Source organism: Streptomyces sp. NPDC088261, assembly GCF_044740805.1.
Lineage (GTDB): Bacteria > Actinomycetota > Actinomycetes > Streptomycetales > Streptomycetaceae > Streptomyces.
Genome location: NZ_JBIURL010000011.1, coordinates 57,323 through 172,665, shown reverse-complemented (window position 1 = coordinate 172,665; position 115,343 = coordinate 57,323). Strand labels below are relative to the sequence as shown.

The 115,343-nt window shown below is 70.9% G+C and carries 103 protein-coding genes (2 of these 103 running past the window's edge); 68 read left to right on the top strand and 35 right to left on the bottom strand.

Annotated features, from left to right (window positions below; genetic code table 11):
• The 6 genes from ACIODU_RS22365 to ACIODU_RS22340 form a co-directional block, all read left to right on the top strand.
• Positions 1-654: the 3' portion of an alkaline phosphatase gene (locus ACIODU_RS22365; protein WP_356425682.1), read on the top strand. The gene continues 639 nt to the left of window position 1, outside the view; the window shows 654 of its 1,293 coding nt (coding positions 640-1,293); its start codon lies off the left edge, out of view; the stop codon is at positions 652-654.
• Between the two features lie 398 nt (positions 655-1,052).
• A complete protein-coding gene (locus tag ACIODU_RS22360; protein WP_401769613.1) occupies positions 1,053-2,609 on the top strand; it encodes a phenylacetate--CoA ligase family protein in 1,557 nt (518 codons plus the stop codon).
• Positions 2,606-3,652, top strand: coding sequence for a hypothetical protein (locus ACIODU_RS22355; RefSeq protein WP_401769612.1), 1,047 nt, complete (start codon positions 2,606-2,608; stop codon positions 3,650-3,652). The genes ACIODU_RS22360 and ACIODU_RS22355 overlap by 4 nt, the downstream gene beginning before the upstream one ends.
• A gap of 65 nt (positions 3,653-3,717) precedes the next feature.
• A complete protein-coding gene (locus ACIODU_RS22350; protein ID WP_401769611.1) occupies positions 3,718-4,656 on the top strand; it encodes an MOSC domain-containing protein in 939 nt (312 codons plus the stop codon).
• Positions 4,657-4,747: 91 nt separating this feature from the next.
• The gene (locus tag ACIODU_RS22345; protein WP_401769610.1) at positions 4,748-5,914 is read left to right on the top strand and encodes a hypothetical protein; all 1,167 of its coding nucleotides are present in this window, start codon (positions 4,748-4,750) and stop codon (positions 5,912-5,914) included.
• A gap of 19 nt (positions 5,915-5,933) precedes the next feature.
• Positions 5,934-6,488 carry a flavoprotein gene (locus ACIODU_RS22340; RefSeq protein ID WP_401769609.1) on the top strand — a complete coding sequence of 185 codons (555 nt, stop codon included), beginning with the start codon at positions 5,934-5,936 and terminating at the stop codon, positions 6,486-6,488.
• Positions 6,489-6,581: 93 nt separating this feature from the next.
• Here the strand turns inward: ACIODU_RS22340 and ACIODU_RS22335 are convergent, their stop codons facing one another.
• The gene (locus ACIODU_RS22335) at positions 6,582-7,283 is read right to left on the bottom strand and encodes a hypothetical protein (protein WP_401769608.1); all 702 of its coding nucleotides are present in this window, start codon (positions 7,281-7,283) and stop codon (positions 6,582-6,584) included.
• Between the two features lie 172 nt (positions 7,284-7,455).
• Here ACIODU_RS22335 and ACIODU_RS22330 point away from each other — a divergent pair, with 172 nt between their 5' ends.
• The 3 genes from ACIODU_RS22330 to ACIODU_RS22320 all read left to right on the top strand — a co-directional run bounded on the left by ACIODU_RS22330 (position 7,456) and on the right by ACIODU_RS22320 (position 11,998).
• On the top strand, positions 7,456-8,664 hold the full coding sequence (locus tag ACIODU_RS22330; RefSeq protein ID WP_401769607.1) for a HupE/UreJ family protein: 1,209 nt from the start codon (positions 7,456-7,458) through the stop codon (positions 8,662-8,664).
• 156 nt (positions 8,665-8,820) lie between these two features.
• Positions 8,821-10,797: a fibronectin type III domain-containing protein gene (locus ACIODU_RS22325; RefSeq protein WP_401769606.1), complete on the top strand. Its 1,977-nt coding sequence runs from the start codon at positions 8,821-8,823 to the stop codon at positions 10,795-10,797.
• Positions 10,798-10,912: 115 nt separating this feature from the next.
• Positions 10,913-11,998, top strand: a complete 1,086-nt coding sequence (locus ACIODU_RS22320) for a WxL protein peptidoglycan domain-containing protein (RefSeq protein WP_401769605.1) — start codon at positions 10,913-10,915, stop codon at positions 11,996-11,998.
• Between the two features lie 315 nt (positions 11,999-12,313).
• Here ACIODU_RS22320 and ACIODU_RS22315 read toward each other — a convergent pair whose 3' ends face one another.
• The 3 genes from ACIODU_RS22315 to ACIODU_RS22305 form a co-directional block, all read right to left on the bottom strand.
• Positions 12,314-14,041: a hypothetical protein gene (locus ACIODU_RS22315; protein ID WP_401769604.1), complete on the bottom strand. Its 1,728-nt coding sequence runs from the start codon at positions 14,039-14,041 to the stop codon at positions 12,314-12,316.
• Positions 14,042-14,382: 341 nt separating this feature from the next.
• On the bottom strand, positions 14,383-14,922 hold the full coding sequence (locus ACIODU_RS22310) for a GNAT family N-acetyltransferase (protein WP_401769603.1): 540 nt from the start codon (positions 14,920-14,922) through the stop codon (positions 14,383-14,385).
• Positions 14,919-16,202: an XRE family transcriptional regulator gene (locus ACIODU_RS22305; RefSeq protein ID WP_401769602.1), complete on the bottom strand. Its 1,284-nt coding sequence runs from the start codon at positions 16,200-16,202 to the stop codon at positions 14,919-14,921. Before ACIODU_RS22305 ends, ACIODU_RS22310 begins: the two co-directional genes overlap by 4 nt.
• A gap of 205 nt (positions 16,203-16,407) precedes the next feature.
• Between ACIODU_RS22305 and ACIODU_RS22300 the strand changes: the two genes are divergently transcribed.
• From ACIODU_RS22300 to ACIODU_RS22280, 5 genes are all read left to right on the top strand, one after another.
• On the top strand, positions 16,408-16,587 hold the full coding sequence (locus tag ACIODU_RS22300; protein ID WP_401769601.1) for an FxLD family lanthipeptide: 180 nt from the start codon (positions 16,408-16,410) through the stop codon (positions 16,585-16,587).
• Positions 16,588-16,802: 215 nt separating this feature from the next.
• Positions 16,803-19,757, top strand: coding sequence for a lantibiotic dehydratase (locus ACIODU_RS22295; protein ID WP_401769645.1), 2,955 nt, complete (start codon positions 16,803-16,805; stop codon positions 19,755-19,757).
• A complete protein-coding gene (locus ACIODU_RS22290; protein WP_401769600.1) occupies positions 19,754-21,028 on the top strand; it encodes a lanthionine synthetase C family protein in 1,275 nt (424 codons plus the stop codon). The genes ACIODU_RS22295 and ACIODU_RS22290 overlap by 4 nt, the downstream gene beginning before the upstream one ends.
• Positions 21,029-21,050: 22 nt before the next feature.
• Complete coding sequence (gene fxlM / locus ACIODU_RS22285) at positions 21,051-23,132, top strand: methyltransferase, FxLD system (protein WP_401769599.1); 2,082 nt, start codon at positions 21,051-21,053, stop codon at positions 23,130-23,132.
• Between the two features lie 83 nt (positions 23,133-23,215).
• Positions 23,216-24,490 carry a hypothetical protein gene (locus ACIODU_RS22280; protein ID WP_401769644.1) on the top strand — a complete coding sequence of 425 codons (1,275 nt, stop codon included), beginning with the start codon at positions 23,216-23,218 and terminating at the stop codon, positions 24,488-24,490.
• 48 nt (positions 24,491-24,538) lie between these two features.
• Here the strand turns inward: ACIODU_RS22280 and ACIODU_RS22275 are convergent, their stop codons facing one another.
• Positions 24,539-25,105, bottom strand: a complete 567-nt coding sequence (locus tag ACIODU_RS22275) for a hypothetical protein (protein WP_161308980.1) — start codon at positions 25,103-25,105, stop codon at positions 24,539-24,541.
• Positions 25,106-25,221: 116 nt separating this feature from the next.
• Between ACIODU_RS22275 and hemL the strand changes: the two genes are divergently transcribed.
• The 7 genes from hemL to ccsB all read left to right on the top strand — a co-directional run bounded on the left by hemL (position 25,222) and on the right by ccsB (position 33,057).
• Complete coding sequence (gene hemL / locus ACIODU_RS22270; protein WP_401769598.1) at positions 25,222-26,556, top strand: glutamate-1-semialdehyde 2,1-aminomutase; 1,335 nt, start codon at positions 25,222-25,224, stop codon at positions 26,554-26,556.
• Positions 26,553-27,236, top strand: a complete 684-nt coding sequence (locus ACIODU_RS22265; protein WP_356425716.1) for a histidine phosphatase family protein — start codon at positions 26,553-26,555, stop codon at positions 27,234-27,236. The genes hemL and ACIODU_RS22265 overlap by 4 nt, the downstream gene beginning before the upstream one ends.
• Before the next feature lie 167 nt (positions 27,237-27,403).
• Positions 27,404-28,681 carry a hypothetical protein gene (locus ACIODU_RS22260; protein ID WP_401769597.1) on the top strand — a complete coding sequence of 426 codons (1,278 nt, stop codon included), beginning with the start codon at positions 27,404-27,406 and terminating at the stop codon, positions 28,679-28,681.
• Positions 28,682-28,758: 77 nt separating this feature from the next.
• A complete protein-coding gene (locus ACIODU_RS22255; protein WP_356425722.1) occupies positions 28,759-29,379 on the top strand; it encodes a TlpA disulfide reductase family protein in 621 nt (206 codons plus the stop codon).
• A 4-nt stretch (positions 29,380-29,383) separates the two neighbouring features.
• Positions 29,384-30,148 (top strand): cytochrome c biogenesis protein CcdA, encoded by a 765-nt coding sequence (locus tag ACIODU_RS22250; protein WP_356425725.1) that lies wholly within the window; start codon positions 29,384-29,386, stop codon positions 30,146-30,148.
• A gap of 3 nt (positions 30,149-30,151) precedes the next feature.
• Positions 30,152-31,972, top strand: a complete 1,821-nt coding sequence (locus ACIODU_RS22245; RefSeq protein WP_401769596.1) for a cytochrome c biogenesis protein ResB — start codon at positions 30,152-30,154, stop codon at positions 31,970-31,972.
• Positions 31,969-33,057 carry a c-type cytochrome biogenesis protein CcsB gene (ccsB, locus tag ACIODU_RS22240; protein WP_401769595.1) on the top strand — a complete coding sequence of 363 codons (1,089 nt, stop codon included), beginning with the start codon at positions 31,969-31,971 and terminating at the stop codon, positions 33,055-33,057. The genes ACIODU_RS22245 and ccsB overlap by 4 nt, the downstream gene beginning before the upstream one ends.
• Positions 33,058-33,133: 76 nt before the next feature.
• Here the strand turns inward: ccsB and ACIODU_RS22235 are convergent, their stop codons facing one another.
• Together ACIODU_RS22235 and ACIODU_RS22230 are read right to left on the bottom strand one after the other, a co-directional pair.
• Positions 33,134-33,586, bottom strand: coding sequence for a nucleoside deaminase (locus ACIODU_RS22235; RefSeq protein WP_356425978.1), 453 nt, complete (start codon positions 33,584-33,586; stop codon positions 33,134-33,136).
• Between the two features lie 70 nt (positions 33,587-33,656).
• Positions 33,657-34,061 (bottom strand): PLD nuclease N-terminal domain-containing protein, encoded by a 405-nt coding sequence (locus ACIODU_RS22230; protein WP_356425733.1) that lies wholly within the window; start codon positions 34,059-34,061, stop codon positions 33,657-33,659.
• 118 nt (positions 34,062-34,179) lie between these two features.
• Between ACIODU_RS22230 and ACIODU_RS22225 the strand changes: the two genes are divergently transcribed.
• Complete coding sequence (locus tag ACIODU_RS22225) at positions 34,180-35,634, top strand: menaquinone biosynthesis decarboxylase (RefSeq protein ID WP_356425736.1); 1,455 nt, start codon at positions 34,180-34,182, stop codon at positions 35,632-35,634.
• A complete protein-coding gene (gene mqnP / locus ACIODU_RS22220) occupies positions 35,631-36,539 on the top strand; it encodes a menaquinone biosynthesis prenyltransferase MqnP (RefSeq protein ID WP_356425739.1) in 909 nt (302 codons plus the stop codon). Before ACIODU_RS22225 ends, mqnP begins: the two co-directional genes overlap by 4 nt.
• On the opposite strand, the gene ACIODU_RS22215 is transcribed toward mqnP, so the two are convergent.
• A complete protein-coding gene (locus ACIODU_RS22215; protein ID WP_401769594.1) occupies positions 36,529-37,164 on the bottom strand; it encodes a rhomboid family intramembrane serine protease in 636 nt (211 codons plus the stop codon). The genes mqnP and ACIODU_RS22215 overlap by 11 nt on opposite strands.
• Before the next feature lie 94 nt (positions 37,165-37,258).
• Here ACIODU_RS22215 and ACIODU_RS22210 point away from each other — a divergent pair, with 94 nt between their 5' ends.
• Both ACIODU_RS22210 and ACIODU_RS22205 read left to right on the top strand, forming a co-directional pair.
• Positions 37,259-37,972: a UbiX family flavin prenyltransferase gene (locus ACIODU_RS22210; RefSeq protein ID WP_401769593.1), complete on the top strand. Its 714-nt coding sequence runs from the start codon at positions 37,259-37,261 to the stop codon at positions 37,970-37,972.
• A gap of 150 nt (positions 37,973-38,122) precedes the next feature.
• Positions 38,123-38,578 (top strand): Lrp/AsnC family transcriptional regulator, encoded by a 456-nt coding sequence (locus ACIODU_RS22205; protein ID WP_161310788.1) that lies wholly within the window; start codon positions 38,123-38,125, stop codon positions 38,576-38,578.
• Positions 38,579-38,636: 58 nt separating this feature from the next.
• Here the strand turns inward: ACIODU_RS22205 and ACIODU_RS22200 are convergent, their stop codons facing one another.
• From ACIODU_RS22200 to ACIODU_RS22165, 8 genes are all read right to left on the bottom strand, one after another.
• Complete coding sequence (locus ACIODU_RS22200; RefSeq protein ID WP_356425748.1) at positions 38,637-39,314, bottom strand: response regulator transcription factor; 678 nt, start codon at positions 39,312-39,314, stop codon at positions 38,637-38,639.
• Positions 39,311-40,471, bottom strand: a complete 1,161-nt coding sequence (locus tag ACIODU_RS22195; RefSeq protein ID WP_401769592.1) for a sensor histidine kinase — start codon at positions 40,469-40,471, stop codon at positions 39,311-39,313. The genes ACIODU_RS22200 and ACIODU_RS22195 overlap by 4 nt, the downstream gene beginning before the upstream one ends.
• 212 nt (positions 40,472-40,683) lie before the next feature.
• Positions 40,684-41,343 carry a 4'-phosphopantetheinyl transferase family protein gene (locus ACIODU_RS22190; RefSeq protein ID WP_401769591.1) on the bottom strand — a complete coding sequence of 220 codons (660 nt, stop codon included), beginning with the start codon at positions 41,341-41,343 and terminating at the stop codon, positions 40,684-40,686.
• 74 nt (positions 41,344-41,417) lie between these two features.
• Positions 41,418-43,031: an MFS transporter gene (locus ACIODU_RS22185; protein ID WP_401769590.1), complete on the bottom strand. Its 1,614-nt coding sequence runs from the start codon at positions 43,029-43,031 to the stop codon at positions 41,418-41,420.
• 6 nt (positions 43,032-43,037) lie between these two features.
• Positions 43,038-44,792, bottom strand: a complete 1,755-nt coding sequence (locus tag ACIODU_RS22180; RefSeq protein ID WP_401769589.1) for an FAD-dependent oxidoreductase — start codon at positions 44,790-44,792, stop codon at positions 43,038-43,040.
• A complete protein-coding gene (locus ACIODU_RS22175; RefSeq protein ID WP_401769588.1) occupies positions 44,789-45,973 on the bottom strand; it encodes a beta-ketoacyl synthase N-terminal-like domain-containing protein in 1,185 nt (394 codons plus the stop codon). Before ACIODU_RS22175 ends, ACIODU_RS22180 begins: the two co-directional genes overlap by 4 nt.
• Positions 45,970-47,193, bottom strand: coding sequence for a beta-ketoacyl-[acyl-carrier-protein] synthase family protein (locus ACIODU_RS22170; RefSeq protein WP_356425766.1), 1,224 nt, complete (start codon positions 47,191-47,193; stop codon positions 45,970-45,972). Before ACIODU_RS22170 ends, ACIODU_RS22175 begins: the two co-directional genes overlap by 4 nt.
• Complete coding sequence (locus ACIODU_RS22165; RefSeq protein WP_161313080.1) at positions 47,186-47,467, bottom strand: acyl carrier protein; 282 nt, start codon at positions 47,465-47,467, stop codon at positions 47,186-47,188. The genes ACIODU_RS22170 and ACIODU_RS22165 overlap by 8 nt, the downstream gene beginning before the upstream one ends.
• A 403-nt stretch (positions 47,468-47,870) precedes the next feature.
• On the opposite strand from ACIODU_RS22165, the gene ACIODU_RS22160 reads away from it, so the two are divergent.
• The 10 genes from ACIODU_RS22160 (at position 47,871) to ACIODU_RS22115 (ending at position 55,677) form a co-directional block, all read left to right on the top strand.
• Complete coding sequence (locus ACIODU_RS22160; RefSeq protein ID WP_401769587.1) at positions 47,871-48,935, top strand: hypothetical protein; 1,065 nt, start codon at positions 47,871-47,873, stop codon at positions 48,933-48,935.
• Between the two features lie 26 nt (positions 48,936-48,961).
• Positions 48,962-49,948 (top strand): ScbA/BarX family gamma-butyrolactone biosynthesis protein, encoded by a 987-nt coding sequence (locus tag ACIODU_RS22155; protein ID WP_356425772.1) that lies wholly within the window; start codon positions 48,962-48,964, stop codon positions 49,946-49,948.
• The gene (locus ACIODU_RS22150) at positions 49,945-50,589 is read left to right on the top strand and encodes an HAD-IA family hydrolase (protein WP_401769586.1); all 645 of its coding nucleotides are present in this window, start codon (positions 49,945-49,947) and stop codon (positions 50,587-50,589) included. Before ACIODU_RS22155 ends, ACIODU_RS22150 begins: the two co-directional genes overlap by 4 nt.
• Complete coding sequence (gene fabG / locus ACIODU_RS22145) at positions 50,586-51,290, top strand: 3-oxoacyl-ACP reductase FabG (protein WP_401769585.1); 705 nt, start codon at positions 50,586-50,588, stop codon at positions 51,288-51,290. The genes ACIODU_RS22150 and fabG overlap by 4 nt, the downstream gene beginning before the upstream one ends.
• A gap of 16 nt (positions 51,291-51,306) precedes the next feature.
• A complete protein-coding gene (locus ACIODU_RS22140; RefSeq protein ID WP_401769584.1) occupies positions 51,307-51,735 on the top strand; it encodes a hypothetical protein in 429 nt (142 codons plus the stop codon).
• Between the two features lie 72 nt (positions 51,736-51,807).
• Entirely contained in the window at positions 51,808-52,788 is a 981-nt protein-coding gene (locus ACIODU_RS22135; protein ID WP_401769583.1) for a zinc-binding alcohol dehydrogenase family protein, read from the top strand.
• A gap of 50 nt (positions 52,789-52,838) precedes the next feature.
• Complete coding sequence (gene mqnE / locus ACIODU_RS22130) at positions 52,839-54,017, top strand: aminofutalosine synthase MqnE (protein WP_401769582.1); 1,179 nt, start codon at positions 52,839-52,841, stop codon at positions 54,015-54,017.
• Between the two features lie 17 nt (positions 54,018-54,034).
• Complete coding sequence (locus ACIODU_RS22125) at positions 54,035-54,568, top strand: GNAT family N-acetyltransferase (RefSeq protein ID WP_401769581.1); 534 nt, start codon at positions 54,035-54,037, stop codon at positions 54,566-54,568.
• 23 nt (positions 54,569-54,591) lie between these two features.
• Positions 54,592-54,891 (top strand): DUF4229 domain-containing protein, encoded by a 300-nt coding sequence (locus ACIODU_RS22120; protein WP_356425791.1) that lies wholly within the window; start codon positions 54,592-54,594, stop codon positions 54,889-54,891.
• Between the two features lie 162 nt (positions 54,892-55,053).
• A complete protein-coding gene (locus ACIODU_RS22115; RefSeq protein ID WP_356425794.1) occupies positions 55,054-55,677 on the top strand; it encodes a TetR/AcrR family transcriptional regulator in 624 nt (207 codons plus the stop codon).
• A 159-nt stretch (positions 55,678-55,836) separates the two neighbouring features.
• Here ACIODU_RS22115 and ACIODU_RS22110 read toward each other — a convergent pair whose 3' ends face one another.
• A complete protein-coding gene (locus ACIODU_RS22110) occupies positions 55,837-56,040 on the bottom strand; it encodes a cold-shock protein (RefSeq protein ID WP_003967102.1) in 204 nt (67 codons plus the stop codon).
• Positions 56,041-56,508: 468 nt separating this feature from the next.
• Between ACIODU_RS22110 and ACIODU_RS22105 the strand changes: the two genes are divergently transcribed.
• The 5 genes from ACIODU_RS22105 to ACIODU_RS22085 all read left to right on the top strand — a co-directional run bounded on the left by ACIODU_RS22105 (position 56,509) and on the right by ACIODU_RS22085 (position 62,085).
• A complete protein-coding gene (locus ACIODU_RS22105) occupies positions 56,509-57,321 on the top strand; it encodes a menaquinone biosynthesis protein (RefSeq protein ID WP_356425981.1) in 813 nt (270 codons plus the stop codon).
• A gap of 98 nt (positions 57,322-57,419) precedes the next feature.
• Positions 57,420-59,285, top strand: coding sequence for a serine/threonine-protein kinase (locus ACIODU_RS22100; RefSeq protein WP_401769580.1), 1,866 nt, complete (start codon positions 57,420-57,422; stop codon positions 59,283-59,285).
• A 128-nt stretch (positions 59,286-59,413) separates the two neighbouring features.
• Positions 59,414-60,628: a cyclic dehypoxanthinyl futalosine synthase gene (gene mqnC, locus ACIODU_RS22095; protein WP_356425800.1), complete on the top strand. Its 1,215-nt coding sequence runs from the start codon at positions 59,414-59,416 to the stop codon at positions 60,626-60,628.
• A gap of 19 nt (positions 60,629-60,647) precedes the next feature.
• Positions 60,648-61,304: a hypothetical protein gene (locus ACIODU_RS22090; RefSeq protein ID WP_401769579.1), complete on the top strand. Its 657-nt coding sequence runs from the start codon at positions 60,648-60,650 to the stop codon at positions 61,302-61,304.
• Between the two features lie 88 nt (positions 61,305-61,392).
• Positions 61,393-62,085, top strand: a complete 693-nt coding sequence (locus ACIODU_RS22085) for a demethylmenaquinone methyltransferase (RefSeq protein ID WP_327235053.1) — start codon at positions 61,393-61,395, stop codon at positions 62,083-62,085.
• 45 nt (positions 62,086-62,130) lie between these two features.
• On the opposite strand, the gene ACIODU_RS22080 is transcribed toward ACIODU_RS22085, so the two are convergent.
• Positions 62,131-62,640: a GNAT family N-acetyltransferase gene (locus tag ACIODU_RS22080; protein ID WP_401769643.1), complete on the bottom strand. Its 510-nt coding sequence runs from the start codon at positions 62,638-62,640 to the stop codon at positions 62,131-62,133.
• Between the two features lie 107 nt (positions 62,641-62,747).
• On the opposite strand from ACIODU_RS22080, the gene ACIODU_RS22075 reads away from it, so the two are divergent.
• The gene (locus ACIODU_RS22075) at positions 62,748-64,034 is read left to right on the top strand and encodes a geranylgeranyl reductase family protein (RefSeq protein ID WP_161309306.1); all 1,287 of its coding nucleotides are present in this window, start codon (positions 62,748-62,750) and stop codon (positions 64,032-64,034) included.
• 94 nt (positions 64,035-64,128) lie between these two features.
• On the opposite strand, the gene ACIODU_RS22070 is transcribed toward ACIODU_RS22075, so the two are convergent.
• Complete coding sequence (locus ACIODU_RS22070; protein ID WP_401769578.1) at positions 64,129-64,605, bottom strand: hypothetical protein; 477 nt, start codon at positions 64,603-64,605, stop codon at positions 64,129-64,131.
• Positions 64,606-64,815: 210 nt separating this feature from the next.
• Between ACIODU_RS22070 and ACIODU_RS22065 the strand changes: the two genes are divergently transcribed.
• Positions 64,816-65,793 carry an ArsR/SmtB family transcription factor gene (locus tag ACIODU_RS22065; RefSeq protein ID WP_401769577.1) on the top strand — a complete coding sequence of 326 codons (978 nt, stop codon included), beginning with the start codon at positions 64,816-64,818 and terminating at the stop codon, positions 65,791-65,793.
• A 64-nt stretch (positions 65,794-65,857) separates the two neighbouring features.
• Here the strand turns inward: ACIODU_RS22065 and ACIODU_RS22060 are convergent, their stop codons facing one another.
• Entirely contained in the window at positions 65,858-66,817 is a 960-nt protein-coding gene (locus tag ACIODU_RS22060) for an NAD-dependent epimerase/dehydratase family protein (protein WP_401769576.1), read from the bottom strand.
• A 162-nt stretch (positions 66,818-66,979) separates the two neighbouring features.
• Between ACIODU_RS22060 and ACIODU_RS22055 the strand changes: the two genes are divergently transcribed.
• Entirely contained in the window at positions 66,980-67,756 is a 777-nt protein-coding gene (locus ACIODU_RS22055) for an alpha/beta hydrolase (RefSeq protein ID WP_401769575.1), read from the top strand.
• Between the two features lie 32 nt (positions 67,757-67,788).
• Here the strand turns inward: ACIODU_RS22055 and ACIODU_RS22050 are convergent, their stop codons facing one another.
• Positions 67,789-68,652 (bottom strand): C40 family peptidase, encoded by an 864-nt coding sequence (locus tag ACIODU_RS22050; RefSeq protein ID WP_401769574.1) that lies wholly within the window; start codon positions 68,650-68,652, stop codon positions 67,789-67,791.
• A gap of 809 nt (positions 68,653-69,461) precedes the next feature.
• On the opposite strand from ACIODU_RS22050, the gene ACIODU_RS22045 reads away from it, so the two are divergent.
• The 17 genes from ACIODU_RS22045 to ACIODU_RS21965 all read left to right on the top strand — a co-directional run bounded on the left by ACIODU_RS22045 (position 69,462) and on the right by ACIODU_RS21965 (position 88,347).
• On the top strand, positions 69,462-69,821 hold the full coding sequence (locus tag ACIODU_RS22045) for an NADH-quinone oxidoreductase subunit A (RefSeq protein WP_161310778.1): 360 nt from the start codon (positions 69,462-69,464) through the stop codon (positions 69,819-69,821).
• A gap of 19 nt (positions 69,822-69,840) precedes the next feature.
• The gene (locus tag ACIODU_RS22040; RefSeq protein WP_161310777.1) at positions 69,841-70,395 is read left to right on the top strand and encodes an NADH-quinone oxidoreductase subunit B family protein; all 555 of its coding nucleotides are present in this window, start codon (positions 69,841-69,843) and stop codon (positions 70,393-70,395) included.
• Positions 70,392-71,159: an NADH-quinone oxidoreductase subunit C gene (locus ACIODU_RS22035; RefSeq protein ID WP_356425823.1), complete on the top strand. Its 768-nt coding sequence runs from the start codon at positions 70,392-70,394 to the stop codon at positions 71,157-71,159. Before ACIODU_RS22040 ends, ACIODU_RS22035 begins: the two co-directional genes overlap by 4 nt.
• Positions 71,159-72,481: an NADH-quinone oxidoreductase subunit D gene (locus tag ACIODU_RS22030; RefSeq protein WP_161310775.1), complete on the top strand. Its 1,323-nt coding sequence runs from the start codon at positions 71,159-71,161 to the stop codon at positions 72,479-72,481. Before ACIODU_RS22035 ends, ACIODU_RS22030 begins: the two co-directional genes overlap by 1 nt.
• 35 nt (positions 72,482-72,516) lie before the next feature.
• Positions 72,517-73,362, top strand: a complete 846-nt coding sequence (gene nuoE / locus ACIODU_RS22025; RefSeq protein ID WP_356425987.1) for an NADH-quinone oxidoreductase subunit NuoE — start codon at positions 72,517-72,519, stop codon at positions 73,360-73,362.
• Entirely contained in the window at positions 73,362-74,723 is a 1,362-nt protein-coding gene (nuoF, locus tag ACIODU_RS22020; RefSeq protein ID WP_327235042.1) for an NADH-quinone oxidoreductase subunit NuoF, read from the top strand. The genes nuoE and nuoF overlap by 1 nt, the downstream gene beginning before the upstream one ends.
• Positions 74,720-77,230, top strand: a complete 2,511-nt coding sequence (locus ACIODU_RS22015) for an NADH-quinone oxidoreductase subunit G (RefSeq protein ID WP_401769573.1) — start codon at positions 74,720-74,722, stop codon at positions 77,228-77,230. The genes nuoF and ACIODU_RS22015 overlap by 4 nt, the downstream gene beginning before the upstream one ends.
• Entirely contained in the window at positions 77,227-78,636 is a 1,410-nt protein-coding gene (gene nuoH, locus ACIODU_RS22010) for an NADH-quinone oxidoreductase subunit NuoH (protein ID WP_401769572.1), read from the top strand. Before ACIODU_RS22015 ends, nuoH begins: the two co-directional genes overlap by 4 nt.
• Positions 78,629-79,345 (top strand): NADH-quinone oxidoreductase subunit NuoI, encoded by a 717-nt coding sequence (nuoI, locus tag ACIODU_RS22005; protein WP_401769571.1) that lies wholly within the window; start codon positions 78,629-78,631, stop codon positions 79,343-79,345. Before nuoH ends, nuoI begins: the two co-directional genes overlap by 8 nt.
• Complete coding sequence (locus ACIODU_RS22000; RefSeq protein ID WP_161306880.1) at positions 79,342-80,169, top strand: NADH-quinone oxidoreductase subunit J; 828 nt, start codon at positions 79,342-79,344, stop codon at positions 80,167-80,169. Before nuoI ends, ACIODU_RS22000 begins: the two co-directional genes overlap by 4 nt.
• Positions 80,166-80,465, top strand: a complete 300-nt coding sequence (gene nuoK / locus ACIODU_RS21995) for an NADH-quinone oxidoreductase subunit NuoK (RefSeq protein ID WP_161306881.1) — start codon at positions 80,166-80,168, stop codon at positions 80,463-80,465. The genes ACIODU_RS22000 and nuoK overlap by 4 nt, the downstream gene beginning before the upstream one ends.
• Before the next feature lie 14 nt (positions 80,466-80,479).
• A complete protein-coding gene (nuoL, locus tag ACIODU_RS21990; protein ID WP_401769570.1) occupies positions 80,480-82,375 on the top strand; it encodes an NADH-quinone oxidoreductase subunit L in 1,896 nt (631 codons plus the stop codon).
• A gap of 6 nt (positions 82,376-82,381) precedes the next feature.
• Positions 82,382-83,959, top strand: a complete 1,578-nt coding sequence (locus ACIODU_RS21985; RefSeq protein WP_356425837.1) for an NADH-quinone oxidoreductase subunit M — start codon at positions 82,382-82,384, stop codon at positions 83,957-83,959.
• Complete coding sequence (nuoN, locus tag ACIODU_RS21980; RefSeq protein ID WP_401769569.1) at positions 83,956-85,608, top strand: NADH-quinone oxidoreductase subunit NuoN; 1,653 nt, start codon at positions 83,956-83,958, stop codon at positions 85,606-85,608. The genes ACIODU_RS21985 and nuoN overlap by 4 nt, the downstream gene beginning before the upstream one ends.
• Positions 85,609-85,775: 167 nt before the next feature.
• Positions 85,776-86,960, top strand: a complete 1,185-nt coding sequence (locus ACIODU_RS21975) for an ABC transporter ATP-binding protein (RefSeq protein WP_401769568.1) — start codon at positions 85,776-85,778, stop codon at positions 86,958-86,960.
• Entirely contained in the window at positions 86,957-87,685 is a 729-nt protein-coding gene (locus ACIODU_RS21970; protein ID WP_401769567.1) for an ABC transporter permease, read from the top strand. The genes ACIODU_RS21975 and ACIODU_RS21970 overlap by 4 nt, the downstream gene beginning before the upstream one ends.
• Positions 87,682-88,347 (top strand): ABC transporter permease, encoded by a 666-nt coding sequence (locus ACIODU_RS21965; protein WP_401769566.1) that lies wholly within the window; start codon positions 87,682-87,684, stop codon positions 88,345-88,347. Before ACIODU_RS21970 ends, ACIODU_RS21965 begins: the two co-directional genes overlap by 4 nt.
• A gap of 24 nt (positions 88,348-88,371) precedes the next feature.
• Here the strand turns inward: ACIODU_RS21965 and ACIODU_RS21960 are convergent, their stop codons facing one another.
• The 4 genes from ACIODU_RS21960 to ACIODU_RS21945 all read right to left on the bottom strand — a co-directional run bounded on the left by ACIODU_RS21960 (position 88,372) and on the right by ACIODU_RS21945 (position 92,916).
• Entirely contained in the window at positions 88,372-89,004 is a 633-nt protein-coding gene (locus ACIODU_RS21960; protein WP_401769565.1) for a GTP-binding protein, read from the bottom strand.
• A complete protein-coding gene (locus ACIODU_RS21955) occupies positions 88,970-89,398 on the bottom strand; it encodes a DUF742 domain-containing protein (protein WP_356425852.1) in 429 nt (142 codons plus the stop codon). Before ACIODU_RS21955 ends, ACIODU_RS21960 begins: the two co-directional genes overlap by 35 nt.
• 88 nt (positions 89,399-89,486) lie before the next feature.
• Positions 89,487-89,951, bottom strand: a complete 465-nt coding sequence (locus ACIODU_RS21950) for a roadblock/LC7 domain-containing protein (RefSeq protein WP_356425855.1) — start codon at positions 89,949-89,951, stop codon at positions 89,487-89,489.
• Positions 89,941-92,916: an ATP-binding protein gene (locus ACIODU_RS21945; protein WP_401769564.1), complete on the bottom strand. Its 2,976-nt coding sequence runs from the start codon at positions 92,914-92,916 to the stop codon at positions 89,941-89,943. The genes ACIODU_RS21950 and ACIODU_RS21945 overlap by 11 nt, the downstream gene beginning before the upstream one ends.
• Positions 92,917-93,366: 450 nt before the next feature.
• Between ACIODU_RS21945 and ACIODU_RS21940 the strand changes: the two genes are divergently transcribed.
• Positions 93,367-94,314 (top strand): ABC transporter substrate-binding protein, encoded by a 948-nt coding sequence (locus ACIODU_RS21940; protein WP_401769563.1) that lies wholly within the window; start codon positions 93,367-93,369, stop codon positions 94,312-94,314.
• A gap of 39 nt (positions 94,315-94,353) precedes the next feature.
• Here ACIODU_RS21940 and fahA read toward each other — a convergent pair whose 3' ends face one another.
• Positions 94,354-95,580 carry a fumarylacetoacetase gene (gene fahA / locus ACIODU_RS21935; protein ID WP_401769562.1) on the bottom strand — a complete coding sequence of 409 codons (1,227 nt, stop codon included), beginning with the start codon at positions 95,578-95,580 and terminating at the stop codon, positions 94,354-94,356.
• A gap of 227 nt (positions 95,581-95,807) precedes the next feature.
• Between fahA and ACIODU_RS21930 the strand changes: the two genes are divergently transcribed.
• From ACIODU_RS21930 to ACIODU_RS21920, 3 genes are all read left to right on the top strand, one after another.
• Complete coding sequence (locus ACIODU_RS21930) at positions 95,808-96,818, top strand: polyprenyl synthetase family protein (RefSeq protein ID WP_327235026.1); 1,011 nt, start codon at positions 95,808-95,810, stop codon at positions 96,816-96,818.
• A 196-nt stretch (positions 96,819-97,014) separates the two neighbouring features.
• A complete protein-coding gene (locus ACIODU_RS21925) occupies positions 97,015-98,265 on the top strand; it encodes an outer membrane lipoprotein carrier protein LolA (protein WP_401769561.1) in 1,251 nt (416 codons plus the stop codon).
• A 403-nt stretch (positions 98,266-98,668) separates the two neighbouring features.
• The gene (locus ACIODU_RS21920) at positions 98,669-100,483 is read left to right on the top strand and encodes a trypsin-like serine protease (protein WP_401769560.1); all 1,815 of its coding nucleotides are present in this window, start codon (positions 98,669-98,671) and stop codon (positions 100,481-100,483) included.
• Positions 100,484-100,595: 112 nt separating this feature from the next.
• Here the strand turns inward: ACIODU_RS21920 and ACIODU_RS21915 are convergent, their stop codons facing one another.
• Positions 100,596-101,957: a M28 family metallopeptidase gene (locus ACIODU_RS21915; RefSeq protein ID WP_356425873.1), complete on the bottom strand. Its 1,362-nt coding sequence runs from the start codon at positions 101,955-101,957 to the stop codon at positions 100,596-100,598.
• 495 nt (positions 101,958-102,452) lie between these two features.
• Between ACIODU_RS21915 and ACIODU_RS21910 the strand changes: the two genes are divergently transcribed.
• Positions 102,453-104,489 (top strand): glycosyl hydrolase family 28-related protein, encoded by a 2,037-nt coding sequence (locus ACIODU_RS21910; RefSeq protein ID WP_401769559.1) that lies wholly within the window; start codon positions 102,453-102,455, stop codon positions 104,487-104,489.
• 105 nt (positions 104,490-104,594) lie between these two features.
• Here the strand turns inward: ACIODU_RS21910 and ACIODU_RS21905 are convergent, their stop codons facing one another.
• The 3 genes from ACIODU_RS21905 to ACIODU_RS21895 are packed head-to-tail and all read right to left on the bottom strand — an operon-like array spanning position 104,595 to position 107,886.
• Positions 104,595-105,749, bottom strand: a complete 1,155-nt coding sequence (locus ACIODU_RS21905) for a hypothetical protein (RefSeq protein ID WP_401769558.1) — start codon at positions 105,747-105,749, stop codon at positions 104,595-104,597.
• Positions 105,746-106,657, bottom strand: coding sequence for an NAD(P)-binding domain-containing protein (locus tag ACIODU_RS21900; RefSeq protein WP_401769557.1), 912 nt, complete (start codon positions 106,655-106,657; stop codon positions 105,746-105,748). The genes ACIODU_RS21905 and ACIODU_RS21900 overlap by 4 nt, the downstream gene beginning before the upstream one ends.
• Positions 106,654-107,886: a phosphotransferase gene (locus tag ACIODU_RS21895; protein ID WP_401769556.1), complete on the bottom strand. Its 1,233-nt coding sequence runs from the start codon at positions 107,884-107,886 to the stop codon at positions 106,654-106,656. The genes ACIODU_RS21900 and ACIODU_RS21895 overlap by 4 nt, the downstream gene beginning before the upstream one ends.
• A 194-nt stretch (positions 107,887-108,080) precedes the next feature.
• Between ACIODU_RS21895 and ACIODU_RS21890 the strand changes: the two genes are divergently transcribed.
• Both ACIODU_RS21890 and ACIODU_RS21885 read left to right on the top strand, forming a co-directional pair.
• The gene (locus ACIODU_RS21890; RefSeq protein WP_401769555.1) at positions 108,081-109,409 is read left to right on the top strand and encodes a hypothetical protein; all 1,329 of its coding nucleotides are present in this window, start codon (positions 108,081-108,083) and stop codon (positions 109,407-109,409) included.
• Positions 109,406-109,990 carry a GNAT family N-acetyltransferase gene (locus tag ACIODU_RS21885; protein WP_356425888.1) on the top strand — a complete coding sequence of 195 codons (585 nt, stop codon included), beginning with the start codon at positions 109,406-109,408 and terminating at the stop codon, positions 109,988-109,990. Before ACIODU_RS21890 ends, ACIODU_RS21885 begins: the two co-directional genes overlap by 4 nt.
• A 32-nt stretch (positions 109,991-110,022) precedes the next feature.
• Here the strand turns inward: ACIODU_RS21885 and ACIODU_RS21880 are convergent, their stop codons facing one another.
• From ACIODU_RS21880 to ACIODU_RS21870, 3 genes are all read right to left on the bottom strand, one after another.
• Entirely contained in the window at positions 110,023-110,475 is a 453-nt protein-coding gene (locus ACIODU_RS21880) for a VOC family protein (RefSeq protein ID WP_356425891.1), read from the bottom strand.
• A gap of 86 nt (positions 110,476-110,561) precedes the next feature.
• Positions 110,562-111,632, bottom strand: coding sequence for an EamA family transporter RarD (gene rarD, locus ACIODU_RS21875; protein WP_401769554.1), 1,071 nt, complete (start codon positions 111,630-111,632; stop codon positions 110,562-110,564).
• 142 nt (positions 111,633-111,774) lie between these two features.
• Positions 111,775-112,644, bottom strand: a complete 870-nt coding sequence (locus ACIODU_RS21870) for an NAD(P)H-binding protein (RefSeq protein WP_401769553.1) — start codon at positions 112,642-112,644, stop codon at positions 111,775-111,777.
• A 112-nt stretch (positions 112,645-112,756) separates the two neighbouring features.
• Here ACIODU_RS21870 and ACIODU_RS21865 point away from each other — a divergent pair, with 112 nt between their 5' ends.
• Positions 112,757-113,155 carry a winged helix-turn-helix transcriptional regulator gene (locus tag ACIODU_RS21865; RefSeq protein ID WP_401769552.1) on the top strand — a complete coding sequence of 133 codons (399 nt, stop codon included), beginning with the start codon at positions 112,757-112,759 and terminating at the stop codon, positions 113,153-113,155.
• A 93-nt stretch (positions 113,156-113,248) separates the two neighbouring features.
• On the opposite strand, the gene ACIODU_RS21860 is transcribed toward ACIODU_RS21865, so the two are convergent.
• Positions 113,249-114,352: a 2-oxoacid:ferredoxin oxidoreductase subunit beta gene (locus ACIODU_RS21860; protein WP_401769551.1), complete on the bottom strand. Its 1,104-nt coding sequence runs from the start codon at positions 114,350-114,352 to the stop codon at positions 113,249-113,251.
• On the bottom strand, positions 114,345-115,343 hold the 3' portion of the coding sequence (locus ACIODU_RS21855; RefSeq protein ID WP_401769550.1) for a 2-oxoacid:acceptor oxidoreductase subunit alpha. 966 nt of this gene lie beyond the right edge of the window; only the last 999 of its 1,965 coding nucleotides appear in the window; its start codon lies off the right edge, out of view — the gene reads right to left on this strand; the stop codon is at positions 114,345-114,347. The genes ACIODU_RS21860 and ACIODU_RS21855 overlap by 8 nt, the downstream gene beginning before the upstream one ends.

Here is a 115,343-nt window from a genome sequence, read left to right as displayed (position 1 = left end):
GAGGCGAGCAAGGGCACCAAGGGCAACCTGATCCAGAAGGCCAAGAAGGCCGGCTACTCGTACGTCACGAGTGCGAAGGAACTGGACAAGGCGAAGAACGGCAAGATCCTCGGCCTGTTCGCCAACGAGGAGATGTTCCAGCAGCACCCCGAGGGCCAGGGCGACGTCTACAGCCCGGTCGTGGACCTCGGGACCATGACCAGCAAGGCGCTGGGCAGCCTGGACAAGAGCAAGAAGGGCTTCTTCCTCGTGGTCGAGGAAGAGGGCACCGACGAGTTCGCGCACTCCAACAACGGCACGCGCGTCCTCCAGTCGATGCAGCAGCTGGAGAAGGCCGTCGCGGTCGCCCGCGCCTACGTGGCGACGCACCCCGACACCCTGCTCGTCGTGACGGGCGACCACGAGACCGGCGGTCTCGCGGTCGAGGAGAACGACGCCGCCGACGAGTCCGGGGACGCGATCTCGGCCGAGGACGGGCCGTTCACCATTCGCGGCAGCGACCGTACGTTCACCATCGACTGGACCACGTCGGGCCACACCAGCGTGGACGTTCCGGTGACGGCGAGCGGGCCCCTCTCGGACCGCTTCTCGGGCAAGCACCCGAACACGTACGTGCACGACGTGCTGCGTCAGGTGCTGGCGCCGCGCCGCTAGCAGGCAGCAGACAGTAGGCAGCAGTCAGCAGTCAGCAGGGCGAAGCGAAGCACGACCGACCGCGGGCCCCGGGGAGTGATCCCCGGGGCCCGCGGCCGTGTACGACACGTGTCACCCGCCGCCCGACCGCGAATCCAGTTCGTCGGAAGAAACCGTTGATCAGTCAACTGACGTCCCCTAAGGTCGCGTTCATCGAACGACCGCCCCCGGTCGGGAGTGCACCACCAGGAGCCCAGCCGTCCCCGGACGGCGCCGAACAAGGGAGATCCATCATGGTCAAGCACTACGTCAAGTACGCGTTCAGCACACTCACCGCGGCCATGTTCGCCAGCATGGTCTGACGTTCGGCCCCGGCCTGGACCGGGAGGAAAGACCCGGTCCAGGCAACAGGAGGCCCCGTGTTCGGCACCGCCCTCAGTCAGCTCCGGTACGGCATGGCGGTCCTCACCAACCGCCGCATCCGCCCGCAGGACATAGAACGCATCGCCCACGACCTGATCGCGACCCTCGCCGAGTTCGGCGAACCGGGCGCGGACTCGGCCCTGCTGCCCGGCCAGGCGGGCTCGGTCGACCCCGCCGTACGACGGACCGTCACGGAACGCAGCCTGCGGGCCACCGCCGTGACCGCCGCCCGGCACACCGCCCACTACCGGCGGACGTTCGACGTCCTGGGACTTGACCCGGCCACCCTCACTCCGGAGACCTGGGACCGCGTCCCGGTCACCCCCAAAGAGGCCCTGCGCGCGCTGCCCGCCGCCTTCGTGTCCGCCGCCTCCACCCCCGCCCTGATGGCGCTCACCACCGGGACCAGCGGCACGCCCACCGCCGTCTGGTTCTCCCGGGACGAGGTGGAGATCTCGGTCGCCATGAGTACCGTCTCCGCCGTGCTCGGCATGGGCCTGCGGCCCCGCCACACCCTGGCGTACGCGGGCTGCTCCCGGGCGACCCTGCCGCTGCTCAACGTGGAGGAGTCGGTGACCCGTATCGGCGCCTCCTTCGTCCAGATCGGCACCGTGGACCCGGCCGTGGCGCTCGACCGGCTGGCCGCCCCGCTCGGCCTGCCGGGCAAGGCCCCGCAGATCACGCACCTCACGGTCTCCGCGTCCTACCTCGCCGCCCTCGTCGAGGAGGCGGAGCGGAACGGCTGGCACGCGTCGGACTTCGGCCTCGAATCCATCGGCGTCGGCGGTGAGGTGCTCTCCGACCCGCTGCGGGAGCGGGCCGCCGCCGCGCTGGGGGCCAGGATCACCACGGCGTACATGATGACCGAGAGCATCCCGTCGGGCGGGACGCCGTGCACCGAGGGACATCTGCACCACACCACCGAGTTCGGGCACCTGGAGATCCTCGACCCCGTGACCCACGAGCCCACGCCGCCCGGGTCCGTCGGCGTCATCGTGCAGACGCCGTACGTCCCGTACCGGGACTGCACGCTGCTGCTGCGGTACGCGACCGGCGACCTGGTCGCGCGCCCTGACGCCGAACCCACCTGCGAGCTGGCCCACTTGCCCGCGACCTCGCCCGTACTCGGCCGCTGGTCGGGTCCGCGGAGCGTCGCCGTACCCACCCGGTCGGTGCTGAACCTGCTGGAGTCGGAACCGGACGTCCCGCTGCCGGCGCGCTATGCCCTGGCCGACGGCCCGGGAGCCGGCCGCGCGGGGGCAGACAGCGCGGGGGCAGACAGCATGGGGGCCAACCGCGCAGGGGCCGACGGCCCGCGGGCCGACCGCCCGGGCAGCACCGTCCTTCACGTCCTCGTCCGCCGGCTGCCCGCCGCCGCCCTCCTCGGCAGGCTGGAGGAGCGGGCCACGGCGGCCGGCCTCGCGCTGGACGCCATCGTGCTCCACGACGATCCGGCGACGCTGCCGCCGACCGGCCCGGTCCGCGCCGATCTGCGCGAGCACACCTTCGAGTCGGCCCGCCCCGCCGCCGCACGCGTCGCGAGCCCCGCGTGAGTACGGCCGCCGCCCTCGTGGGCCTCAACGGAGCGGTCGCCGCGATCACGGCGGCGGGTGCCGTCTACTTCACACGCGTACGGATGCCCCGCCCCCCGGTCGGCAAGTACGAACTACCCGACGTCGCCGTGATGACCGCCGTCGTGGTGGTGGCTCCGCTGGCGTATCTGTCCATGCCCCGCACCCTGGTGGCCGTCGTCTTCGGCCTGGTCCTGTGCGCGGCGCTCCAGTTCACCCTCGCGCCGCTCATCGGCGGCGGGCGGGCCTGGCTCGCCTCGGTGGTCCCCGTGGCCGCCACCGCCGTGTGCGCGTTCGCGGACCTGCCGGTCGCCGTGACGGTCCTGACCGACATCCTGCTCGCCGTCGCCGTGGTGGGCGTGGCCAACATGTGGGCGCAGAGCGGGATGCGCTCCCTCCACGCGGCGTGGTTCGCGGGCGTCCTCTGCTGTTACGACCTGGTGGCGACCGGACTCACCTCCCTCATGGACCGGTTCGCGGCCCAGGTCATGGGACTGCCGTTCGCCCCGCTGCTGGCGGTCACCCAGGGCAGGCCGCCGGTGGCCCTCGGCCTGGGCGACCTGCTGCTCCTGGTGCTCTTCCCGCTGGTGGCGCTCAAGGCGTTCGGCCGGGCCGCCGGCCTTCTCGCGGCCGGGGTCGGCGTGGCGGTGTCGGCGGGCGTCAGCCTGCTGTTCGGCCTGGGCGTGCTGACGGGGGCGTTCCCGCTCCTCACCGCGCTGGGACCGCTGATCGTGCTCCAGCACGTGTTCTGGTCACGCGCCAGGTCGGGCGAGCGGACCACCGCCGAGTGGCGCGCGGGAACTCCGCGTCCGGCGGCGGTCGACATCCCCCGGGACCCCGACCCGGCACTGCTCCAGGCCCTCGAACCGACCGGCACGGACGCGCTGCGGGCGGACCTGTCCCCGGGCGACTGGCTCGCGGTGGTCGACGGCCGGGTGGTGGGCAGCGGGCAGTCGGCAGGCCGGGCCCGCAGAGACGCGCGGCTGCGCGGCTGCGAGTCGGTGCCTCTGGTACGGCAGCGGTGAGCCGTGCGGCGGTGAAGTTCGGAACCGAGGGCGTCCGGACCCCGCACAGGCCCTAGCCTGGCCGGGTGGCCCGAGTCGTGGAGTTGACTACGTACCCCGTCAAGGGATGCGCCGGTGTGGAGCTGACCGAGGCGCTGATGACCGAGGCGGGGCTCGCCCACGACCGCTGTTTCATGGTGGTCGACGGGGACGGGGTGTTCCGCAGCCAGCGGCGCGATCCGCGACTGGCGGTGATACGGCCGGGGATCGGCGCGAGCGGTGACCAACTGACGCTGGGGGTACGGGGCGTCGGGGACCCGGGCGTCGCGGATCCGCACGTGGCGGACCTGCGCGTCGAGGACCTGCCCGTCGCGGACCTGGGCGTCGAGGACCTGTGCGTCGACGTCGACCGTACGTCCCCGCCCGTCGACGTCGAGATGTTCGGTACGCCCTACCGCGCCGTCGACCAGGGCGAGGCGGCCGCCCGCTGGCTCACCCGCGTCCTGGGCGCGCCCAGCCGGCTCGTGCGCGTACCGCCCGACCACACCAGGGCGACCGACGGGCTGACCCCCGGCACCTGTGGCTTCGCCGACAGCGGAGCCGTACACCTCATATCGCGCGCGTCGCTCACCGCGCTCAACGCGCGCATCACGGAGGGCGGTGGAACGCCGCTCCCCATGTCCCGCTTCCGCCCGAACATCGTCATCGACGACGACCGGGCGCCGGAGGCCGGGGCCGGGACGGGCGACGTCTCCGTACCGCACCACGAGGACGGTTTCCGCCGGCTGACCATAGGCGACACGGAACTGGGCTTCACCAAGCTCGCCATCCGGTGCGCGGTCACCCTGGTCGACCAGCCGACGGGCGTACGCGTCGGGCCCGAGCCGCTGCGGACGCTCGCGCTGTACCGCAGGGCGACGGTGGGCGGGGTCGCGTTCGGCACCAAGTACGCGGTGCTGCGGCCCGGCAAGCTCGCGCTGGGGGACCTGGTGGACGTCACGGAGTGGGACGAGCCGCGGCTCTGACGCGGGGGTACGGCCGGGGTACACCCCCTAGGCTGAGCCGGCCCGGGCCCCCGCCCGGCCACCCGCCCCCGCCCCCCCGGAGAATGGTGCCGTGCCGCTGATCTCCCTCCGCCCCCCGAGCGACCTCGGCGACCCACCCCTCCTCCCGCCCCGCCCCAGCCCCCGCCAGGCCGCCCCCGCCCTCGCGCTGTTCGTGACGATCCGCGTCCTCTGCTTCGCCACCCTGCTCGTCTGGTCGCAGCTCGCCGGCCGGAGCGCCCACGACCTGCTCGCGCGGCGCTGGGACTCCCTCTGGTACGTACGGGTCGCCGACCTCGGCTACGGCTACACCCTGCACGCGCCGGACGGCCGGAACCTGTCCAGCATGGCCTTCTTCCCCCTCTACCCGTGGCTGGAGAAGGCGCTCTCCACGGTCCTGCCCCTCGGCCCCGCCGACGCCGGCCTGCTGATCAGCGCCCTGGCCTCGGTGGCCGCCGCCTGGGGCGTCTTCGCGGTCGCCGCGCACTGTTACGGCCGCGGGGCGGGCATCGTCCTGGTCGGCCTGTGGGCGGCGCTGCCCGTCGGGATCGTCCAGTCGATGGCGTACAGCGAGTCCCTGTTCGTCGCGCTCGCCGCGTGGGCGCTGTACGCGGTGCTCACCGGGCGTTGGATCGTGGCGGGTTCCCTGGCGTGCCTCGCGGGGCTGACCCGGCCGGTGGGTCTCGCGGTGAGCGCGGCGCTGATCGTGACGGCGGCGCTCGGCGCGCGCACCGCGCGGCCGACGGTACGGATCCTCGCCGGTTGCGCCCTCGCGCCGCTGGGGGCGGTGGGGTTCATCCTCTGGGTGGGCGCCCGGCAGGGGAGTCTCTTCGGCTACCTGGACGTGCAGTCCGGGTGGGGGAACGGCTTCGACGGCGGCCTGGCGTTCGCCCGCTTCCTGGCGGACGGCATCACGGGCACCCCGTCCGCCGCGCTCGCCGCCGTACTCCTCGTCGCCCTTCTTCTCCTGGCGGCGTGGCCGCACTGGATCGGCCTGCGCCAGTTCCAGCCGCCCGCGCTCGTGGTCTACAGCGCGGTGGTCACGCTCCTGGCGGTGGGCGCGGCGGGCTACTTCGGTTCCAAACCCCGGCTCCTGCTCCCCGCGTTCCCCCTCCTCCTGCCCCTGGCGGTCGTGCTGGCCCGCTCCCGCCCGTGGGTCACGTACCTCACCCTGACCGTGATGACGACGGTCGCCGCGCTGTACGGCGCGTTCTGGCTGAACGGTTCGGGCCCGCCGTGATCCCCACTCTGGAGCATTGATGACAGTTCGGTCCGAGAAGCCGTTCCTGTACGTCGTCGTCTGCGCGGCGGGCGTCGCGGGCGGTGTGGGTACGCTGATCAGCGCCGCGCACGCGCGGGGTTGGGCGGTCGGGGTGATCGCCACGCCCCAGGGGCTCGGCTTCATCGACGCCGACGCGGTGGTGGAGCGGACCGGCTTTCCGGTGCGGTCGGCGTGGAGGCGTCCCGGGGAACCGCGCCCGCTGCCGCCGCCGGACGCGATCGCGGTGGCGCCGGCCACGTTCAACACGGTGAACAAGTGGGCGGCGGGCATCTCGGACACGCTGGCGCTGGGGACGCTGTGCGAGGCGTACGGAACGGGCGTGCCCACGGCCGTACTGCCGTACGTGAACGCGGATCTGGCCGCGCACCCCGCGTACCACCGGAGCCTCGGTCAACTCCGCGAGATGGGGGTGCTGATCAGCGCCCTCGCGCCCCACCCGTCCGGGGAGAGCGGCGCCGAGGACGCCTTCCGGTGGGAGGAGGCGCTGGACCTGCTGGAGCCTCGGGTGTTCGGGTCCCGTAATGTCCCGTGATCCCGCCGAGCGCTGACGGCCTTCGATCCGGCCGAACGCTGACGGTCTTTTCATCCCGCCGAACGCCGACGGTCCTTCGCCGGACCGCCGCCCTCAGTGCTGGTCCAGCCAGATCACGATCCCCGTCAGGTCGTTGAGCACCGCCGCGACCCCCGCCCTGATCGCCGCCGCGCACCGCGCCGCCGTGAACGACGCCGGGTCGTACGTCGAGGACGCGCCGAGCCCCTCCCCGCGGAAGGACGCGCCGGACCAGTCGACCGCCGTGACATTGCCCGTCGGTTCGGCCAACTCCGCGCCCACCACGAGGAACGGCTGGGACAGGTGGTTGGGGGTGACCATCGCGAGCGGGTCCACCAGGTCGTTGCCCGCGCTGACGATCAGGTCCGGGGCCATGTCCATGGCCTTGGTGATGCTGGGGATGTAGTCGGAGGGGCGGTCGGCGACCACGGTCCTGAGGTCGACGTCCTCGTCCCCGGCCCAGTCCTGGACCGCCTTCACCAGGGCCTTGGTCGGGCGGTCGTCCCCCGTGGTGAGCAGGACCACCCGGTAGTCCTCGGACGGGTGAACGTCGTTCCACGAGCCGGGCCGTGGCGTGACGGTCGCCTCCGGGGCGGGCGAGGCGGCCGCGAAGTCCCGGCCGAGAGCGCCGACCGCCGAGGGCGCGGGATGCGGCCGCGACCAGTCGTCGGAGCCGGAGCCCGATATGGAGCCGAGGCCGAAGCCGCATCCGGCGGCCAGGACGGCCGTGGCGGCGGTCGCGGCCGACGCGGCGAGGGCCCGAAGGTGGGGGCGCAAGGGGATCGTCCTCCGAGTGATGGCGGATGGTGCGCCTACATCCTCCTATCAGATTTCCCGTCCGCTTCCTCCGCAGGTGTCGTTCTCACGCATGTTTTTCCACGGTTCGCCGCCGGGCCGGTTCGTGTTCATCCCCGACATGCAGCGTGCACACGCAACCTGAAGGAGTCACATGTCACCACGGGTGCGCCGCGTCATCATCGGGATCACCGCGGCGCTGATCGTTTTCCTGGGCACCGCACCGCCGGCGTCCGCCCACGGCTTCTCGTCGACCGTGTACGTCGACGTCGCCGCGGGCGACGACGGTCATGTACGGACGAAGCTCAAGCTCGAATACGACCTCTTCGTCGTGTCCACCGCCGACTTCGAGGACGACGACGCCCTCTTCCGTACCGGAACAGCCGCGTTCGACGCCGGTGACACCGCCCGGCAGGGCGCGGCGCTCAACGCCCACGCGAAGGCGGCCGTCGCGTACGTCACCCGGCGCTTCTCGGTCGCCTCCGGCGGCCAGGCCTGTACGCCGGCCCGGGTCGGCCCCTTCACGATGAGCCGGCACGAGGGCGTTCCGTACACCGATCTGCTGCTCGACTGGACCTGCCCGGAGCGGAGCGACGCGCACGAGGTGCGGGGCGGGCTGTTCCCCGACTCCGAGAAGTACGTCACCGGTACGAAGACGATCGTCACGTACGACCTCGACGGCCGGTCGGGCAGCGCGGCGATCGACGCCGAGCACCCGTCCTTCTCGACCGGGCAGGCGTGGTACGAGCGGTTCTGGGAGTTCTTCCGCCTGGGCGCCGAGCACCTGCTGAGCGGCATCGACCACATCCTGTTCCTGCTGGCGCTGATCGCCGGGTCGCGGCGGCTGCGGGAGATCGTGCTCGCGGCGACCAGTTTCACCCTGGCCCACTCGGTGACGTTCCTGCTCGCCGCGCTCGGCCTGGTCGACGTGCCCGCGCGGGTCGTGGAGCCCGTCATCGCGCTGTCGATCGCGGTGGTCGCGGGGTGGTACCTGTGGCGGATCTGGCGGCAGGGCGGTCACGCGGCGGACCTGGAGACGGAGGGGCGCGGTCACTTCAGCCTGGACCGCGCGGGGTGGACCCGCCTGGGGGTGGTGTTCTGCTTCGGGCTGGTGCACGGGCTGGGGTTCGCGGGCGCGCTGGGGATCGACGAGGCGTGGTCGTGGACGCTGTTGTGGTCGCTGCTGGTGTTCAACGTCGGCATCGAGACCGTACAGCTGACGATCATCGCGCTCGTCTTCCCGCTGCTGACGCTGTTGCGGCACCGGGCGCCGAGGGCGGGGCTGTGGGTGACCGGGGCGATATCGGCGGGGGTGTCCGCGATGGGCCTGATCTGGTGCGTGGAGCGGTTGTTGGGGGTTTGAACCCGGGACGGAGTGGGCGTACGGGGCGGACTGCCCGTACGAGCGGCGAAGTTCAGCCAATCCCACCATCGCATTCTCGGCCGGTTCACTCTGTGGAGAGACCTTAACAACGTCATTACATGCACCCCCCCGTGCACATAAAGGAACGAAGAACCGATGAAATTGAGCACCTCGACACAGGCCTCCGGGCTTGTGCGGCGCCGCGTGGCCACCGGGGTCACCGCGGCAGTCCTGGGCTTGACCGTCGCTCTCGGCAGCGGGATGGCGTCCCCTGCCGCCGCCGCCGAACCGGCCACGCTCTCCGGCATCATCCTCGGTGTGGGCGCGAACGAGACCCAGCGCACCGTGACGTGGTACTCCTCCGCCGACACGGCGCAGAAGCTCCAGGTCGCCCCGACCGCGGAGCTCGTCAACGGCGAATTCCCCGCCGGCGCGGCCACCTTCGACGCCACCGGCGCGGCGAACATCGCCACGAGCGGTGGGTTCAACCGGCACGCGACGATCACGAGCCTGAAGGAGGACACGGCGTACACGTACCGTGTCGGCTCCGAGGGCAACTGGTCCCCGGCGTACTCCTTCAAGACGCAGGACTTCGAAGGCGACTACGACTTCCTGTTCTTCGGCGACCCGCAGATCGGTTCGTCCGGCGACCTGGCGCAGGACCAGGCCGGCTGGCAGGACACGGTGGACGTCGCGACGTCGGCCAACCCGAACGCCGAACTCCTGGTGTCGGGCGGTGACCAGGTCGAGACCGCGAACAACGAGTCCCAGTGGAACTCCTTCCTGGCACCCGACAAGCTGCGCTCTTACCCGTGGGCGGCCACCATCGGCAACCACGACGTCGGAGGCAAGGCGTACGAGCAGCACTTCTCGACGCCGAACACGGACCGCTCGGCCCCGCTGTACTCCAACGGGAACCCGGCGTCCAACACGTCCGGCGGTGACTACTGGTACATCTACAAGGATGTGCTGTTCATCGACCTCAACAGCAACAGCTACGCCACCTCGCAGGGCGGCGGCGGTGACGCGGCGCACCTCGCGTACGTCACCGACGTCATCAACAAGCACGGCTCCGAGGCGAAGTGGAAGGTGCTCACGTACCACCACTCCATCTACTCGCCGGCCGACCACGCCAAGGACAGCGACAACAAGGCGCGGCGTGTCGACTTCCCGACCACGTTCTCCAAGCTCGGCGTGGACCTGGTCCTCCAGGGCCACGACCACAGCTACTCCCGCAGCTACCTGATCAAGAACGGTGAGAAGGCGGACCCGGCCGAGAAGCCCGGTGCCGCCGACGTGTACCCGGGTCCCGGCGGTGTCCTGTACGTCACGGGCAACTCGTCCTCGGGCTCGAAGTACTACGACATCACGAAGCCGGACACCAGCGGGACGAGCGGGGCCGGCAACGGCGCCGACCCGCTGAACCCGGACAGCTACTGGTACAACTCGGTCCAGAACCAGGAGCACGTCCGCACCTACGTCAAGGTGCAGGTGCGCAACGACAAGCTCGTGGTCGAGAACGTCCGCAGCGGTACCTGCGCCGCTCCCAACTCGGCGGTCTCGCGCGGCTCGTGGTGCAACAACACCACGACCGACCAGCCCGTCGGTTCGCTGGTCGACAAGGTCAGCGTGCACCCGTACCACGGCGACAGCCAGTCGCTCGCGGTCAACGTGCCGAACGTCGCTCCGGGTGAGTTCGGCTGGACGATCGACGGTTACAACGGCCTGGTGGACCTCGGCACCGCGCAGGAGCGGAACGGCGACCACTTCGAGGCGGCCGGCAAGATCAACCCGCTGCTCGTCTCGGACAGCCGCCGCTCGCTCGCTCCCTGGTCGGTGTCGGCCAGCGTGAGCGACTTCAAGGACGCCGACAAGACGTTCTCGGGTGCCAACCTCGGTTGGTCGCCGATGGTCCTCGACGGCGGCGCCGGCGCCAAGGCCAGCGACCCGGTGGCTTCCGGGTACGACGACCACGGCAAGGGTCTGTCCATCGCGCGCGGCCTCGGTTCGGCCGAGCAGGGGCACCCGCGGGGTTCGGCGCGACTGGGCGCCGACCTCGACCTGAAGATCCCGGACAGCGTTCAGAAGGGTGGCTACCGCGCCACGCTGACGATCACCGCGCTGAGCAGCTGACGTCGCGCTGACGACCGGCTGACCTCGCGTTGACCAGCTGACCGGACCCGTTCGACCGGGCGGGGCAGGCGCCCTCCGGCGCCTGCCCCGCCTCCCGTTCCAGGAGAACCTCACGATGCACGCGCCCGTCCGTACCGCTCGTACCACCCCCCGTATCCGCACCGCGGCCACCACTCTGCTGACCGCGCTCGTCATCGCTCTCGGCCTGCCCACCGGGTCCACCGGGTCGGCGTCTGCGGCCGACGGCGACGTCACCTGGACGGTCAGGACGGCCGCGAACAGCTACGGCGACGACCGGTCCAGCTTCAGCTACGCCGTCAACCCGGGCGGGCAGCTCAAGGACGCCATGGTGGTGGCCAACCACGGCAGGACCCCGCTCGACCTCGCGGTCTACACGGCCGACGGCTTCACGACGGACACGGGTCAACTCGACCTGCTGACGCGGGACAAGAAGTCGGTGGGGGTGGGCGCCTGGATCCACGCGACCCGGGCCACCGTCACGATCAAGCCGGGCAAGTCGGCCCAACTCCCCTTCACGGCGAAGATCCCCGCCAACGCCCCGCCCGGCGACTACGTGGGCGGCATCCTCACGTCGCTCAAGCAGCCGGACGACGCGGAGGGCATCAACGTGGACAGACGCCTGGGAATTAAGGTCAAGCTCCGGGTGGGCGGCACACTCAAACCCCAACTCGCCGTCGAGGACGTCCACCTGGACCACTCGACCCCGGCGAACCCCTTCACCAAGGGCGACGCGACGGTCACGTACACGATCCACAACACGGGCAACGCGATCCTGTCGGCGCGTCAGTCGGTGGCGATAGCGGGCCCCTTCAACTGGCTGCGAACGGACGCGACCCGCATCCCCGCACCCCCGGAACTGCTCCCGGGGGAAACCTGGAAGGTGAAGGTCCCGGTCCACGGAGTGGCCTCGGCGATCCGCCTGAAGGCAACGGTGACGCTCACCCCGGTCCTGACGGACGCCTCAGGCTCCAAGACCTCCCTGAAACCAACGGAGGCCACGGCCCACGCCTGGTCCATCCCCTGGCCGCTCCTCCTCCTGGCCGCGGCCCTGATCGCCCTCCTCCTGACGACCCTCCACCTGACCCGCCGCCACCGAGCGAACAGAAAACTCCGCGAGGACGCCCGCGTCCAGGAAGCGGTGGAACAGGCCCTGCGCGACCAGCACACCCCGACACCCTGATCAGTCGATCCCGGCTTCCGAAGCCGGACGACGCATGGCCCGTCGTGGATTCTCCGATGCCGCGCAGGAGTTGGCTCGCCGGAGCGGTCGAGCGGATCCGTCACGGCCCCTGTTCCGGGGGAGGAACGGAATCCGACCGAGCATGCTCATGAGTGCCGGATGGTGCTGTCCTTGCATGTCGGCACTTTCCGGCGTGTCATCCAATGCTGCTCGTGACGGCTGGTGTTTTGCGTCCGCTCAGGCGTTGAGCACGCAATTTCGTTCGTCTTGCCAGTGTGTTTTCCGTCGGTGCTCTGGAGTTCTGTTTGTTGCGCCTCATGCCCGCTCCGGGCAGCGGCTCTCACCGTCGCTTACTGCGTATGTCGAGACCTCCGCCGAGTGCACCGACATTACGGGATCAGGTCCGCCACGTTCCCGGGCGCGCACCGGGTCCCACAGGTAGAGGACATCGCCATCTGTGCTGAAAGCGAGCAGCGGACGATTGGTCGGGAGCGGCCCGTTGTGCACGGAGAGCTTGCCTGTGAGCGGCTGTACGCACATGCGTTTGCCCTGGATGCCGAAGTAGGAGGCCGGTGCGGTCGCGTTCACTACATCACGCGCGGCGCGGTGGGCCGCTTCGGAGGTCTGGCTCATGAACGCAACTCCTCCAGTGACGACGAGCACGACGGCGGCACTCGCGGACACGACGCTCACAATGCTCCTCTCCCAGGCCCAGTGGAAGTGGCGCGCCCAGCCGTAGAGGGCCAGAGGCGGCAGGAGCAGACCTACACAGCCGAGCGTGGGGAGCAGTGCGGCTGCCCCGGTCCAATAGACGGGGGCGGAAACCGAGTCGGTGGGGATTCCAAAAGCATCCTCCACATACAGGAACTGCAAGAATGAGCCGACGAACGGCAGCACCCACGGCAGGGGCAGGACGAGCACGGTGAGTAGGCCGGCGGCGTGCCTGCTGATCCAGGTCTGGCGAATGGCGAACCAGCACCCCCGGGGTATGTACCACAACAGAGCCAGACCGGCGAACGTGAGCAGAACACTTCTGATCTGCGCGGCGACGCCGTAGGGGTTCTGTTGGTGCCACATGTATCCGGGTATTGCGGTGCTGGCGAGGATCAATGTCCCGGCTGCCCAGCGCAAGGGCCAAGGGCGCCGCTGATTGCTCATGTACCAGTTGCCGACGAACCACGCTGCGACGGCGAGTGGCGCGAACATGACCAGTTGGCCGAGCAAGGAACGGTCGTACGCAAACCAGCCGTAGAAGATGAGCAGGGATGCCACGGCAAGGCGGAGTGCTACCCCTTGACGGCCGTGCCACCACGGATTTCCGTCCTCCCCCGTCTCATTGGCTTTGGGTCCCACGCTCTTGCGCACGCCGTGGCACGACTCGTCAAACTCGAAACCTCCGAGCCGCTGTCGACCGAGTAGTTCGCGGACCGCCGCTTCTTCAACGGATGGAGCAACGCCGATGGTGCGCTGCTCGTCAGCGAGCCCTGACTGGGTACGCAGCGAGGCCAACCAGCCGAGGCCCCGTCTGCTCCGCCAATGGGGCTCCCGAAAGACGCGCCATGTCACCAACGGCTCAGTCGCCTGGGCACGGACGAGAGACCCCCCTACGATGGTCACAGGCACATGCTTGCCCACAACCTCCAGGAGACGCTGGCGGGCGCCAGTTTCAGCGCCCCTGCGCGAGCCGGGAATTCGCACTTCTACGACGTATGCAGCTTGGTTCTCCGGCCGTCCGGGATCCTCCTGCTCCCCGGCCGGTCGGATCGCCCAACCTTGCTGCTCGCACAACCCCTTGGCGAGCAGCTGATCGCGCCCACGCTTCGGAGTCCGAAAGACCAGATCCACCCGCTCATCGAACTCAGCAGCAGGCAAGGGGACTTCCACTTCGTTGACAGCTGCGTCAACTTGAGCTCCGCCGGATGGGGAATTGTCCATCGCTCTGCGTGGACCGGAAACCCCCAACCGTGTCTCCGCTCTCGTCCTCCGTTCACTGTTCGACGAGTTCAGACGACGAATGAGCAGCGTGCCGAAGAGCATTGCCATGGCATCCCCTTTGCTGTCGGCGCGAAGGCTGAGATCCACCGCGACTTCGAGTGCTGCTGGCACCTTGCGGTACGGGGCAGCTCATCTGTCGTTGCGTACCCTTCCGACTCCTTCAGCGCCCAGGCACGCAGCTCCGCGTGGGGCCGTAGCCAGCGAGCATGAGGCACAGGGCGGCCGCAACAGAGGCGGTGTCGTCCAGGACGGCGCGCTGAAGCTGCTCCAGCCCTTGGACGGCGGGTATCGTCACGGCATCCAGTCTGCACTGCCCCGCTTGCGACAACGGCTTACTTCGTTGTTCCGCCGCTCGACCATGTTCTCGGGCGGTAGAGTCTTTGGGCTGATCAGTGGCTGGCGCGAATCATCACGGTGAGGACCGGCGAGGCTGGTGACGGTTGGCTTTGGCCGATGTCCTCGTAGCCCCACGTCCGGTAGAGCGCGTGGACCTTTCCGTCGCCTGCGGCCGGGTTGACCATGAGCGTGACGAAGGGTTCGTCTCGGGTGGTCAGGAAGGTGTCGTGGATGCGGATGGCGGTGCCTGTCTTTCGCCAGGGCGATCGGACGCCGATTTCCTTGAGGGCTACGGCCGGACGCTCGGTATACCGCGCCGCCGGCGCGGGGGTGGTGCGGTGCCAGTAGCGGTTGCCGTGCTCGATGGTGGTGCCGTAGGCGTAGCCGACCGGGTGGTCGTCCGCGTATGCGAGTACGGCTACGAAGCCGGGTTCGGTGCCGTGGCGGTCCAGGCGTTCGCCGAAGGCGGTGACCGCGTAGTTCGGCAGGTGGAGGAGTGGGGCTCGTACGTCGGCGTACACGTCGATGAGATCGCGGCGAACGGTGTCGAGCGTGGTGAACGTGCGGAGTTCGATGGCGGGTGCAGTGGTCATGCGGGAGTCCTCCAGAGGGCGGCGTGCTCGTTCCACGTGTGCACGGTGGAACTGCCCGGGGCGGTGGCGCGCAGCGCGGCTCCGAACTCTTGCAGCATGCGTGCCACGCGGGGGTGACGGGTGGCGGCGTCGGTGGGGACCTTCATCGCGGTGGCCGTGGCGGCGTCGGGGGCGCCCTGTGCGAGCTGGGCGTGGGCGAGGCGGGTTGTGGCGATGGCCCGGGAGCGAACCATGTGGGGTCGCAGCGCGGACAGGCAGCGGTGGGCGTGGAACTCGGCGGTCGGGTGGTCGCCGAGCGCCAAGTGCGCGGAGAGAGCCAGAGAGTCCAGTTCGGCCTGGTCGTAGAAGGCGCGCATCCACACCGGCCGGTAGTCGGCGGGGTCGGCGCGCAGCATCGCTTCCTGCGCCTGGTCGAACGTACGGCGGGTGCCGGCGCGGTCCTGCGCGGTGCCCTGGATGGCCCCCTGTCGGGCCAGGCCGAGGGACGCGAACAGGGGGTCGCGGCGGGTGAGGTGCAGGTTGCGGGCGACGTCGTTGGCAGCGATCGCGTCGGCAGGTCGGCCCATGTGCCGGTACATGGTTCCCGCGTGACTCCAGATGCGGAACTTGATCGCCTGGTCGCCGGACATCTCGGCGAGGGACTGGGCCTCACGCATGTGCGCCTTCGCGACGTCGTAGCGGCGGCCGTCGATGGCGGCCCACATGGCCGAGGAGCGGAACGCGGCGGCGGAGGCGTAGAGGCTGCCGCGTACACGCTGCGAAGCACTGCCCACGTGCTGGAGGTTCAGAGCCTCGTCGGCGAGGGCGGCGGCCTGCTGCTCGATGCCGAGTTGTCCGCCGTGGCGGTGGTCGCTGGCGATGATCTCGGCGAAGCGCCGCTGTAGTCGGTCGACATCGCTCATGCCGACACGGCGCGTTGCGGTGCCGGGAGCGGCCGCTGCCGCGGCGGCAGCCGCGGCGATGCCGCCGACGAGGGTACGGCGCTTCATGTCGAAGTCCTCCTGCTGCGGCGCGGCCGGGGTGGACGGAGTCCGGCTCCGTGGCACGAACCCTAAAGCCGTGGCGGGCAGGCCAGAGATGTCCTCAAGTGCTCTGCGGGTCGCCGACTTCGGCCACGTCACCCGGCCTGCCTTCCAAGCCCGGACCGACGAGCCGTCGAGCCCGCCGGCTCGGCCGGTCAGGTGCTCCAAGGCCCTGTTCACCGCGTCAGCAAGGCTGTTGGAGCTGTAGCCGTGTTCGGTCATCCACACCGCAAGAGTGGTGTTGCGCGCGATGTCCATCCACGCACGGTAGCTCTCACGTCACTCATTCTCCAGGTAATGAGAAGGTCAAATCGCCCTAGGTCATCCGGTGGGAAGGCTCGGTGATTGTCCTAACCGATGCACAGCCAACCGGAGTTACCTGGTTGTTGGTCGGCGCCGCGATGCCCGCCGATTGCCTCTGCGGGCACAGCAAGCCTCCCCCACCTATGAGGAGTTGACAGGAATGACACGAAGCACCGTAGTTCTCAGCTCTGTCCAGGCACCCCAGCAAAGCCCCGAGGCATCGGACGGCTTCGACCTGGACGTCACTCTCGTCGAGATCGCCGACCCGGCGGGTCTGGTCAACCTGACCGACGACGGCTGCGGCAGCACCTGCGGTGCCTGCACCACCAACGTCGCCTGACCCGTACCTCAGGTCTCCCGGCTGGTGCCGCGGCGCTACGGCGTGCGGCACCAGCCTCCCGTTCTCTCGTCCTACGGAGGTAGTCGGTGGGTGCTCCGCCCGATGCGTTCCGAACCGGCACAACCGCTCTCCTGCGCGCCGTCACCCTGCCGACGCTGTCGATTCTTCCGATTCCTGACCTCGACGACCGCTCGCCCAGCGGCTCGGCAGCCTGCGTGACGTGGCTGCGCGCGGTCTGGGCGAACGAGGACGTCGCCGAGGCGCTGAGACACTCCAGCCCTGCCCTGGCCATGCAGGTACGAACCTCGTGCGCGACCGAAAAACCCTCCGCACGGGACACGCGGCGCGCGGCGCTGTCCGTCGCCCGCTATCTGCTGCGGTCACAGCACCGGGCAACACCCTTTGGCCTTTTCGCAGGAGTGGCCACCGCGGCGTTCGGCCCGCAGGCGCGTTCAACCTGGGGTACGCGGCACGTGGCCGTCGCCCGCGCGGGGGCAGAGTGGTTGGCTGCCGTGATCGAGCGATTGGAGTCCTGTCCGGTCCTGCTCGACCGGTTGCCTGTCGTCGCGAACAACACCGTGACGAGCAGGGGAGACCGGCTCATCGTGCCGTTCCAGTCCGACGCCCAAGCCACCCGGACTCGTGCGGTCGAAGCGTCCCTCGCCCTGACCGAACCGGTGCGTTCCGTCCTGGCCGCGACGCGGGCTCCCCTTCAGGTCAGCGCGCTCGTGGACAAGCTGGGGCCGGAGTTCCCCGAGGCCGGCCCGGAGAAAATGAAACGCTTACTCGGGGAGTTGATCCGGCGGCGGGTGCTGATCACGAGTCTGCACGCGCCGAGCACCGAGACCGACGCCCTCGGACATCTGCTCGACCAGCTCGACGCGGTCGACGCCGGACATCTGGCTTCGGTCGCGGAGACCGTACGCGAGCTACGTGTGGTCCGGGCCGGCCTTGAGAAGTGGGCCATGCGCGGCGGCCGGGAACCCGTCGTAGCCCGGATGCGAGCCCTTGCGTCTGACCTGCACCGCCATCCCGTCGCGCTCGACCTGCGCCTGGACGCGCAGATCGTTCTGCCGGACGAAGTCGCACGCGAGATCGCACGCGCCGCTTTTGTCCTGACCCGGCTGAGCCCCCGCCCATACGGGACAGCGGCGTGGCATGAGTACCACCAGCGGTTCTATGAGCGTTACGGCATCGGCACGATGGTGCCGCTCCAGGAAGCGGTGGCCGACAGCGGCGCCGGTTATCCCGACAGCTACCTGGGCACCTCGGCCGACGCGCGTCGCCCGCGTACTTCCGCTCGCGACGACACCCTTGTACGGCTGGCCCAGACCGCCGCGCTCGACGGTCGCGACGAGGTGGTCCTCACGGACGAACTCGTCGCGGCACTGGACATCGGGCCCGACGAGCCGCGGACACCGCCACACATGGAGATGGGGGTGCGGGTGTACGCGGGTGGCCCGGGGGACTTGCAGCGTGGCCTGTTCCGGCTGGAGGTGGTGAGCGTGTCCCGGGGCGCCGGCGTATCGACCGGCCGCTTTCTCAGGATCCTGGCCCCCGCAGACTCCGACGCCCTGGCCGCGGAACTGGTCGATCTCCCAGCTGCGGACAGCAACACCGTCCCCGCGCAGCTCTCTTTCCCGCCGCTGTTACCCGAGAGCGCGCACGTCACCCGTACCCCGCAGGTCGTACCCACCCTCATCAGCCTCCAGGAGCACCGAGCCCCTGACGACGCCGTCCTCACCCCGGGCGACCTGGCGCTGGGGTGCGACGGCCGCCGCATGTATCTCGCCGCCCCCGAGCGAGGTCACCGTGTCGAGGCGGTCGGCATGAACGCACTGAACCCGCACACCCACACCCCGCCGCTGGCGCGCTTCCTCACCGAGCTGTCTCGCGCTCAGTACGCGCAGGTGACCATGTTCGACTGGGGCGCCGCGACAGCGATGCCGTTCCTTCCACGCCTGCGACACGGGCGCACGGTGCTGGCCCCTGCACGCTGGCGGCTGGAGGAACCCGAGATGCCCGGTGGCGCCAGCCCCCGGGCCGAATGGGATGCGGCGCTCACCGACTGGCGGGCCCGACGAAGGGTGCCGAGCCGAGTCCACCTCGTCGAGGACGACCGGCGCCTCTTCCTCGACCTTGATGAGGCCGGCCACCGGACGCTGCTGCGCCGACATTTCGACCGTAGGCGCCTGGCGGTGCTCGTCGAGGCCCCGGAACCGGAGGCGTACGGGTGGTGCGACGGCCGTGCCCACGAGGTCGTGGTGCCTCTCAAGGCGAGCCGTCCGCCGGCATGGCCGTCCCTCCCCGCTCCCACCCAGGCCCGCAGCCTTTCTCCGGACCAGATCCAGACCCCTGCCTCTTCTTCGGTCCTTCTGGCCGCAGTGTACGGAGACCCCCGTCGCCAAGACGTCCTGCTCTCGCGGCACTTGCCCGACCTCCTCGAACGGCTGGGCAACCCACCGTGGTGGTTCATCCGCTTCCGCGACCCTGGCCAGCACCTCCGCCTGCGCATTGCCGTTTCCGACCCGGGAGCCTTCGCCATGACGGTCCGTACGGTGAGCGCGTGGGCCGACGAACTGCGGAGCGTCGGCCTGTTGGCCGATCTCAAGTACCCCACCTCGTACCGAGAGATGGGCCGCTGGGGATCCGGCACCGCATGGGAAGCGGCCGAAGAAGTGTTCCGTACGGACTCCAGCGCCATCCTGGTCCAGCTCGCGCAACCGCAGCGCCCCGCTCCCCGCACCCTGGTAGCGGCTCACACGGTCGCCGTGGTCGCCGCGTTTCTCGGCGGTACCGAAGCCGCGATGCGGTGGCTGATCGACCACGTCCGGCCGACGGCTCCCACGTCTGTTCCACGACCGCACTTCACCGAGGCTGTGCGGCTCGCAGATCCCCGGGACAACTGGGCGGCCCTACGTGGCGTCCCGGGCGGAGACGCGATCGTGTCGGGATGGGCAGACCGGGATACTGCCCTTGCCGTGTACCGGTCGCACCTGCCGGGCCCGGACACCCGAGGCATCAGCGTCGATGACGTCCTGACTTCCCTTCTGCACGTCCACTTCGTGCGACACGTCGCGGTGAACTTCCCGGAGGAAGAGGTCTGTCTCTACCTGGCGCGCGCCGCCGCTCTGGCCTGGATTGCCCGAGCCGCGGGGAGCGCGTCGTGACCACCCATCCCGCGCAGGAATTGGTCGACGCGATCGCCTTCCAACTCACGGATCCCAAGACAGTGTCCCTCGGCCGCGGGTCAGCTTCCGCATACCAGCAGCACCTCGCCTACGGCCCGCCCGGCATCGCACTCCTGCACATCGAACGAGCTGCGAGCGGGCTCGGGCCTTGGCAGCCGGCCCACGATTGGCTCTCCGCCGCCTCCTGCCGTCCGCTCACCGGCGGCCCCGACAGTTATCCCTTCTACGGGGCACCCGCCTTCGCTCATGCCCTGGCCTGTGCCGCCGATCACCGGCCAGGTTCCTACCAGCGTGCCCTGAGCATGGTGGACCGACAGATCGCGGTAGACGTCCGGCGCCGTCTCGATGCCGCACACCGTCGTATTGATACCGGGCGCCTGCCGGAACTCGCCGAGTTCGACGCCGTGCGGGGTCTCGCCGGATACGGTGTCTACCTCCTGCGGTGCCACCCCGGCAGCCGCGTGACGAGCGCGGTTCTCGACTACTGCGTACGTCTCACCGAACCGATCACCCCTTACGACGAGACACTGCCGGGCTGGTGGACGGAGAGCGGACCCTCGGGCGGTCCGGACGAGCGATTTCCTGGTGGGCACGCCAACACCGGCATGGCACACGGCGTCGGGGGCGTGCTTGCGCTTCTGGCCCTCGCTGCACGGCAAGGCGTTGTTGTTGAGGGACACCGAACGGCACTGCGAACCATCCTGAGGTGGCTGGATCGCTGGCGCGAGGAAACCCACCGCGGACCGACCTGGCTGTACTGGATCACCCGCGACGAGTTGCGTACCGGCAGCCTCACCCCGCCCCCGTCCCGACGGCCGTCCTGGTGCTACGGCACCGCCGGTCTCGCCCGAGCCCAGCAACTTGCCGCGCTTGCTCTCGGAGACACCGGTCGTCAGGTCGGCGCCGAGAACGCGCTCGTCGCGGCCCTCACCGATCCAGGGCAACTGAAAGCCACGACGGACAACGGGCTGTGCCACGGCTTTGCCGGTCTCGCCCACGTTGCCGCTCGCACAGCCGACGATGCCCATCCGTCGACCGTGAATCAACTCCGCGCCGCGAGCCAGGCACTCCTGGCCGCGATCTGCCCGCCGGACACAGATTCCGAACTCGCCGCCGTGGCGCTGGTGCAGGACGCCGACCGGGGCCCCGGTTTCCTGGATGGCGCCGCCGGTACGGCGCTGGCGGTCATCGGACCCAGTACCTCCATTCCGCCGCAGTCCGCCTGGGACGCCTGCCTCGTCATCGCCTGATCTCCGATCGAAGGATCCTCCTGTGCCTCCCGACCAGTGGCAGCAGCACAACATCACCTTCGCCGATCGTGAGCGTGCTCAACGTGTTATTACCGAGCGTCTCGGCCCGGCTCTTCTCGCGGCCGAACAAGGCGGGCAGCTCCGCACCTGGTGGTTCATGAACAAGCAGCCCTGGCCGCTGAGATACCTCGCCGAAGAGCCTTCCTCGATCATCGAATCACTGTTGAGCAATCTCGTCGGCGAAGGTGCGTCCGTCTCGTGGCTGCCCTGCGTCTATGAGCCCGAAGCGGATGCCTTCGGTGGTCCGAACGCCATGGACGCCGCCCACGAACTGTTCCACCGCGACTCCCGCCATCTGCTCACCTACCAGCCGAGCCCGGAGCACCTGGGGCGTCGGGAGACCGCCGTCCTGCTGGTGAGCGCGATGATGCGCGGTGCGCGACTCGACTGGTACGAGCAGGGTGACGTGTGGGCAAAGGTGGCCGCCCTCCGGCCGGCCGCCACCCCACTACCACCCGAACGGGCCGCCGAACTGGTCCCGCCACTACGCCGGCTGATGCTCGCCGACGCCCGCAGCCTCTGCCGTTCGAACGGCCCGCTCCACGGACACGACGCATGGGTGGACTCCTTCGAAGGTGCGGGAGCCGCGCTCGCCGACCTTGCCCACCGCGGCGCCCTTACCCGTGGCCTTCGAGCCGTCCTCGCTCACCACGTCATCTTCCACGCCAACCGGGCCGGTCTCCTCCGTGACGACCAGAACGCCCTGTCCACCATCGCCAGAAGGGTAGTCATGGAAACGAGTGACAACACCCCGTCGTCCGACGGGCCCAGGACCGAGATCGATAGCGTCACCGCTGTGAACAACGACACGATGACCACTCCCGCGGCACACGCCGACAGGCTCCGTGACGCCCTGGTCGACCGGCTTCGCGCTGACGGGCACGTACGCACGAGCGCCGTCGAGACCGCGCTGCGGACCGTGCCACGCCACGTGTTCGTGCCCGAGGCGCCGCTCGAAGACGCCTACGCCGACGCGCCGGTGCACATCAAATACGACACCGACGGGACTTCGATCTCCTGCGCTTCCCAGCCAGGAGTTGTCGCGCTCATGCTGGACCAGCTCGACGCCCAGCCGGGCGAGCGCATCCTCGAACTCGGGGCCGGCACCGGCTACAACGCGGCCCTGCTCGCCCACCTGGTCGGCGACAGCGGACACGTCACCACGCTCGACGTCGATGACGACCTGGTGGAAGGTGCCCGCGTGCATCTGGCCGCCGCCGGGATCACCAACGTCGAAGCCGTGACCAGGGACGGCGCCCTCGGCTACGCGGAAGGAGCGCCGTACGACCGGATCATCGCCACCGTGGGGGCGCACGGCGTACCGCACGCCTGGCTGCGACAACTCGCGCCCGGCGGTCGGCTCCTCGTCCCCCAGCGACTCAAGGGCAGCGTTTCCCGTTCCATCGCCTACGAGAAGCGCGGAGGCCGATGGGTGTCCCTCGGCAGTGAGATGAACACTTTCATGCCGCTTCGTCGGGGCATCGCCGACGACAACCGCCGAGTCATCCCCCTCAGCGCGGACGGCAGCGTACGGCTCCAGGCATCTGCCGGGCAGAACATCGACACATCTGCTCTCGCCGGAGTCCTCAACCAGCCGCGTACCGAGGAGTGGACCGGTGTGACGGTCCGCGCCATGGAGTCACCGGAATGGATGGAGCTGTTCGTCACCTGCTCCCTTCCCTCCGGCCTGATCCGGATGCTGTTCCCTCAGAGTGCCAAGGGCGGGCTGCTCGCCGACGACCCCTACCCCTCGTCGACCGCGGCCGTCGACAAGGGCGCGGTCACCTACTTGGCAAGGCGCTTGTCCGAGCAGAGGACCCCGGAAGGCGGCAAGCTCTGGGAGTTCGGCGTGTTCGGCCATGGCCCCGGCAGCGAGGAACTGGCCGTCAGAGTCGCCGATGCCATCCGCACGTGGGACCACGAATACCGGGGTCTCGAGCCCACGTTCGAGATCCACCCTCTCGAAGCCCCCGCCATGGAGCCGCGCTCCGGCCGCTTCGCTCTCGACACCCCGTTGAACCGCATCGTAGTCAACTGGCAGTGATGCCCGCCGAGCAACAGACGGTGCTCTACCGGCGCACATTCAGCTGGCGGAGCACCGTCACCCCACTCACGCCCGGGGGATCCATGGACCCGCACGGACGCATCGCCCAACACTTCCCGCTCGTCGCCCGATTCCGGCCCGCCTGCCTGCCTCTCCCCAAGCGTGTGAGCGCGCTCGTCGACCTGGCGGACGCCGCGGTGAGGAAGACCGACCAGGGCCTGGCGTCGGCCGTCTACAACCAGGCGGCACTCATCGCCTCCGACATCGGCCTGCCCGACCTCGCACGCGAGTTGTGCCACCGGCACGCTGCCGCCTACCTCCACGCCTGCCCCCTGCCCGCCATGAGCGCGATCCGAGGGCTGGAACCGGTGGTCAACCTCGCCCGCCTCCAGATCCGCGCAGGCCGTGGAGATGACGGCCGTCGGCGACTGCTCGACCTGTACGAGGCCGTCAAAACGGGCTCAACGGTTCGGTTCGAGGGAGTCGCGATTCCGGCGGACCTCACTGCGACCGACGAGGATCGGCAGGAGGTCCGGGCGTGGCTATGGCGCGTGCTCTTGGCCGACGGCACACGCACTCTCACGACCGAGGGACGCTGGGCCGAAGCCCTCACACACATCGAGGCTCACCGCGGTGTAGGCAGCCGGATGCTCGACGGGCGCCAGGTTGCTGTGCTCGCCGCTCTCGTCAGGGGTGACACGGCGGGAGCCGCAGTTCTCCTTGCCGATACGACACCTGGTGATCCGTGGGAACAAGCCGTCGCAGCATGCCTGACCGTGTTATGCCGCCGCGCCGCCGGTCAGTCGGTCCAGGACCACCTGGCCGACCTGGTGAGGGCCTACTCCGAGCGGACGGCTGAACCCGGGATGACTGTCTTCGACATTCGGCTCGGCCTTACCGTCCTTGATGCGATCGGCTCCCCCGAGGAGACCGCGGCGCAGCACATCGTCAAGGAACTTCAGCGCAGGACGAAGGACTCCGAAGACGGCTACGCAGCCCGCGAGACTCTGGCGCACCCTCTGTTCGCCGCACTCGCCACAGATCGGCAACAGCAGGACTGCCGAGCACTGGTGCGTGCGAGCGCTCTCAGAGCAGGCGCTGTCCCGCACGGGCTACATGGACGATTGGTGGCGGCAGTACGCGCGTGTGACGGAGCAATACACGAAGGGGTTGCCCGCGACGCCGATCACCAGGTCGGCGTCGCGTTCCGGCCACGCACTCTAGGCGCTGAGGAACTTGCGGGCGCCCGCGCAGTGCCAGCAAGCGGACCGCGTCGAGCACCCCGCAGTCGGTCGACGTCGGCGGAAAGCGGTCCCGACGGAAACCTGCCTACCCTGCGGCCGTCCGGCCCCAACTGACGGCAGTCAAGTTGTCCACTGTCCGGGCCCCTGCCCCGCGACGCCGGGTCAGGGCCACACCAGGCAGTACGGCTGGTGGCCCGCCTCGTGGAGGCGGTGGCTGAAGTCCTGCCATTCGTGCAGGAGTTGGTAGACGTTGAACGCGTCCCTCGGGCCGCCTCGGTCCGGGACCGTGGACCAGATGAAAGCCGCCGCGCCCACGGATTCCTCGCCGATGTCGCGGAGCGGGTCCACCACCGTCATGGGGAGTTTCACCACCGCGTAGTCCGGGTGCAGGACGACCAGTTCGAGTGGGGGCACCTTGTTCAGGGGCATGCCCTGTATGCCCGTCAGGACCATCGCGGCTATCGTCTCCGGCTTGACCTTCGAGAACATGCCGCCCATGCCGAGTTCATCGCCGCCCAATTCCTCCGGACGCATGGAAATCGGGACACGGGCAGCCGTCGCCCCGTCGGGTGCGCCGAAATATTTGTAGGTCACCCCCACCCGGCCACCACTCCTGCTTTCCGGAATCTGCTCGCGCGCCTCGCGCTCGCGTCGCCGGTGCTTACCACGCCGGGCAGGCTCCGGACCGAGATCATCGGTTCCCTCGCCCAGTCCGCCACCGCGATGCATATCTCCACCCGACCACTCGCAGCCCCGGCCGCGCAACCCGATCATCGTGACAGTGACCTCCCCCACGCGCGTGCGGTGAAACACCTGTCCGCAAGAACGTCCGAGGCTCTGACACCATGGATTGCGTGAGCTTCCCCTATGACGCCCCAGTTTCGCAGACGCTTTTCGACCGTGCGGCCCTCGTGACGCCCGGCGGCGTGAACTCCCCCGTCCGGGCCTTCCGGGCCGTGGGCGGTACGCCCCGGTTCATGGTGTCCGGTAACGGTCCATACCTGATCGATGCGGACGGCCGTGAATATGTCGACCTCGTATGTTCTTGGGGGCCGATGATTCTCGGTCATTCACGCCCAGAGGTCGTCGAAGCGGTCCAGGCCGCGGTCGCCCGCGGCACCTCCTTCGGTACGCCGGGGGAGGGCGAGGTCGCGCTCGCCGAGGAGATCGTGGCCCGCGTGGCGCCCGTCGAGCAGGTCCGGCTCGTGTCGTCGGGGACCGAGGCGACCATGTCCGCGATCCGCCTCGCCCGCGGCTTCACCGGGCGGGCGAAGATCGTCAAGTTCGCCGGCTGCTACCACGGGCACGTGGACGCCCTGCTGGCCGCCGCCGGGTCCGGCGTCGCCACCCTCGGGCTGCCCGACACCCCCGGCGTCACCGGTGCCCAGGCCGGCGACACGATCGTCCTGCCGTACAACGATCTCGACGCCGTGCGCCAGGCCTTCGCCGCGCACCCCGGCCAGATCGCCTGCGTGATCACCGAGGCCTCGCCCGGCAACATGGGCGTCGTCCCGCCCCGCCCCGGCTTCAACGCCGGGCTCAAGGAGATCTGCGCCGCCGACGGCGCCCTCTACATCTCCGACGAGGTGATGACCGGCTTCCGTACCTCCAAGGCCGGCTGGTACGGCATCGACGGCGTCGCGCCCGACCTGATGACCTTCGGCAAGGTCATGGGCGGCGGGTTCCCGGCCGCCGCGTTCGGCGGCCGCGCCGACATCATGGGCCACCTCGCCCCCGTGGGCCCCGTCTACCAGGCGGGCACGCTCTCCGGGAACCCCGTCGCCACCGCCGCCGGGCTCGCGCAGCTGCGGCTGCTGGACGACGCGGCGTACGACACCGTCGACCGGGTCTCCGCCGAGATCCAGGGCCTCGTCGGCGAGGCGCTCAGCAAGGAGGGCGTCGCCCACCGCGTGCAGAGCGCGAGCAACATGTTCTCCGTCTTCTTCACCGCCGACGAGGTCCACGACTACGACGGCGCCAAGCGCCAGCAGTCCTTCCGCTTCACCCCCTTCTTCCACTCCCTGCTCGCCGACGGCGTCTACCTGCCGCCGTCGTCCTTCGAGTCCTGGTTCGTGTCCACCGCCCACGACGACCGCGCGATCGAGCGGATCGCCGCCGCCCTGCCGGCCGCGGCCCGCGCCGCCGCCCAAGCCGTAGAAGCAACGGAGAGCACCGCATGAGCGACCCCAGCGAAATGACCGTCGTCCACCTCATGCGGCACGGCGAGGTCCACAACCCCGACGGCGTGCTCTACGGCCGCCGCGACGGGTTCCACCTCTCCGAGCTGGGCCGGCAGATGGCCGACCGGGTCGCCGAGCACCTTGCCGCGCGTGACATCACTCACGTCGTGGCGTCCCCGCTGGAGCGTGCCCAGGAGACCGCGGCCCCGATCGCCAAGAGCCACGGGCTGACCCTCGACACCGACGACCGGCTGATCGAGGCGAGGAACGTCTTCGAGGGCAAGACGTTCGGTGTCGGCGACGGCGCCCTGCGCAAGCCCGCCAACTGGAAGCACCTCACCAACCCCTTCCGGCCGTCCTGGGGCGAGCCGTACGTCGACCAGGTCGTACGGATGATGGGCGCGCTCACCGCGGCGCGCGACGCGGCCCGGGGCCACGAGGCGGTCTGCGTCAGCCACCAGCTGCCGATCTGGATCGTCCGGAGCTTCGTCGAACACCGCAGGCTGTGGCACGACCCGCGGCGCAGGCAGTGCACCCTCGCCTCCCTGACGAGCTTCACCTTCCAGGGCGACAAGATCGTCTCCGTCGGCTATTCGGAGCCGGCGCGCGATCTCGTACCGGCGCATCTCCTCGCCGGCGCCAAGCCGGTCAAGGGCGGGACCAAAGCCTTCGGCGCGTAGGCGTCTCCTCCGCGTCCGCCCTCCCTGTCTCTGGTCTCCCTGTGTCTGCTTTTGTTAAAAGATGACAAGTCCTGGAACCTCCGCGTTCGGTACGACATCTCATGGGTTGCCGCTTGTAAAACCTGCCTGAGCGGCTCACGGGACGTGCGAGCGCGGATGGGGACGGTATGCGCGACATCAGCCGAAGGGGACTGCTGGGGGCGGGAATCGGAGCCGCGGCGGCGATCGGGATCGCCGGCTGCGGGACCTCTTCCGACGGCCCGAGCGACGCGCGTCCACCGCGTACGGGCACGGGCACGGCGGACGGGAAGGGCGGGGGCCGGAGCGGGAGCGGGAAGGCCTCCGCCAAGCCTCTCGCCAAAGAGGTCCGGCTCATAGGCGACGGTTCCACGTCCGACACGGGAAAACAGCCGCACCAGCCCCCCGCCCCGGTCCCGCTGGAGCCCGGCCAGACCCCGCCGCAGTTCGTGGTCTTCTCCTGGGACGGGGCGGGCGAGGTCGGCAACGGCCTGTTCCCCCGCTTCCTCGACCTCGCCAAGGACCACGGCGCGGCCATGACCTTCTTCCTCTCCGGGATCTACCTGCTGCCCGAGTCGAAGAAGACGCTCTACCGCCCGCCCAACAACGCCACCGGCGCCTCCGACATCGGCTATCTCACCGACGGCCACATCAGGGAAACGCTCAAGAACGTCCGCCGCGCCTGGCTCGAAGGGCATGAGATAGGCACCCATTTCAACGGACATTTCTGCGCCGGCCACGGCACGGTGGACCGCTGGACCCCCGCCCAGTGGCACAGCGAGGTCGAACAGGCCGTGTCGTTCGTCACGGAGTGGCGTACGAACAGCGGCTGGACCGATCTCGATCCGCTGCCCTTCGACTACCGCGAGGAATTGACCGGCGGCCGTACACCCTGTCTCCTCGGCCAGGAGCGGTTGCTGCCGACCGCGCGCAAACTGGGGTGGCGGTACGACGCCAGCTCGCCGGGCGGCACCCAGAAATGGCCGGATAAAAAGGGCGGGCTGTGGGATTTCCCGCTCCAGGGCGTCCCGTTCCCCGGACACGGTTTCGAAGTCCTGTCCATGGACTACAACATGCTCGCCAACCAGTCGGTGAATTCAACCAAGGGGATGCCCGAGAACTACCCGCGTTGGCGTGAGCAGGCCAAAGGCGCCTACCTCAACGGGTTCAAGCGCGCGTACAAAACGAATCGCGCCCCGTTCTTCATAGGCAACCACTTCGAACAGTGGAACGGCGGAATCTACATGGACGCCGTGGAAGAGGCGCTCAAGGAGATGGCCGGCAAGAAGGACGTACGGCTGGTCTCGTTCCGCCAGTTCACCGACTGGATCGACGCGCAGGACCCGGCCGTACTCGCCAAGCTCCGTTCGCTGGACGTCGGCCAGGCGCCGGACGGCGGGTGGAACGCTTTCTTTAAGACGGCTTGACAACGGGCCTTACGGGCAGTGCGGTCACCCAGGGGGGTGCGCAAGATCCCCCGAAACGCCCATGCGAAACTTTTCACATGAACTTTGGCCGCGCTCCTCGAAGCAGCCCGGGCCGCCGACTCCGCGCCCTCCTGCCGGTCGCCGTCGCCGCGGGCGCGCTGACGCTCTCCGCGTGCGGGGGCGGCGGAAAGTCCGGAGGGGGCGGGCAGACCGGTTTTGTGTCGAACACCGGCGGCATCTCCACCGTCGCCAAGGCCGACCGCCGGTCCGTCAACGACCTCTCGGGCGAGACCCTGGAGGGCAAGAAGCTCGACGTCGCGGACTACAAGGGCAAGGTCGTCGTCCTCAACGTCTGGGGCTCGTGGTGCGGCCCGTGCCTCGCCGAGGCGCCGCACTTCGCCAAGGTCTCCAAGGAGCTGGCGGGCCGGGGCGTGGCCTTCGTCGGGATAAACACCCGCGACCTGGAGAAGCAGCCCGCCGTCAAGTTCGAGCAGGACTTCGGCATCACCTACCCGAGCCTGTACGACCCCGCGGGCAAGCTGCTCGTGTACGGGTTCCCCAAGGGCAGCCTCAACCCCCAGGCCATCCCCTCCACGATCGTCCTCGACCGGAACGGGAAGATCGCGGCCCGCTCGCTCAAGGCCGTGGACGAGGAGCAGTTGCGCAAGCTGATCGACCCGCTGATTGCGGAGAAGTGATCCTGTGCAGTTTCTCGCCGCGGTGACGGACTCGAACGACACCATCGTCACGGGAGCGCTGCTGCTCGCGTTCCCGCTGGCGGTGCTGGGCGGTCTGGTCTCCTTCTTCTCGCCCTGCGTGCTGCCCCTGGTGCCCGGCTACCTGTCGTACGTGACCGGCATCAGCGGCACCGACCTGGCGGAGGCCAGACGCGGCAGGATGGTCGCCGGGTCGGCGCTCTTCGTCGCGGGGTTCAGCGCGGTCTTCGTCTCCGGCGGCGCCTTCTTCGGCTACTTCGGCTCGGAACTCCAGGCCCAGCGCGGCGTCCTGTCCAGGATCCTCGGCGTGCTGATGATCCTGATGGGCGTGTTCTTCCTGGGGCTGATGCCCTGGCTCACCCAGCGTGAGTTCCGCTTCCACCGGCGTCCGGTGGCCGGCCTCGCCGGCGCCCCGGTGCTGGGCGCGCTCTTCGGGATCGGCTGGACGCCCTGCATGGGCCCGATCCTCGGCTCCGTGCAGTTCCTCGCGTTCGACCAGGGGACCGCGGGCCGGGGGGCCATACTGACCGTCGCGTACTGCCTGGGCCTCGGTCTGCCGTTCGTCCTCGCCGCCGTGGCCTTCCGCAAGGCGCTGGGCGCGTTCGGGTGGATCAAGAAGCACTACACCTGGGTGACGCGGATCGGCGGCGGCATGATGATCGCGACCGGGCTGCTGCTGGTGACCGGCGCGTGGGACGGCATCGTGCAGGAGATGCAGGGTTGGTCCAACGGCTTCACGGTGGGGATCTAGTCCATGAGCACGACAGAGTCAGAGACCGGCAGCACGACAACGTCCGAGAGCACGAAGGAAGCGGAGCGGTCCGCCGAGGCACGTGACGCCCGTGACGCAGCCGAGGCGCGCGACGCCCGTGACGTACGGGAACTGGGCGCCGCCGGCTCCCAGCTCTCCACGGCCCCCCGCGAGGAGTCCCTGCTCACCGGCCCCACCCTCAGCGTCCTCGGCTGGGCGCGCTGGTTCTGGCGCCAGCTCACCTCCATGCGCGTCGCGCTGATCCTGCTCTTCCTGCTCTCCCTCGGCGCCATCCCCGGCTCGCTGATCCCGCAGACCAACGTGGACGAGCTCAAGGTCCAGGACTTCAAGGCGAAGCACACCGTCGTCTCGCCGGTCTACGACCAGCTCCAGCTCTTCCACGTCTACAGCTCGGTGTGGTTCTCCGCGATCTACATCCTGCTGTTCGTCTCTCTCATCGGCTGCATCATCCCGCGCACCTGGCAGTTCGTCGGCCAGCTGCGCGCCCGCCCGCCGCGCGCGCCCAAGCGCCTCACCCGGCTGCCCGCGTACACGACCTGGCGCACCGCGGCCGAGCCGGAAGCCGTACGGGAAGCCGCGCTCTCCCTCCTCAAGAGGCGCCGCTTCCGGGTGTACGGGGAAGGCGACGCGGTCGCCGCGGAGAAGGGCTACCTCCGCGAGACCGGCAACCTGGTCTTCCACGTGGCGCTGATCGTGCTGCTGATCGCGTTCGCCACCGGCCAGCTCTTCAAGTCCGACGGCGGCAAGCTGGTCGTCGAGGGCGACGGCTTCTCCAACACCCTCACCCAGTACGACGACTTCCGGTCCGGCTCGCTCTTCAACACGGACGACCTGGCGCCGTTCAGCTTCACGCTGGACCGGTTCACCGGGACGTACGAGCGCAGCGGGCCGCAGCTCGGCACGCCCCGTACGTTCGAGGCGGCGATCCGGTACACCAGCGGGCCGCGTGACAAGGAGCACAAGACGGTCGTCAGGGTCAACGAACCGCTGAAGATCGACGGCTCCAAGGTCTTCCTGATCGGCCATGGATACGCCCCGGTCGTCACGGTCAGGGACCGCGCGAACAAGGTGGTCTTCAGCGGCGCGGTGCCGCTGCTGCCCATCGACGGCAACTTCACGTCCACCGGCGCCATCAAGGTCGTCAACGGCTACAAGGACAAGGCCGGGAAGAGGGACCAGCTCGGCTTCGCGGCGTTCTTCGTGCCGACCTACGCGGGGAAGGGCAACGGGCAGATGTTCTCCCGCTTCCCCGCGCTCGACCTGCCCGTCCTCAACCTGGGGGCGTACCACGGCAGTCTCGGGGTCGACTCGGGGCTGGCGCAGAACGTGTACCAGCTGAACACCTCCAAGATGACGCCCTTCAAGGACGCCAAGGGGGACATCCTCAAGAAGTCCCTGCTCCCGGGCGAGAAGCTCGACCTCCCTGACGGGGCCGGGTCGATCACCTTCGAGAAGGACATCAAGGAGTGGGCCAGCTTCCAGATCACCCACCAGCCCGGTGACGGCTGGGCGCTGACCGGCGCGATCGCCGCGATCGCGGGACTGGCCGGCTCCCTCTTCATCCAGCGGCGCCGGGTCTGGGTCCGGGCCGTGCGGGGCGCCGACGGCGTCACCGTCGTCGAGATGGCGGGCCTCGGCCGCAGCGAGTCCGCCAGACTCCCGGAGGAACTGGCCGACCTGGCCGGCATCCTCCACGCAGAAGCGCCGACGGCGGCCGAGCCCGCCGAAGAGCCTGATCCCGCCGAAGAGACGGTCGACAAGACCGCCCGGGCGTCCGTCGAAGTCGAAGGGGTTGAGAAGTGAGTCTCGCCGCCGCAGCAACCAACGAGAGCCTGGCGCACACCAGCAACGTGCTGATCTATTCGTCCATGGCCGTCTACATGCTGGCCTTCTTCGCGCACATCGCGGAGTGGCTGTTCGGCAGCAGGAGCAAGGTCGCCAGGACCGCCTCGGCCCTGACCGGGGACGCGGGCGCCTCCGCCGCCCCGGCCGTGAAGGCCAAGGCCGCGCAGGGCGGTACCACCGCCGTCCTGGACCGCCCCCAGGTGGTCACGCGCTCGGCCTCCGGCTCCCGCGACCTGCCCGACGGCCCCGGCGCGGCCGGCGACGACGTTCAGGGCGACCTGTACGGCCGGATCGCCGTGTCGCTCACCGTCCTCGCCTTCGTGGTCGAGGCGGCCGGCGTGGTCGCCCGCGCCCTCTCCGTACAGCGCGCCCCTTGGGGCAACATGTACGAGTTCAACATCACCTTCTCGACCGTCGCGGTCGCGGTGTACCTGACGCTGCTCGTGCTCAAGAAGAACATCCGCTGGCTCGGGCTGCCGCTGGTCACCACGGTCCTCCTGGACCTCGGCCTCGCCGTCACCGTGCTCTACACGGCCAGCGACCAGCTGGTGCCCGCGCTCCACTCGTACTGGCTGTGGATCCACGTCTCGACGGCGATCTTCTGCGGCGCCGTGTTCTACGTCGGCGCGGTCGCCACGCTGCTCTACCTGTTCCGTGAGCGGTACGAGTCCAAGCTCGCCGCCGGCGGCAAGCCCGGCGCCTTCGCCACCTCCGTCATGGAGCGGCTGCCCGCCTCGGGGAGCCTCGACAAGTTCGCGTACCGCGTCAACGCGGCCGTCTTCCCGCTCTGGACGTTCACGATCATCGCGGGCGCGATCTGGGCGGGCGAGGCCTGGGGCCGCTACTGGAACTGGGACCCCAAGGAGACCTGGTCCTTCATCACCTGGGTCGCGTACGCCTGCTACCTGCACGCCCGCGCCACCGCCGGCTGGAAGGGCCGCAAGGCCGCCTACCTGGCGCTGATCGCCTTCGGCTGCTGGCTGTTCAACTACTACGGCGTGAACATCTTCGTCACCGGCAAGCACTCCTACGCCGGGGTCTGACCGACCCGTTCACCGTACGACGCCCCGCGAGGACCACCGGTCCGGCGGGGCGTCCGGGTGACGGGGAGCGTTCGGGTCAGTCGTGTCCGATGTCCTCGTTCCAGAGACCGGGACGGTCGGCGACGAACGCCCGCATCAGCGCGACGCACTCCGGATCGTCCAGCAGGACGATCTCCACCCCGTGCTCCGCCAGCCAGTCGTGCCCGCCGTGGAAGGTCCGCGCCTCGCCGATCACCAACCGGGAGATCCCGAACTGCCGGACCAGCCCGGAGCAGTACCAGCACGGCGAGAGCGTGGTCACCATCGTCGTCCCCCGGTACGAGCGCTGCCGCCCCGCCGCGCGGAACGCGGCCGTCTCCCCGTGCAGGGACGGATCGCCGTCCTGGACGCGGCGGTTGTGCCCCCGGCCCAGCAGCGCCCCGTCCGCGCCGTACAGCGCGGCGCCGATCGGGATGCCGCCCTCCGCGAGCCCCGCGCGTGCCTCGGCGACCGCCGTCGCCAGCCATTCCCGTGCCTGTCCCGGCCTCATCACCATGCGGGCCAGCATCCCGCAACGGCCGTGTCCCGTGCCCGCCGGTGTCCCGGACCTGCCCGGGGGCTCAGGCCTTCGGCGGCGTGTCCTCCGTGGCGCCGCCGCCCTTCTCGCGGCGCTCGATCTCCTCCTCGCGCCGCCGCAGGTCCGCCTCCCACTGCTCCAGGTGCGCGGCGGCCTCCGCGTCGTCGTCCCCGCCGGACGGCTTCGCCTCGTCCTTGAGGGAGTTGAGGAACTCCGGGTTGTCGTCCGGCGCCACCCAGCCGCCGCGCCGCCCCGCCGCCCCCGTCACCCGGCGGTCCCGGCCCGCGATCAGCCACGAGAGGGAGCCGACCAGCGGGAAGAGGAGCACCAGGATCGCCCAGACCGGCTTGGGCAGGTAGCGGACGTCCTGTTCATCGGTCGTGAGGCAGTCGATGAAGGCGTAGACGCTGAGGCCCAGCGGCACCAGAATCATCAGCACCCTAAGCATGGCGGACCCCCTGCGCATGAAGATCGAGACCGGATCGCGGCCTCCGTGACAGGACCACAGTAGCGAGAACGGGGAAGCCCCGGCGGGTCCCGGAGCCGGGGATGACACACTGGACGGCATGGCTTATGACGATCTTCGCTCGCTGCTCAGGGCGCTGGAGCGCGAGGGCGACCTCACCCGTGTCAAGGCAGAGGTCGACCCGTACCTGGAAGTCGGGGAGATCGTCGACCGCGTGAACAAGGCCGGTGGCCCCGCCCTGTTGTTCGAGAACGTCAAGGGCTCCTCGATGCCCCTGGCCATGAACGTGTACGGCACCGACCGCCGCCTCCTCAAGGCGCTCGGCCTCACCTCGTACACCGAGATCAGCGACAAGATCGGCGGACTCCTCAAGCCGGAGCTGCCGCAGGGCTTCGTCGGCGTACGGGAGGCGTTCGGCAAGCTCGGCACGATGGTGCACGTACCGCCCAAGAAGGTGAAGGACGCGCCCGTCCAGGAAGTGGTCCTCACCGGGGACGACGTGGACCTGGACCGGCTGCCCGCGCTGTTCACCTGGCCGGAGGACGGCGGCTCGTTCTTCAACCTCGGGCTGACGCACACCAAGCACCCCGAGACCGGCGTCCGCAACCTCGGGCTCTACCGGCTCCAGCGCCACGACCGCCGCACCATCGGGATGCACTGGCAGATCCACAAGGACAGCCGCAACCACTACCAGGTCGCCGCCAGGCGCGGCGAACGGCTGCCGGTGGCCGTCGCGTTCGGCTGTCCGCCCGCCGTGACGTACGCCTCCACCGCGCCGCTGCCCGGCGACATCGACGAGTACCTGTTCGCGGGGTTCGTCCAGGGCCGGCGGATCGAGATGGTCGACTGCAAGACCGTGCCGCTCCAGGTCCCGGCCCAGGCCGAGGTGGTCATCGAGGGCTGGCTGGAGCCCGGGAAGACCCTGCCGGAGGGCCCGTTCGGGGACCACACCGGCTTCTACACGCCGCAGGAGCCGTTCCCGGCGCTGACCATCGACTGCGTGACGATGCGCAAGCGTCCGCTGCTCCAGTCGATCGTCGTCGGCCGGCCTCCCACGGAGGACGGGCCGCTGGGGCGGGCGACGGAGCGGTTCTTCCTGCCGCTGCTGAAGATCATCGTGCCGGACATCGTGGACTACCACCTGCCGGAGTCCGGCGGTTTCCACAACTGCGCGATCGTCTCGATCGACAAGAAGTACCCGAAGCACGCGCAGAAGGTCATGCACGCGATCTGGGGCGCGCACATGATGTCGCTGACCAAACTGATCGTGGTCGTGGACGCGGACTGCGACGTCCACAATCTGCACGAGGTGTCCTGGCGGGCGCTGGGCAACACCGACTACGCGCGCGACCTGACCGTCGTGGAGGGACCGGTCGATCACCTCGACCACTCCTCGTACCAGCAGTTCTGGGGCGGCAAGGCCGGGATCGACGCGACGCGGAAGCTCCCCGAGGAGGGGTACACACGGGACGGGGGCTGGCCGGAGATGGTCGAGTCCGACCCGGAGACGGCGGCGAAGGTCGACCGCCGGTGGAGGGAGTACGGCCTCTCATGAGCGCTGTTCAAGGAGTCCTCGGGCCGCAGCCCCACGGCCGGACGCGGGCGTTCCTGCGGCTGGTGATGATCGAGCACTCGGTCTTCGCCCTGCCCTTCGCGTACATCGCCGCGCTGACGGCGATGACCCAGCTCGACGGCAACATCCACTGGCTGCGGCTGCTGCTGGTGACGGTCGCCATGGTCGGGCTGCGGACGTTCGCCATGGCGTGCAACCGGATCATCGACCGCGAGATCGACGCCCGTAATCCGCGGACCGCCGGCCGTGAACTGGTCACGGGCGCGGTGTCCGTACGGTCCGCCTGGACCGGGGCGCTCGTCGCCCTCTTCTTCTTCCTGGGCGCGGCGGCGCTGCTGGGGCCGCTGTGCCTGGCGCTCGCTCCCGTCGCGGTCGTCCCGATGGTGCTCTATCCGTACGGGAAGAGGTTCACGAACTTCCCGCACGCGATCCTCGGCATCGCCCAGGCGATGGGCCCGATCGGCGCGTGGATCGCGATCACCGGCGAGTGGTCGTGGGACGCGGTGATCCTGGGGCTGGCCGTCGGCATCTGGATCGGCGGCTTCGACCTGATCTTCGCGTGCCAGGACGTCCAGGCGGACCGCGCGCACGGCGTGCTGTCCGTGCCGGCCCGCTTCGGGATCCCGGCGGCGCTGTACGGCGCGCGCGGCGCGCACGTCGTGACGCTGGGGCTCCTGGTCTGGTACGCGCTGGCCACCGACGCGGGCGGGTTCTTCTGGACCGGGCTGGTCATCGTCGCGGGCGCGTTCCTCTACGAGCACACGATCGTGAAGCCGCACGACCTGTCGCGCCTCAACCGCGCGTTCTTCCAGGTCAACGGTTTTGTGGGCATAAGCCTGTTCTTCTTCGCCCTGCTCGACCTGTTGGTGCGTGGCCTCACGGTATGAGCGGGACCGCCGCCCGCGCCCGTACAGGCCGCTTCCTACGGAAGAGGAACGCCGCCAGGACGCCGCCGATCAGGCCGAACAGATGGCCCTGCCAGCTGATGGACGGGTCGGTCGGCAGGACGCCCCACAGCACCGAGCCGTAGACCGCCAGCACGACCAGGCCGACCACCAGGTCCACCGCGCTGCGGTTCACGAACCCGCGCACCAGCAGGTAGCCGAGCAGGCCGAAGACCACGCCCGACGCCCCGACCGTGTTCGAGTGGTCGGCGGCGGTCAGCCACACGCCGAGGCCGCCCACCACCATGATCGTCAGGACCACGGCGGCGAAGCGCCGTATCCCGCCGAGCGCCGCGAGGAAGCCCAGCACCAGCAGCGGCACCGTGTTGGACGCGAGGTGCTCGAAGCCGTGGTGCAGGAAGGCCATCGGGATGACGTCGCGCAGCTCGCCGGGGCTGCGCGGGCTCAGCCCGTACGTGTCCAGCGCGCCGCCCGACGCGGTGTCCACCACTTCGAGCACCCAGAGCAGCGCCACCCAGAGGATCATCACGCCGCCGGCGGCCTTCACCCGGTCCGCGCGGCTCGGCGTCGTGACCTCGGTCTTCGGATACGTCATCCCAGCCCCCATCCCGGCGCCCATCGCGGTCCCGTCCCGGCGCCATGGGAACGTATGGGGCACCGCCGTCGGTTCCGTCACCAGAGTGCCGGATAGGCTCGGTTCCGTGAAGCCCGGACCGTACCCAGCCACCCCCAGCCCGCGACCGGCGCCCCGGCGCCCGTGGATCGTCGGGGTCTCCGGTGCGTCGGGGACGCCGTACGCCGCCGCCGTGCTGCGCGGGCTGCTGGACGCGGGCGAGAGCGTGGACCTGGTGATCAGCAGGGCGTCGCGGCTGACGCTGCTGGACGAGACGGGGATCGCGTTCCGGGACGCGCACTGGGAGAGCGATCTCGCCGACTGGCTGGCGCGCGGCGCGGACGGTGGTCCCGACACCTTCGCGAAGAGGGTGGCGGAGTACGGGGCGGATGTACGCCACTGGCCCGCCGGTGATCTGGCCGCGGGCCCGTCCTCGGGGTCGTACCCCGCCAAGGGCATGCTGATCGTGCCCGCGTCCACGGCGTCCGTGGCCGGGGTGGCGCTCGGCCTGTCGAAGGACCTGCTCCAGCGGGCCGCGAGCGTGACGCTCAAGGAGCGGCGCCCGCTGGTGGTCGCCGTGCGGGAGACCCCGCTCGGCGGGCAGACGCTCCGGCATCTGGTGGCGCTGGACGAGGCGGGCGCGGTGGTCCTTCCGGCGTCCCCGGCGTTCTACGCGGGGGCGCGGCACATCCAGGACCTGGTGGACTTCGTCGCCGGGCGGGTGCTCGACGCGGCGGGGGTGCCGCACCGGCTGTACCGCCGCTGGGAGGGTGAACTCGGCGGCGCGCGGACCGGCACCTGAGCCGACCGCAGGCCCCGAGTGAAGGCCAGACGGCCCCCGAGTGAAGGTCAAACGCCGAAAGTCTGGCGGATTCGTAGGAATCGAGCCTTCTATGCCTTAGATTCTATACGTACCGTGTGAGCTCGTTGAACAATGGAAGGCTTCAGGCATATGGACGCCGTGGACAGGCAGCTCATCCAGGCCCTCAGGGAGAACGGGCGGGCCTCGTACGCCGAGCTGGGGCGCCTCGTAGGACTGTCGGGACCCAGTGTCACCGACCGCATCAACCGGCTCGAAGCGGCGGGCGTCATCACCGGCTACCGCGCCACGGTCGACTCCGCCTCGCTCGGCCTCGGGGTCATCGCGCTGATCGGGATCTCGCTCTCGGACGCCGCCGACCACGAGGACGTGGCCCGCAGGATGCGCGACCTCCAGGAGATCGAGGACTGCTGGTTCATCGCGGGGGACGACTCGTACATGCTCAAGGTACGGGCGAGCGACGTGGACGGCCTGGAGCGGACGATCCGCCGGCTGAGCGGCACGAAGGGCGTCTCCCGGACCCGTACGACGATCGTACTGTCGACCAAGTGGGAGAACCGGGTGGGTGAACTGCCCGAGGAGGACTGACGGACGGTCCGAGGGGGCCGGGCGCCGGGCCCGGTGGCCCCCTCGGACCTCGGGTACGTCAGCCGAGCGGCGGGCGCAGCCGCCGGGGGGCGGCCGACGGCGGGGGGATCAGCCCGGCGACGACGGCCTTGTTGACCGCGTCCACCCGCGAGACCGCTCCCAGCTTGGCGAAGATGTTCCGCAGATGGCGCTTGATCGTGCCCTCGGTGAGCCCGAGCTGGGTGGCGGCCCCCCGGTTGCTGAGCCCCGCCGCCACCAGCGTGACGACCTCCACCTCGCGCGGGCTCAGCGTGTGGTGGGCGGGCTCGGGCGCCGGCTGCGGTTCCGACTTGGGCCGGGGCGGCAGCGAGACGGTCAGGCCGTCCTGGCTGCACGCGTCGCGCAGGGCCGCGACCAGCGAGTGGTGCGTGGCCGTCTTGTGCAGGTAGCCGCGGATGCCGAGGGGCAGCAGGCTCTGGAGCAGCCGGGGGTCGTCGTGCATGGTCAGCACCATGATCTTGGTGTCGGGCGAGGCGGCCTGGACCGCCCGTACCGTACGGCCCGGATCCTCGTTCCCCGGCATCTCGATGTCCATCAGCAGGACGTCGGGGCGGTGTTCGGCCGCCATGGCGACGGCGCCCGGCGCGTCGCCGACCGCCGCCGCCACGTCGAAGCCGCCCACGCCGCGGATCAGTTCGGCCAGCGCGTCCCTGAGCAGGGTGTGGTCGTCCGCGATGACGATGCTGTACGTGGTCATCCGCGTCCGTCCGGCGCGGTGGCGGGATCCGGCTCCGGCAGCAGCAGGGACAGCCGCATCCCGGTGCCCACCCCCGGCGCGCTCGTCAGGTGCAGCGTCCCGCCCAGCGCCTGCACCCGCTCCCGCATCGACAGCAGACCCGTCCCCGACCGCCCGTCGCGCGCCGGCGGCGCCGCCTGGTCGAAGCCGATTCCGTCGTCGTGCGCGAAACAGTCCACGCGGTGCGGGGCCACGTCGACCTCCAGCGCCACCGTGCTCGGGGCCGCGTGCGTCAGGGAGTTGCGCAGGAACTCCCGCAGCACCAGGAACAACTCCTCGGCGTGCCCCGCCGGGACCCACGACTCGTCGCCGTTCACCTCGATGTGCACCCGGACCCCGGGCGCCTGGTGCGCCTCGGCGTACTCCAGGAGCGCTTCGGCGAGGCCCGTCGCGCCGGGGCGCGTCCGGAGATCCGAGATGAGCCCGCGCGTGTAGCCGGTCGCCTCGTCCAACGCGCCCCGGACCCGGCCGAGATGGCGGTCGCGGGTGGCGGGCCCGTACCCCTCGGCCATGGCCTGGTCGTGCAGGTCCAGGCAGCGGTAGGCGAGGGCCAGGCTCTGGCCCAGCCGGTCGTGCAGGTCGCGGGCGAGCCGTTGGCGGTGGCCCGTGGCGCTCTCCTCCACCTTTTTGAGGAGGTACGCGTCGTAGCCGGCCGCCGAGACCTGTAAGCAGGTGGCCAGGCTGTGGTTGAGCGCCGCCACCGCGCGCCCGAGGCAGGCGGACGACTGCTCCGGCGGCAGGCCGGCCGCCGCCGTCACCAGGTACTGGAGGCAGATCTGGAAGAGCAGCCCCGACGACCGCAGGGTGTCGGCCGGGTGGACCGACTGGAGCGGTCCGCGCGTGCTCAGGCCGACGGAGAGGCCCAGCGCGGCGTTGGCGGCGGAGGGGCGCTCACTCTCCCGCAGCGCCTCCGCGCACTCCTGGATGACAAGTCTGGCGTGTTCCCGCGCCTCTCCCCACAGCTCCGTGGTGGAGATCAGCGGGCTGGACACGCCGTCGAGGGATTGCCTGAATTGGCAGATGATTTCATCGCTGCCGAGCGCGAGCCGGTCGGCGAGCAGGCACGCGGAAGCTACGGAAGGATCGGTCTCCTCGATCTGCGTTTGTATCTTCAGCACCGCTGAAGTCCCCCTAGGTCACTGGTCCAGCTTCGGCGGCTCTCCGATGAGCCGCCCGACCTGACACATCGTGCAGGGGGAGTCTAGGGGAAACGGATTTCCGCACTCGATGTCATACCTCACAACAACGTGCGTCCCGACGTCAGTCTTTACCGTTTCATTACCGGCTGATCCGGCAGGTCAGGGGCCTCTCGCAGGGCGTTCGGAGGGTGTTAAGGCAGTGTCACCAGTTCACGAAAATCTGATGTCGAATGGAGGCGTATCCGGACGGGGTTGTTCCGCCCGGCGCGGTCCGTGGCGACCGCGGCGGCATATCCGTCGTACGGCCGGGGCAGGGCCAGGTCCGCTGCGGGCCAGAAACGGTGGTCCAGATTCGCCCCCGCCGCCGCGGAGAGGCCCAGTCCCGACGCCTTGACCGCCGCCTCCAGCCGGGTCCAGGCGCGGAATCCGTCGGCCGGGTCGGGGCACGGACGGCCGAGGACCCGGGACCAGTCGACCCCCGGGCGTACGTGTTCCAGGTCCACGCCGACCACGGCGCCCGGCGCGCGGACGGCGAGCAGGGCCAGTTCGTGCGAGCGGGAGAGGCTGACGGCGGGTCCGGGGCACCAGCCGAGTACGTAACCGGGCTTGCCGCGCCAGGCGTTGCGCACGTGGGTGAGGTCGGCGGGCTCGCACGCCAGGTAGCCGGCCACGATGTCCCGGGCGGCGAGGTGGGCGGCGAGGTAGCGGCGGCGCGCGGCGGGTCTGCGCAGCCCCAGCCGGTGGGCGCGGTCGCGTTCGTACGCGCCGAGTTCGGGAAGGCGGGCCTCGTGGCGGGCCGGGTCCGTGTCGAGGGGGACGATCCAGAGGTCGGTGGATTCGGGCAGGGGCATGTCCTGTTCCCTTCTGGGACCCGCCGGGTCCCCGGTGCACGGGGGGCGCACCGGGGACCTGGCGGGTGGGGGGATCAGTCGTCGACGAGGGTCCGTTCGCGCGCGGCGCCGTCCGCGTCCGCGGGCCGCGAGGGGGCCCGCTCGCCCGGCTTCGCGGCGGCGGCGGGGCGGTCGGCGAGCATCTGGTACACGATGACGGCGGTGACGGCGCAGAGCGCGGCGGACGCCCACAGCACCACCCGCAGCGCGTCCGTGTGGCCCTGCGACAGGAAGTCGCCGAAGCCGTCGCGCAGGGCGGTCGGCGCGTCCTTCACCACGCCGGCCACGTCACCGCTGGCCACCCGGTCGGCCGTCGTGGAGGCGGAGTCGCCGCCCTTGGCCACGTACTCCGACAGCCCGTCCGAGATGCGCGAGCGGATCATCGAGGCGACGGCCGCGACCATGACGACGGCCGCGATGGCCTCGCTCGCGAGGCGGATGGTGTTGAACATGCCCGCCGCCATGCCGGCCCGCTCGGGCGGCACGGTGCTGACGGCGGCGCCGTCGAGGACGCCCATGATCAGGCCGACCCCGACCCCGGCGACGAGGAGCGGCCCCGCGAGGCCGAGGACGCCGATGCCCGGGTGGACGACGGTGAGCCAGGCGCAGCCGGCCGCGATGAGGAGCAGGCCGAGGCCGAGCACGACCCGCATGTGGACGCCGGAGGCGACGAGCCGGCCGCCGATCAGGGGCAGGAAGAGCACAGGTCCGGTCAGCAGCAGCATGATCAGTCCGGCGCCCTGGCTGCTCTCGCCGTTGGCGCCGATCAGGTACGCGGGCAGGACCAGCAGCAGTCCGATGAAGCCGAACGAGAAGGCGACGTTGAGCAGGTTCACCGAGAGGAAGCGGCTCTCGCGGAACAGCGACAGGTCGAACATGGGGTTCTCCTGGCGGCGTTCGACCAGGGCGAAGGCGACGACCAGCAGGATCGACCCGGCCAGCAGGAGGAGCACGGTCGGGCTGCCCCAGCCGCTCTGCGGGCCCTGGATGATGGCCAGCGTGAACAGCACGAGCGCCAGGCTGAACGTGATCGTGCCCGGCCAGTCGACGCCGCCCGCCTGCGGGTTGCGCGACTCCTGGAGGAACGGCAGCCCCAGCATGGACAGGACGACGAGGGCCAGGTGCGCGTAGAACACCGACTCCCAGCCCAGCGCGCCGACGAGCAGTCCGCTGGTGGTCGGTCCGAGCGCGAGGCCGGAGCCGAGGGTGACCCCGGCGACGGCGAACGCCTTGGCGCGCGCGGCCCCGTCGAAGCTGGACGCGACGATCGCGGTGGCCGAGGTCATCAGCGCGGCGGCGGCGACCCCCGCGACCCCGCGGGCGATGTCGATCACGATGACGCTGGGCGCGAGGACGGTCGCCACGAGCGAGACCGCGTACAGGCCGGTGCCGAAGGCGAACATCTTCTTGCGGCCGATCAGGTCGGCGAGTGAGCCGGCCACCATCATCAGGCTGGCCGCCATCACGTTGTACGCGTTGACCACCCACTGGAGCGAGGCGAGACTCCCGCCGAGTTCGCGCCCGATGTCGGGGAGGGCGACCGGGGTGCCGCTGACGCCGAGCGGCACGATCAGTACGCCGAGACACACGACGAGCAGGGTGAGCCCTGGGCGGGGCCCGGCTTCGAGCCGGGCGTCGGGGGTGGACATCAGGATTCAGACTCCTTCTTGGACGGGCTCCGCCTGTGGAGGCACGAGGCGGAGTTCCTGGAACAGCTCGGGTCCGCCCGGCGGGCGGACCGCGGAGACCACCGCGTCCGGGCGGACCAGGACGACGGTGGGGGTACGTACGGAGAGGGCGGCGTGCACGCGGCCGCCGGGGTCCGCGAGGACGCGCACGGGGCCGGTGGCGCCGGGGGCGCCGGTCGCGCCGGCTCCCGTGACCGCGCCCGTCCCGGCCGCCGAGACCAGGACCGTGCGGTGGCCGGGGCCCGTCAGCCCCTCCGCGAGGACCCGGGCCCGCGCGGTGCGCGCCGCGTTCCGGCCGTCGGCGGCCAGGACCAGCAGCACGGGCCGCCCGTCGTCCAGCAGGTCGTGCAGGCGCGGTACGGCGGTGCCCGGCGAGGTCGTACGGTCCGGGGCGGCCGTGCCCGTACGGTCCGAGGCCGGCGCTCCCGTACGGTCCGGGGCGAGCGCTCCCGTACCCTCCGGGGCCAGCGGGACGTCCGGCAGGCGGGCGCCCTCCCGCAGCCGCCCCCTGGGGCGGCCCGGTACGGCGTGCACCAGGGAGAGCTGGGTCTGGCGCGGGGTGATGAACCGGTCGAGCAGCCCCGTGCGTTCGCCGATGCCGAGCGCCCGGTCCCGGACGTTCCTGCGCCAGCCGCGCATCGTCCACAGCCGGGTCTGGAGGTCGGTGTCGCTCAGCACCTCCCGCGCGACCGCGCGCCGCTCCCGCTCCCAGCCGTCGAGGACGTCCGCCGGGCGTTCGCCCCGTACCACCGCGCCCAGCGGCCCGGCCAGGCTCGCCGCGTCCTCTATGCCGGTGTTGAGGCCCTGGCCGCCCGCCGGGCTGTGGATGTGGGCGGCGTCGCCGACGAGCAGCACCCGGCCCTTCCTGAACCGGTCCGCGATCTTGCGGTGGACCCGGAACACCCCGGTGCGGTGCTCGCCGGTGAGGAGGATCGGGACGGGGCAGCGCTCCGAGGCGGCCCGCTGGACCTCCGCCCGGATGTCGTCCGCGATCTCCGCGTTCGGGGCGAGGCTGGTGAAGACGCGGAAGTGGCCGCCCGGCAGCCCCACCACGACGAGCACGCCCTTGGCCGTCATGAAGTAGTGCGCCTCGTCCTGCGCGAGCGGGGTGTCGCACATCCCGTCGGACAGCAGGAACCGCTGGGGGTACGTCTCCCCCTCGAAGCCCGTGCCGATCGCCTCGCGGACCGTGCTGTGCGCGCCGTCCGCGCCGATCAGCCAGTCCACGCGGACGCGTTCCGAGGAGCCCCCGCCGTCCGTCAGCTCCACGGTGACGCCGTCGGGATCGTCGGGGGACTGCGTCACCGACGTCAGCCCGACGCCGAACTCGGTCTTCCCGCCCAGCTCCTCGAACCGCTGCCGCAGGGCGTGTTCGGTCTCCTGCTGCGGCAGGGACACGGCGAACGGGAACCGCGTCTCGGGCACCTTGCGGAACGTGAGCCGGGCCACCCGGCGGCCCGCCGAGTGGTAGTTCTGCGCGTGCAGCGGCAGCCCGCGCGCGAGTATCTCGGCGCCCGCGCCCAGCCGGTGCAGCGCCTCCAGGGCGCGCGGCCACAGCGTGATGGCCTTGGCGTGCGGGTTGGGGCGGTCGGCCCGGTCGATCAGCCGGACCCGTACCCCCTGCTGGAGCAGGGCCGTGGCCGCCGTGAGCCCGACCGGGCCCGCGCCGACCACCAGGACCCCGGACGGGCCCGGGGAGTGCGCCGTGCCGTCCGCCGTCACGCGCCCTCCCCGGTCCGTACGACGAGGCAGGCCACGTGGCCGTCCTGGCCGATGCCGGTGACGAGGGAGAGCGCTCCGGGGGCGGTACGGGCGAGGACGGCGGCGAGCTGGAACGCGCCGTCCGCGCTGTACGCCTCGCCCGTGACCTCCTTGACGCGCAGCTCGGTGACCGTACGGCCGCCGAGGGCCCGGCGGACCGCGCGCCGCTCCGCCTCCTCGAACCCGACGAGGCCGGTGGCGCCGAGCGACACGGTGCCGACCTCGGCAGGGGCGACTCCGGCGCGCTCCAGGGCGCGGGTGACGCACCCGGCGAGCACGGCGGTGACTCCGGGACGTACGCCTTCCGGGGAGAACGCCGTCTCGCTCGCCAGCACTTCGGCGAGGACGGGCGCGCCGTCCCGGCGGGCCGCCTCCGCGTCCTGGACGGCGAACAAGGCGCAGCCCTCGCCCACGGGGAAGCCCTGGGCGAGCGCGCCGGACGCCGCCCAGCCCCACGCGGTCTGCGGGCACAGCTCCTCGACGCCGCCGACCAGCAGCCGCTCGGCGTGGCCGCGGTCCAGGGCGTTGCGGGCGTAGCGGAAGGCCGCCAGGGCCGCGGTCGTACCGCCGGACAGGGTGGCGTTGATGCCGTGCAGCCCGTTCCAGATGGCGATCTGGCCGGTGCAGGAGTTCATCACCGTGTTGGGGAAGGCCGCCGCGTCGACGAGGAAGGGCCGGTCGTGCACGTGGGTGTCCCGGGCGAACTCGCTGCTGCTGCGGACACTGCCCGACGTGGACCCGAGCACCACACCGGTGGTGTTCCACGCCGGGTCCGTGTCGTCGCCGACGGGCGGACCCGCCGCCGTGCGCAGCAGCGCGCAGGCGGCGAGTCCGAGACCGGTGGTGCGGTCGAGGTGGCGGGTCCGCTTGCGGCCCACGTGGTCGGCGAGCCGGAACTCCGGCACCACCCTGACGTTGTCGGGCAGCCCGTCGGGCTCGGCGGGCCCGAGGGGCAGCTCCGCCGGGTCGGAGCAGGGCGCGGTGGCGCCGCGCAGCGCGTCGGCGAGGGCGTCCAGGCCGGTGCCCGCCGGGGAGACGACACCGAGCGCGGTGACCGCGAGGGGCCGGACGCGGGGGAGCGTGCCGGCGGACGGGGCGGTCGCGGGAACGGGCGTGGGGGCGGTCGTGGTGGAGAGCGTCATGACACCTTCCCCAGGATGGTGATCGCGTTGTTGCCGCCGAAGGCGAAGCCGTGGTTCTGGGCGATACGGACCTCGGCGGGGCGCGCCGTGTTGGGCACGGGGTCCAGGCCGGGGCCGAGGGCGGCGTCGACCTCGCGCAGGTTCGCCGTGGGCGGCAGGAAGCCCTGCTCGATGGCCTTGCAGCAGAGGAGCGCGCCGAAGCCGCTGGCGGCGCCCATGGTGTGGCCCAGCATCGACTTGATGGAGCTGATGGGCGGCAGCCGGTCGCCGAACACCTCGCGTACGGCGGCGACTTCGGTGAGGTCGTTGGTGGGCGTGCCCGTCCCGTGCGCGCAGATGTAGTCCACCTGGTCGGTGGTGATCCCGGCGCTGCGGTGGGCTCTGCGGATGCACTCGGCGACGCTGCCGGAGTCGGGGTGGACCATGTGCTTGGCGTCGCAGCTCAGCCCGTAGCCGAGGACCTCGGCGTAGACGCGGGCGCCGCGGGCCAGGGCGCGGTCCAGGGGTTCGAGGAGCAGGGCGACGCCGCCCTCGGCGGTGATGATGCCGTCGCGGTCCTTGTCGAACGGCCGGCACACGTCCTCGGCGAGGGCGCCCAGCCGCAGGAAGCCGGCGTGCGTGTAGCGGTTCACCGAGTCGGCGCCGCCCGCGAGCATGTAGTCGGCCTCGCCGGTGCTCACCAGGTCGGCGGCGTAGCCGATCGCGTAGTTGCTGGCGGAGCACGCGGTGGGGATGGTCTGGGCCTCGCCGGTCAGGCCGAGTTCGGTGTTGACGGCGGCGGCGATACGGCCGGCCGGCACCTGCGCGACCAGGCCGGGGTCGAGGCTCTTGAGGCCCTCGCCGATCCACTGCCGGGTGAGCCGGTCCACCACGGGCGCCTCACCGCTGGTGGTTCCCATCGCGGATCCGGCACGCGTACGGGAGAGTTCGGCACGGTCCAGGCCGGCGTCGGCGACAGCCTGGGTGGCCGCGGCGGCGGCCAGGAGCGCGGACCTGCCCCAGCGGGCGGGGTCGAGCGTGCGCAGGGACGCGTGCGCGTCGAAGTCGGGTACCTCGCCGGCCATCACCTGGGGGAAGCCGGTGGTGTCGAAGGAGCGGGCCGGGGCGATGCCGCTGCGGCCCTCCCGTACGGCCGCGGCGAGGGTCTCGGCGTCCTTGCCGAGACTGCTCACCGCGCCGAGCCCGGTCACCACGACACGTCGGGGGCCGAGGTCAGACACGCTCGGCCCCGGCGAGCGCGATGACGTGGTCCGCGAGAGTACGCAGGTCGACGAGGTTCTCCGCCTCCTCGACCGGCACGGATATGGTCAGTTCCTTGTCGATCCGCGCGAGTATCTGGATCAGTGCCAGCGAGTCCGCGTCGAAGTCCTCGACGAAGCGGGCGTCCGGGTCGACGGCCGCCGGCTCGTCCTCCAGCTCCAGCTCCTCCGCCACGATGACCCGGACACGCGTGAGGATTTCGTCGGACGACAGCGTCACAGCCTTCTGAGACATGGTGGATCCCCCTCTCGCCGCCGGCGTATTTCACCGGCCGCAGAAGGAAATTAGGCAGGTGGCGGCGGCCACGAGAAGGGTTTTGCTCCCAAGGCGCCGGGCGCTGTTCCCCAGGCGGTAGCAGGCGGGTCCGTCGGGCGTACCCCCCGTACCTCTTCCGGGATACCTCCCGATGTCACTTTCGAGGCAGTGCGGAATCTGTTGGTGGTACGGCCGTTGAGGAGCGGACCGGCGCCTCAGCATGCTGATTCCCGCGAGCGTCCGTACGTATGTCCGTGCGCGGCGGAGAAAGGGAATCCGCGGAACAGAATCCTGGAAAGGGAGATCGATGTCCTCGACACGCAGGGGAAGCGCCGGAACGGAGCCAGAAATATCCGGCGACATACCCGGCGACCCGCAGGCCGTGGCAGTAAAGGGAAACAATTCCCCCACCGACACTACCGCCCCTACCGACCCCATCGACCCCAGTGGTGACACATTCGGCCACGGGCCGCGCACCGGCGCCCGGCTCCCTCCGCTGCACGGGCCGCTGACCGCCTTCTCCCTGTCGATGGGCGTGCTGAGCCTGGCCACCCTCATCGGCCTGGCCGCCGACGACCGAATCCTCAACGGCGCGCCGATCTGGCTGAAACCACTGCACTTCGCGTTCTCGCTCGCCGTCTACAGCGCCACGCTGGCCTGGCTGCTGCCCCGGATCCGCCGCTTCCCCCGCACGGCGTGGTGGGCGGGGACGCTGATCGCCGTCAGCTCCCTCGCCGAAGCGGTGATCATCTCCGTCCAGGCGTGGCGGGGCACGTACAGCCACTTCAACACCCTCACCCCGACGAACACCGCCTTCATGAACAGCATGACCGTCGCGGTGATCGTCCTGTGGACCTCCAACTTCGTGGCCGCCGTGGTCGTGCTGCGCGACCGGTCGCTCGCGAGGCCGCTGCGCCTGGCCGTACGGCTCGGGCTGGTCCTCGCGGTCGTCGGCATGTCCCTCGGCTTCCTGATGAACATCCCCACCCCCGAGCAGCAGCAGGCCGTCGACGCCGGGCTGCCCACCCTCGTCGGCGCCCACAACGTGGGGGTGGACGACGGCGGTCCCGGCATGCCGCTCACCAACTGGAGCACGGTCGGCGGAGATCTGCGGATCCCGCACTTCGTCGGCATCCACGCGCTCCAGGTGATCCCGCTGGCCGGCGCCGCCCTGGCCCTGGCGGGCCGCCGCCGTACGACCTTCGCGGACGAGGGGATTCAGGCCCGTCTCGTCCTGATCACGGGAGCGGCCTGGGCCGGCCTGCTCGCCCTGGTCACCTGGCAGGCACTGCGCGGCCAGTCACTCGTCCACCCGGACGCCGTGACCCTCGGCGCCCTGGGCGCGCTCGTCCTGGCGGCCGCCGCCGCGACGGCGGTCGTCCTGCGCCGGGGCGCCCCGCGCTCCGGCGGCCCGCGTGTGCCCGCCTCCGCCGTGCGACATCCATGACGGACGAAGAGAGACCGAGACCGCACATGTCCGAGAACGCAGTCGGTACGCTCGCCGAACCGCCCTTCCACATACGCTTCGCCCACACCGTCGACCGCCATCTGGTCCACCGGGCCGCCGTGGCCGAGGTGTTCGTGACCGACACCCGCCAGATCGGCGAGTCCGTCTATCTCGCGGGCGCCCAGACGCCGCTCTCGCACAGCTACTACAACGACCACATCCAGCGGGGCGCGCTCACCGATGTCCTGCTGGTCCTCGAAGCGTGCCGGCAGGCGGCCGTCTGCGGCGGCCACACCTTCCTCGACATCGCGATGGACACGTCGTTCCTCGTCAACGAGGTGTCGGTGCAGCTGAGCGACCCCGAGGCGCTGCGTACGGGGAGCGACCCCGGCGAGCTCCAGATCCTCACCGAGTACCCGGCGGTACGGATGAAGGGCGGCCGGGTCCGGCAGGTCGGCGTCGAGCAGGAACTGACCTTCAACGGCGCGGCCGTGGGCGTCTCGTCCATGCGGGTGAGCGCCATGACGAAACACGAGTACGGGTCGCTGCGCACCTACCAGCGCGGGGGCGTCGCGCCCTCCACGCGCGAGGTGCCCCGGCCCGACCGCTCGGGCATCCTCGCCCCGGCCCAGGTGGGCCGTACGTCACCGGGCAACGTCGTCCTGGCCGAACCGGTCTTCGACGCGGGGCGCCTGACGGCCCGGCTGCTGCCGGACTTCGACAACCGCAGCCTCTTCGACCACCAGTACGACCATTTCCCGGCCATGACGCTGCTGGAGGGGGCCCGGCAACTGGCCCTCCTGGCGGCGTTCTGGAGCGGCCGCCAGCTGTCGGTCACCCATGTGCTGGGCATGGACGCGGCGTTCCTGCGCTTCGCGGAACTCGACGCGCCGGTCGTGCTGAGCGCCGAGATGCCCGGGAGCGGCGAGGACACCGTGGACGTGGCGTTCCAGCAGTCGGGCCGCAGCGTGGCCACGGCGTCGGTACGGCTCTACGGGGAGGCGAAGGCATGACGAGCGCCGAAGGGACGGGCGTCCGCGCCGTCTGGACCGACTTCCGCGGCGTCCTCACCCCGCCGCTGCCCTGGGCCGTCGCCTCCTTCTGCGAGCCCATGGGCCTGGAGCCCGCCGCGCTGCACGCGGCGATGCGCACGGTCGGCCGCCGGTACGGCACCGGCTCGATGGCCCCGCTCGACACCCCGCTCGTGGACGAGGACGAGTGGGGCCGGCAGGTCGAGGCCGCGCTCCTGGACGAGTTCGGGATCCGCGCCGACATGTCGGGCTTCGCCGAACGCTGGTTCGCCGACCGGCGCGTCAACCAACCGTGGATCGAGGAGCTGGAACGCGTCCGCGGCGCGGGTGTCTTCGTGGGCCTGCTCTCCAACATGCCGCCCGGCTGGGACCCGTACTGGCGGCAGATGGTCGACCCCGGCCTCTTCGACGCCCTGGTGATGTCGTTCGAGACGGGGTGCCGCAAACCCGACCGGGAGATCTTCGACCTCGCCGTACGGCGCTCGGGCATCCCCGCGGCACAGAGCCTCCTCGCCGACGACCTGGTGGAGAACTGCGAGGGAGCGGTCCTGGCCGGCTGGCACGGGCTGCACTTCACCGACACCGCGGATGCCGTCCGCGTACTGCGAAAGGAACTGGCATGAGCCGCACCGTTCTCATCAGCGGGGGCAACCGGGGCATCGGACTCGCCGTGGCGCGGTCGTTCGCCGAGGCGGGCGACAAGGTGGCCGTCACCTACCGCACCGGCGCCCCGCCGCCCGGCCTGTTCGGTGTCGCGTGCGACGTCACCGAGGAGGAGTCCGTCAAACGGGCGGTCGCTGACGTGGAGGCCCAGTACGGGCCCGTCGAGGTGCTCGTCGCCAACGCGGGCATCACCCGGGACGGCCTCCTGCCGATGATGAGCGAGAAGGACTTCAAGGACGTCCTCGACACCAACGTCATGGGCGCCTTCCGGCTCGCCAAGCACGCCACCGGCGGCATGCTCAGGAAGCGCTGGGGACGGCTGGTGTTCATGTCCTCCGTGATGGGCTCGCTCGGCTCGCCGGGGCAGACCAACTACGCGGCGTCCAAGAGCGCCCTGGTGGGCCTCGCCCGCTCGCTCGCCTGGGAGCTGGGCGCCCGGAAGATCACCTCCAACGTCGTCACGCCGGGCCTCATCGAGACCGACATGATCGAGCACATCACCGACGGGCGCAGGGCGGAGCTGATCGGCAACACCCCGCTGCGGCGCACCGGAACCGCCGACGAGGTGGCGGCGGTCGTACGGTTCCTGGCGAGTGACGCCGCGTCGTTCGTCACCGGGGCCGTGGTTCCGGTGAGCGGCGGCATCGGCATGGGCCACTGAACGGTCGGTTTCCACCATGGAGCACAACGACGTGCACCGGGACGGCGGGACACCCCTCGCGGGGCCCGTCGTCCTGATCGACTGCACCCCGCGCACCGGCATCACCCGCCAGGACCTGGAGGTGCTCGACCGCTGGACACCGCACGGCGTGGGACGGGACCCCGAGGCCGTGGCCGGCAAGGAGCGGCGGCTGCGGCACATCGCCCGCACGCTGTACGAGTCGTGGCTCAGACCGCTGCGGGTACGGTCCGAGGACGTCGGCGGCGGGTTCGTGTTCACCCACCCCGCCGCCGGGGTGACCGTGCTGGAATGCTGCGCCCGGCACACCCTGCACGTGGACGTGTGGGACACGTGTGACCGGTTGCGGGTGCTCGCGGGCGGGGATCTTGAGCAGAAGGCGGGACGGTCCGAGCCACCGGTCGTCGCGCACCTGCCGGTGACCTGAGCACCTGAGCACCTGAGCACCCGAGCACCCGACACCCGGGCGCCCGCGCCCGCCCCCGAGTGAGGAGACAACGTGCGCATCGTGCGCCACCACGAGTACGGCCCGTCCAAGGTCCTGGTCACCGAGGAGGCGGAACGGCCCGCGTACGGCCCCGAGGACGTCCTCGTCCGCGCCGAGGCGATCGGCGTCGACCACGCCGACGTCCAGCGCAGGCTCGGCACCTTCCCCCTCGGCCCGCCGCCCCTCCCGCACTGCCCGTCCACGGATGTCGTCGGCACGGTCGTCGCGGCCGGCGACCGCGTGCGCGACGTCGCGCCCGGTCAGCGGGTGGTCGTGTGGAAGGCGCGGAACGCCTACGCGGAGTACGTGGCGGCGCCCGCCGCGCACCTCCTGCCGCTGCCCGGGGGACTGGACCCCGCCGAGGGCACGCTCCTCGGCTCCACCGGCCGCGTCGCCGTCCACCTGCTCCGTACCGCCCGGGTCGCCGAGGGCGAGACGGTCCTCGTCCACGCGGGCGCCGGCGCGATCGGCCACATCGCCGTCCAGGCCGCCCGCGCGCTCGGCGCCGCCCGGGTCATCGCCACGGCGGGCTCCCCGGCCAAGCGCGACTTCGTCCTCTCCCTCGGCGCGGACGCCGCCGTCGACCACACCGCCCCCGACTGGCCCGAGCGGGCCGCCGAGGCGGCCGGGCCCGGCGGGGTCGACGTCGTCCTCGACGGCATCGGCGGCCGGCAGCTCCTCGACGACGTCAAGCTGCTCGCCCCGTACGGCAGGCTCGTCTTCTACGGCGCCTCCGGCGGCGACACCGCACAGCCCTCCCTCCCCGTCCTGTCCCTGATGGGCATGCGGCAGGTCATGGGCTTCAGCATGCCCACCCTCCTGGGCGCCCGGCCCGACGAGGCGGCGGAAGGAGTGCGGCTCCTGCTCCGCTTCGTACAGGACGGATCCGTACGGCCGGTCGTCCACGCGCGCGTCCCGCTGGCCGAGGCGGCGCGCGCCCATGACCTGCTCGAAGAGCGGAGGAGCATGGGGCGCGTCGTTCTCGTGCCGTGAGGGGCGTAGGCTCGACAGGCCCGATTGGCAGACATATGGGAGGCGGCCTGATGACTGCATCTATTCAAGATGTAGGTCTCAAGCGCGAGCTGGAGCAGAAGGTCCGGGCGGGAGAGCGGCTGTCCCGCGAGGACGGCATCGCCCTGTACGAGACGGACGACCTGGCCTGGCTCGGCGGGCTCGCCCACGAGGTGCGGACGCGGAAGAACGGCGACGTCGTCCACTTCAACGTCAACCGCCACCTCAACATGACCAACGTGTGCACCGCGTCGTGCGCGTACTGCTCGTTCCAGCGCAAGCCGGGCGAGAAGGACGCGTACACGATGCGCATCGAGGAGGCCGTCCGCCTCGCCACCGCGATGCGCGGCGAGAACCTCACCGAGCTGCACATCGTCAACGGGCTGCACCCCACCCTCCCCTGGCGCTACTACCCGCGCTCGCTCAGCGCCCTCAAGGAAGCCCTCCCCGAGGTCTCCCTCAAGGCGTTCACCGCCACCGAGATCCACCACTTCGAGACGATCTCGGGCCTCTCGGCGTCCGAGATCCTCGACGAGCTGATCGAGGCCGGCCTGGAGTCGCTGACCGGCGGCGGCGCGGAGATCTTCGACTGGGAGGTCCGCCAGCACATCGTGGACCACCACACCCACTGGGAGGACTGGTCGCGCATCCACCGGCTGGCCCACGAGAAGGGGCTCAAGACCCCGGCGACGATGCTGTACGGGCACATCGAGGAGCCCCGCCACCGCGTCGACCACGTACTGCGGCTGCGTGAGCTCCAGGACGAGACCGGCGGGTTCCAGGTCTTCATCCCGCTGCGCTACCAGCACGACTTCGTGGACATGAAGGACGGCAAGATCCGCAACCGCCTCCAGGCCCGCACCACCATGGCCACCGGCGCGGAGGCGCTCAAGACCTTCGCCGTCTCGCGGCTGCTCTTCGACAACGTCCCGCACGTGAAGGTCTTCTGGGTGATGCACGGCGTCCAGACCGCGCAACTGGCCCTCCAGCACGGCGCGGACGACATGGACGGGTCGGTGGTCGAGTACAAGATCACGCACGACGCGGACAACTACGGCACGCCCAACAAGCTGGGCCGTGAGGACCTGCTCGACCTGATCCGCGACGCCGGCTTCCGGCCGGTCGAGCGCAATACCCGTTACGAGATCATCCGCGAGTACCCGGGGCCGGACGCCGGCCGCCGCGAGTCCCCGCAGCCCATGCGGCTCTGAGTCCGGAGAACAGAGGGATGTCGCTCATATTCGAACTGGATCCGGCGGTGGACCGCACCCTGCACGACGGACTCGTCGCGCTGTGGACGGACGTCTCCAACGCCGGTGGCTCCGTCGGTTTCGTACCGCCGGTGACCGGTGACGACATACGGCCCGAGCTGGTCAAGCACCTCACCGCCATGGCGGAGGGGCGCTGCCGGCTGCTGGTTGGGTACGACGAGGATGGCGCCGTCGCCGCGACGGCGTTCCTCACGCTCAACACCCACCGGCTGATGAACCACTGGCTCTGGCTGTACACGGTGATGGTCCACCCCCGGCATCAGGGCCAGGGGTACGGCCGTGACCTGATGGCCGCCGCCGCGGACGCCGCCCGGAGCATCGGGGGCATCGAGGCGATCCGCCTCACCTGCCGCGGCGGCACCGGCGTCGACCGTTTCTACGCGTCGTGCGGCTACAAGGAAGTCGGGCGGGTGCCCGACGCGATCCGGGTCGCGCCCGGTGACGACCGTGACGACATCATCATGCTGCTCCCGCTCCACCCCCAGCATTGAACGCGGGAAGAGAGAAGGCTGTTGTGACCCTCGCGAATCCGAGTCCCACCCTCCGCTACACGGCGATGCGGATCGGCGTCTTCATGGGCTGCCTCGTCTTCTCCGCCGTGCTCGTCCACTTCGGCGTGGTCCCCAAGGGCTTCGGCGACTCCAACGTGATCTGGGTGCTGCTCCTGGCCCTGGTCCTGTCGGCGCCGCTCAGCTTCGTCCTGCTGCGCAGGCAGCGCGACGCGATGTCGGCGCAGCTGGTCGACAAGGTCGCGGCCGCCCGCGCCAAGCTGGAGGCCAGCAAGTCCCAGGAGGACGGCGCGGCGCAGCGGTAGGCGCGGTTTCCGCACGCCGGGCCGTCGTTCACATGTCCGTCAAGTCGTAGGCTTATCAGGCCTACCGGGCAGTTCGGCGGCAGCGGGGGAGGGATGTCTGACGTGGGTGTCGCGCGTGCTTCCAGGAACAGGCGCTTACCCCGGGCGGTACGGGAGCGGCAGATGATGGACGCCGCGGTACGGGTCTTCGGGCAGCGCGGCTACCGGGCCGCGTCGATGGACGAGATCGCCGACCTCGCCGGGGTCTCCAAGCCGCTGGTGTACCTGTACCTGCACTCCAAGGAAGAGCTCTTCACCGCGTGCGTCCGGCGCGAGGGGGAGGCCCTGATCGAGGCGGTACGGGCGGGCGCCGAGCCGGGGCTGCCGGCCGACCGGCAGCTGTGGGCGGGGCTGACCGCGTTCTTCGGGCACACGGCGGACCACCCGGACGGCTGGGCGGTGCTGCACCGCCAGGCCCGTACGCACGGGGAGCCCTTCGCCGGGGAGGTGACCCTGCTGCGGGACCGGCTGGTGGCGTACGTGGCGGAGCTGGTGGACGCGGCGGCCCGGGAGTCGCGCGCCACCGTCGCGCCCGCTGTCCCGCCCACCCCCTCGGACCTCGGCGGGCGGGACGTGACCGGTCTGGCGCAGGCGCTGGTGGGGGCCGCGGAGTCGCTGGCGGGCTGGGCGAACGACACCCCCAGCGTCTCGTCGCGGGAGGCCGCGGCCACGCTGATGAACTTCGCCTGGACCGGGCTCGGCGGCCTGATGGCGGGGGAGCGCTGGTCGGCGGGGGCGGACGCGTAGGTCCGCTGCCCGATACGACGCCCGGATACGACGCGCGGATTACGACGCCCGGATACGGCCCCGGCAAGGGCAGGAGCCCTGCTTTCCCCACCCGAGTGGGGGACGCAGGGCTCCTTGGGTACTGCTCTTCAAGATCTTCGCGATCGCCTACCCGGAAGACTAGGCCGGGGTGACGTTCTCCGCCTGGGGACCCTTGGGTCCCTGAGTGACGTCGAAGTTCACGACCTGGTTCTCCTCGAGGGAGCGAAAACCGGACGCGTTGATCGCGGAGTAGTGGACGAAGACATCCGGGCCGCCGCCGTCCTGGGCGATGAAGCCGAAGCCCTTTTCAGCGTTGAACCACTTGACGGTTCCGGTAGCCATAAGCCCTCCTTGGGCCAAAGGGTTGCCCTGCTCCAGAACCTGCAAAGAAGTCTGAAAACTACAAAAGCCTGCGGGTCACATGCTCCGCAGGCTCTGTACTGCAAGGGAAACCAAACTGCAACTTGCGGCGAGCCTAGCACGCAGCGTAGGCGCAGCGGTAGAGGGAAAGATCACTTCACCCGGACGTTTGACAGGGGCCCTGACGTGCTGACGGGAGGCACGCGGAACCGCGCCCGGGGCGCACGCGGAACCACAGCCGGGGCGCGTGCGGGACACACCCGGGAAGCCCCCGGAGCGGGCCCCCGCGGGGGCCGGGTCTAGCCTCGGGATGTGGACAGTCCCGAAGGAATCGCAAACGCAGAGGCCGCCGGATCCGCTCAGGGGGACCAGGGGGACGGAGGCCATGGAGACCACGGACCCCGTGCGGGCGACGCCGGCCACCGCCGCAGCCGGCCGCGGGTCGGCCATATCCAGTTCCTGAACTGCGTGCCCCTCTATTGGGGGCTCGCCAGGACCGGAACCCTTCTCGACCTGGAGCTTTCCAAGGACAGCCCGGAGAAGCTCAGCGAGCAGCTCGTCCGGGGCGAACTCGATATCGGCCCCGTCACCCTGGTCGAATTCCTCCGTCACGCCGACGAACTCGTCGCATTCCCCGATCTGGCGGTCGGCTGCGACGGCCCCGTCATGTCGTGCGTGATCGTTTCGCAGCTGCCGCTGGAGAAGCTGGACGGGGCGCGGGTCGCCCTCGGCTCCACGTCCCGTACGTCGGTACGGCTCGCCCAGCTCCTCCTGGAGGAGCGGTACCAGGTGGTCCCGGACTACTTCACCTGCCCGCCGGACCTCGGCGTGATGATGCAGGAGGCCGACGCGGCCGTCCTGATCGGCGACGCCGCCCTGCGCGCCTCGCTGCACGACGCCCCGCGGCTCGGCCTCCAGGTCCACGACCTGGGGCTGATGTGGAAGGAGTGGACGGGCCTGCCGTTCGTCTTCGCCGTCTGGGCGGCCCGCAAGGACTACCTGGCGCGGGAGCCGCTGGTCGTACGGAAGGTGCACGAGGCGTTCCTCGCGTCGCGCGACGTGTCCCTGGAGGAGGTCACGAAGGTGGCCGAGCAGGCGGCGCGCTGGGAGTCCTTCGACGCGGAACTGCTGGAGCGCTACTTCACGACGCTCGACTTCCGCTTCGGCGAGGACCAGCTGGCGGGGGTACGGGAGTTCGCGCGCCGCACCGGCCCGGCGACCGGCTACCCGGCGGACGTGCGCGTGGAGTTGCTCAGGCCGTGACCCCTTGGTTCCGCCCCTGACACCCGTGGGCCTGGGGGGCGTTCGGAAGACCCCCTACGCTGCTCCGTACGGACGCGCGCGAGCCGAGGGGGAACAGCATGCAGCCGCTGGAGGCGGGCGAGGAGACCATCGGGCCGTACACGCTGCTGCGCAGGCTCGGTGCCGGCGGGATGGGCCGGGTGTATCTCGCCCGCTCCGCGGGGGGCCGTACGGTCGCGGTGAAGGTCGTCCACCCGCACTACGCGGCGGACGAGCAGTTCCGGGCCCGGTTCCGGCGCGAGGTGGCCTCCGCGCGGCTGGTGGGGACGGGCCCCGGCGCGCACCGCTGGTCGGCGCCGGTGCTCGACGCCGACCCCGAGGCCGCCGTCCCGTGGGTGGCCACCGGCTATGTGGCGGGCCCCTCGCTGACCCAGGCGGTCGCCGGGCACGGGCCGCTGCCCGGGCGGTCCGTCGACGCGCTGGGCGCGGGCCTGGCCGAGGCGCTGGTCGCGGTGCACGGGCTCGGTCTGGTCCACCGTGACGTGAAGCCGTCGAACGTCCTGCTGGCCCTGGACGGCCCCCGCCTCATCGACTTCGGCATCGCCCGCGCCACCGACGGCACCGCCTCGCTCACCGCGACCGGCGTGTCCGTCGGGTCGCCCGGCTACATGGCGCCCGAGCAGATCATCGGCGGATCCGTGACCGGCGCGGCCGACGTCTTCTCGCTGGGCGCGGTGCTCGCGTACGCGGCGACGGGGGCGGGCCCGTTCGCCGGGGACTCGTCGGCCGCGCTGCTCTACAAGGTGGTGCACGGGGAGCCCGAACTGGGCCCCATGGAGGGCGCGTTGCGCGACCTGGTCGCGCACTGCCTGGCCAAGGACCCGGCCGCGCGCCCCACCCCCGCCGAGGTGGCGCGGCGGCTCGCGCCCGGCGGGGCCGAGCGGGCGGTGGCGGCGGGCTGGCTGCCGGGGCCGCTGGTCGAGGAGGTCAGCCGGGCGGCGGTGGCGATCCTGGACCTGGACGTGGTGCCGCGCGCCGCCGGATCCGTACCGGCCGCCGTGGAGGAGCCGGTGGCCACGGGGCCGGTGCCGTTCACGCAGGCGTCGACGGGGGGAGGCGCGACGACCGAGGGGGCGTCCGCCGAGGGTGCGTCGGGCGGGGGTACGGGCCACGGGGGTACGGCTCCGGGCCCGGTGACCGGCTCCGGCGGTCACGGGCCGGCGCCCCTGGGGGTCTTCGGGCCGCCGACGGAGCCGCCGCGGGACGCCTCCGTACCGGCGCAGCGGCCGCCGCGTGACGGCGGGTTCTCCCTGTCCGTGTCCGGCGACACCGGGCGCCAGGACGGGCGCGGGGGCCGCAAGGTCAGCTGCACGGTGGTGCTGGCCGTGGCGGGCGCGCTGGCGGCGGTGACCGTGGGCGGCGGGATCCTGCTCAACCAGGTCCAGGACAACAACAGGTCCGACACGGCCCAGGGCGGGGGAAAGACCGACTCCACGTCGAGCGCCCCGGCCACCCCCGGGCGCCCCGCACCCACGCCGACGCGCTCGTCCCCGGCCCCCGACTCCCCGTCCGCCTCCGCCTCCGCCTCCGCCTCCGCCTCCGACTCCGAGGCCCCCGGCGGACCCGCCCCCGGCGCGGGCTCCGTGCCGGACGCCCTGATCGGGACCTGGGACGGCTCCATCACCTCCGCCGGCATCCCGGCCGGCACGATGAAGGTCGTCATCAGGAAGGGCGCGACCGGGGAGCGGGTCGGCACGGGCGAACAGACCGACATCCTGGGGAACTTCACCTGCCAGGACCTCTTCACCCTCACCGGCGTGGAGGACCGCGCGATCGTCGTCGACGTCAAGAGCGGCCCGCGCAGCCAGAGCCTCTGCACGGCGAGCTCCACGGGGCTGCGGCTGTCGCTGGAGAAGGACGGCCTGCACTACGACTCCGACGACGCGGCGGCGGGGAACCCCACCGGCGTCCTGACGAAGCGGTAGCGGCGAGGGGCGGGCGCGACCGCGAGCGGCCGGGGGCCCGCGGCCGCGCCCGCCCCGACCCGGGCGGCCCATGAGCCTGGCGTAGGCTGGATCGGCCGCTGTACCCCCTTTGGGAAGGACCCGCCCCGGTGACCGAGAAGGCCGACCTCACGTCCGAATACGTCACTGGTGTCCTCGACCGTGCGGCTGCCGGGGGCCGTATCACCCCGGAAGAGGCCCTCGACCTCTACCGCTCCGCGCCGCTCCACGCCCTCGGCTCCGCCGCCGACGCGGCCCGGCGCCTCCGCTACGCCGGGACCGAGCACATCGCGACGTACATCATCGAGCGGAACATCAACTACACCAACCTGTGCGTCACGGCGTGCAAGTTCTGCGCCTTCTACGCCGCGCCCAAGGACACCGAGAAGGGCTGGACCCGGGGCCTCGACGACATCCTGCGCCGCTGCGCGGAGACCGTGGAGCTGGGCGGCACGCAGATCATGTTCCAGGGCGGCCACCACCCGGACTTCGGCGTCGAGTACTACGAAGAGCACTTCGCGGCCATCAAGAAGGACTTCCCCCAGCTGGTCATCCACTCCCTCGGCGCGTCCGAGGTCGAGCACATGGCCCGCATCTCGGGCGTCTCCGCCGAGGAGGCCATCCGCCGCATCCACGCGGCCGGGCTCGACTCGTTCGCGGGCGCTGGCGCCGAGCTGCTGCCCGCGCGGCCCCGCAAGGCCATCGCGCCGCTCAAGGAGTCCGGCGAACGCTGGCTGGAGATCATGGAGATCGCCCACGGCCTCGGTGTCGAGTCGACGTCCACGATGCTGATGGGCACCGGCGAGACCAACGCCGAGCGCATCGAGCACCTGCGGATGATCCGGGACGTGCAGGACCGCACGGGCGGCTTCCGCGCGTTCATCCCGTACACGTACCAGCCCGAGAACAACCACCTGAAGGGCCAGACGCAGGCCACGCTCTTCGAGTACCTGCGCATGATCGCCATCGCGCGGCTCTTCCTCGACAACGTCGCCCACATCCAGGGCTCCTGGCTGACCACGGGCAAGGAGGTCGGCCAGCTGTCGCTGCACTACGGCGCCGACGACCTCGGCTCGATCATGCTGGAGGAGAACGTCGTGTCGTCGGCCGGTGCCAGGCACCGCTCCAACCGGCTGGAGATCATCGACCTGATCCGCAAGGCGGGCCGCGTCCCGGCGCAGCGCGCCACGACGTACGAACACCTCGTCGTGCACGACGACCCGGCGAACGACCCCGTCGACGACCGGGTCCAGTCGCACATCTCCTCCACGGCGATCGAGGGCGGCACGGCCCACCCGGAGCTGAAGCTGCTCGCGTCCAACTGAGCGGGCGGGGGCGGCCGTCGTGCTGACGATCCACCGGGCGGAGCTGCTGCTGCCGGGGGCCGGGGAGGAACCGGTCCCGGGTGGCGCGGTTCTCGTGGACGGGTCCGTCCTGGCGGCGGTCGGCCCGTACGAGCGGCTGGCGGCGGCGCGTCCGGAGGCGCGGGTGCGCGCGTGGCCCGGGATCATCACCCCGGGTCTGTGCAATCCGTACGGCCCCGAGCTGCTGGAGCGGGCCTACCACCCGGACCCCCGCGAGGCGGACACCCTCGGGACCGCACCCCTCACCGGCGACGCGCTCGACGCGCTGGGCATGACCGACGCCCGGTGGGGCGCGAGCGCGCGGCGCGGGGTGCGGCGGCTGCTCGCCCACGGGGCGGTGGCGGTCGCCGGTGACCTGGGGCGGGAGACGGTCGTGGACGCCGTACAGCGCTCGGGGCTCGGCATCGAGCGGCGCTCCACGGAGCCGCCGGGCCCGGCCACGCTCGACCCGTTCGCGGGACGGCCGGCGGCGGAGGCGTTCCTGCTGCCTCTTCTGGGTGACAAGGGCCTCTACGCGGACTTCGCGGTGTTCGACGTGCCGGTGGACGGGGATCCGTACGCGGCCCTGGGCCGGCACGGCGCGGTCACCTGTGTCGCGACGGTGCTGGGCGGGCGGCTGGTGCACCGGCGCGCGTGAGGCGGGGGCGGGCCTGCGAGAATGGGCCGCAGGACGCAGTAGTACGCACCAGAACGCACCGGATCCGAGACAAGCGAGGCCAACGCCAGTGACGCGCGCATCCCTGGACAAGCAGCCGCACGAAGTCGCCTCGATGTTCGACGACGTGGCGGCGAACTACGACCTGACCAACGACGTGCTGTCGCTCGGGCAGGACCGGGTGTGGCGCAAGGCGGTCGCGAAGGCCGTCCACGCGCGCCCCGCCGAGAAGATCCTCGACCTGGCGGCGGGCACGGCCACCTCCTCGCAGCCGTTCGCCGCGACCGGTGCGTACGTCGTGCCCTGCGACTTCTCCCTGGGCATGCTGCGGGAGGGCAAGAAGCGCCACCCGTGGATGCCGTTCACGGCCGGGGACGCGACGAAGCTGCCGTTCGCGGACGAGGTCTTCGACGCGGTGACGATCTCCTTCGGGCTGCGCAACGTCCACGACACGGACCGCGCGCTGCGTGAGCTGTACCGGGTGACGAAGCCGGGCGGGCGGGTGGTGATCTGCGAGTTCTCGCACCCGACGTGGGCGCCGTTCAGGACCGTCTACACCGAGTACCTGATGCGGGCGCTGCCGCCGGCCGCGCGGGCGGTTTCCTCCAACCCGGACGCGTACGTGTACCTCGCCGAGTCGATCCGCGCGTGGCCCGACCAGCCCGCGCTGGCGGAGCGGTTGCAGGGCGCGGGCTGGTCGCGGGTGGCGTGGCGGAACCTGACGGGCGGGATCGTGGCGCTGCACCGGGGCGTACGGGACTGAACCGGGGCGTACGGGCTGAGATTGCCTCCCTCTCTCCCTACAGGCTCACAGCTCCAACCGGTAGCAGTGCGCCTCGACCCCCGACACCGTGCTCGTGTACGTCTCCGCCGGCTCCATGCCGAGGCGCCGGATCACCGCCACGGAGCGGGTGTTCTCGGGGCGGACCATGGCCACCACCCGGTCGACGCCCGCCGCGCGGACCCGCTCCAGCGTCGTGCGCGCGGCGGCGGTGACGTACCCGTGCCCCCAGTACTCCCGTCCGAGCCGCCAGCCGATCTCGATCTCGCCCACCGGGCCGAAGCTCTCGTGCGGCCACGGCTGGGCGCCGGTGAAGCCGATCGCGTCGCCGCGCTCGTCCAGCAGCGTCCAGAAGCAGAAGCCGCGTTCGGCGTCGTGGCGGCGCTGGCGGGCGGTCAGCTCCTCGTACACCGAGTGCTCGGCGGAGGCGCCGCCGTGGAACTCCATCACCTCGGGGTGGTCGAAGAGCCGGTGCCACGCGAGGGCGTCCTCCTCGGTGGGGACGCGGAGGTGCACGACGGGCGGCGACTTGGTCAGGTCCTTCACGGGCGGGCCCTTCAACGTGGCGGTCGGTGCGCACGAATAGACTGCACAGGTCCCGTGCCGTCCGGTACGCCATTTTCGAGTCTTCGGGAGAACCCGCTGTGACCGAGCCCCTCTCCGAACACACCGCGGATGTGATTGTCGTCGGCGCCGGTCCGGCCGGTTCGACGACCGCCTACTACCTCGCCAAGGCGGGCCTGGACGTCCTGCTGCTGGAGAAGACGGCGTTCCCGCGCGAGAAGGTCTGCGGCGACGGTCTGACCCCGCGCGCCACCAAGCAGCTCGTGTCGATGGGCATCGACATCTCCGAGGAGGCGGGCTGGCTGCGCAACAAGGGTCTGCGGATCATCGGCGGCGGGGTGCGGCTCCAGCTCGACTGGCCGGATCTCGCCTCGTACCCGGACTACGGACTGGTCCGGAAGCGGGACGACTTCGACGAACAGCTCGCCCGCCAGGCGCAGAAGGCCGGCGCGCGGCTGTACGAGCGCTGCAACGTGGGCGCGCCGATCACGGACGCGCGCACGGGCCGGATCACGGGCGTGAACGCGAAGCTGGGCGAGGAGAAGACCCCGGTCACCTTCCACGCGCCGCTCGTGGTGGCCGCCGACGGCAACTCGACGCGGCTGTCGCTGGCCATGGGCCTGCACCGGCGCGAGGACCGGCCGATGGGCGTCGCGGTCCGTACGTACTTCACCTCGCCCCGCCACGACGACGACTACCTGGAGTCCTGGCTGGAGCTGTGGGACCGGCGCGGTCCCGGCGAGGACCGGCTGCTGCCGGGGTACGGCTGGATCTTCGGCATGGGCGACGGTACGTCCAACGTCGGCCTGGGCGTGCTCAACACGTCCGACGCCTTCAAGGAGCTGGACTGGCGCGAGGTGCTCAAGGCGTGGTGCGCGTCGATGCCGGCGGACTGGGGCTACACCCCGGACAACATGACGATGCCGATCCGCGGCGCGGCGCTGCCGATGGCGTTCAACCGCCAGCCGCACTACACGCGGGGCCTGTTGCTGGTGGGGGACGCGGGCGGGATGGTCAACCCGTTCAACGGCGAGGGCATCGCGTACGCCATGGAGTCGGGCCAGATCGCCGCCGAGGTGATCGTCCAGGCCCACGCCCGCGCGACCCCGGCCCAGCGGGAGCTGGTGCTCCAGCGCTACCCGCGCATCCTGAAAGAGACGTACGGCGGCTACTACACGCTGGGCCGCGCCTTCGTGAAGCTCATCGGCAACCCGAAGATCATGAAGATCGCGGCCCAGCGCGGCCTGACGCACCCGCTGCTGATGAAGTTCCTGCTGAAGATGCTGGCCAACCTGACGGACCCGACGGGCGGCGACGCGTCGGACCGCATCATCAACGGCCTGTCGAAGGTGGCCCCGAAGGCGTGACCGCCCACGACCGGGCCGACGGTCCACGACCGGCCCGACCGGGCCGCACGGCACAAGGCCGAGCGGCCCGGCGGACGGCGACCGGACAGCTCGGTCAGCAGGGGCGCAGTGAATACACCGGACCCCAGTCCGCCGTACCTTCGCTGTATGCGGTCGATCGCATATTGACGAGCTCGCCGCCGGACTGCCCGTAATACCGGGCGATCGTCCCCGGGGTCTGGTTGTTCTCCCACGGACCCGTGCCGTACCAGTTGGAAACGGTCCACACCTTGCAGGTGGTGAAGCTGAACGTGGTGCCGCGTACGACCATGCACAGGTACTTGTAGCTACAGATCAGATCAGCATTGGGCACAGCTTTGGTCGCGGTGAACCCGTTGTAGTCCATGGTCTTCGCGTCGACCCGGCGGCCCTGGGCAGCGACGTCCGCGCCCATGACCGAAGCGACCGTGGCCTGGACTTCGCTGAGCCCGTTGTCCTGTGCTGCGGCGGCCGAGCCCGTCATGCCCAGCAGCGTGGCCGCCATCAGCATGCTCACGGCCATCGCCGTGCCTATGCGTTGTACCGGATTCATCTGGTCTGTTCCCTCCCTCGTGGCCTGCCCGCCCGTGCCGTCGATGCCTTGATCGTCAAGCGGAACAGGGTGTTTGACTCGGGTGCACACCAGAGTGACCGGCCTCCGGGCCGGTTCGCGAGGTCCTGTCGTCCCGGCCGAAAGACGCTGGTCGAGGGAGGTGCGGAGCGTCGAGAATGGGAGGAGGGCCGGCGTGGGAAAGGGGTACCTGTGCGGATACGGCTGCACTTCACCACCGAGGATCTGGCGCGGCTGAGGATAGCCAGGAGCCCGGACCCGCTCTGGGAGATCGTGCTGAGCCTGAACATCCTGGCGAACACCCAGGGCCGGGCCGTATTCGACCCCTGGCGCGCACGCAGCAGGGAGCGATTATCCGGCCTGCCCAGGCCGCAGGTCCGGCTGCTCCGCTATCTGGCCCCCGGAACAGGGCCCTTCCCCGACTTCCTGACCCCGACGCCGACGGCCCCTGACGTGGCGACGGACATTGAGACAGTCATGACCACGCCGGCCCGGCAGTTACGCCGCGACCTGGGCGTTCTCGCCACCGCGCCCTCCTGGGCCAGGCCGCTGGCCGACGCCGACGGGACCGCCCTCGCCGGTCTCGGCGACGCACTCCACGGGTACCACCACGCCGCGATCGCACCCCTCTGGCCGAGGATTCAGGCGCTCGTCGACGCCGACCGGGCTGTGCGCGCCCGTGCCCTGCTCGACCACGGCATGGACGGACTGCTGAACAGCCTGCGGCCGATCCTGCGGTGGTCACCCCCGGTGCTGGAGGCGGACTATCCCGTCGACCGCGATCTCCACCTGGCCGGACGGGGCCTGCTTCTGGTGCCCTCGGTGTTCTGCTGGCGCACCCCCGTCACCTTCATCGACGACGACCTCCCCCCGGTTCTGGTCTATCCGGTCGTCCAGGAACCGGGCTGGTGGGGCGACCCGGGCCGCCGCGCCGGTCGCGGCGCCCTCGCCGCGATGCTCGGGCCGACCAGGGCGGCGGCTCTGTGCGTCATCGAGGACGGCTGCTCGACGGGGGAACTCGCCCGCCGCATCGGCGTCACGCCACCGACGGCGAGTCAGCATGCCGCCGTGCTCCGCGAGGCGCGGCTGGTCGTCTCCACCCGCCGGAACAACACCGTGATCCACACCCTCACCCCGTTGGGAGCCGCGCTCGTCAAGGAGAACGCCTGACCACGCAGGCGGTCCGCGCTGCCACCTCGCGCGGGCCCCGCCCTGGAGCCCGGCAGGACACGCCCTAGCTGCCGGCCGCCGTGCGGTACGTCGCCAGCGTGTCGGGCACCGCCTGCTCCGCCGGGGTCGCCGTCGCGCCGAGGTGTTTGGTGATCTTGGTGCTGTCGACGACGAACGGCTCCTTGAACTCGTACAGCATCTCGGTCAGTTCACGCATGAGCGGGTTCGCGACGCCCAGCGTGCGCATCACCACGGGCGGGAGCGAGCGCACCTTGGCCCCGGGGTGGCCCGCCGACTCCTGGACCAGGGCGACGAGTTGGCGGGTGGTGCGGGTGACCGGGTCGTTCGGGAGGTGCCAGACCTCGCCCGCCGCGTCCGGGTGCTCGCCGAGGAGGGCGAGGCCCTCGCCGATGTCGGGGATGTAGGTGTACGTGTGCGGCTGGTCCGGGTCGCCGAGGACCGTGGCCGTCCGGCCGCGCAGCGCCGCCTTGAAGACCGTGTCGCCGAGGACGGACTGCCGGCCGCCGCCGGGCCCGTAGTAGTCCGAGGCGCGGCCGATGGTGACCTCGACGCGGCCCGCGCGGTGCGCGGCGAGCAGGTCCTGGGCCATCCGCGCCCGGACCGCGCCCTTGCGGGTCGTGGGCGCGTCGGCGTGGCCCTCGGTGAGGGGGCGGCCCTGGGGAGGCCCGTACATGTAGACGTTGTCCATGCTCACCAGCCGCGCCCCGGCGGCCTCCGCGGCGGCCACCACCCCTGCCTGGAGGCCGGGGAACTCCTCGGCCCAGCGGTGGTACGGCGGGTTGAGGATCTGGTACACCACCTGCGCGCCCTCGGCGACGGCGGTGGTGAAGGCGGGGTCGGTGGCGTCCCCGGCCACGACCTCGACCCCGTCGGGCACCGGCGCGGAGCCCGAGCGGTTGACCATCCGTACGTCCCGCGGCTGTTCGCCCCGGCGCAGCAGCGCGGCGAGCGTGGCCCGGCCGATGGCGCCGGTACCGAAGATGACATGGCGGGGAGTGCTCACGGGGGCGTCCTTGGGGGGAGGGCGACAGCAGGTGGCGTGTCGGCGCCACGGCTCCGGTGGAGCGCCCAGCGTACGGGTCCCGCCCCGCTCTTTCCCGGGTTGTACGGCGAGCGTCGGGGCTTTTTCCCGGGCGTACGATCACGGGGTCAGGGGGAGGGTGCGATGCGGTGTGACGTCCGGGGCGAGGAGCGCGGGGTACGGCGCTTCCCCTTCCCGTGCGACGGCGAGACGCTCACCTGCTCCGTGACCACGCCCGCGGAACCGTCGGCGCGCCGGGCGACCGCCGTCCTGCTCCACGGCGCGGGCACGAGCGAGCACCGGCGGCTGGACGCGCTCGCCGGGGACCTCGCCGCTCGGGGGCACACGGTCGTCGCCTTCGACTTCTCCGGGCACGGCGGCAGTTCGGGTTCCCTCGGCGAGCTGAGCCTGCGGCGGCGGTTCGCGCAGGCGCGGGCCGTGATCGACGCGCACGCGCCGCCCGGCGACGCGCTGGTGCTCGCCGGATTCAGCATGAGCGGCCAGACGGTGGCGGACCTGACCGCCCACTACGGGCGCCGCGTGACGGCCCTCGGCCTCTGCGCCCCGGCGGTGTACGCGCGCCGGGCGTGGCGGCTGCCGTTCGCGGACGGGTTCACCGGCGTCATCAGGACCCCGGAGAGCTGGCGGGACTCGGCCGCGCTCGACACCTTCCGTACGTTCACCGGGCGCGCGGTCCTGCTCGTACCGGCGCACGACACGGTGATCCCGGCCGCGGTGACCCGGGCGGTCGCGGAGGCGCTGGGCGCGCGCGCCTACTTCACGCACCTCGTGCACGCCGGAGCGGACCACAAGCTGGGCCTGTGGCTGCGCGACCACCCCCGGGAACGGGGCGAGTTCGCGGCCGCGCTGGTGGACCCCGTACAGCCGGAGCCCGCACGCCGACAGCCCGCCTCCCCCTGAACGGGACCCGGGCCGTCGTACGTACGAAAAACTCAGAGCACCCGCACCGCACCGGTCGGCGGGTCCCAGTCCAGGGACTTCTCGACCACACCCGTGCCCGGGTTCTGCGCCCCCACGAACTCGCCGCCGCCCACGTAGATCGCCGTGTGGTACGCGCTGCCCGCGCTTCCCCAGTACAGGATGTCGCCCGGCTGGAGGTTGCTCAGGGAGACCTGCGTGCCCGCGGTCGACTGGTCCTGCGAGACGCGCGGCAGGTCCACACCGATCTGCTTGTACGCGGCCTGCACCAGACCCGAGCAGTCCCACGCGTTGGGGCCCGTCGAACCCATCACGTAGGCGTCGCCGACCTGCGCCCGGGCGAAGGCGATGAGCGCGCCCGCGGAACCGCTGGCCGTCGAGGTGTACGAGGCGGTCTTCGCGGTGGCCGAGCCGGAGCCGGTGGAGCTGCCGGAGCCGCCGGAACTCGCCGACTGCGTGGAATACGTGGCCTTCTCGGCCGCGGCCTGCGCCGCCGCCTTCGCCTTGGCGGCCTTCGCGGCGGCCTCTTCGCGCTTCTTCTCGGCCTCGGCCTTGCGGACCGCCTCGGCCTTCGCCTTGGCGACCTTCGCGGTGTGCGCGGCCTTCGTGGCCGCCGCGTCCTCCTGCGCCCGGAGTTCGAGGACGGACGCGACCTGCTGCGTGGCCGCCGCGGACTGCGCGACGCTGTCGGCGAGCCCGGCGGTCAGGGTGGGCATTTCGATGGTCTTCTCGGTCACCGGCTCGGCGTGCGCCGGCCCGGCGGCACCGGCGACCGCGATGCTGCTGAGAACACCCCCGGCAACTCCGGCGCGGATGGCCGTTTTCGACGCGCTGCGGCGGGGTTTCCGGTGGCTGGTTATCTGAGCGGTGTGGGACATGGTCATACCGCTATCAGGCGGTCCCGGGTGGGCGTCAAGAAACGTGTCCTGCGCCACATTTGTGGCTGGAATCTGTGAATCCGCTTTCGAACGGCCTTTATTGACGCCGTAACGGGCAAAACGGGCACACGTGATCATGGCTGTGATCACATGCTTTTCGTCAAACGCCCGAATTGCCCCTGACTTACCATCCCTTCACACCCTTGGCCAAGCCCGCCTTTTCGGGCAGTCGGCCCGAGTGGTACAGGTCACAGGATGGTCACCGCGCTGCGACCGGATGGTTACGGCGCCACCGCCGGGCCCGAATGGCCGGGAAGGGCGCCCCCTGTCAGCCCCGTCACCACCGTCACCCTCGTCGCCCTCTGTCGCTCGTGAACGCGCGCACGTGTCCACCTCGCTCCCGCCGACCCCCTCGCCCGGGTGACGGCGGATGCCTTATCACCCCAAAGCGTTCCGTCGCCAATTTGCTTGTATATGACATCGCTTGATAATGCGAACCCCCTCCCACCAGCGACGACCGGTACGGATGTCACATCTCGTAACCGCCGGGACGCTTCGTGTGCGAAGATCACCGCTCATCCGACTTCATGATCCTTCGTCAGGTGGTGGAGATCACAAAGTCGGTGGTGTACCCCGTGTCGCAGATCACAGACCACCAGGCATAGGATGCGGGGCAGTCGGGCTTGTGAACTGCCTCACATGTACACGATCTTCGGTGATCCGGTGCCGGGAATCCGTGGTGGGGCGGCGACACGAAATCGCCCGGTGCGGTCCAACGGTCAAGGACGACTGGAAGGAGCTGAGGGGCGTTGAATGCCTACGCACCCATCCTCGTGCTCGGCGCGCTCGGTGCTGGGTTTGCGATCTTCTCCGTGGTCATGGCCACGCTTATCGGCCCAAGACGGTACAACCGGGCCAAACTTGAAGCGTACGAGTGCGGCATCGAGCCCACGCCTACGCCGGCCGGAGGCGGCCGCTTTCCCATCAAGTACTACCTGACGGCGATGCTCTTCATCGTCTTCGACATCGAGATCGTCTTCCTTTACCCCTGGGCCGTCACCTTCGACTCCCTGGGGATCTTCGGGCTCGTGGAGATGCTGCTCTTCGTGCTCACCGTCTTCGTCGCCTACGCGTATGTGTGGCGGCGGGGCGGTCTGGAATGGGACTAAAGGGGCTGAGGGGCCACCAATGGGACTCGAAGAGAAGCTGCCTAGCGGTTTCCTGCTGACCACGGTCGAACAGGCCTCGGGGTGGGTGCGGAAGTCCTCCGTATTCCCCGCCACCTTCGGCCTCGCCTGCTGCGCCATCGAGATGATGACGACCGGCGCCGGGCGGTACGACCTGGCACGGTTCGGCATGGAGGTCTTCCGCGGTTCGCCGCGGCAGGCCGACCTGATGATCGTGGCCGGGCGGGTGAGCCAGAAGATGGCGCCCGTCCTGCGGCAGGTCTACGACCAGATGCCGAACCCCAAGTGGGTGATCTCCATGGGGGTGTGCGCCTCGTCGGGCGGCATGTTCAACAACTACGCGATCGTGCAGGGCGTCGACCACATCGTGCCGGTCGACATCTACCTGCCCGGCTGCCCGCCGCGTCCCGAGATGCTGTTGGACGCCATTCTCAAGCTCCACGAGAAGATCCAGAACTCCAAGCTCGGGGTCAACGCCGAAGAGGCGGCCCGCGAGGCGGAGGAAGCGGCCCTCAAGGCGCTCCCGCTGATCGAGATGAAGGGGCTGCTGCGGTGAGCGGCGAGCAGCGTCCCGGCACGTCCGGGCGGAACAACGGGTCCGGCGCGGACGGGCAGGACGGAAAGAACGTTCCCTCCGCGCGCGACGACCACGGCGAGGTCATCGGCGTACGGAAGGGCATGTTCGGCGCCAACAACGGCGGCGACACCTCCGGTTACGGCGGTCTGCGCAGGACGGTCGCCCTGCCGGGCTCGACCTCCCGCCCCTTCGGCGGCCCGAACGGGGTCTTCGACCAGATCGCCGACGAGCTCGAAGGCGCGCTGGAGGAGCAGGGACTCGTCCCCGGCAACGCGATCGAGAAGACGGTCGTGGACCGCGGCGAGGTCACCTTCCACATCGCCCGCGAGCACCTGCTCCAGGTCGCGCGCACCCTGCGCGACGACCCGGCGCTCCGCTTCGAGCTGTGTACGGGGGTGTCGGGCGTCCACTACCTCGGGGACAAGGGCCGTGAGCTGCACGCCGTGTACCACCTGCGCTCGCTCACGCACGGCAGGCTGATCCGCCTGGAGGTGTCGGCGCCGGACGCCGACCCGCACGTGCCGTCCCTGGTCTCGCTCTACCCGACCAACGACTGGCACGAGCGCGAGACGTACGACTTCTTCGGCCTGATCTTCGACGGCCACCCCGCCCTGACCCGGATCATGATGCCGGACGACTGGCAGGGCTTCCCGCAGCGCAAGGACTATCCGCTCGGCGGGATCGCCGTCGAGTACAAGGGCGCCCAGATCCCGGCTCCGGACCAGCGGAGGTCGTACTCCTGATGAGCACTTCACATGCGTCGGCCCGCGAGACCACCGAGGGCACCGTCTACACGGTCACCGGTGGGGACTGGGACGAGGTCGTCCAGTCCGCCGCGAAGTCCGACGACGAGCGGATCATCGTCAACATGGGTCCCCAGCACCCGTCCACCCACGGGGTGCTGCGGCTGATCCTGGAGATCGAGGGCGAGACCGTCACCGAGGCCCGCTGCGGCATCGGCTATCTGCACACGGGCATCGAGAAGAACCTCGAATTCCGCAACTGGACGCAGGGCACCACCTTCGTCACGCGCATGGACTACCTGACGTCGTTCTTCAACGAGACGGCGTACTGCCTGGGCGTGGAGAAGCTGCTCGGCATCGAGGACGACATCCCGGACCGGGCCACCGCCGTCCGCGTCCTGCTGATGGAGCTGAACCGGCTCTCCTCGCACCTGGTGTGCATCGCCACCGGCGGCATGGAGCTGGGCGCGACGACGATCATGATCTACGGATTCCGTGATCGTGAACTCATTCTCGACGCCTACGAGCTGATCACCGGCCTGCGCATGAACCACGCGTTCATCCGGCCCGGCGGACTCGCCCAGGACCTGCCCCCCGGCGCCGTCGACCAGCTGCGCGAGCTGCTGCGGACCCTGCGGAAGAACCTGCCCGAGTACGACAAGCTCGCCACCGGCAACCCCATCTTCAAGGCCCGGATGGAGGACGTCGGCTACCTCGACCTGACCGGCTGCATGGCGCTGGGCGCCACCGGGCCGATCCTGCGCGCCGCCGGACTCCCGCACGACCTGCGCAGGTCGGACCCGTACTGCGGGTACGAGACGTACGAGTTCGACGTCCCGACCGCCGACACGTGTGACGCGTACGGCCGCTTCCTCATCCGCCTGGAGGAGATGCGGCAGTCGCTGCGGATCGTCGAGCAGTGCCTGGACCGGCTCGCGCCGGGCCCGGTGATGGTCGCCGACAAGAAGATCGCCTGGCCCGCGCAGCTCGCGCTCGGACCCGACGGGCTCGGCAACTCGCTCGACCACATCAAGAACATCATGGGCACGTCCATGGAAGCGCTCATCCACCACTTCAAGCTGGTGACGGAGGGCTTCCGCGTGCCGGCCGGGCAGGCGTACGCCGCCGTCGAGTCGCCCAAGGGCGAACTGGGCGCGCACGTCGTCTCCGACGGGGGCACCCGCCCCTACCGGGTCCACTTCCGCGACCCGTCCTTCACCAATCTCCAGGCCATGGCGGCGATGTGCGAGGGCGGCCAGGTCGCCGACGTCATCGTCGCCGTCGCGTCCATCGACCCCGTGATGGGAGGCGTCGACCGGTGACCGTCCAACCGACCAATTCCGAGGTCAGCCTGGGGATGCCCCAGCTGCCGGCCCCCGACTTCCCCGCCGACGTGCGCGCGCGGCTGGAGGCGGACGCCAGGGAGATCATCTCCCGCTACCCCGGCGCGCGTTCCGCGCTGCTGCCGCTCCTGCACCTCGTACAGGCGGAGGAGGGGTACGTCTCCCGTACGGGCATGGCCTTCTGCGCGGAGCTGCTCGACCTGACCACCGCCGAGGTCACGGCCGTCGCGACCTTCTACACCATGTACCGGCGCAAGCCGGGCGGCGACTACCAGGTCGGGGTCTGTACGAACACGCTCTGCGCGGTGATGGGCGGCGACGCCATCTTCGACGAGCTGAAGGAACACCTCGGCGTCGGCAACGACGAGACCACCGAGGACGGCAAGGTCACGCTCGAACACATCGAGTGCAACGCGGCCTGCGACTTCGCGCCCGTCGTGATGGTCAACTGGGAGTTCTTCGACAACCAGACCCCGCAGAGCGCCAAGCAGCTCGTCGACGACCTGCGCGCGGGCCGCCCGGTCGAGCCGACCAGGGGCGCGCCGCTCTGCACGTACAAGGACACCGAGCGGATCCTCGCCGGCTTCCCCGACGAGCGCCCCGGCGCCGTCGGGGCCACCGGCGGCGCGGGCCCCGCCTCGCTGATCGGCCTGCGGCTCGCCAAGGGCGAGGCCCCGCAGCGGGTGGTCAGGCCGCGCGACGGCGGGCACTCCCCGGACGCGCACCCGCAGGACGCGCCGCCCCAGGACGCCCCGCCGCAGCCCGGCTCCCAGCACCTCAGCTCGCACGACGCACCGCAGCGCACCTCGGACTCCGACCCGGACCACCCGGCCGGCCCCACCGCCGAGGAGGGGAAGTGATGACGATGGCACCCGAGATCGACGAGAACGGCACCAGCCCCGAGAAGCTCCTCGCCCCCGTCCTGTCCGCGTTCTGGGACCAGCCGGAGTCCTGGACGCTGGAGACGTACGAACGGCACGACGGGTACGAAGGCCTCAAGAAGGCCCTCGCCATGACGCCCGACGACCTCATCGCGTACGTGAAGGACGCGGGTCTGCGCGGCCGGGGCGGCGCCGGCTTCCCCACCGGGATGAAGTGGCAGTTCATCCCCCAGGGCGACGGAAAGCCGCACTACCTCGTCGTCAACGCCGACGAGTCGGAGCCCGGCACCTGCAAGGACATGCCGCTGCTCTTCGCCAACCCGCACTCCCTCATCGAGGGCATGGTGATCGCCTGTTACGCGATCCGCTCCTCGCACGCCTTCATCTACCTGCGCGGCGAGGTCGTCCCCGTCCTGCGCCGGCTGCACGAGGCCGTACGGGAGGCCTACGCGGCCGGGTACCTCGGCAAGGACATCCTGGGCAGCGGGATCGACCTCGACGTCGTCGTGCACGCGGGCGCCGGCGCGTACATCTGCGGGGAGGAGACCGCGCTGCTCGACTCGCTGGAGGGCCGTCGCGGACAGCCCCGGCTGCGTCCGCCCTTCCCCGCCGTGGCGGGTCTCTACGCGAGCCCCACCGTGGTGAACAACGTCGAGTCGATCGCGTCCGTTCCCGCGATCCTGCACCGCGGCAAGGAGTGGTTCCGCTCGATGGGCAGCGAGAAGTCCCCGGGCTTCACGCTCTACTCGCTCAGCGGCCACGTCACCAGTCCCGGCCAGTACGAGGGCCCCATGGGCCTCACCCTGCGCCAGCTGCTCGACATGGGCGGCGGGATCAGGGCGGGCCACCGGCTCAAGTTCTGGACGCCGGGCGGCTCCTCGACCCCGATGTTCACCGACGAACACCTTGACGTCCCGCTGGACTACGAGGGCGTCGGCGCGGCCGGCTCGATGCTCGGCACGAAGGCGCTCCAGTGCTTCGACGAGACGACCTGTGTCGTACGGGCCGTGACGCGCTGGACCGAGTTCTACGCCCACGAGTCCTGCGGCAAGTGCACGCCCTGCCGCGAAGGCACCTACTGGCTCGTGCAGTTGCTGCGGGACATCGAGGCCGGCAAGGGCGAGATGTCCGACCTCGACAAGCTCAACGACATCGCCGACACGATCAACGGCAAGTCGTTCTGCGCGCTCGGCGACGGCGCCGCCGCCCCGATCTTCTCGTCGCTCAAGTACTTCCGCGACGAGTACGAGCAGCACATCACGGGCAAGGGCTGCCCCTTCGACCCCGCGAAGTCCACCGCGTGGGCAGACCGGAACCCGCACCAGGAGGTGAACGCATGACAGTCACCACGTCGGCCCCCTCCGGAGGCGGCGAGGCGGCGCTCCCGCCGGAAGACCTCGTCTCGCTGACGATCGACGGCATCGAGATCTCCGTCCCCAAGGGGACGCTGGTCATCCGCGCCGCCGAGCTGCTCGGCATCGAGATCCCGCGCTTCTGCGACCATCCGCTGCTCGACCCGGTCGGCGCCTGCCGCCAGTGCATCGTGGAGGTGGAGGGCCAGCGCAAGCCGATGGCCTCCTGCACCATCACCTGCACCGACGGCATGGTCGTCAAGTCGCAGCTCAGCTCACCCGTCGCCGAGAAGGCGCAGCGCGGCGTGATGGAGCTGCTGCTCATCAACCACCCGCTGGACTGCCCGGTCTGCGACAAGGGCGGCGAGTGCCCGCTCCAGAACCAGGCCATGCAGGTCGGCGACCCGGACACGCGCTTCGAGGGCAGGAAGCGTATGTACGAGAAGCCCGTCCCGATCTCCACGCAGGTGCTGCTGGACCGCGAGCGGTGCGTGCTCTGCGCGCGCTGCACCCGCTTCTCCGAGCAGATCGCGGGCGACCCGATGATCGAGCTGCTGGAGCGCGGGGCGCTCGAACAGGTCGGCACCGGCGAGGGCGACCCCTTCGCGTCGTACTTCTCCGGCAACACCATCCAGATCTGCCCGGTCGGCGCGCTCACCTCGGCGGCGTACCGCTTCCGGTCGCGCCCGTTCGACCTGGTCTCCTCGCCGAGCGTGTGCGAGCACTGCGCGGGCGGCTGCGCGACCCGTACCGACCACCGGCGCGGCAAGGTCATGCGGCGGATGGCGGCCGACGACCCCGAGGTCAACGAGGAATGGGTCTGCGACAAGGGGCGGTTCGGCTTCCGCTACGCGCAGAAGCCCGACCGGCTCACGACCCCGCTGATCAGGAACGCGGACGGTGACCTGGAGCCGGCGAGCTGGCCCGAGGCGCTGGAGGCCGCGGCCCTGGGGCTGGCCGCCGCGCGCGGCCGGGCGGGGGTGCTGGCCGGCGGCCGGCTGACCGTCGAGGACGCGTACGCGTACGCCAAGTTCGCCCGGGTCGCGCTCGACACGAACGACGTCGACTTCCGCGCGCGCGTGCACAGCAGCGAGGAGGCCGACTTCCTGGCCGCCCATGTGGCGGGCCGGGGACGGGACCTGGACGGTACGGGGATCACGTACACCACGCTGGAGAAGGCACCGGCCGTCCTCCTCGCGGGCTTCGAGTCCGAGGAGGAGGCGCCCGGCGTCTTCCTGCGGCTGCGCAAGGCCGCGCGCAAGCACGGACAGCGGACGTACTCCCTGGCCACGCACGTCACACCGGGCCTGGAGAAGGCCGGGGGCACCCTGCTCCCCGCCGCTCCCGGCACGGAGACCGACTGGCTGGACGCCCTCGCGGGCAACACCGCCCTGGACGGTGACGGCGCGCGGGCCGCCGAGGCGCTCCGCGCGCCCGGCGCCGTGATCGTCGTCGGCGAACGGCTCGCGGCCGTGCCCGGCGGCCTCACCGCCGCCGCCCGCGCCTCGGTCGCCACCGGCGCGACGCTGGTGTGGATCCCGCGGCGGGCCGGCGAGCGCGGCGCGGTGGAGGCGGGCGCGATCCCGTCGCTGCTGCCCGGCGGACGCCCGGCCACGGACCCGCGGGCCCGTGAGGAGACCGCCGCGGTCTGGGGCGTACGGGAACTGCCGCACGCCTACGGGCGCGACACCGGCCAGATCGTCGAGGCCGCCGCGACCGGCGAGCTGGGCGCCCTGGTCGTCGCGGGCGTCGAACTGGCCGACCTGCCGGACCCGGCGGGCGCGCGGGCCGCGCTCGACGCGGTCGGCTTCCTGGTCTCGCTGGAGCTGCGGCCGAGCGAGGTCACCGACCGGGCGGACGTGGTCTTCCCGGTGGCGGCCGTCGCCGAGAAGCCCGGCACGTTCCTCAACTGGGAGGGCAGGGCGCGGCTGTTCGAGGCGGCGCTCAAGCCCGAGCAGATGACGCGGCGCCTGGCCCCCTCCGACGCGCGTGTCCTCCACATGCTGGCGGACGCGCTGGACGTGCACTTCGCGCTGCCCGACCACCGGGCCGTACGGTCCGAACTGGACCGGCTCGGCGGCTGGGACGGCTCCCGGGCCACCGCGCCGCGCGAGTCGGCCCGTCCGGTGCCGCGCCCCGGCGACGGCGAGGCGGTCCTCGCGGGCCACCGGCTGCTCCTCGACCAGGGCCTGCTCCAGCAGGGCGACGAGGCGCTGGCCGGCACCCGGCACGCGGCGGTCGCCCGGCTCTCCGCCACGACGGCCGCCGAGACCGGCGTCAAGGACGGCGACCCGCTGGCCGTCACGGGCCCGGCGGGCACGGTCACCCTCCCGCTGCGGGTCACGGTGATGCCCGACCGGGTGGTCTGGCTGCCGCTGAACTCCACGGGCCGCGGCATCCCGGCGGACACCGGCTCCCAGCCGGGAACGCTGGTCCGTATCGCCCCGGCCGGTGCGCCGGCCGCGGACGCAGAAGCGCCGGAGGTGCGCGCATGACCGCCTTCGCCCCCCTCGCGGCGGCTCCTCACACCGTCCACACCGTCCTCGCCGCCGAGGACCTGTCGCTGTTCGGCCGCGACCCGTGGTGGCTCGTGGTCGTCAAGGCCGTGTTCTGCTTCGCGTTCCTGATGGTCACCGTGCTGTTCTCCATCGTGTGGGAGCGCAAGGTCGTCGCCTGGATGCAGCTGCGGATCGGCCCCAACCGGCACGGTCCCTGGGGCATGCTCCAGTCGCTCGCCGACGGCATCAAGCTGATGCTGAAGGAAGACCTGATCGTCAAGCGCGCGGACAAGGTCGTCTACGTCCTCGCGCCGATCGTCGCCGCGGTCCCCGCGTTCATGGCGATCGCCGTGATCCCGTTCGGCCCGTCCGGCAACGAGGTCTCGATCTTCGGCCAGCGCACCACGATGCAGCTGACCGACCTGCCGATCGCGATGCTGTACGTCCTCGCGGTCGCCTCGATCGGCATCTACGGCATCGTCCTGGCGGGCTGGTCCTCCGGGTCGACGTACCCGCTGCTCGGCGGGTTGCGGTCGGCCGCGCAGATGATCTCGTACGAGATCGCCATGGGCGCCGCGTTCGCCTCCGTCTTCCTCTACTCGGGGTCGATGTCGACCTCGGCGATCGTGGAGGCGCAGGCGGACCGCTGGTACGTCGTGCTGCTGCCGGTCTCCTTCATCATCTACGTCATCACGATGGTGGGCGAGACGAACCGCGCCCCCTTCGACATGCCCGAGTCCGAGGGTGACCTCGTCGGCGGCTTCAACACCGAGTACTCGTCCATCAAGTTCGCGATGTTCATGCTCGCCGAGTACGTCAACATGGTCACTGTCTCGGCCGTCGCGACCACCCTCTTCCTCGGTGGCTGGCGCGCTCCGTGGCCCATCTCCACCTTCTGGGAGGGCGCGAACCACGGCTGGTGGCCGATGCTCTGGTTCGTCGTCAAGGTCCAGCTGCTGCTCTTCTTCTTCATCTGGCTGCGCGGCACGCTGCCGCGTGTGCGCTACGACCAGTTGATGAAGCTGGGCTGGAAGGTCCTGATCCCGGTCTCGGTGGTCTGGCTGATGCTGGTCGCGACCGTACGGGCCCTGCGCAACGAGAACTACGACTTCCAGTCGATCGTGCTGTACGTCGGCGGGGCGGTCGTCGCGATCCTGCTGCTCTCCTTCGTCGCCGACATCTTCCGCGACAAGAAGGAGCGGGCCGACGCCGAACGGGAGCCGGAGCCCCCGGCCTTCGACCCGATGGCGGGCGGATTCCCCGTACCACCGCTGCCCGGGCAGACGCTGCCACCGGTGCCGCGCAGGCGTCCGCGCACCGAGCGCGAGCTCGTTGTCAGTGGTGGGGTCGACACTGTGAGTGACGGTACCGAGAGTGACGGAAAGGAGGCTGACAGTGTCTGACTCTTCGCAGGACTCCACGCGGGACTCCTCGCAGGTCTCCCGGCGGAACCCCGCGCGGGACGCGTCGAACGACGCTTCGCAGGCGGAGAACCCCCGCGCCCCGAAGAACCCGGTCGCGGGCTTCGGCGTGACCTTCAAGGCCATGTTCAAGAAGCGGCTGACCGAGCAGTACCCGGAGCAGCAGAAGGTGACGGCGCCGCGCTTCCACGGCCGTCACCAGCTGAACCGGCACCCGGACGGCCTGGAGAAGTGCATCGGCTGCGAGCTGTGCGCCTGGGCGTGTCCGGCGGACGCGATCTACGTGGAGGGCGCGGACAACACGGAGGAGGAGCGCTACTCCCCGGGGGAGCGCTACGGCCGCGTCTACCAGATCAACTACGCGCGCTGCATCCTCTGCGGCCTGTGCATCGAGGCGTGCCCGACGCGGGCGCTCACGATGACCAACGAGTTCGAGCTGGCCGACAGTTCGCGCGAGAGCCTCATCTACACCAAGGAGCAGCTCCTCGCGGGCCTGGACGAGGGCATGGTCGAGTCGCCGCACTCGATCTTCCCGGGCACGGACGAGCAGGACTACTACCGGGGGCTGGTCACGGAGGCCGCGCCCGGCACGGTCCGTCAGGTGGCGCTGAGCAAGGGCGAACGGCCGCAGGAGGCCGCGTCCACCTTCGGTGAGGACGAGCCGGCGTCGAAGAAGGTGATCGGGTCGTGAACGCACTCACCGCCTCCACCACCCTCGCGGCGTCCGCCACGTCGACCGGCGAGGCCGTCCAGTTCTGGATCCTCGGTACAGTCGCGGTGGTCGGCGCCTTCGCCACGATCCTCATGAAGAGGGCCGTGCACAGCGCGCTGAGCCTGGCCGCGACGATGATCATCCTGGCCGTCTTCTACCTGGCCAACGGCGCCTACTTCCTGGGCGTCGTCCAGATCATCGTCTACACCGGCGCGATCATGATGCTGTTCCTCTTCGTGGTCATGCTGGTCGGGGTCACCGCCGCGGACTCCCTCAAAGAGACGCTCAAGGGCCAGCGCTGGCTGGCCCTGGTCTGCGGACTCGGCTTCGGCGCCCTGCTGATCGGGGGCATCGGCAACGCGTCGCTGAACTCGTTCGCCGGCCTCGGCCAGGCCAACGCGGGCGGCAACGTCGAGGGACTGGCCGCGCTGATCTTCACCAAGTACGTCTTCGCCTTCGAGATCACCGGCGCGCTGCTGATCACGGCGGCCGTCGGCGCCATGGTCCTCACCCACCGCGAGCGCACCGAACGGGCGCTGACGCAGCGGGAGATGGCCGAGGACCGCGTCCGCAAGGGCGTCCACCTGCCGCCGCTGCCCGCCCCGGGTGTCTACGCCCGGCACAACGCGGTGGACATCCCGGGCCTGCTGCCGGACGGCACGGTCTCCGAGCTGACCGTCAACAAGACCCTCAAGGACCGCGGCCAGATCCGCGACGTGTCGAGCGAGGCCATCGCGGACCTCAAGGCGCTGGAGCAGCGGTCCACCGACCGGCTCGGCCGCGAGGAGGAGATCAAGCGATGAACCCGGTCCACTACCTCTACCTCGCGTCGCTGCTCTTCACCATCGGGGCCACCGGTGTGCTGATCCGGCGCAACGCGATCGTGGTGTTCATGTGCATCGAGCTGATGCTCAACGCCTGCAATCTCGCGTTCGTCGCCTTCGCCCGGCTGCACGGCAATCTCGACGGGCAGGTCATCGCCTTCTTCGTGATGGTCGTCGCCGCCGCGGAGGTCGTGGTCGGGCTCGCGATCATCGTGTCGCTCTTCCGCTCCCGCCACTCGGCCTCGGTCGACGACGCCAGCCTGATGAAGCTCTGAGGGGTCGCTGAATCGTGGAGAACTTGATTGCGCCGCTCATCGCGGCGCCTCTGCTCGGAGCGGCGGTCCTGCTGTGCGGCGGGCGCCGGCTCGACCGCCTGGGCCACTGGCTCGGTACGGCGCTGGCCGGCGCGTCGTTCGTGATCGGCGTGGTGCTGTTCAGCGACATGCTCGGCAGGAGCGGTGAGGACCGCGCCCTGCACCAGCACCTGTTCAGCTGGATCCCCGTCGAGGGCTTCCAGGCGGACGTCGCCTTCCAGCTCGACCAGCTGTCGATGACGTTCGTCCTGCTGATCACCGGTGTGGGCACGCTGATCCATATCTACTCGATCGGGTACATGGAGCACGACGAGCGGCGCCGCCGCTTCTTCGGCTACCTGAACCTGTTCCTGGCGGCGATGCTGCTGCTGGTCCTCGCCGACAACTACCTGCTGCTGTACATGGGCTGGGAGGGCGTGGGCCTCGCCTCGTACCTGCTGATCGGGTTCTGGCAGCACAAGCCCAGCGCGGCCACCGCCGCGAAGAAGGCCTTCCTGGTCAACCGCGTCGGTGACGTGGGCCTGTCCATCGCGATCATGCTGATGTTCACGACCTTCGGGACCTTCGCCTTCGGCCCGGTGCTGGAGAACGCGACGGACGCCACCGAGGGCAAGCTGACGGCCATCGGCCTGATGCTGCTGCTCGCCGCGTGCGGCAAGTCGGCCCAGGTGCCGCTCCAGTCGTGGCTCGGCGACGCGATGGAGGGCCCGACCCCGGTCTCGGCCCTGATCCACGCGGCGACGATGGTGACCGCGGGCGTCTACCTGATCACCCGCTCCGGCGCGATCTTCAACGGGGCGCCCGACGCCCAGCTGGTGGTCGTGGTGGTCGGCGCGGTGACGCTCCTCTTCGGTGCGATCGTCGGTTGCGCCAAGGACGACATCAAGAAGGCCCTGGCCGGGTCGACAATGTCGCAGATCGGCTACATGATCCTGGCGGCGGGCCTCGGCCCGATCGGGTACGTCTTCGCGATCATGCACCTGGTGACGCACGGCTTCTTCAAGGCCGGGCTCTTCCTCGGCGCAGGTTCGGTCATGCACGGCATGAACGACGAGGTGGACATGAGGAAGTACGGCGGCCTGCGCACGTACATGCCGGTCACGTTCGTCACCTTCGGCCTCGGCTATCTGGCGATCATCGGCTTCCCCGGCCTCTCCGGCTTCTGGTCCAAGGACAAGATCATCGAAGCGGCCTTCGCCAAGGGCGGCACGGAGGGCTGGATCCTCGGCGCCGTCACCCTGCTGGGCGCCGCGATCACCGCGTACTACATGACCCGCGTGATGCTGATGACCTTCTTCGGCGAGAAGCGCTGGGAGCCGGACGCCGAGGGCCACGAGCCGCACCCGCACGAGTCGCCCAAGTCGATGACGATCCCGATGATCGTGCTCGCCTTCGGCTCGGTCTTCGCCGGCGGGCTGTTCTCCCTGAACAGCGCCTTCGTGAACTGGCTGGAGCCCGTCACCGGACACGACCACGGCCACTCGCCGGTCAGCGCCGCGACGGTCACCGCCTCCACGGTCGTGGTGCTGCTCATCGGCGTCGGCATCGCCTGGGCGCAGTACGGCAGGCGCCCGGTGCCCAAGGTCGCCCCGCGCGGCTCGCTGCTCACCCGCGCCGCCCGCCGCGACCTCCTCCAGGACGACTTCAACCACGTCGTCCTGGTCCGCGGCGGCGAACACCTCACCCGCTCCCTGGTGTACGTCGACCACACCCTGGTCGACGGCGTGGTCAACGGCACCGCGGCGTCCTTCGGCGGGCTCTCGGGCCGGCTGCGCAAGCTCCAGAACGGTTACGCCCGCTCCTATGCGGTCTCGATGCTCGGAGGTACGGCAGTGCTCATCGCCGCGACCCTGCTGATGAGGGCGGTGTAAACGGACATGTCGTTCCCCTATCTGACGGTGGCGGCGGCGCTGCCGGCGGTCGGCGCGATCGCCACGGCGGCCGTGCCCGCCGCCCGGCGTACCTTCGCCAAATGGCTGGCGCTCCTGTTCTCCCTCGCGACGCTCGCGGTGGCCGCCGTCGTCCTGGCCCTCTTCGAGCCGGGCGGCGACCGCTACCAACTCACCGAGTCGCACGCCTGGATCAAGGACTTCGGCGTCAGGTACGAACTGGGCGTGGACGGCATCGGCGTCGTGCTGATGGCGCTGACCGCCCTGCTGATCCCGTTCGTCATCCTGGCGGGCTGGCACGACGCCGACCCGCTGGAGGACGCCGCGCCGAACCGCCGCTGGCGGCCGACCCAGGGCTTCTTCGCGCTCATCCTGATGGTCGAGGCGATGGTGATCCTCTCCTTCGAGGCCACCGACGTCTTCCTCTTCTACATCCTCTTCGAAGCCATGCTCATCCCGATGTACTTCCTCATCGGCGGCTTCGGCGACCGGGCGCACGCGGGCGGGGACGAGGCGGCGGCGACGCAGCGCTCGTACGCGGCCGTGAAGTTCCTCCTGTACAACCTGGCCGGCGGGCTGATCATGCTCGCCGCGGTCATCGGCCTGTTCGTCGTCGCCGGGACGTTCTCGCTCTCCGAGATCGCCGACGCGCGGGCCAACGGCTCGCTGTCCATGGCGACCAGCACCGAGCGGTGGCTGTTCCTCGGCTTCTTCTTCGCGTTCGCCGTGAAGGCCCCGCTGTGGCCGCTGCACACCTGGCTGCCCAACGCGATGGGCGAGGCCACCGCGCCGGTCGCCGTCCTGATCACGGCCGTGGTCGACAAGGTCGGCACGTTCGCGATGCTGCGCTTCTGCCTCCAGCTCTTCCCGGAGGCCTCCAAGTGGGCCACCCCGGTGATCCTGGTGCTCGCGCTGATCAGCATCGTCTACGGCGCGCTGCTCGCCGTCGGCCAGCGGGACATCAAGCGCCTGATCGCCTACGCGTCGATCTCGCACTTCGGCTTCATCATCATGGGCATCTTCGCGATGACCAGCCAGGGCCAGTCGGGCGCCACGCTCTACATGGTCAACCACGGGATCTCGACGGCCGCGCTGATGCTGGTCGCCGGCTTCCTGATCACCCGGCGCGGCTCGCGGCTCATCGCGGACTACGGCGGAGTGCAGAAGGTCGCACCGGTCCTCGCCGGTACGTTCCTGATCGGCGGTCTGGCCACGCTCTCGCTGCCGGGGCTCTCCCCGTTCGTCAGTGAGTTCCTGGTCCTGGTCGGCACGTTCAGCCGGTATCCGGCGGTCGGCATCATCGCGACCTCCGGCATCGTGCTCGCCGCGCTCTACGTGCTGGTGCTCTACCAGCGCACGATGACCGGGCCGGTGAAGGCGGCGGTCCAGGGCATGTCGGACCTGAGGGTCCGTGAGCTGGTGGTCGTCACCCCGCTGATCGCACTGCTCCTCTTCCTGGGTGTCTACCCGAAGCCGCTGACCGACATCGTCAACCCGGCCGTGAAACACACGATGTCGGACGTCAAGAAGACCGACCCCAAGCCCGAGGTGGAGGCCGCTCCGTGAGTGCGACAGTCGTCCACAGCCTGTGGACAACTTCGGCGGCCGGGGGGATCGACAAGATCCCGGCCCCCCATATCGAGTACGCGCAGTTGTCGCCCACGCTGATCGTGCTGGGCGCCGCGATCCTGGGGATCCTGGTCGAGGCCTTCGTCCCCCGGGGCAAGCGCTACCACACGCAGGTGTGGCTGTCCGTGGTCGCCCTGGCCGCCGGGTTCGCGGCGGTGATCGCCCTCGCCAACACCGGCTACGGCACGACCAAGGCGCACATCGCGGCCATGGGCGCCATCGCCGTCGACGGCCCGGCGCTCTTCCTCCAGGGGACGATCCTGCTGGCGTCGATCGCCGCCGTGTTCACCTTCGCCGAGCGCAAGCTCGACCCGGAGGCGCACGGCAAGCGCGTCGACTCGTTCGCCGCGCAGGGCGCGTCCGTCCCGGGCAGCGACAGCGAACAGGCCGCCGTCAAGGCCGGGTTCACCACCACCGAGGTGTTCCCGCTCGCCCTGTTCGCGATCGCGGGCATGCTGGTCTTCACGTCGGCCAACGACCTGCTGACGCTGTTCGTGGCGCTGGAAGTGTTCTCCCTCCCGCTCTACCTCCTCTGCGCCCTGGCCCGCCGCAAGCGGCTGCTGTCGCAGGAGGCCGCGGTGAAGTACTTCCTGCTGGGCTCCTTCTCGTCGGCGTTCCTGCTCTTCGGGATCGCGCTGCTGTACGGGTACGCGGGCTCGGTCTCGTACGCGCGCATCGCCGAGGTCGTCGACGGCACGGTCCAGACCGTGAACCCGGCCCTCGCCGACACCATGGGCAACGACGCGCTGCTGCTCATCGGCGGCGCGATGATCCTGATGGGGCTGCTGTTCAAGGTCGGCGCGGTGCCGTTCCACATGTGGACCCCGGACGTCTACCAGGGCGCGCCCACCCCCGTCACCGGCTTCATGGCGGCGGCGACGAAGGTCGCGGCCTTTGGCGCGCTGCTGCGGCTGCTGTACGTGGTGCTGCCGGGCCTGCGCTGGGACTGGCGTCCCGTCATGTGGGCGATCGCGATCATCACCATGCTGGGCGGCGCGATCGTGGCCATCACCCAGACCGACATCAAGCGCCTCCTGGCGTACTCGTCCATCGCCCACGCCGGCTTCATCCTGGCCGGTGTGATCGCGACGACGCCCGACGGCATCTCGTCCGTCCTCTTCTACCTGCTGGCGTACTCGTTCGTGACGATCGGCGCGTTCGCGGTGGTCACGCTGGTGCGCGACGCGGGCGGCGAGGCGACGCACCTGTCCAAGTGGGCGGGGCTGGGGCGGCGTTCGCCGCTGGTGGCCGCGTTCTTCGCGCTGTTCCTGCTGGCCTTCGCCGGTATTCCGCTGACCTCCGGCTTCTCGGGGAAGTTCGCGGTCTTCAAGGCGGCGGCCGACGGCGGCGCGGGAGCGCTGGTGGTGGTCGGTGTGATCTCGTCGGCGATCGCCGCGTTCTTCTACATCCGGGTCATCGTGCTGATGTTCTTCAGCGAGCCCAAGGCCGACGGCCCGACGGTCGCCGTGCCCTCGCTGCTGACGAGGACGACGATCGGTGTCGGCGGCGTGGTCACGGTCGTGCTCGGTGTCGCGCCGCAGTACTTCCTGGATCTGGCCAACCAGGCCGGAATGTTCGTGCGGTAGGGAGCACCGGCCGCTCGTGGGCGGACAGGCCAGGGTCCGGCACCTCGTCGAGGTGTCGGGCCCTGGCTTATTTTCGCCCTGCCGCCCGATCGGCGGGCCGTGCCCGATACGGTGGGCACGCGTCCGGAACAGCCGTAACAGGGCCATGCCGAAGGGTATTTGAGACCTTGATCAGCATCGAAGCGGTGACGAAGCGCTACGCCGACGGGACGGTCGCGGTCGATCGGCTCTCCCTGGACATTCCGGACGGTTCGATCACCGTGCTGGTGGGCCCCTCCGGGTGCGGGAAGACCACCACGCTGCGGATGATCAACCGGATGACCGAGCCCACCGAGGGCAGGATCCTGCTCGACGGGGACGACCTCAGGCAGCGGCCGGTCACCGCGCTGCGCCGGTCGATGGGGTACGTCATCCAGAACGCCGGGCTCTTCCAGCACCGTTCGGTGGCCGACAACATCGCCACCGTGCCGCGCATGCTCGGCTGGGACCGGAAGCGGGCCCGCGCGCGGGCGGTGGAGCTGATGGAGCGCGTCGGGCTGGACCCGGCCCTGGCCAGGCGCTATCCGTACCAGCTCTCCGGCGGACAGCAGCAGCGGGTCGGGGTGGCGAGGGCGCTGGCGGCGGATCCGCCGGTGCTGCTGATGGACGAGCCGTTCTCGGCGGTCGACCCGGTGGTCCGCAAGGGGCTCCAGGACGAGCTGCTGCGCATCCAGGCCGAGTTGGGCAAGACCATCGTGTTCGTGACGCACGACATCGACGAGGCGATCAAGCTGGGCGACCGGATCGCGGTGATGCGGACGGGCGGCAGGCTCGCCCAGTTCGCGCCGCCCGGGGAGCTGCTCTCGGCGCCGGCCGACGCGTTTGTCGAGGACTTCCTGGGCAACGACCGCGGGGTCCGGCGGCTGTCGTTCTTCACGTGCGAGGCGCTGGCCCTTGAACCGGCGCCGGTGGTGGTCGCCGGCGGAAAGGTGTCCGCCGAGAAGACGGCCGGGGCGCGTTCGGCCGTACCGTACCTGCTGGTCACCGACGCGGCGGGCAAGCCGCTCGGCTGGCGGGACCCGGCGGCCGGGGAGGGCGCCGGGAGCGGTGCCGATACGGCGCTGATCCCGTGCGGGCGGCCGTTCCACGCGCGGCGGGACTCCCTGCGGGCCGCGCTGGACGGCGCGGTGCTGTCGCCGACGGGCTGGGCGGTCGCCGTGGACGACACCGGCCGGGTCGCGGGCGTCGCCTCCCAGGAGATGATCGCCGCGGCGATCCGTACCGCCCACGCGGCCCACGAACGGCCGGGCGCCCCCTCCGCCGAATCCCACGAGCCCAACGGGCCCAACGCGCCCGCGGGGGCCCGGACATGAGCGGCGACGGCTTCTTCGACGTCCCCAGCGACCTCCAGCACAGCTACCTCGGCCTGGTGGCCCTGCACCTGGAGGAGGCGCTGATCCCGGTGGCCGGCGGGCTCGTACTGGCCCTGCTGCTCGCCCAGTTGTGCGTACGGCACGGGTGGCTGTACCCGCCGGTGCTCTGGGGTGCCACGGTCGTCTACGCCATCCCGTCACTGGCGATCTTCGTGGTCCTGATCGACTACACCGGGCAGAGCCGGACCACGGTGATGATCCCGCTGACCCTCTACACCCTGGTGGTGCTCGTCCCGGCGATCGTGGACGGGATCAGATCCGTACCGGAGGAGACGCTGGCCGCCGCCACCGCGATGGGCTTCGGCCCCTGGCGCCGCTTCCTCCGCGTCGAACTGCCCATCGCCGTCCCGGCGATCTTCGCAGGACTGCGGGGCGCGACCGCCGCGAGCATCAGCCTGGTGAGCGTGGGCGCGCTGATCGGCAACCAGGGGGCGCTGGGGAACATGCTCACCGACGCGATGTTCTACCACCGGCCCATGCTGGCGGTGAGTTCCGTCGTCACGACGGCCGTGCTGGCGGTCCTCGCGGACGTCCTGCTCGTCGTCGGCCGCAACCTGCTCACCCCGTGGCTGCCGCGCGGCGGCGAGGCGAGGAACCCGGCCGGCGTCGTGCCGGGCACGACGACCCTGCCCGCGCCCCGCCAGAAGCTGGAGAGCAGCCGGTGAACGTCCTCCACTTCATCACCTCGTTCTTCAGCGAGGGCTCCCGCTGGCACGGTTACGACGGCATCCCGCAGCGCCTCTGGGAGCACGTCCAGTACTCGCTGGGCGCGCTGGCCGTCGCGGCGGGGATCGGGCTGCCGGTGGGTCTGGTCACGGGCCACACGGGCCGGGGCGGCAACGTCCTCGGCACGATCGCCAACGCCGCCCGGTCGCTGCCCAGTTTCGGGCTGCTGGTGCTGATGTTCCTCGCGTTCGGGATCGGGCTCACGCCGGTGATGATCCCGCTGGTGGTGCTGGCGATCCCGCCGATCCTGGTGACCACGTGCGAGGCCGTGCGGAGCGTGGACCCCTCGCCGGTCGACGCGGCGCGGGGCCTGGGCATGCACGAGGCGAAGATCCTGCTGCGGGTCGAACTGCCCGTGGCGCTCCCGCTGATCCTCGGCGCGCTGCGCACGGCGGCGATCCAGATCATCTCGACCGCCACGATCGCCGCGTACGTGAGCCTCGGCGGCCTCGGCCGGTATGTCGTCGACGGCCTCTACCAGCGCGACTACGAGAAGGTGGTGGGCGGCGCGACGCTGGTCGCCTCCCTGGCGCTGCTCACCCTCGGCGTCTTCTGGCTGGCGGGCCGCCTGGCGGTGTCCCCGGGGGTCAGCCGCCGCTGACCGGCCCGTCCCGGGGTGCCCCGGCTAGGCCGTCGTCCTGGCCAGGGCCACTTTCAGTACGGTCAGCAGCGCGTCCCGTACCGATCCGCGTTCCCGGGCGTCGAACGCGAACAGCGGGACCCGGGCGTCGACGTCCAGGGCCCACCGCACCTCGTCCAGCGTGTGGGTGACGACGCCCTCGAAGGTGTTGATCCCGATCGCGAAGGGGATGCCCTTCGCCTCGAAGTAGTCGACGGCGACGTAGCAGTCGTCCAGGCGCCGGGTGTCCACGATCACCAGCGCGCCGAGCGCGCCCTGGACGAGGTCGTCCCACATGAACTTGAAACGGTCCTGGCCCGGGGTGCCGAAGAGGTACAGCTTCAGCGTCGGGTCGATGGTGATGCAGCCGAAGTCCATGGCGACCGTGGTGGTCGTCTTGCGCGGGGTGTGCGCGAGGTCGTCCACCCCGGCGGAGACCGACGTGATCGACGCCTCCGTGGTGAGCGGGGTGATCTCGGAGATCGAGCCGACCGTGGTGGTCTTGCCCACGCCGAAGCCGCCCGCGACGACCATCTTCACCGGCACCGGCGGCTGGACGGCGCCCTGGGCGCCGGTGTCCGTGCCGGGTCGCGGACGGCCGCGGTCAGGCGGGGGAGTCGGGGATGGCGAGTAGCCCATCGATAACCCTTTGCAGAATCGAGGGGTCCTGGGCGGTCCTGGTGTCGGGCTCGTACACGGCCAGATGTCCTTGGACCCGGAGGTCCTCGGCCAGAACGCGGACCACGTTGAGGTGCAGGCAGAGGTGTGCGGCGATCTCCGCGAGGGACTGGGGGCGGCGGCACACGGAGACGATGGCCAGGGGTTCGAAGGTGAGGGTGTCGAGTACGGCGAGGGCCTCGGCGGTCGCCACGACCTGGGTCTCCAGGGGCAGCGCGGTGCCGGCGTCGGCGACCCGGCCCGCGGTGAGCAGGAACGGGCGGATCGCCGGGGCGCGGCCGGACCGCTCCGGTACGGTGCCGGTGGCCGCTGCCGCGTCCTGATCCTCGTCGGCTCCCGGTGCGCCGGCCGCCATGACGGTCCTTCCTCCTTCCCTCTGGGACTTCTGGAGCTTCTGGGGCTTCCTCTGGGGCTTCTCCGGGGCGGGTCAGCCGGCCGGTGGGTCAGCCGGCCGGGGCGGAGACGCGCTTCTGGAGCTCGACGATCAGCTCGGGGCTGATGACGGCTCCGGCCCGCTCGGTGAAGAGGGTCATCTCGTAGGCGACGTCGGCGAGTTTGGCCTCCTTCGAGGCGACCACGCCGAGGACGGCGCCGCCGCCGAGCGCGGACACGAGGAGGCGGCCGCCCAGGTAGTCCATGATCACCCGGCTCAGGTCGCCGAGGCCGTAGTTGGCGGAGGCGCCGGCGGCGAGGCTCAGGATGCCGGAGATCACCGCGCCCAGGCGTTCGGAGTCGGCGTGGCCGTCCCGGCGGGACACCGCGATGAGCATGCCGTCGGAGGAGACGGCGATGGCGTCGAGGACACCGGCCGTCTCGGCGGCGAACCGTTCGAGGAGCCAGGTGAAATTCGCCGCCGATTCACCGAGCCCCTCGGCCGTCGCCGGGTCGGTGGTGAGGTCATCCGTCATTGCCAGGTCCTTCCGGGGTGAGCGATACCTGGGGCCCAGGTGCTGTTCTGTCACGCGCGGAGTCCCGTCGAGCCCGCTCGGTGGCGGCCTCCAGGTCCTCCAACTCGTCACGGACGTGTGCCGCGTCGGCGGGGTGCTGCGCGGGGGAGACGGCGGTGGCGGTACGGGCCGCGGCGTCGGCCGCCAGGGTCGCCCCGCGCACCCGCCGCCGCAGCGGCCGGGACTCGCCACCGGGCCGCTCCGGCGCCCCGTCCCGAACCCCGGCTCCGGTCTCGCCCCCACGATCATGCCGAGGCAGGTCACCGCCGGGGTCGCCGCCGGCCGCGTCGGGCTCCACACCCACCCGCCCCACGCTGAGGCTCCCGCCGAGGGCGGCCCTGTCGGCCGCGGAGGCGTACGACCCAGGCCCGGGCCCCACGACCGCGCCGGCCGCCCGGCCCACGCCGCGACTTCCGCCCGGGGCGGGCCGGTCGGCGGCGAGGTGGTGCGGTCCGGCGTCCGGGTCCGCGGCTGCGTCGGCTGTCCGGCGCACGGTGCTGCCTGCGCCTGGGGCGGGTCTGTGGGCGGCGACGCCGTGGGGTTCGGCAGCCGGTTCTCCGGCCGTCCGGCCCATGCGGGCGCTCGCGCTCGCGCCCGGGGCGGCCCTGTCGGCCGCGAGGTGGTGCGGTCCGGCGTCCGGGTCTGCGACGGCGCCGGCTTCCCGGCCCGCGCCGGTGTCGGTGGTGCGGCTTGGGCCGCTGCCTTCGCCCGGGGCGGGGCTGTTGGCGCCCACGCCGTGTACGTCGGCGGCCCTGTCCGCGGTGGGGGCCGGTTCGTCGGCCGGGTCGTCCGTTCGCGTGTGGGGGAGGCGTTGGGGGAGGCCGCTGCCGCTCGGGGTGGTTGCCACCAGCGCCGCGCGTGGGCGTTGTTCCGAGCGCGGGGGCGGGATGGTCGCGAGGGGGGTCGTGGGGGACGGGGGTGGGGAGACCGCGCCCGTCGGGAGCAGCAGGGTCGACGGAATCGTCACCGTGCTCGTCACGCCCTCGCCGGGGGTGCGGCTCAGCTCGACCCCGATGCCGAAGCGGCGCGCTATGCGGCCCACCACGAACAGGCCCAGCACATGCGTGGGCGCCAGGTCGAGCCGCTCCCTGCGGAGCAACCGCGCGTTCTCCTCGGCCAGTTGCTCCGGCGGCATCCCGAGCCCGTGGTCGATGATCTCGATCACCGCGCCTTCCGCCGGAGGCCGTACCCGCACCGCCACGTCGACCTTCGTGTGCGTGGGCGAGAAGAAGACGCCGTTCTGGAGCAGCTCGGCCAGCATCAGGGTCAGGTCGCTGACGGCCGCCGGGACGACCATCACCTCCGCCGAGGGCCGCAGGGAGACCCGCTCGTACCCCCCGATGGTGGACAGCGCCGCCCGCAGCACGTCGGAGAGCCCCGTGGGCCGCGGCGCGTCCACGTCCTCCGCGGCCCGCCGCTTCCCGGCGATCACCTGGAGGCTCTCGGCGTTACGGCGCAGCCGCGTCGCGATGTGGTCGATCTGGTAGAGCGGGCGGAGCGTCGCCGGGTCGGTCTGGGCCCGCTCCAGACCTTCGATGAGGTCGAGCTGGCGCGACGCCAGGTTGCTCACCCGGTGCCCGATGTTGCCGAACATCTGCTCCACGTTCGCGCGCACCGTGATCTGCCGCTCCAGCAGCGCCGACGCGGTCGACTGCACCTGGTTGAACGCTTCCGCGAGCGCGCCGATCTCGTCCCGTACCGGCACCGGGATCTCCCGCAGCCGCGGCGGCCCCGTCTCGGCCGACTCGTCGTCCGCGACCCGCGCCAGCTCCTTGCCGGTGGCGTCGGCGACCTGCCGGGCGGCGGCCGTGAGGATCCGTACCGGCCGGGCCACCGAGCGCCGGACCAGGAAGGAGAAGACCAGCCAGGCCACCAGGGCGAGCACCGCGGAGCCCACCAGGGTGAGCGTGTGCCGCCACGCCCGGTCGGAGGCGGCGTCCGACTGGGCGGCGATCCGGTGGATCAGCGTGTGCGTGATCCTGAGCCGGTCCTCGGCCTGCCGGGCGTAGACCGGTTCCGCCTCCAGCGCCTCGGTGATGGCCGTCCGCAGCCGCTCCGGGGTCTGCGCCTGGAGCGAACTCGGGTCCACCCGCAGGGCGTTGTACCGCTCCTCGATCAACTTCCGCTGCGCGCTGCGCTCGATGCCGTCGAGGGTCGTGCCCTCCGCCTCGGAGGACAGTGCCTTGAACCGTTCCGCCCGGTCCTCGTACGACCGGTGGTCCCCGACCGCGCGGAGGAATTCTAGGAGCGCGTTGGAGTCCCCGGTCTGCGCGCCGAACACACTGGTCTCGAAGGCCGCGTGCGCCGCGTCCGCCCCCAGCAGCGTCTCCAGCCGGCCCTCCGGGGATCCCCGCGACGCCGTGGTGGACTCACCGAGCCCGAGGCCGCTGATCAGCTGCTCGACCAGGTCGGAGTAGGTGACGTCGATGTTGCCCGCGGGGACGTACGTCCGCTGGATCAGCCGCCGCAGGTCGGTCAGCCCGCCGATCGTCGCGACCGCCTCGTCCTCGGCGGCGGGCAGCAGGGACCCGAACGCCTCGCGCACCACCCGCGCCTGGACGTCGACCCGCTGCTGCGCCTGGAGGTACGGGATGCTCGACGGCTCGGCCGCCCCGCCCTCGGCCGCCTGGTGGCGTACGGAGAGCAACAGGGCCTGCCGGTGCTCCCGTTGCAGGTCGTCCACGAGCGTGGCGACGCTCTCGCTGTGCCGTACGAGCGCGGCGGTGTCGGCGGCCGCCCTGGCCTGGGACATGTCGTCGTTCACGACATAGGCGAGCATGCCCGCCACCACCAGGACGGGCACCAGCACCAGAAGGTGCAGTTTCCGGCCGAACGGCCAGCGCTCCAGGAGCGTGACGATCCCGCGGCGGCGGCTCCGCGACGGGGCGGGCGGCTGTCCGGAAGCGGTCCCTTCCTGCGAGGACACCAGGGCTCCTTGAGCGGGTACTCCCCGACGGGCGCCCAGGCGTGGGCGCCTGCCGACCGTGAGGCTGAATGAGGTGGTTGTGGTGCGAAGGGCTCACCACAGTGGTGCGAACGGCCCAGCACTGTGGGGGCATTGGGCCGGAAGCCGGTGGACGGGGCGCCGACAGCGGGGACTTTACCGCGCTCCAGGCACTTCGCGACGGGTCGCGGCGAAGAAAACGTTTCAATCAATCGGCGAATGACGCGTCATTACTCTCACCATTCCACGCACCTGTTCTTCACCCGCCCCCGCCCTCAACACGCCTTGTCGTGATCCGATGCCAATCGGTAATCGGGCGGCACTTGACGATGTGTGAGACGGGTGGCTTGGATCGATGCGTGCGGCGAACGGGCCGCACGACGGCCCCGTACGCCATGTCGCCACCCTCACTGCCACACAGGATCGGGAAACGTGACTGATACCGCGAACAGGCCCCGGCGCCGCGCCGTCGCCGCCGCACTCGCCTCCCTCACCGCCGCCGCGTTGCTGGCCGGGTGCGGTTCGTCCGGCGACCCCGCCGACCCGCTGGAGCCGGCCGCGGTGCCCGAGGGCAAGGTCGTCGTGGGGTCGAACAACTTCCCCGAGAGCATCCTGCTCGCCTACCTCTACGGCGAGGCGCTCAGGTCCAAGGGCCTGGACGTCACGTACAAGCACAACATCGGCAGCCGCGAGACGACGTACGGCATGCTCAAGAACGGCACCGTGACGGTCATGCCCGAGTACAACGGCGCCCTGCTCGCCTACCTGGACCCGAAGGCCGTCGCGAAGACGGCGGAGGGCACCACCGCCGCCGTCACCGCCCAGCTGCCGTCCCATCTCGCCGTCCTGAAGTCGGCCTCCGCCGAGAACAAGGACGCCGTCGCGGTCAATGCCGCGACGGCGGAGAAGTACGACCTCACCACCGCGTCCTCGATCGCCGATCTGGCCGACGCCGCACCCGAGTTGGTCATCGGCGGTTCACCGGAATTCCAGTCGAGGCAGCAGGGTCTCGTCGGGCTGAAGGAGGTGTACGGCCTGAATTTCAAGTCCTTCAAGGGTTTGGACGCGGGCGGTGCGCTGACGATTGCGGCCCTGAAGAAGAACAACATCCAGGCCGCCGACGTCTTCACCACGGACCCGTCCATCGAGAAGGAGAAATTTGTCGTCCTCAAGGACACGAAGAATCTCTTCGCCTTCGAGAACGTGACTCCGCTGATCCGCAAGGCCGATGTGCCGAAGGCCGGACAGGACGTGCTCAACACCCTGTCCGCCGCGCTCGACACCCCCGAGCTGATGGAACTCGACGCGCAGGTGCAGTACGAGCACAAGGACGCGCTCGCGGTCGCCCGCGCCTGGCTCACGTCGAAGAACCTGCTCTGAGGAGACCTGCTCCGGGAAGGCCCGCTCCGAGGGGCGTTTTCAGGCCGCCGGGACGATCCGGCCCCTCACCTCGCCCAGGCCGACCCGGGTCCCGTCGGGCCCGGGGGCCCAGGCGGTGAGGGTCACCTCGTCGCCGTCCTCCAGGAACGTCCGCTTGCCGTCGGGCAGTTCGACGGGCTCGGTGCCGTTCCACGTCAGTTCGAGGAGGGAGCCGCGCTGCTCGCGCCCGGGGCCGCTGACCGTACCGGAGCCGTAGAGGTCTCCCGTACGGAGCGAGGCACCGTTCACCGTCAGGTGGGCGAGCTGCTGGGCCGCCGTCCAGTACATGGAGGAGAACGGCGGCTCCGAGATCACCTTCCCGTTGAGCGCCACCGAGATCCGCAGGTCGAACCCGCCCGGGTCCTCCTCCTCGGCGTCGTCCAGATAGGGGAGCAGCTCCTCCGTACGGGCCGGCGGCGCCACCCGGGCCGCGTCCAGGGCCTCCAGCGGGGTCACCCACGCGGAGACCGAGGTGGCGAAGGACTTCCCGAGGAACGGGCCGAGGGGCACGTACTCCCACGCCTGGATGTCCCGCGCCGACCAGTCGTTGAGCAGCGAGAGGCCGAAGACGTGGTCGCGGAAGGACGCCAGGTCCACCGGAGTGCCCTGGGCGGACGGCGTACCGACGACGAAGCCGACCTCCGCCTCGATGTCGAGCTTGACCGACGGGCCGAAGACCGGCGCCGCGTCGGCGGGCGCCTTGCGCTGCCCGGAGGGGCGTACGACCTCCGTGCCCGAGACCACGACCGTGCCCGCCCTGCCGTGGTAACCGATCGGCAGGTGCTTCCAGTTGACGGGCAGCGCGAGCCCGTCGGGGCGGAAGATCCGGCCGACGTTGGTCGCGTGGTGCTCGCTCGCGTAGAAGTCGACATAGTCGGCGACCTCGTACGGCAGGTGCAGGGTGACCGTGCCGAGGGGGTGCAGCAGCGGCTCCATCTCGGCGCGGTGCGCCGGCACGGTGACCCAGGCGGTCAGGGCCCGGCGCACGTCGCGCCAGGCCGTGCGGCCGGCCGCCATCAGGGGGCCCAGGCCCGGCTGGTCGAGCAGCTTCGCGTACGGAGAGCCCAGGGCGTGCGCCGCCGCTCCCGCGTCGAGCACCGCGTCGCCCAGGCGGACGCCGAGGCGGCGCCTGCCGGGCTCGTCGGCGGTCGAGAAGACGCCGTACGGGAGGTTGTGGGGGCCGAAGGGGTCACCTTCGACCGGTTCGAGCGGGCTCTGCTCGGGCATGTGCTGCCTCGCTTTCCGGATCGATGCAGGACACGTTACGTCGGCGCCACCCCGCCGCGGCAGTGGCGAAAGGCCCGCAATGCCCGAAAAGCGGACTGATCGCGACCATACGGGCGGTGCCGGGAAGGCGCCCATGGTGATCGAAAGGCGACCGGATACGCTGACTTGAGTGAGGACAGCGACACATCGACAATCAGCGTAAGAGTCAGCAGACAGGAGTACCCCTCGTGACCGTCGTCGGGCCGTTCGGGCTGAGCGTGCGGGACCCGGCTCTTGAAGCCGATGTCCAAGCCGGATTGTCGGCCGTGGAGGCGGGTCTGCTCGACGCCACCAAGAGCGAGGTCTCGTTCATCACCGAGGCGGCGCAGCACCTGGTGCGCGCCGGCGGCAAGCGGCTGAGGCCGCTGTTCGTGATGCTCGCCGCCCAGTTCGGTGACCCGTACGCGCCCGGCATCGTCCCGGCGGCCGTGGTGGTCGAGCTGACCCACCTGGCGACGCTCTACCACGACGACGTGATGGACGAGGCGGACGTACGCCGGGGTGTGGACAGCGCCAACACCCGCTGGGGCAACTCCGTCGCCGTCCTCACCGGGGACTTCCTCTTCGCCCGTGCCTCGCACACCCTGGCCGACCTGGGCCCCGAGGCCGTCCGCATCCAGGCGGAGGCCTTCGAGCGGCTGGTCACGGGGCAGATCCTGGAGACGGCGGGCCCCCGCGACGGACGCGACCCGGTCAGCCACTACCTGGACGTGCTCGCCGGGAAGACCGGCGCCCTGTTCGCCGTCTCGGGCCGCTTCGGCGCCCTGATGTCCGGAGCCGACGAGTCGGTCGTCGACATCCTCACCCAGTACGGCGAACGGCTCGGCGTGGCCTTCCAGCTCGCCGACGACGTCCTCGACATCGCGAGCGACTCGCACGAGTCCGGCAAGACCCCCGGCACCGACCTGCGCGAGGGCATCCCGACGCTGCCGGTGCTGCTGCTGCGCGCCCAGGCGGAGGCGCACGGGAGACAGGCGGACCTGGACCTGGTCGCGATGCTCGACGGCGACCTGTCGGACGACGCCCGGCTGACGGAGGCGCTGCGGCTGCTGCGGGCCCATCCGGCGATGGAGCAGGCCCGGCGCGACACCGTCCGGTACGCGGAGGCGGCGCGCGCCACGCTGGCCCCGCTGCCGGAGTGCTACGCGAAGTCGGCGCTGGTGGAGCTGTGCGACGCGGTCGTGCACCGGGCGGGCTGAGCCCCGTACCGCACCGGTCCGACCCTCGTACCACCCCGGACCTGACCCCCGCCCCCTACGGGTCGGGGGCGGCGGCCGTCCGGCTCTCATCCTTCAGCAGTACGACAAGTTGCTCCCGCGGACTGACGCTTACGCTCCGCCGATTTGGTGAGATGGAGAAGACCGAGAGCACCGCCGACCCGGAGGTAGGGCACACATGGCACCGAACGACAGCGCGCACATCGCCGAGGAGGACGACCTCGGTACCGGCCGCCGCAGGGCGGCGCGGTACGCGGTCCCGGTCGCGGTCATCGGAGTGGCCGCGGTGACGATCGGCCTCGTGCCGGCCCTCGCCGCCGCGGGCGACCCCAGCCTGCCGAAGATCAGCGCCCAGGAACTCATCGAGAAGATCGCCGCCTCCGACACCGAGCGGCTCTCCGGCTCGGTGAGGATCAGCACCGACCTCGGGCTGCCCTCGCTGGCCGGCCTCGGGGACCTGGCGGGCGGTTCGCTCGCCCCCAAGGGCGGCGCGGGCGGCGGGAGTCCGGACTCCACGGCCGACCCGAGCAGCAAGCTGATGGAGCTGGGCTCCGGTACGCACACCCTGCGGGTGGCGGCGGACGGCCCCGACAAGCAGCGGGTCTCGATCCAGGAGGACGCGGCCGAGTACAGCCTGATCCACAACGGGGACGACGTCTGGGCGTACGACAGCGCCTCGAACGAGGCCTTCCACGCGACCTCCTCGGAGGGCACGGAGAAGGGCGCGCCGGGGAAGAAGGACAAGGGCCTGTCCGGCAAGGACGTGCCCGCGACTCCCAAGGAGTTCGCCGAGCAGGCGCTCGCGGCGGCGGGCGACACCACGTCGGTCACCGTGGACGGCACCGCGCGGGTCGCCGGGCGCGAGGCGTACCGCCTGGTCCTCAAGCCCAAGCAGGCCGGCTCGACGGTCGAGTCCGTCAAGATCGCGGTCGATGCCGAGACCGGCACCCCGCTCAAGTTCACGCTCGCGCCGAGCAGCGGTGGCAAGGCCGTCCTCGATGTCGGCTTCACCAAGGTCGACTTCGGCAAGCCGGCCGCCTCCACCTTCGACTTCACCCCGCCGAAGGGCGCGAAGGTCACCCAGGGCGACGAGGCGCACGAAGGCGATCGGGCGGTCCGGCCCGAGCTCCCGAAGGGTGGCGAGGGCGCCGGGAAGACCGCGCCCCCGACCGTCATCGGGAAGGGCTGGAGCGCGGTGTACGCGTTCACCTCCCCGGAGGGCGCGCCCACCGCGAAGGACACCGCGGGTCTGCCGAAGGAGGCGCAGGGCTTCCTGGACGCGCTGGGCGACAAGGTCACCGGGAAGTTCGGCTCGGGCACGGTCTACAAGACCCGCCTGGTCAACGCCCTGATGACGGACGACGGCAAGATCTACGTCGGCGCGGTGACCCCCGCCACGCTCGTCAAGGCGGCGGACGGCGCCCAGTAGCTCCACCGGCGCCGCGCCACGCACAACCCGCTCGTACCGCCCCGCCGTACGCTTCGTACGGCGGGGCGGCACGCTGAACGGCCCCCCAACGGCTCCGGCAGGACCACGACCATCCGCATGCCGATGGGCCTCATCGACAAACGACATCACGGTCTGAGAACAAAGGGCAATTTCGCGCAGAAGTTCCCTTAAGTGATCGTAAAGCATTGGTGAAAGCCGATGGATCGGTCATAGGATCACTCAGCCGTGGGTGGGGGGCCACCTCTCCGGATCGCGTCCGCCCTGCGGACCGGCATGCTCAGCGCTGCCGTCGATCCGCCCTTTTTCTTCTCCCTCTGTCCTCGTGCACCTCTCCTGCCGGTGCGACAGGCGCGCCGTGCGGGTCCATGGACAGGAGTCACGCGTGTTCGCAGGCAAGGACCGTAAGCACAGACGCAAGGCACGGATCGTCATACCCACCGCGGCCGTCGCCCTCGCGGTGGGTGTCGCCGGAGCCTTCCTGCTGGCCCCCGCGCAGGCCACCGAGCCGGGCCCGGGCCTCGCGGCCGCGCGTGACGCCGGCCCCACCCCGGCCGAGCTGACCGCCCGCGTGGCCGGAGCCGTCAAGGCGGGTGCGGTGGACGTGTCCGCCTCGCGCAAGGCCGCGCTCTCGGCGACCACCGGCACGGTGAAGGGCAAGGTGGACCCGAAGATCATCGGCGGGGTGACCTCCCCGATCACCAGCGCCCCGTGGATGGCGCAGCTCTGGTACGACGACGACAAGGGCACGAACACCACGGCGGACGACGACAGCTTCTTCTGCGGGGGGACCGTCGTCTCCCCGAGCAAGATCGTCACCGCCGCGCACTGTGTCGCGGACACCAACTGGAGCAAGTTCGGCACGATCCTCGTCGGCACGTCACAACTGCCGACGCTCAACGCCGACCAGACCGTGAACCTGCACGGCGGATCCCCCGTGGGCGTGTGGCGCCAGTGGCGGCACGCCTCGTACTCCAGCTCCAAGATCGACAACGACGTCGCCGTCCTCACCCTGGAGACCCCGGTCCGGGTGAAGCCGCTGCCGGTGACGACCTCGGCCGACACCGCCTCGTACAAGGCCGGGACCCAGGCCAAGGTGTACGGCTGGGGCAGGACGACCTCGACCACCCAGGACATCTCGGAGACCCTGCGCACCGCGACGCTGCCGGTCAACTCGGACACGACGTGCACGAGCGCGTACGGCAGGGACTTCATCAAGGGCCACATGGTCTGCGCGGGCACGCCCGCCACCGGCTCCGACACCGGGACGGTCAGCGCGTGCAACGGTGACTCGGGCGGTCCGCTCGTGGTCGCGGGCAAGCTCGTCGGTGTGGTGTCGTGGGGGGTCGAGGACTGCGTCGCGGCCGGCGCGTACAGCGTGTTCGCCAAGGCGAGCACGTACGCCGGGCAGATCAACGCCCATCTGAACGACGCCAACCTGAGCGCCGACGCGCGCGCCGACCTGTTCGCCCGTACCTCCGGCGGAAGCGCGTACGAGTACGACTCGAAGGGCACCACCTTCGCGGCCAGGCGGTCGCTCGCCGGGACGCTGGCCGGCGGCTGGGGCGGGTACAACGTCGTCCTCCAGAGCGACCTCAACCGCGACGACTACAACGACCTCGTGGTGAGGTCCACGGCCGGCACCGTCTACTGGGTGCATCCCAACCTGACCACCGGAAAGCTGATCAGGACCCAGCTCTTCACCGGCTGGAAGACCCGCGTGGCGATCATCGCCCCCGGCGATGTCACCGGTGACGCCCTCCCCGACCTCCTGTCGGTCGACACCGCGGGCGCGCTCTACCTCTACCCGGGCAAGGGCAACGGCACCTTCGGCACCCGCGCCACGCTCGGCAAGAGCGGCTGGACGCAGTACAACTCCGTCGTGGGCCACGGCGACTTCACCAACGACGGTTTCGCCGACCTGATCGTCAAGGCCAAGACGAAGACCGTCTACCTGTACCCGGGCACGGGCTCGGCCACCAAGCCGTTCGGCCCCCGCGTGCAGCTGCGCACCGGCTGGACGTACAACAAGCTCATCACCACCGGTGACGTGACCGGCGACGGCATCGCGGACCTGCTCGCCCGGGACACCGGCGGGGTCCTGTGGCTGTACAAGGGCACGGGCAAGGCGACCAGCGGGATCTGGGCCGATCGCGTCAAGATCGGGACGGGCTGGAGCCAGTACAACCTGTTCGGCTAGGCCGCTTCGGCCGGTCCGTGAAGAGGCCCCGCACCCCCGCTCTCGGGGGTGCGGGGCCTCCCGCGTGTCCTGGGCCGTCCGGACGGCTGTCCCGTACGACTGACTCGTACCGCTAGAAGGTCAGCTTCCAGCTGTCGATGTAGCCCGTGTCCGACGACGCGATGTCCTGGACCCTGAGCTTCCAGACGCCGTTCGCCACCTCCGACGAGGCGTTGACCGTGTACGTGGCGATCACGTTGTCCGCCGAGTCGCCGCTGCTGGAGGGCTTCAGGCGGTACGCCGTCCCGTCCGGGGCCACCAGGTCGACCACCAGGTCACCGCGCCAGGTGTGCTTGATGTCCACGCCGACCTTCAGCGCGGTGGGGGCGTTGCCCGTGCGGCCCGAGACGGTCAGCGACGAGGTGACGGCCGCGCCGTTGTCGGGGATGGCCACGTCGGCGAGGTTCTCGAAGACCGTGCCCGCCGGGGGTACGGGGGTCTCGCCCGAGAGCCCCCAGACCGCGTACGCCACCGCGTCGCTGTTGCGGTCGAGCGCCGTGTCGTTGATGTTCGCGGTCGTGTCGCACGACGTGTGGTAGCAGCGGTCGAAGGCCTGGCCCGAGGTGCCGCCCCACTTCTGCGCCTGCGCGGCGGTCTTGATGTAGTCCGCGCCCGCGAAGAGGCCGCCGACCGGGATGCCGACGTTCTTGAACGGGGTGTGGTCGGAGCGGCCGTCACCCTCGGTCTCGATCTCCGTCGGGACGCCGAGCCCGGCGTAGTAGTCCTTGAACGTCTGCTCGATGGTCGGGTCGTCGTCGTAGACGAAGTACCCCGGGTTGGGGGACCCGAGCATGTCGAAGTTCAGGTAGCCCTTGATCTTGGAGCGATCGGCGGTGGGCAGGTTGTTGACGTAGTACTTGGAGCCGACCAGGCCCAGCTCCTCCGCGCCCCACCAGGCGAACCGCAGGTGCTTCACGGGCTGGTACCCGGAGCGGGCGACGGCGAGGGCGGTCTCCAGGGTGGCGGACGAACCCGAGCCGTTGTCGTTGATGCCCGCGCCGGACGTCACCGAGTCGAGGTGCGAGCCGGTCATGATGACCTGGTTCGCGTCCCCGCCGGGCCAGTCGGCTATCAGGTTGTAGCCGGTGGCGCCGCTGGAGGTGAACTGCTGGACCGTGGTGGTGAATCCGGCGGCGTCCAGCTTGCCCTTCACGTAGTTGACCGACGCGAGGTAACCGGCCCTGCCGTGGGCGCGGTTGCCGCCGTTGGCGGCGGCGATCGACGACAACTGCGTCAGGTGCGCCTTGACGTTGGCGAGCGGTATGTCGGGGGCCGCGAGCGCGGGCGCGGCCGCGGATCTCTGTCCGGCCACCGCGGTCGTGGGGGCGGCGGTCGCGGCACTCGCGCCGGCGGCCAGCAGCCCGGCCAGGGCGAGCCCGGCGGCGGCCGCCGTACGGACGGACAGGTGAGGCGCTCCGTGAACGGAGAGTTTCATGGGGGGGCTCCGGATTCCGAACGGGGGTGGGACGGAACGTGACTGCGCCCCACGACAACGGTGACGTGGGGCGTTGGAGCTGTGCGTGTGCTGAGTGTGGCGGTGCGTGCTGAATGGTGGGGGAGAGCTTGACTCAACGTCAAGAGTGCAAACCGGACACGGCTGTTCGCTGAACGGACGGGGTGGGCGGCCGGCTCGGAAGCCCGGCCGACTTCGCAATGAATTAAGGCAGTCGACGCAAGAAACCAACGAACTGACGTAGCTGGACGGCAATGTTACGAAATGAGTTCGCAGAAACCTTGTGGAGAGAGGGGGCCGGGTCCTAATGTCACCTCACCCTCATGGCGGCCGCTCCCGCCGGGCGTCCGCGCCGTGGAGCGTTCAGCCGTGGAGCCTCCCGAGAGAAACGAGCTTTCGATGTCGTGGAGCATCAGAGGTGCCGGCGCGAGACGGCCCGGCAGACCCCCGCGACGGGCGGCGGTGGTGGTCGCGTCGATGACTGCGGCCGCGGTCGGTCTGAGCGTCCTGGCCGGTGGTACGGCGGTGGCGCGGCCGGGCGGTGACAGCGGCGCGGCCGGGGTCACCGGCGCGGCCGGGGTCACCGGCGCGAAGGCCGCCGCGTCGGCCGTGACCCGCGCCGCCCTCGCGCCCTCGCTCGTCGCGGGCCGGGGCGCGGACGTGGACTTCGCCGAGCAGGAGGCGGAGGGCGCGGTCACCAACGGGACGGTGATCGGCCCGGACCGTACCGCCTACACCCTCCCGGCGGAGGCCTCCGGCCGGCAGGCGGTCCGGCTGACCCCGGGCAAGTACGTGGAGTTCACGCTGCCGAGCGCCGCCAACGCGATCACCGTGCGCTACAGCATCCCGGACGCGCCGGGCGGCGGCGGCATCACCGCGCCGCTCGACGTCACGGTCAACGGCAAGAACCGCTCGACCCTGACGCTGACGTCGCAGTACGCGTGGCTGTACAACCAGTACCCGTTCTCCAACGACCCCGGCGCGGACCTGCTGCACCCCGACTGGTGGATCACCGAGTGCGCGTGTGTGCCCAGCGCCACCACCCCGGCGCCGGTGATCAGCAAGCCGTTCCGCCCGAACCACTTCTACGACGAGCAGCGGCTGCTGCTCGGGAAGACGTACGGCGCGGGCGACAAGGTACGGCTGACGGTCCCCGCCGGGAGCAGGGCCGCGTGGACCGTGGTCGACCTGCTCGACTCGCAGCTCGTCGGCGCGCCGCGCGTGCGGCTCAACGCGGCCAACGTCCTGGCGTTCGGGGCCGATCCGACGGGCCGGCGCGACTCCGCGCCCGCGCTCGACCGGGCGATCGCCTTCGCCAAGCGCGCCCACCTCACGGTGTACGTCCCGCCGGGCACGTACCAGGTGAACCGGCACATCATCGTGGACGACGTGACGATCGAGGGCGCGGGCAGCTGGTACACGATCTTCAAGGGCCGCGAGGTGGCGCTCGGCACCCCGGCCCCCGACGGCTCGGTGCACACCGGCGTCGGCTTCTACGGCAAGGACGCGTCGGCGGGCGGCAGCCGCGACGTCCACCTGTCGGGCTTCGCGATCGAGGGGGACGTGCGCGAGCGCGTCGACACCGACCAGGTGAACGGCGTCGGCGGCGCGATGAGCGACTCGACCATCGACGGGCTCTACATCCGCCACACCAAGGTGGGCCTGTGGTTCGACGGCCCGATGAACAACACGCGCGTCACGAACAACGTGATCGTGGACCAGATGGCCGACGGCCTCAACTTCCACACCGGCGTGACGAACTCGACAGTCGCGAACAACTTCGTCCGCAACTCGGGTGACGACGGACTGGCGATGTGGTCGGAGAAGAAGTCGAACGCGAACAACACCTTCGCCCACAACACCGTCCAGTCCCCGGTCCTCGCCAACGGCATCGCGATCTACGGCGGTACGGACCTCACGGTCTCCGGCAACCTCGTCGCCGACCCGGTCAGGGAGGGCAGCGCGATCCACGTCGGCTCCCGCTTCGGCGCGGAGGCGTTCGCGGGGAAGCTGCGGATCACCGACAACACCACGGTCCGCGCGGGCACGTACGAGCTGAACTGGAACATCGGCCTCGGCGCCATCTGGTTCTACGCCCTCGACAAGGACATCGACGCGGACGTCCAGGTGACCGGGGACCACTACCTCGACAACACCTACAACGCGATCATGCTGGTCAGCGACTTCCCGGTGAAGGACCTCTACTCCATCAAGAACGTCCGCTTCAAGGACATCAGGGTCGACGGCACCGGCACCTCGGTGGTCAGCGCCCGCGTGGCCGGCTCCGCGTCCTTCGAGAACGTGGACGCCCGCAACGTCGGCGCGGTCGGCGTCAACAACTGCGGCTCGTTCAACTTCACCCCGGCGGGCTCGGAGTTCACCCTGACCGACCTGGGCGGCAACGACGGCGGCGGCACCACAGGCCCCTGGCTGGCCCCCTGGGAACTCCCGAACACCATCACCTGCGACGACCGCCCCCCGGTGGTCGTACCCCCGGCTCCCACGGCTTGGTGACGTCTCGTCAGAAAAAAAGGACCTGAGCAACGATGTCCGGCCCGGCGGGCTGCCCGAGAACGTCTCGGGCAGCCCGCCGGTGTATTCGGCCCGTCAGTCTCGCGGTCACCCGTGCGACACGGTCAGTCCCTCCGTGAGCTCGCTGAGGAAGTCCGCGCTGCCCGCGGTGTCGTGGTTGAGGATGACGGAGTGATGGGGGAGCTCCGCGAGACGGCCGGCCACCTCGGCCCGGACGTCCGGGTGACCGCCGCCGTCGATGCCTTGGGCGAGGCGGAAGATGTCGGGATAGCGGTCCTCGGTCCTGCCGCTCATGAAGTCGTGCGCGCCGAGCGTCCGGCCTCCTGGGGTGACGCCTGGTACGGCGTCGGCCCTGACCTGGGGGAAGAGCAGTGCGGCCACCCGCCCGCCGGTCGCCAGGGGCACGTCGAACCAGCCCGGGAACTGGTCGGGGAAGACCTGCACCTTCCTCTCCCGCCTCCCGTCCGCTTCCCACAGGGGCGCCCTGCGACCGACCAGGAGCGCGTCGGTCACCTGCTGGTGCTGGGTGGGGTGCAGGTGATCTCCGGCCTTGAGCCGCTCGCGCGCGATGTCGTACCACCCCAGAGCGTCGAGCAGACCGAGCCCCAGTGCGGCGGCCGATGGCCACGGTGCCACGTCGACGCCGGTGGACGCGGGCCGGACGAAGATCCGGTCGTTGGCGAGCAGGGACCAGCCCCGGGAGGCGAGGAGGAGTGCCGTGGTCGTCTTGCCGGAGCCCTTGTCGCCGAAGGCGAGCACGGTGGCGCCGTCGGCCGGCCGGACGACGGCGGACGAGTGGAGGACCGCCCAGCCCCCGCGCAGGAGTTGGCCGCGAACACTCTCGCGGGCCAGCCGCGCGGCGGCGAGGGCCACGGGTTCCGCGCGGCGGCCGACGACGGTGAGCCGGCCGGTGGCGCGGTCGGAGCGATAGGCGAGTTCCTCCGTCGGGGAAGCCGCGACGACGTCGTCGCCGTCACGCGCGACGCGGGTACGGGCCTTGGCGAAGGTGACGTCCTCATGGTCGCGGCCGTTGTGGACGAGCGCGGTCAGCCGCGTGTACGCGACGTCGTCGACGTCCGCGAGGACCCTAGGCCCCGCGTCGGCGGCGTCCGGCGCGACACGGGCGGCGTTCCACCAGGGGCCGAAGTAGCGCAGGGCCCAGTCGGTGACTTCGACGGTGTTGCTCAGGACGGTGACGGTCGCGTGGGCGGCCTGGATGTGGGTGGCGGAGACGGGGTTCACGTGGTTCTCTCTTCGGGGCCGGGAGCGGTGCGCAGCACGTGATGTGCGTCGCGCAGGCGGAGGGATGTGGCATCGAGCCGCCGCTGTTCGCGGGCGTCGAGATCCGGCAGGAACGCCATGGGGTGTCCTGCGGTGAAGCGCACCGGTTTTCCGAGCCAGGTGTCGCCATGACGTACGGACAGTTCCTCGACGCCGTCGGTGAGGGCGAGGGACTTGCGCAGGGCGGACAGGACGGCACCCGCCGGTCCGGCGCGGGTGCGCCCGACGCCGGTGGCGATGCGACCCGGCCGCGAGCGGAGCTCCTCGTGGATCCGCCGGAGCGGGACGTCGACCGCCCGGCCGCCGACGGTGGTGGCCGAGGCGCAGATCACCGCGCCGTCGCCGTGTTCGCCGATGACGTGCCCCCGGACCGAGCGCGGGTGCACGCCGAGGATCGCCGCCAGGGCGAGCCGGTAACGGGCGGTGTCGAGGTTCGAGCCGATTCCGAAGACCCGCACGCAGCCGGAGACCTCGGCGAAGAGCCGGGTCATCAGATCAACGGGATTGGTGACGATCAGTACCGTGCCGGGGTAACCGCCCAGCGTCCCGGCCAAGGCGGTGATGACAGGGGCGTTGGCCGCCGCCCCACCCATCCGTACGTCACCGCGGCGGGTGTTGGTGAACGCCGCGCGGACCGCGATCACCACGGCGTCACACGTGACCAGTTCAGCGATGTCGCAGGCCCGTGGCCGTACGGACGAACCGGCCGCCTGCCGCATGTCGTCCAGGTCCGCGGCGAGCGCGGCGGCCTGTTCCCGCGTGCGTGAGGCCACGAGCACGCGATCGGCGACGCCCGAGGCGATGAGGGCGGCGGCGACGCTCTGCCCGACCGCGCCCGCACCGATCACACCGACCCTGACCACGCTCACCGGCCCACCCCGCCGATGCCGGCCGCCGTGTCCAAGGACCGTTCCCACAGCGCCATGTCATTCGTCGGGCTGACCAGGTGTGCACTGAGCCGGTCGGCAAGCGCGGCGACTGCCGCCGCCCTCCTGGCCAGTGCCTCACCGTGCGCGGGCAACGGCAGAGCGCTCGGTGCGGACAGACAGGTGGTCAGGACGTTGACCGTGTCCATCAGCCACAGTGCCAGCACCTCTCTCACCCAGAGGTGGGGATCCTGCCCGGTCAGCACACTCATCCGCTGTTCGGCGAAGGCACCGACGCCTTGCATGACGAGCGGCGCGACCAAGGGACCCGGTGCGGTGGCGGCCAGCAGCAGGACGCAGCGGCTGATCAGTTTCGCCGCGTCGGCCTCCGGCCCGGTGGCCTGCCGTAGTCCTGGGTCGATGAACACCGGCCGGTGCGCGGGGCCCTGGGGGAAGAAGACATGCTCCGGCTTGAGGTCGCCATGGACCAGGACGGGCCGCCCCGGGACCCGGGCGGGACCGCGTACCCCGCACAGACGGGCCACCACCTGCCGTACGGTCCCCACCAACTCGGCCCGCCCGTCCATGGAGCAGCGCTCGTCACCGAGCCGGTCCAGATAGAGACTGCCGCCGACGCCGTCGAACTTGCGCCGGAAGGTGGAGGTGATACCGCGCTCGCCGATGGCGTCGGCCGGCGTCAGCCTCCTCACGGTCTGCGGATGATGAAGGCGGTCCAGCTCCGACCATGTGCTCTCCATCAGAACGGCCGTGTCCTGCGGGCGGTCCAGCAGGAGGGAAGCGAGGGTGGGCCCGGCCACGCGTTCGGTGAACAGGACGCCGGACGGGTGCAGTCCGGCGACCGCACACACCCGCGGCCGACCCAGAGCGCCCAGGAACCGCAGCTGCGCGGCCTCACGTACCAGCACTGCGTCTTGCCGCGCGGTGTACGCCCGCTGGGCCTGCCGGACACATGGCCAGCCACCCCGTGCCCCACGCGACAGCGATACCAACGAGATCCCGAGATACGAGTACTTGGCGTACAGATCGCGGTCCCCCACCCGCACCCGGCACACGTAGCCGGTCACACTCGGCACGTGCGCCACGACCTCCACCGTGGCGGTCGGCCAGAGTCCGGCGGCGGCTGTACGGATCTCGCTACGAGCGAAGGAGAGAACTTCCCTGATGGCGGGCGCGGCAGGGGTGGTGCCCAGCGAGCTGCCTTCGAGCGTCATGAACGATTCCTCCCGGACCGGTTGTCGGCACGGTCCACGCAACCAGCCCACTTCGCACCGGAGCGATGTCACGACGATGCAAGGACGATGAAAGAAGCCCCCAGGGGGTGATCCCGCCCCTCGCGCGGGGCATCACGCAGACGGGAGCGGTACGGTCGTCGCCCCGTCGTCGCGTGGATGCCCGGAGTCCTCGTATGGCTGAACGCCGCAATCCCCCCAACACACGACTGCGCCATGTGCGCGTGCGTGAACTCCAGATGAGCCGTGACGAGTTCGCCAGACGAATCGTCGCCACCGGCCAGGAGATGGGTGAAGGAGAAGTCGGCTGCGGGGCACGGCTGATCGCCGCCTGGGAAGACGGTGACGTCGCGTGCCCGCGCGCGGTGTACCGGCGGATCCTCACCAGGATGACCGGTCGCGGTCCGGCCGAGCTCGGCTTCCGCCTGCCTCTCCCGGCGGTCCCGGCGGAGCAGCCGGCCGGACCGTCCCTCTCGCACGAGACAGAGCACGATCCGATGGAACGTCGAGCCCTGCTTCGTGACGGCGTCGGCGCCGTCCTGGCACTTCCCCTCGGCGCGGGCCGCCACATGCCGGGCCGGATCGGCGCGGGGGAGATCCGGTCCGTCATCACCGCCGTGAGCACCCTCTACGCGCACGACCACGACTACGGATCCGCCCCCGTGCGCCGCGCCGCCGGCGAGGCCTTGTCGATCGCCTACCAGTGGTTGAGGAGCGGGAGTTACACGGAGAGGACCGGGCGCAAGCTCCGCTCCGCCACTGGCGCCCTGGGGATCGCCGCCGGCTGGCTGTCCTTCGACTCAGGGCGCGCCGCCGACGCCCACAGCCTGTACGGGGAGGCGCTCGCCGCCGCCAGGATCGCCGACGACCGTGAGCTGGAGGCGCACGCCTTCGGCTGCTTGTCCCTGCTGGCCAAAGCCGGCGGGCGCCCGCGTGAAGCGATCTCCGCCGCCCAGGGCGCGCAGAGCGCCGCCCGCACCTGCGGCTCGCCCCGCCTGTTGTCCCTCATGCACCTGCGCGAAGCCGGAGGCTGGGCCCTGATGGGCGACCGTACGGCGGCCGATCAGGCGATCGTCCGTGCCCACGGCCTGTACGCCAAGGGCCCGGCGGACGCCGACCCCGACTGGCTGGAGTTCTTCACCCCGGGTGAGCTCGCCGGTCTCGAATCCCTGGCGCGTGCGTCCCTCGGTCAGCACGAGCGGGCCGTCAGCGGCGCCGAGCAGGCCGTGCTCCTCCATGGCGAGACCTTCGCCAGGAACCGGGCCCTGTACACGGCGGACATCGCGATTCACCAGGCCGTGAGGGACCGGCCCGAGCCGGAGGCAGCCGCCGAGGCAGCCGGCCGCGTCCTGGCCCACTTCCCCGAAGTGCGCTCCGACCGACTGCTCCAGTCCCTGCACGACATCGCCGACGCGTTCCAGGGGCACGCGGGCGTCCCCGCGATCGCCGACTGGATCGACGCGTATCGCAGCACCGTCACCGCCACTGAAGGAGGCCGGGCGTGACCATTCCGACCGACGTCGAGATCCGCGCGTACGGCTCCGGAGACGTCGAACCGCTGCTCGACACCCTCGTCGGCATCTGGTCCGACGCCCACCCCGAACTCACCGGCCCCGCCGGTGCCGACACCCCCGGCATCGGCACCGGCGGCCTGTCCGCCGTCGCGCTGCGCCGCCAGATCCTCGGCCACGCGAAGCGCGACGGTTTCACCCTGGTCACCGCCCACCATCACGGCACGATGGTCGGCTTCGGCTACGCGTTTCCCTGCGAGCCGTCGTACTGGTTCGGGCCCGACCTGCTCCCCAGGATCGCCGAACACGTCAGGAGCGGCAGGCTCATGGGACTGTGCGAGCTCGCCGTCCTGCCGTCCCGTCAATCCCGGGGGATCGGTTCACGCCTCCACGCGGAACTCCTGAAGGCGATCGACCCGGAGTGGTCGAGTCTGCTCGTCCGGCCGGACAATCCCCGCGGGCGCGGACTGTACGACCGGCTCGGCTACACCTACGCGGGCCCGTACCGCAACACCACCGACGGCCCGGAGTTCGACCTGCTCCTCCTCGAAGTGGGACGGGGCGAGGTCGGATAGGCCGGCGTCCGCGGTCCGGCCCGTCGGGGTGTTCACGACACGCAGAACTCGTTGCCCTCCGGGTCCGTCAGGACCGACCAGGTGCCGCCCGGTTCCTGGACGTGGCGGAGGACCGCGGCGCCCAGGGACTCCAAGCGGTGGATCTCCGACTGGCGGTCCGCGGCCGGGTCCGGGTGGAGGTCGATGTGGAGGCGGTTCTTCTGGGTCTTCGGCTCCGGGACGCGTTGGAAGAGGATGCGGCGGCCGAGGCCCAGGCCGTTGTCCTCCTGGTACGGGTCGTCCGGGTGGCGGACGGCGGCCAGGTCGCGCCAGGCGCTGTGGCCGTGGGACTCCACCGTGTCCTTGTCCGAGATCTGGCCCAGTGCGCGCAGGCGCTCGATCAGGGGGCTGTTGTCCTCCACCAGGTAGCCCAGGGCCTCCGCCCAGAAGTCCGCCTGGGCGTGCGGATCGGCGGCGTCGATGACCAGTTTCCAGTGCAGTGTCATGGAGTCATGGAATCAGTTGTGGGGGAGTGTCCGCGGGCGTGGGGGGTGATGCCCTCGCGTCGTACGCCTCCCTCGCCGCCGCGGTCTCAGTTCGGCTCGGCGGTGGGCGTCTCGGCGGTGACGGCGGTGTACGGCGTACGCGCCTCCGCACCGGCCCCCGGACCCGCCGCCGACGGCCGCCCGGCCTCCGCCGCCCGCTCCGCCCCCGCCACCCGTACCGCCTCCGTCAGCCGCGCCTTCTCCGCCCGCGCCCTGCGCCCCGTCCGCAGCGCCTCCCACGTCAGGATCGTCAGCGCCAGCCAGACCAGCGAGAAGCCGGCCCACCGCTCCGCCGGCATCTCCTCGTGGAAGTACGCGACCCCCAGGGCGAACTGGAAGAGCGGCGCAAGATACTGCAACAGCCCCAGCGTCGACAGCGGCACCCGTATCGCCGCCGCCCCGAAGCACACCAGCGGCACGGCGGTGACCAGGCCCGTCGACGCCAGCAGCAGCGCGTTCCCCGCCCCCTCCGCCCCGAAGGTCGCCGTGCCCCGCGCCTGGAGCCACACCAGATACCCCAGCGCGGGCAGGAACAGGATCACGGTCTCCGCCGCCAGCGACTCCAGGCCGCCCAGGTTGACCTTCTTCTTGACCAGGCCGTACGTGGCGAAGGAGAACGCCAGCGTCAACGAGATCCACGGCGGCTGGCCGTACCCGATCGTCAGCACCAGCACCGCCAGCACCCCGATGCCCACCGCCGCCCACTGCGCCGGCCGCAGCCGCTCCTTGAGCAGCAGCACGCCGATCGCGATCGTCACCAGCGGGTTGATGAAGTAGCCGAGCGACGCCTCCACCACATGGCCGGAGTTGACCGACCAGATGTAGAGGCCCCAGTTGACGCTGATCACGATCGCCGCGACCGCGACGAGCGCCAGCTTCTTCGGCTGCCGTACGAGATCCCCGATCCAGGCCCAGCGGCGCAGCGCCACCAGCGCGACCGCGACGAACAGCAGGGACCACACCATCCGGTGGGCGAGGATCTCCAGCGCGGCGGACGGCTTGAGCAGCGGCCAGAAGAGCGGGACGAGCCCCCACATCCCGTACGCGCCGAACCCGTACAGCAGCCCTGTCCGCTGTTCGCCCTGCGCCGTCGACTCCGACGTCACCCGCGACTTCATCGGTGATTCCACCGGCCCGGCCCTCCCCACCCCACACGCGGCATCCCGCACGCGACATCCCGATGAAGGTAGCGCCGAGAGGGGGTGGGTGTCATGTCCGTGTCGCCATACGGTCATGACACCCGCGCGCCCCCGCGGTACGTCAGGCCGGGTGGGACGCCAGAGCCTCCGCCACGCTCTGCGCGAGCGGCGTGGTCGGGCGCCCGATGAGCGCGGCCAGTTCCCCGGTGACGTGCGCGATCTGCCCCCGCCCGATCCCGGCGTCGAGGTCGACGAGGACCGGGACGACCGGCGCCGGCACCCCCGCGCCGGCGAGGATCTCCCCGTACACCTCGGCGGGCACGTTGTCGTACGTGATCGTCCGGCCGGTCTGCCGGGACAGCTCGGCGGCGTACTCCGCGAAGGACCAGGCGGTGTCGCCGCTCAGCTCGTACGCCCGGTTCAGGTGCCCCTCGCCGGTGAGGACGGTGGCCGCGGCGGCCGCGAAGTCCGCGCGGCTCGCGGAGGCGATCCGGCCGTCGCCCGCGCTGTGGACCACCTTGCCGTGCTCCAGGACCGGCGCGAGGGCCTCGGTGTAGACCTCGGTGTAGAAGCCGTTGCGCAGGAGGGTGTACGGCAGGCCCGAGTCGAGGATCAGCCGCTCGGTGGCCTGGTGCTCGGCGGCCAGCTGGAGCTCGGAGTCGGGGCCGCCGAGGATGCTGGTGTACGCGAACCGCTCCACCCCCGCCGCCCGCGCGGCGTCGATCACGGCGGCGTGCTGCGGCACCCGCCGCCCTACCTCGCTGCCCGAGACCAGCAGCACCCGGTCGCCGGCCCTGAACGCGTCCGCGAGCGTCTCGGGCCGGTCGTAGTCCGCGACCCGCAGCTCGACGCCGCGCGCCGCCAGCTCCGCCGCCTTCTCCTTGTCGCGAACGACGGCGGCGAGGTCGCCGGGCGCCGTGCCGGACGCCAGCAGGGACTCGAGGACGAGGCGGCCGAGGTGGCCGGTGGCTCCCGTGACGACGATGCTCATGGGGGGTCTGCTCGCTTTCGGGGGATTGTGTGTGCTCCGTCATGCTCTGCACACTCACCCTAGGGGCGGTACTTTCTCCGCGAAAGTACCCACTTTCAAGTAAGGTACTGGCATGGCAGTGAGCGAAGCGGATCTGGACGCCCGGCCGCCCCGGGCGAACGTCAACGAGCCCATGTGCGGGTCCCGGCTGGTGCTGGAACACGTCACCTCCCGCTGGGGGGTGCTCGTGCTCGCCAACCTGCTGGAGCGCTCGTACCGCTTCAGCGAACTGCGGCGGACGGTCGGCGGCGTCAGCGAGAAGATGCTCGCCCAGACCCTCCAGACCCTGGAGCGGGACGGCTTCGTCCACCGCGACGCCAAGCCCGTGATCCCGCCGCGCGTCGACTACAGCCTCACCGACCTGGGGCGCGAGGCCGCCGAGCAGGTGTGGGGGCTGGCGCGCTGGACGGAACGGCGGCTGGGAGACGTCGAGGCGGCGCGGGAGACGTACGACGAGGCCCGGACCTCCTAGAGCGTACGTACGAGAGGTGGAGCGTACGTACGGAAGGGCCCGGACCTCCTGAGAGATCCGGGCTCCGGGTGAACCGCGCGAAGGAAGACGGGCTCAGCCCGCGACCGTCCAGGTGTCGCCCCCGGCCAGCATCGCCGCCAGGTCGCCCCTGCCCTGCCGCTCCACCGCCCGGTCGAGCTGGTCCGACATCAGCGTGTCGTACACCGGCCGCCGCGCGCTGCGCAGCACCCCGATCGGCGTGTGGTGCAGCGTGTCCGCGTCCGCGAGGCGCGACAGCGCGAACGCGGTCGTCGGACTCGCCGCGTGCGCGTCGTGGACCAGCACGCGCGACTCGTTCTCGGCGGTGACGGTCACCACCTCCAGGTCCCCGGACGCCATGTCCCGTACGACCCCCTTGGACCCCAGCCCGTTCTCCAGCGGCGCGCCGAAGCGGATCGGCTGCCCGTGCTCCAGCCGGATCACGGCCTCCTGCGCCTGGTCGCGGTCCTTGAGGACCTCGAAGGCGCCGTCGTTGAAGATGTTGCAGTTCTGGTAGATCTCCACCAGCGCGGTGCCCGGGTGGTCGGCGGCCTGGCGCAGCACCTCGGTGAGGTGCTTGCGGTCGGAGTCGACCGTACGGGCCACGAAGGACGCCTCCGCGCCGAGCGCCAGCGACACCGGGTTGAAGGGCGCGTCGAGCGAGCCCATCGGGGTCGACTTGGTGATCTTCCCGACCTCGGAGGTGGGGGAGTACTGGCCCTTCGTCAGCCCGTAGATCCGGTTGTTGAACAGCAGGATCTTCAGATTGACGTTCCGCCGCAGCGCGTGGATCAGGTGGTTGCCGCCGATGGACAGCGCGTCGCCGTCCCCGGTGACGACCCACACCGACAGGTCGCGCCGCGAGGTGGCGAGGCCGGTGGCGATGGCCGGGGCGCGGCCGTGGATGGAGTGCATCCCGTACGTGTTCATGTAGTACGGGAAGCGGGAGGAGCAGCCGATGCCGGAGACGAAGACGATGTTCTCCTTGGCCAGCCCCAGCTCGGGCATGAAGCCCTGCACGGCGGCCAGGACCGCGTAGTCACCGCAGCCGGGGCACCAGCGGACCTCCTGGTCCGACTTGAAGTCCTTCATGGACTGCTTGCCCTGGGCCGGCGGGACCAGCGTCAGCAGCTCGTTCGCCGGGGCCTGGGCCCCGGACACCGCGTGCGCCTCAGACATCGATGGCCTCCTTGAGAGCCGTGGCCAGCTGCTCCGCCTTGAACGGCATGCCGTTGACCTGGTTGTACGAGTGGGCGTCGACCAGGTACTTCGCCCGGAGCAGGGTGGCGAGCTGGCCGAGGTTCATCTCGGGGACGACGACCTTGTCGTACCGCGCCAGGATCTCGCCGAGGTTGCGCGGGAACGGGTTGATGTGGCGCAGGTGGGCCTGCGCGATCGCCTCGCCGTCCTTGCGCAGCCGGCGCACGGCGGCGGTGATCGGCCCGTACGTGGACCCCCAGCCCAGCACCAGCGTGCGGGCGCCGTCCGGGTCGTCCACCACCAGGTCGGGCACCTCGATGCCGTCGATCTTCGCCTGGCGCGTACGGACCATGAAGTCGTGGTTGGCGGGGTCGTACGAGATGTTGCCCGTGCCGTCCTGCTTCTCGATGCCGCCGATGCGGTGTTCGAGACCGGGGGTGCCGGGCACCGCCCAGGGGCGGGCCAGCGTCTTCGGGTCGCGCTTGTACGGCCAGAACACCTGGGTGCCGTCGGCCAGTTGGTGGTTCGGGCCGGACGCGAACTCCACGCGCAGGTCGGGCAGTTCCTCGATCTCCGGGATCCGCCACGGCTCCGAGCCGTTGGCCAGGTAGCCGTCGGAGAGCAGGAAGACGGGGGTGCGGTACGTGACGGCGATCCGGGCGGCGTCCATGGCCGCGTCGAAGCAGTCCGCCGGGGTCTGCGGCGCGACGATCGGCACCGGCGCCTCGCCGTTGCGCCCGTACATCGCCTGGAGCAGGTCGGCCTGCTCGGTCTTGGTGGGCAGCCCGGTCGAGGGGCCGCCGCGCTGGATGGCCACCACCAGCAGCGGCAGCTCCAGGGAGACCGCGAGGCCGATGGTCTCCGACTTGAGCGCCACCCCGGGACCCGAGGTGGTCGTCACGGCCAGCGAACCGCCGAAGGCGGCCCCCAGCGCGGCGCCGACGGCCGCGATCTCGTCCTCGGCCTGGAA

Bases quoted from the DNA above. Each gene is read 5' to 3' on its own strand.
- ACIODU_RS22040 (WP_161310777.1), top strand. From the start codon at position 69,841: ATGGGACTCGAAGAGAAGCTGCCTAGCGGTTTCCTGCTGACCACGGTC.
- ACIODU_RS22165 (WP_161313080.1), bottom strand. From the start codon at position 47,467: ATGTCTCAGAAGGCTGTGACGCTGTCGTCCGACGAAATCCTCACGCGT.
- ACIODU_RS22100 (WP_401769580.1), top strand. From the start codon at position 57,420: ATGCAGCCGCTGGAGGCGGGCGAGGAGACCATCGGGCCGTACACGCTG.
- ACIODU_RS22140 (WP_401769584.1), top strand. From the start codon at position 51,307: ATGGAGCACAACGACGTGCACCGGGACGGCGGGACACCCCTCGCGGGG.
- nuoF (WP_327235042.1), top strand. From the start codon at position 73,362: ATGACGATGGCACCCGAGATCGACGAGAACGGCACCAGCCCCGAGAAG.
- mqnP (WP_356425739.1), top strand. From the start codon at position 35,631: ATGAGCGCTGTTCAAGGAGTCCTCGGGCCGCAGCCCCACGGCCGGACG.
- ACIODU_RS22300 (WP_401769601.1), top strand. From the start codon at position 16,408: ATGACACGAAGCACCGTAGTTCTCAGCTCTGTCCAGGCACCCCAGCAA.
- ACIODU_RS21860 (WP_401769551.1), bottom strand. From the start codon at position 114,352: ATGTCTGAGGCGCACGCGGTGTCCGGGGCCCAGGCCCCGGCGAACGAG.
- ACIODU_RS22215 (WP_401769594.1), bottom strand. From the start codon at position 37,164: ATGGGGGCTGGGATGACGTATCCGAAGACCGAGGTCACGACGCCGAGC.
- ACIODU_RS22265 (WP_356425716.1), top strand. From the start codon at position 26,553: ATGAGCGACCCCAGCGAAATGACCGTCGTCCACCTCATGCGGCACGGC.
- ACIODU_RS22315 (WP_401769604.1), bottom strand. From the start codon at position 14,041: ATGGCAATGCTCTTCGGCACGCTGCTCATTCGTCGTCTGAACTCGTCG.
- nuoE (WP_356425987.1), top strand. From the start codon at position 72,517: ATGCCCCAGCTGCCGGCCCCCGACTTCCCCGCCGACGTGCGCGCGCGG.
- ACIODU_RS21950 (WP_356425855.1), bottom strand. From the start codon at position 89,951: ATGACGGATGACCTCACCACCGACCCGGCGACGGCCGAGGGGCTCGGT.
- ACIODU_RS22055 (WP_401769575.1), top strand. From the start codon at position 66,980: ATGCGGTGTGACGTCCGGGGCGAGGAGCGCGGGGTACGGCGCTTCCCC.
- mqnE (WP_401769582.1), top strand. From the start codon at position 52,839: ATGACTGCATCTATTCAAGATGTAGGTCTCAAGCGCGAGCTGGAGCAG.
- ACIODU_RS21915 (WP_356425873.1), bottom strand. From the start codon at position 101,957: ATGAAACTCTCCGTTCACGGAGCGCCTCACCTGTCCGTCCGTACGGCG.
- ACIODU_RS22155 (WP_356425772.1), top strand. From the start codon at position 48,962: ATGTCCGAGAACGCAGTCGGTACGCTCGCCGAACCGCCCTTCCACATA.
- ACIODU_RS21880 (WP_356425891.1), bottom strand. From the start codon at position 110,475: ATGACACTGCACTGGAAACTGGTCATCGACGCCGCCGATCCGCACGCC.
- ACIODU_RS22230 (WP_356425733.1), bottom strand. From the start codon at position 34,061: ATGCTTAGGGTGCTGATGATTCTGGTGCCGCTGGGCCTCAGCGTCTAC.
- ACIODU_RS22190 (WP_401769591.1), bottom strand. From the start codon at position 41,343: ATGCCCCTGCCCGAATCCACCGACCTCTGGATCGTCCCCCTCGACACG.
- ACIODU_RS22070 (WP_401769578.1), bottom strand. From the start codon at position 64,605: ATGAATCCGGTACAACGCATAGGCACGGCGATGGCCGTGAGCATGCTG.
- ACIODU_RS22205 (WP_161310788.1), top strand. From the start codon at position 38,123: ATGGACGCCGTGGACAGGCAGCTCATCCAGGCCCTCAGGGAGAACGGG.
- ACIODU_RS22185 (WP_401769590.1), bottom strand. From the start codon at position 43,031: ATGTCCACCCCCGACGCCCGGCTCGAAGCCGGGCCCCGCCCAGGGCTC.
- ACIODU_RS22175 (WP_401769588.1), bottom strand. From the start codon at position 45,973: ATGACGCTCTCCACCACGACCGCCCCCACGCCCGTTCCCGCGACCGCC.
- ACIODU_RS21955 (WP_356425852.1), bottom strand. From the start codon at position 89,398: ATGGCGGCCGGCGCACCGGGAGCCGACGAGGATCAGGACGCGGCAGCG.
- ACIODU_RS21865 (WP_401769552.1), top strand. From the start codon at position 112,757: ATGGCAGTGAGCGAAGCGGATCTGGACGCCCGGCCGCCCCGGGCGAAC.
- ACIODU_RS21890 (WP_401769555.1), top strand. From the start codon at position 108,081: ATGGCTGAACGCCGCAATCCCCCCAACACACGACTGCGCCATGTGCGC.
- ACIODU_RS22280 (WP_401769644.1), top strand. From the start codon at position 23,216: ATGGACCCGCACGGACGCATCGCCCAACACTTCCCGCTCGTCGCCCGA.
- ACIODU_RS21970 (WP_401769567.1), top strand. From the start codon at position 86,957: ATGAGCGGCGACGGCTTCTTCGACGTCCCCAGCGACCTCCAGCACAGC.
- ACIODU_RS21985 (WP_356425837.1), top strand. From the start codon at position 82,382: ATGTCGTTCCCCTATCTGACGGTGGCGGCGGCGCTGCCGGCGGTCGGC.
- ACIODU_RS22255 (WP_356425722.1), top strand. From the start codon at position 28,759: ATGAACTTTGGCCGCGCTCCTCGAAGCAGCCCGGGCCGCCGACTCCGC.
- ACIODU_RS22275 (WP_161308980.1), bottom strand. From the start codon at position 25,105: ATGCATCGCGGTGGCGGACTGGGCGAGGGAACCGATGATCTCGGTCCG.
- ACIODU_RS21895 (WP_401769556.1), bottom strand. From the start codon at position 107,886: ATGACGCTCGAAGGCAGCTCGCTGGGCACCACCCCTGCCGCGCCCGCC.
- ACIODU_RS22110 (WP_003967102.1), bottom strand. From the start codon at position 56,040: ATGGCTACCGGAACCGTCAAGTGGTTCAACGCTGAAAAGGGCTTCGGC.
- ACIODU_RS22325 (WP_401769606.1), top strand. From the start codon at position 8,821: ATGAAATTGAGCACCTCGACACAGGCCTCCGGGCTTGTGCGGCGCCGC.
- ACIODU_RS22115 (WP_356425794.1), top strand. From the start codon at position 55,054: ATGATGGACGCCGCGGTACGGGTCTTCGGGCAGCGCGGCTACCGGGCC.
- ACIODU_RS22200 (WP_356425748.1), bottom strand. From the start codon at position 39,314: ATGACCACGTACAGCATCGTCATCGCGGACGACCACACCCTGCTCAGG.
- ACIODU_RS22015 (WP_401769573.1), top strand. From the start codon at position 74,720: ATGACAGTCACCACGTCGGCCCCCTCCGGAGGCGGCGAGGCGGCGCTC.
- ACIODU_RS22235 (WP_356425978.1), bottom strand. From the start codon at position 33,586: ATGAGGCCGGGACAGGCACGGGAATGGCTGGCGACGGCGGTCGCCGAG.
- ACIODU_RS22305 (WP_401769602.1), bottom strand. From the start codon at position 16,202: ATGGACATCGCGCGCAACACCACTCTTGCGGTGTGGATGACCGAACAC.
- ACIODU_RS22245 (WP_401769596.1), top strand. From the start codon at position 30,152: ATGAGCACGACAGAGTCAGAGACCGGCAGCACGACAACGTCCGAGAGC.
- ACIODU_RS22225 (WP_356425736.1), top strand. From the start codon at position 34,180: ATGGCTTATGACGATCTTCGCTCGCTGCTCAGGGCGCTGGAGCGCGAG.
- ACIODU_RS22050 (WP_401769574.1), bottom strand. From the start codon at position 68,652: ATGTCCCACACCGCTCAGATAACCAGCCACCGGAAACCCCGCCGCAGC.
- nuoH (WP_401769572.1), top strand. From the start codon at position 77,227: ATGACCGCCTTCGCCCCCCTCGCGGCGGCTCCTCACACCGTCCACACC.
- fahA (WP_401769562.1), bottom strand. From the start codon at position 95,580: ATGCCCGAGCAGAGCCCGCTCGAACCGGTCGAAGGTGACCCCTTCGGC.
- nuoK (WP_161306881.1), top strand. From the start codon at position 80,166: ATGAACCCGGTCCACTACCTCTACCTCGCGTCGCTGCTCTTCACCATC.
- ACIODU_RS21925 (WP_401769561.1), top strand. From the start codon at position 97,015: ATGGCACCGAACGACAGCGCGCACATCGCCGAGGAGGACGACCTCGGT.
- ACIODU_RS22030 (WP_161310775.1), top strand. From the start codon at position 71,159: ATGAGCACTTCACATGCGTCGGCCCGCGAGACCACCGAGGGCACCGTC.
- ACIODU_RS21910 (WP_401769559.1), top strand. From the start codon at position 102,453: ATGACTGCGGCCGCGGTCGGTCTGAGCGTCCTGGCCGGTGGTACGGCG.
- ACIODU_RS21960 (WP_401769565.1), bottom strand. From the start codon at position 89,004: ATGGGCTACTCGCCATCCCCGACTCCCCCGCCTGACCGCGGCCGTCCG.
- ACIODU_RS22260 (WP_401769597.1), top strand. From the start codon at position 27,404: ATGCGCGACATCAGCCGAAGGGGACTGCTGGGGGCGGGAATCGGAGCC.
- ACIODU_RS22330 (WP_401769607.1), top strand. From the start codon at position 7,456: ATGTCACCACGGGTGCGCCGCGTCATCATCGGGATCACCGCGGCGCTG.
- ACIODU_RS22125 (WP_401769581.1), top strand. From the start codon at position 54,035: ATGTCGCTCATATTCGAACTGGATCCGGCGGTGGACCGCACCCTGCAC.
- ACIODU_RS22340 (WP_401769609.1), top strand. From the start codon at position 5,934: ATGACAGTTCGGTCCGAGAAGCCGTTCCTGTACGTCGTCGTCTGCGCG.
- ACIODU_RS21870 (WP_401769553.1), bottom strand. From the start codon at position 112,644: ATGAGCATCGTCGTCACGGGAGCCACCGGCCACCTCGGCCGCCTCGTC.
- ACIODU_RS22150 (WP_401769586.1), top strand. From the start codon at position 49,945: ATGACGAGCGCCGAAGGGACGGGCGTCCGCGCCGTCTGGACCGACTTC.
- ACIODU_RS22320 (WP_401769605.1), top strand. From the start codon at position 10,913: ATGCACGCGCCCGTCCGTACCGCTCGTACCACCCCCCGTATCCGCACC.
- ACIODU_RS22310 (WP_401769603.1), bottom strand. From the start codon at position 14,922: ATGACCACTGCACCCGCCATCGAACTCCGCACGTTCACCACGCTCGAC.
- rarD (WP_401769554.1), bottom strand. From the start codon at position 111,632: ATGAAGTCGCGGGTGACGTCGGAGTCGACGGCGCAGGGCGAACAGCGG.
- fabG (WP_401769585.1), top strand. From the start codon at position 50,586: ATGAGCCGCACCGTTCTCATCAGCGGGGGCAACCGGGGCATCGGACTC.
- hemL (WP_401769598.1), top strand. From the start codon at position 25,222: ATGGATTGCGTGAGCTTCCCCTATGACGCCCCAGTTTCGCAGACGCTT.